Consider the following 87193-nt stretch of genomic DNA (forward strand, 5'->3'; position numbering starts at 1 on the left):
CGGCGTCGGGATCACCGCGGCCTTGCGCCGCAACGGTATCCAGGTGGTTGAGGTCAACCGCACCCGGCCCGCGGAGCGCCGCAAACAAGGCAAGACCGACCGTCTCGACGCCTACCGCGCCGCCCGCTCCGTGATCTCCGGCGAGGCCACCACCCACCCCAAGCGCGACACGATCGAATCTCTGCGCGCTCTGGTGGTGACCCGCCGAAGCGCCAACAAATCCTCCAGGCCTGCTGGCGCCAGATCGGCTCCATCCTGGTCAACGCCAGCCCCCGGCTGCGTGACAAGTACCGTGATCTGGGCCGTGACAAGCTCATCGACCTGCTGGCCGCCACTCGCCCGGACCAGATCAACGACCTGGCCGACGCCACCACCTTGCGAGCCCTGCGCAGCCTGACCCGACGCCACCAGTTCCTGCGCGCCGAACTCGACGACCTCGACGCGCAACTCGACACCCACACCACGGCAAGGAATCCCGGGCTGCGCGCCATCCATGGCATCGGCCCAGCCCTGGCAGCAGTCCTGCTCATCACTGCCGGAGACAACCCCGACCGGCTGCGCAGCCCCGCTTCCTTCGCCGCGCTCTGCGGAACCAGCCCCATCCCCGTCTCATCCGGCAAGACCCAACACCACCGCCTCTCCCGCGGCGGCGATCGGCAAGCCAACTGGGCCCTCCACCAAGCCATCAAGGTCCGCATGAGCCACGACCAACGCACCCGCGACTACCGCGACAAGCACCTCGACGCCGGCTGGACCCTCGCAGCCGTCCACCGCTCCCTCAAACGAGCACTCGCCCGAGAGGTCTACCGCGCCCTGACCGGCCACTGCGAGATCCCGAACTACACCAACCTACGACCCGCCCGCCAAGCCAAGAACATCACCCTCACCAACGCCGCCGAAGCCTGCGGCACCTGGCCCGCACGAATCTCCGAGATCGAACTCGGCAAGAGACGCAGCGACGACCTCGCCCACCGCTACCGAGAATGGCTCACAGCAGCTTGACACCAGATAGGAGCACCAGACCCTGATGGCGCCCAGCGGCAGTTTAGGATCCGAGCTCCGACCGCTGGGCGAGGATCTGCTCGCGCAGAATGTCCCCGTGTCCACAGTGTTGGGCCAGCTCCCGGAGGACGTGGAGGCATACCCAGCCCAGGGGAAGCGGTCCCCGACGATTCCCGAGCAACACCTCATCGAGAGCCAGGGCGTCAACAGCGGCGCGCGAAGCCCGGACGGTCTTGGTGTAGGTCGTCGTCACGGACACGATGGTGTCCTCGGGTGAGAGTGCGAAGGACTCGTCAGGTCCGTCCACGATGCCCAGCTCGGCGCGTGAGCGCCCGGTCACGGCTTCCGAGAACCAGACCTGTTCGACGAAGGTGGCGTGTTTGACCAGGCCCAACAGTGTCGTCTTGGACGGTACGAGGGAACGGCGCGCTTCGGCCTCAGTCAGACCGTTGAGCAACCCCAAGATCATCTCCCGGTGCTGGTCGAGGAACACGGGCAGCTGGTCGGCGACGGGCAGCTGGTAGATCGCCGGATCATCGGGGTCAGTCATGGTACGGATCGTGCCACGACGGGTCGTCAGGCGGCGACGCATTTGCCAACACCGAGTCAGAACGGAACGACCTGGTCGCGGCAAGAGAGGGCGTTGCTCAGGACAGTTGGATGGCCGCTTTCGCTTCGGCCAAGGCGGCTTCCGCGTTGGATGTGTCGACGAGGGTTCGAGGGCCGTCGCGCAGGGCATCCCATTGCACCCAGCCGTCGTCTTGGACCTCTTCCCACGTGGGCACTCTGTGCCCTGGAATGTCGGCGGCCCGGGTCTCGACGCGACGCCGGTGCTCGGCTTCATCGCTCAAGGACGTCTCGAGGACGACGAGTCGCGCACCAGCGCGGGCAGCGGTCTCCTGCCATCCCTGCCGCGCCTCGGGGACCGGGTTCACGGCGTCGACCACCACTGCGTTGCCGACCAGGAGGTTGGAGGCCGCCAGCTCGTGGACGATGAAGTACCCCTCGGGCCCAATGTCGTTGCCGGCGCGCCGCAGGGCGGTCTCGACTGCATCGACGCGCAGGTAGCACGCCCCCGTGGCCCCAGCCAGTCCCTTTGCCACGGTGGTCTTTCCCGTGCCGGGCCTGCCGGCCACCACGCACAGCCACGGACGACTGGGTCGAGGGATGGACACTGCTTCGGGGGAGCTGGTCACGTCACCATCGAACCAGCTGGACAACCCACCTGCGGCACGTGGGTACGTTTGGCTGGCTGTCGGGACGAGCTAACGGTTGGCGTGCAGCATTTTGAGCTGGCCGATTTCGGAGAGGTTCTTGGCCAGTTCGAAGTTCACCCACCCGGCCACACATCCGAGGGGCTGGGGAGTGGGCATGACCCAATCGATTGGCTCGTCGAGGTCGCGCGTGGCGAGGACATCGTCCCACTGGGCCTTCAGCTCCATGATGCGGTGGGTGCTGCCACTGCCGAGGAAGTCAGCCGGGTCGGACATGGGTTCGTTGTTGACCTGGGCCAGGGTGTTGGTCCACCACCACTCGATGTGCCACAGGAGCCAGCCGATGGTCGGTGGGGCCGGGACCGTGTCGTTGTCCTCGTCAATCCAGTCGGCGGTCCATCCGTTGGGCGTCTCGTGCACGGTGACGCTCGAATGGCACGGCTTCCATGCTGCGAGTTCCGGGCTGATCTGCCCGATGATGTACTCGTTGGCGTAGGACCATTCGATGGCCAGTTGGTCGCGCAACGCCGTGCGAGCGTCGGTTCGTGGGCTGGAGTCGGTCACGGTCTCTGCTTTCCGGACGTCAGTGTGGCCTTCGACCGAGGATGTGCTCCCCTTCGCGTGGTGCTGGGCGGGGCGGTCGCCAAAGACAATGTAGCCACTTACAGCGGCAAAGTAGTGCGTTTGCCTGGTCATGTCCCCGATGCCATGTAGGCGGCGAGAATGTAGTTGGGGTGACGGTCGAGGTTGTTGCGAGCGCGGTCGTACCGCATGGTCGTTCGCGGGTCCGCGTGGCGGGCGGCGATCTGCACGTCGCGGAGATCCACGCCGGCGTCGAGCATGGTGGTGACGAAGGTGTGGCGCAGCATGTGAGGGTGCATCCGCGCCGTGGTCACCCCGGCGGTCTTGGCCAGGGCACGCAGGCGCCTGGTCGCGGAGTGGCGATCCATCCGGCTCCCGCGGGAGCAGCGCAGGATCGGCCCGGATGTGCGGCCGTCGACGGCGCGCTCTACGGCTCGTTGGACTGCGGGTGGGAGTGGGGTTTGGACGACCTTGCCGCCCTTGCCCCTGACCTTCAACACCCGGTGGCCGTGTTCCTCGCCGAGGTCCTCGATGTTTGCCCCGCAGGCCTCGAAGATCCTCAGGCCGAGGAGCCCAAGCATGGCGACCAGAGCGAAGTCGTTGACGTTGCCGGAGTTCTTGCCCGCGGTGAGCATGGCCTCGAATTGCAGGTGTGACAGCCCGAGGGTGGGTGACTCGGGTGGCACGTTCGGCCGTCGGACGTGGTCGGCAGGCGAGACGGCCAGGGCGCCGTCGATGACGCAGATGCGGTAGAAGCCGACCACGACCGACAGGCGTCGGGAGATGGTGGAGGGTTTGAAGCCGCGGACTTCCTGCATCCACCGCAGGTAGAGCTCGATGTGTGCGCGCTGCGCCTGGAGGGGGTCCAGGCGGTGCTCGGCGCACCAGCGCAGCCAGATGCGTAGGTCTGACTCTGTGGGGGTCCGGGTGAGGCCCTTGTACCGGGCCAGGTAGGCCGCGACCGCACGCAGCAGCGGGTCTGCCTGCCCGAAGAGCAGAAGGGGTTGTGCCGTGGTCATGTCAGTCAAGGCTGCTGTGGCTATCCATCTTTCCACAATAGCTTTGTTGTAGAACCCTCAAGTTGTACTCTGGTGTTGTGTGGGAACTGGACCTGAGGCTGGTCGACGACTGGTTGGACGGCCTCAGCAGCGAGGACTACGACCAGGTGTTCGCCGCGTTGCGGGTCTTGTCCCGTGAGGGTCCCACCTTGGGCAGACCGTTGGTGGACACCATCAAGGGCAGCAATGTGAAAAGCCTGAAGGAACTGCGGCCCGGCTCCACAGGTCGCAGCGAGATCAGAATGCTGTTCGCGTTCGACCCGAGGTGACGGGCCATCATGCTGGTGGCCGGCGACAAGGCCGGCGACTGGCAACGTTGGTACACCAAGAACATCCCGGTCGCGGAACGTCGTTACCGTGACCACCTCGACCACCTACGAAAGGGACGGCAATGACCACGCTGGACGACCTGGCCGCCCGACGCCCCCCGAACTGGGAGGCGGTCGAGGCGCACGAGAAGCGCTTGCTCGCCGAGGTCCGTGCCTACAAGCTGCGTGAACTTCGCGAGCAGTTCGACATGACCCAGGTGGAGCTCGCCAAGGAGTTGTCGGTCACCCAGAACCGGGTCTCCGCGATCGAGCGGGGCGACATCGACCACACCCAGGTCGACACGCTCCGCCGATACGTGCAGGCCCTCGGCGGCAAGCTCGAAGTTGCGGTCAGCTTCGGTGACGAAAGCTTCAAGATCGCTTGATCCCCGCGGCAAATGCGGACGTCGACGGGAGGGCTTGCCTCGTAGGTTGGGGGCATGACGCGGGTGGTCTTCATGTGTGGTCCGGCGGGCTCGGGCAAGTCGACGGTGGCTCGGGGGCTTGAGGAGGCCGGTTTCGTCCGGTTGTCGTTTGATCAGGAGGCGTGGGCGCGGGGACTGCGTGTGATGCCGCTGTCGACGGTGGACCATGCCGCGATAGACAGGGACCTTCGGCGTCGCCTGGCCGAGCTGCTTGTCGAGGGGCGAGACGTAGTGCTCGACTTCTCGTTCTGGTCACGGCGGATGCGCGACGACTGGCGCGGTGTGGTGGAACCGTTCGGGGTGGTGCCGGAGACGATCTACCTGGCCACGGATCGGCAGACGTGTCTGGATCGGGTCGGTGCTCGGTTCCTTGGGCACGGGGATGACTTCACCCTGAGCCCGGAAACGGCGGCGGCCTACTTCGATGACTTTGAACCACCGACGACTGACGAGGGTCCGTTGCAGGTCATCACGCCGTAGCGGTGAGCCTCGCCCGGGGCTACGCCAGCGCTCGACGTCCAACGTCCGGTTCTCGGCATTATGCAGATGATCGATGTCACGAACCTGTCAGGGAACGTGGTCGGAGAGAACGCGAAGGCCGCGCCCCCCTCGGGGACGCGGCCTTCTGGTTGGTGCTTGTGTGCCTCAGTGCTCCGGGGCGTGCTGGACGGCGACCGGAGCGGGCTGGCCGATCGTCGACAGCATTTCGGTGAACCAGGGCTGGCCGATGTCGAAGGGCTTGCCGCCCTTGATCCGGTCGAAGGCGATGGCGCTCAGCACGTCGCCGTTCTCCTCGTCCTCACCGATCACGCCGGGCTCGCCGCGCAGGGCGCAGTCGACGGCCAGGTCGGTGCACTGGTGGATCAGGTCCAGGTCGGCCTGGTTGGAGGCAGCAGCGCGGGAGTAGTAGCCCGACTTCTGCACCATGACCTTCTCGGCCTTCAGCAGCTTGGCGAACTGGTCGCCGAACCATGCACCGGGGTTGACCTTGTCGAGCTTCACGTGGCCGAAGGGGTCGCGCGGGACCTCCTGGCCCTGCTTCTCCATCTCGGCGATGATCGACTCCAAGCCGGCTCCCTCGGAGAGGAAGATCGTGACATTGCCGACCTCGTCCATCACCTTGGTGAGGCGCTCGGCCTCGGCAGCCAGGTCGATCTCGGCCTCGGGCACGTAGACGGCGTGCACGTCCCAGGCCTCCTTGCTCAGACCGATCTCGGGCACCCAGGTCTCGACCGAGTCGAGCCACTCGCGGTACTTCTGCGCGGTGGCGGCCGTCAGCCAGCCACAGTTGCGGCCCATGACCTCGTGGATGATCAGCATGCGCGAGCCCGAGTTGTGCTCACCGACGATGTTGCGGGCGAAACCGGCGCCCTGCTCGGCGGCGGTCCAGGCACCCAGCGACTGCTTGATCGGGATCACGTCGTTGTCGATGGTCTTGGGCAGGCCCACGACCGTCAGCTCGTACTTGTTCTCGTGCAGGAAGGCGGCCAGGTCGGCGGCCGTGGTGTTGGTGTCGTCACCACCAATGGTGTGCAGCACGTCGACGCCGTCCTCGACGAGACGGTCGGCGGCCACCTTCAGCGGGTTGTCGCCCTCGTCTACGAGACCGCGCTTGACCAGGTCCTTGGCGTTGGTGAGCTTGACGCGGGAGTTGCCGATGGGCGAGCCGCCGAACTGCTCCAGCACCTTGGCGTTCTGGCGAACCTCGGGGGTGACGGTGAAGTAGTCACCCTTCAGCAGACCCTGGTAGCCGTGCTTGTAGGCGATGATCTCGACATCGGGGGCGACCTCGGTGTAGCGCTCGATCAGGCCTGCAACGGCCGTGGACAGGCAGGGCGCGAAGCCGCCAGCGGTGAGCAGGGCAACCTTCTGGACCATGTGGATGGACCCTTTCCTCGAACATGAGTCGGACATCGCCAGCCTATTGGATCGGCTGCCGTCTGGGACGAGCAGGGGCCGGGTGACCCTGCCGAGTGGCAGGCTGCGCGCATGAGTCGACGAGTCGGACGACGAAACCAGCGCGGCATGAGCGTCTCGGTGATGTTCTCGGGAGTGGTGCTGGCACTGCTGATGGTCGCGGGTCTGGTCATCGACGGGGGAGCCCAGGTGAGCGCCCGCCGCACTGCCGAGGCCGTCGCCGCGCAGGCTGCCCGCGCGGGCAGCGACGCCACCGCCGCCGAACGGCTCGTGGGGCGCGATGGCATCGCGGAGGGTTTGGCCGCGGCCCGCGCAGTGGTGGCCGCGCATCCCGAGGTGACCGGCGAGGTGGGCCTCGCGGCGGGGGTGCTCAGCGTCCACACCTCCGCCAGCGTCGACACGACCTTCCTGAGCCTGGTGCGCGTGGACCAACTGCACGCCACCGGGAGCGCCGAAGCGGTCCTGACACCCGCCTGACGAGCACGACCTCATGGTCAGAGGGTGCACCACGGGCGTCTGCGGGGCAGACTGACGGACATGATCCAGTTCCGCGCCAACTTCTTCGCCGAGACCTTGGGGGTGTCCACGTCCGCGACGGTGCTGCTGCCGCAACGCACGTCCGGGCAGATCGGCCTGGCGGGAACCGTCCGCCAGCACACCCCGGTGTTGTACCTGCTGCACGGCTACTCCGACGACGACACGATCTGGCTGCGGCGCACCTCGATCGAGCGATACGCGTCCGACCGTGGGCTGGCAGTCGTGATGCCCAATGCCGGGACGAGCTTCTACTGCAACGAGGTGTACGGACGGCGGTACTGGGACTACGTCTCGCAGGAGCTTCCGGCGCTGGTCGCCGAGCAGTTCACCGTCTCTGACGCGCGCGAGGACACCTTCGTCGCAGGCCTGTCGATGGGCGGTTATGGCGCCTTCAAGCTGGCGCTGCGCCAACCAGATCGGTTCGCCGCCGCGGGTTCGTTGAGCGGCTGCCTGGACATGGCCACCTCACCGCGCAGTCCTCGGCCGGACGAAACCGTCTCCCCGGTCTGGGGCGATCGTCCGATCGCGGGCACGGACGACGACCTGGTGCACCTAGTCGGGCAGGCCGACGTCGCGTCCCTGCCGCGGATGTGGATGACCTGCGGCACCGAGGACCAGTTGGTCGAGCACAACCGCACCTTCGAGGCCGCCGCCCGCAGCGCCGGTGTCGACCTGGTCGCCGACTACCAGCCCGGAACCCACGAGTGGGGTTACTGGGACCGCACGATCCAGCAATTCCTCGACTTCGCGATGGAGGCATGACATGGCCCGCTACTTCGACGTCCACCCCGACAACCCGCAGGCGCGATCGATCACGCAGGTCGCCGACATCGTCCGGGGCGGGGGACTGGTGGCGTACCCGACCGACTCCGGCTTCGCGCTCGGTTGCCGGATGGGCGACAAGGACGCCCTGGAGCGGATCAAGAAGCTGCGCCAACTGGACGACAAGCACCACTTCACGCTGGTGGTCAGCGAGTTCGCGCACCTGGGTGAGTACGTGCAGATGGACAACCGCGTCTTCCGCGCGGTGAAGGCCGCGACGCCTGGCCCATACACCTTCATCCTCCCGGCGACGCGCGAACTGCCCCGCGCGATGCTGCACGCCAAGAAGAAGACCGTTGGCGTGCGCGTCCCCGATCACGTCACCGCGCTCGCACTGCTGTCCGAGCTGGGGACGCCGCTCACCTCGTCCTCGTTGATCCTGCCGGACGCCACCGAGCCGATGACCGACGGCTGGACGATCGCGGACGAGCTCGGGAACCTCGTCGACGCGGTGCTGGATTCCGGAGACGTCGGCGTCGGCCCCACCACCGTCGTCGACCTCAGCGGGGACGAACCAGTGGTTGTCCGGGCCGGCGCGGGAGATCCGTCCCCCTTCGAGTAGGCGGTTCGCACCAAGGGCGCTGTCGGTGAGCGTGGCTAGGGTGGCTGCATGTCCAATCCGCTGCTGACCCCCACTGATGCGCCCTATGGGCTGCCCGACCTGTCCGTGCTCACCACCGCCGACTACCGCGAGGCAATCGAGACGGGGCTGGCGGCACAGGAAGCCGAGGTCGCGGCGATCGCGGCCAACGACGAGGCGCCCACCTTCGAGAACACCGTCGTGGCGCTGGAGAACTCCGGACGGGTGTTGAAGCGCTCGATGCGGATCTTCTTCAACAAGCTCGCCAGCGACTCGGACGAGGAACTGCGCGACCTCGAGTTGGAACTGTCCCCGAAGCTCGCCGCGCACCAGGACGCGATCAGCTTCAACGACGCGCTGTACCAGCGGATCAAGCAGGTGGCCAACGCGGACCTTTCCAGCCTGGACGACGAGTCGCGCTACCTGGTCTCGGAGACGCTGCGCGGCTTCGAGCTGTCCGGCGCAGCGCTGGACGCCGACGCGAAGGCGCGGCTCGGTGAGATCAACCAGGAGCTCTCGGAGCTCTCCAGCCGGTTCGAGAAGAACCTGCTCAACGACACCAACGACCTGGCGGTGCTGTTCGACTCCGCCGAGGAACTCGACGGGCTCACCGAAGGCCTGCTGTCGTCCTGCGCGAGTGCCGCCGCCGACCGCGGCCAGGCGGGCAAGTACCTGGTCGCGCTGCGCAACTTCAGCGTCCACCCCTTCTTGTCACAGCTGACCAACCGGACCTCCCGCCAGCGCATCTATGAGGCGACCGCCATCAAGGGCCGGCGGGACAATGAGTGGGACAACCGTCCACTGGTCAGCCGGATGACCGCGCTGCGCGCCGAACGGGCCGGCCTGATGGGGCACCCCAACCACGTCAGCTTGGCCGTAGCCGACCAGACCGTCGGCGACCCGGCTCGGATCACCGAGGTGGTGTACCCCCTGGCCGCCCCGGCCGTCGCCAACATGTACCGCGAGGCCGAGGCCCTGCAGGCGGTCATCGACGCCCAGTGCGAGCAGTCGGGCACCGAGCGCTTCGAGTTGTCGCCATGGGACTGGGCCTACTACGCCGACCAGTTGCGCGAGCAGCGCTACGCGATCGACACCGCCGCACTGCGGCCCTTCTTCGAGTACGACCGGGTGCTGCGCGACGGCGTCTTCCACGCCGCCACCGAGCTGTACGGCATCACCTTCGAGGAGCGTCCGCGGTGGACCACCTACCACCCCGACGCCCGCATCTTCGAGGTCTTCGACGCCGACGGCCACGCGCTGGGGCTGTTCATCCACGACGTCCACGCCCGTGAGTCCAAGCGGGGCGGTGCGTGGATGAATGCCCTGGTCGAGCAGAACTTCCTCAACGACGAGCGTCCGGTGATCGTCAACAACCTCAATGTCCCCAAGCCCGCCGCCGGGGAGCCCGTCCTGCTCAGCCTGGACGAGGTGACGACGATGTTCCACGAGTTCGGCCATGCCCTGCACGGGCTGTTCTCGCAGGCGACCTATTCGTCCTTCTCGGGTACCTCGGTGCCGCGCGACTTCGTCGAGTTCCCCAGCCAGGTGAACGAGATGTGGATCACCTGGCCCGAGGTGGTGCAGCACTACGCCCGCCACTTCGAGACCGACGAACCGATCGACCAGTCGGTGCTGGACAGCCTTCGTGAATCGGCCCTGTTCAACGAGGGCTTCGCCACCACCGAGTACCTAGGGGCTGCGCTGCTGGACCAGGAATGGCACCGGCTCGCACCGGGCACGGTCATCGCCCCGGATGGCGTCGAGGCCTTCGAAGCCGAGGCGCTGGAGCGGATCGGGCTGGCCAACCCCTATGTCGCGCCGCGCTACCGGACGGCCTACTTCCAGCACACCTTCGGCTCGGGCTATGACGGCAAGTACTACGCCTACATCTGGAGCGAGGTGCTGGACGCGGACACCGTCGAGTGGTTCCGCGACAACGGCGGCCTCACCCGCGCCAACGGGGACCACTTCCGCACCGAGTTGCTCTCACGCGGACGCACCCGCGACCCGCTGGAGAGCTACCGCGCCTTCCGTGGCCGCGACGCCGTCATCGAACCCCTGTTGGCACGCCGCGGCCTGCTCGCGGACTGAGGGCTGCCTTACCTGAGGCCTCCCTCACCGAGGCGACGCGGCTGGGCAACATGACAGACGGACGGGCTGGTGGGGTATTCCACCAGCACGTCCGTCGTTGTCGTCCGCGACCTCGGCAATCAGCAGTGGTAGGTGTCCGAGGGCGCTGGGAAGTGGTGGTAGCCGTCGGGCGGGGTCATGCTGAAGGACTGGGCCAGCGACAGGATCTTGTTGGCGCGGGCCAGTCGGGGCAGGTCGGACCCATTGCGGATCTGGCCGCCCGCATCCCCGAACTCCTTGAGGAAGTCCAGCGCCCACGACATGTCGTTGATGCTGGGGGAGAGAATCTCGTTGACGGTGGCGGTCTGCTCGGGCATCAGGCAGATCTTGCCGGTCATGCCGAACTCGCTGGTGACACCAGCAGCATCTGCCAGCGCCACGCCGGTCGCCCCGACGGCGGGGCCGTCGATCGGGCCGGGCAGCCCGGCGGCCCGCGCGGCGATGGTGAACTGGCTGCGGGTGTAGGCGAGCACCATCGGGTCGTCCGCGAAGCCGGTGTCGCGGCGGTAGTCGCCCAGGCCGAAGGCCAGCCGGAAGGTGTTTCGGCTGGCGGCGATCTGCGTCAGGTGGTTGATGCCGCGGGCGGTCTCCACCAGCGCGACGATCTTCGCGTCGGGCACCAGCTGCGAGGTGCGGATCACGTGCTCCGGCGACTCGACCATCGCGAGGAAGACGCCGTCCAGACCCGGCAGCCCAGCCAGAGCGCGGCAGTCGGACTCCCAGTACTCCGTCCCGAAACCGTTGATCCGCACCCAGGCGTGATGTTCCCCGGTGGACAGGTACTCGACGACGTTTCGGCGGGCCTGTTCCTTGTTGGCGGGGGCGACGGCATCCTCGATGTCCAGTACGACGACATCGGCTTGGCCAACCAGCGCGTAGCGGTCGGTGTGCAGGCCATTGATGAGCAGCCAGCTGCGAGCCAGCTCGGGTCCGACGACGATGTCAGCCATTGGTTTCTCCTCCATGAGAACGGTTCCGGGGGAAGTCTCACAGCTTGTGTTGACATCAAGAAAGTTGGTCCGCTGACTGAGATGTCAGTCGTCGTCAATGTCCTCGCCGGCCAGCGCTCGGGCGGCCAGGGACTCCGACTCGGCAACCTCCCAGACCTCCTTGGCCGCCGTCGCGTTGAGGACGACGATGAACAACCCCAGCACGATGTCCGGCCAACCGGAGTGGGTGAGTGCGGTGATGCCAGCCATCGCGATGATCGCCAGGTTCGCGAAGACGTCGTTGCGGGCGGCGAGGAAGGCCGCCGAGGTCATCGAGCCGCCGTGGTGGCGCCAGCGGGCCAGCAGCCAGGTGCACGCGATGTTGACGATGATCGCGCCGCCGGCGGTGAACGCGAGGCTTTGCACCTCAGGTGGGGTGGGATTGTTGAACTTGGCGATTGCCTGCCACAGCGCCGCGATGGCGGGCATCAAGATGATCAGAGCCATCAGCTTGCCGGCCCGGGCCCGGTTCGCGAGCGACCAGCCCAGAGCCAGCGCGATCAGGGAGTTGACCGCGAAGTCCTCGAAGAAGTCAACCGAGTCGGCGAACAGGCTCACCGAGCCGATGGCCAGAGCCACGGCGCCCTCGACGAAGAAGTAGGCGAGGTTCAACAGCGCGACCAGCACGACCGTGCGGCGCAGCCCCGCGGCGTCCCGGCTGAGATCTTCACCCATGGTTGCGAAGTCTAGGGTTGTTGAATGGTCCAAATCCCCACGCCCCCTGTCGGTGGGCGCCTCAGCATCCGTTACGTCGACCAGGCCGGAGCCCACGACGTCGTGGGCCACCTGATGGGGCTGGACGAGTGCTGCGTGGAGCTGTTGCCTGTGGGCCGGGGGCCGGTCCGGGTGCCGGTCGCATCCGTCCGGGCTGCTCGGGTCGCGCCGCCGCGTGCGGTGCGTCCCACCTCGTCCGTGGACGACATCCAGCGGCTCGCCGCACGGGGCTGGCCCGGTCTGGCCAGTGAGCGCCTCGGCGGCTGGGAGCTGCACTACGGGGACGGCCACAGCTCCCGGGCGAACTCCTGCCTGCCGCTGGGGGACCCGGGGATGGACGTGGGCGACGCGATCGAGGAGGTCGTCGGTCGGTACCGCGAGCGCGGCTTGTCTCCGTCTGTCCAGGTGGCCGCGCGGAGCTTCGACGAGGGCAACGAACCAGGACGGGTGTTGGACGAACGGCTGGCGGGTGCCGGCTGGGCCGTGCGCACGCCGAGTGTCGTGATGGTGCGAGACCTGCGTCGGCCTGCGCTGCCGGAGAGCTCAGACCTGTTCGTGCAGTGGGCCTCGGTTCCGGACGAGGTGTGGTTGGGTTGCGAACCTTCCGAGCACCCTGCCCGGTTGGACGTGCTGACCGCGGCCCCGGCCAGCTACGGCACGGCCGTGGTGGACGGCGAGGCGGTGGGCTGTGTGCGGGCGGTCCGGACGGACGACTGGGTGGGGGTCAGCGGATTGTTCGTGCGCCCGGAGGTGCGCGGAAAAGGGTATGGACGCGCGCTCGCACTCGCCGCGTTACGCGTGGGCGGGGCGGCGAAACCCCTGGACGGGCCCGGGCATGGTGTGCAGACAGGGGAACGCCAAAGTCGTGGGCTCGGGGAACGGGCGAGTGGGGCACCGGCGCGGTTCGCCTACCTCCAGGTGCTTGCGGACAACCGCGGCGCCCGGGGCCTGTACGAGCGCCTTGGGTTCACCGTGCACCACGAGTACCGCTATCGCGTCGCTCCCTGATCCGAGCGCAGCCAGCCGCCACGCTCCAAGTCTCGGCGGCAGGAGCGGTGGTGCTCGAACTCCTCGATGAGCAGCAGTCGCAGTGCGTCCCCGACAGTCGTGGCGGAGGGGTCGGCGGGGAATCCCGGCTCGTCGCTCCACGGGCCGGGGAGCTCGAGGTCGTCGTCCCCGACCTGTTCGAACCACTCGACGAGTTCGTCCGACTGTTCCGCCCGCACGGCGCACAGCTCGGCGAGCGTGGGGGAGGCGGCCGGGTTCAGACCCATGGCGTGCGTCTGCTCCATCCAGTCAGGCGCAAGGCCCAACGGGCTGAAGGGCTGGGGCAGGCCCAGCACCGCGCGACGGAACCACGCGTCGGTCACGAAGACCAGGTGCCTGATCGTCTCGACCGCCGACCACTCACCGCCGACACGGGTGACGCACGCCTCGGGTGGCAGTGCGTCCAACAACTGCTCCGTGGCCACCCAGCGCTCCCGGCAGGCCTCCCAGCCGCGCGCCAGCTCGTGCACTGTCCGTCCGCGCAGCAGCACGCGGTCGGGTTCTCGCCGTTCCAGTTCGGCGCGCAGCAACTCGTCGATGCGGACGCCGTTGATGACCAACCCGTCGATGTCGCCGTCCACCTCGACGTCGTGCAGCATGACGCCCTGGAAGCGGGACCGGCTGAGGTCCACCCCGCGGAACAGCGAACCGGTCAGGTCGCCGTCCGCGAAGCGGGCCCCAGCCAGGTCACCCGAGAACTGCTGTGCTGTCACGGCGCGTGATCACTTGAGGATCTGCGTCTGGAAGGGGTAGCGGTAGTCCTCTCCCCGCAGCGAGCGCAAGGTGGCGCGCAGGTGCGACCAGATCTGCATGACGCTGGTGATGAAGATCAGACCGATGCCGATCGGGAACAGGATGACGGTGAAGATCATGATCCAGCCGATGATCGTGGCGATCGTCAGCCAGATGTTGAAGTTGAAGGCGCCTGCGGCCGCGCGGCGGACGTAGGGGGAGCGGTCGCGCCACAGCATCCACATGATCAGCGGGCCCACGAAGCTCAACCAGCCAGCGCTGATGACCATCGCGATCAGGGTGGAGGCGTGTGCCAGGGCGGCGGCGCTGCGGTCCTCCGGTGGAATGTCGGCCGCACCGGTCGGCCGCCACTGGGGCTGCTGGTTGTACTGGTACGGCTGCTGGTAGTTGCTCATGGGTCCATTGTCCCGCAGCGCGGTGTCGAACCGGAGCGACGGAGGCCGCCGGTTCGACGCCTGGGGCAAACTCGGCGCCGACGACGGTAATGCCCTGACCTAGGCTGGGCGCGTGAGCTTAGCCCTGTTACCCACTCTGGTGCTGCTGCTGGTCATTTCGCTGCCGCTGCTTGTGTGGCTGATCGTGGCGTCCATGCGCGAGTCTCGCTTGCGCGACCGTCCACTCACCGAGGACGAAACCCGCACCCTGCTCGACTGAAGCCTCACAGCTTGGCGCGCAGGCGCTCCAAGGTCGCCTCGTCCAAGCCCAGCCCGTCGCTCAGGTAGCCGTCCAGGTCGCCATAGTCTGCGGTAACGGTCTCCAGCGCGGCGCGTAGGTAGCTGGGGTGGACGAGGTCTGACGGGCGCTTGCGCTCGGCGAGTCTGGTTCCGCCGGTGAGCTGGTTGGCCCGGTAGCGGAAGTCACGCATCGATTCGACGTGCCGGTTGGAGTCGAGGTAGTACTGCCAGATCGTCTGCATCGAGTCGCCGTGCAGGTGCTGCAACAGCACGGCGATCCAGCCGGTGCGATCCTTTCCGTCCGTGCAGTGGAAGATCACGGCCCCCGGTTCGTCGGCGATCAGCCGCATCACCTCGGCGACCTTCTGGCGCTGGCTGGGCAGCCGCACCAGGTTGCGGTAGCGCTGCTGCATCACGGCCATCACGTCCTGCGGGGTCTCCCGCGCAACCGGAAGATTCTCCTCGATGCCGTGGATGTCGACATGGACGCCCACCGCACCCGGCAGGTGTGGGTCAGGGAAGTTCGCGCGCACCTTCGCTGTGCGCAGGTCGATCACCAGACGGACGCCCAGCTGCTGGAGTTCGGCCAGGTCTGCCCGGGTGGCGCCCCACAACATCGCAGATCGGTACACCCCGGTACCCGGCTGGGTCGTCGCGGTGACCGGACGGAGGTTGTAGGTGCCGAAGGGGACGCGGACATGGTTCGTGAACGCTCGCAGCGCCCGCAGGGAGGTGTTCGCCATGGCCGCCACTCTAGGGGCGCGTCCTCGGGGCCGACCCCATCACAGACCGGTGCTGACGCCCGCGGCCAGCCGGGTGAGCTCGTGGCCAATGTTCATGCGGGCACTCGCCTCCCATCGCCGACGTGCGGCCGACGAGGTGAACAGGTGCTCGTGGTCGAGGAAGCGTTCCAGCACCATGGCCCGACCCGTTCGCCAGTCGGCGTTGGTGAAGTGGCCGAACTCCAGCCGGATGTCACGGACGCTGGTCTGGTAGCGGCCCGGCGCCGAGCCGAGGATCGCGAGGTCGGCATCACACACCCGGGCGCCCGACACGTCACCGGCTTGGGGGGAGTGGGTGGACGTCAACCTCACCAGCCGTGCCACCTCCGTCACCTCTTCGTCGTCCAGCAGGCCCGTCAGCTCGCGCTCGGCGAGTTGGGCTGACTGCTCCTCGTCGCTCCCGGCGACGCCATGCCACACCGCGTCGTGGAACCATGCCGCGAGTTCCTCCACCCTCGGCGTATGCGCCGCGGGGGCGAGTTCGTCGAGGTGGGTGACCATCTCGGCCAGGTGCCGGACGTCATGGTAGTGCCGCTGTGGCTCCACGTAGCGAGCCAGGAGATCATCCCCCAAATCGGGAGCCTGGGGCAGCAACCCCTGCCAGCGGTTCACCAGCATCCGGTGTGCGAGGGAACGGCTCGGCACCTTCTGGTCGGGCGCGATCCGCAGTCCGGCGGCGCGGACCCTGGCGACCAGTTGCCGTTCGGGGGTCAGCTGCGCTCCTGCCGCCAGCGCCGCATCCAGGCGCTCTCGGGCGAGGTCGTAGTGGTCATGGTCGAAGGACCGCGGGTTCATGCCGATGCCGGCGGCGAAGTCGTGCAACTCGTCCAAGGAGTGGTCGCTGACGAGGTGACCGTAGACCGTGCCGTGCGCGGGCCAGCGGGGTGCGTCGCAGAGCAGCGCCATCAGAGCAGCCCCGCGAACCAGAGGCCGAGACCGGCGCACGCGCACGCCCACAGCACGCTGACGAATGTGCCAATGATGAATCCCTCGGCGGCACCGGGTGAGGGCGCCTTCAGCTCCGGGTAGCGCGCGAGGCCCTTGAGGGCCAAGCTGATCGCGATCGCCTCCGGGTAGTGGGCCACCAGCCCCGCGTAGATGGCGATGCGTTCCAACCGTCCGATCCAGATGCCGCCACGCAGCTTGCGAGTGGCCCGCTCGACGCTCTTGACGCTGGGCAGGTCGGGGGAGGCCGGGTCCGCAGCGGCCTGGTTCACCTCCCGGGTGGTGGTTCGGTCCACCAGCCGGAAGGTGCCGCGGACGATCGGGCTGCCGCCCAGCACCGCGAACAGCCCCAACAGGGCGATCACGGCGGCGCGGGCAGCGGTCAGTTCCCAGCCGGTCATCGGGCGGCCTGCGCGTGGGTGAGGGCGTCCGCGAGCAGGCGGGTGCTCAGCTCGGCACCGCGTTGCACCTCCAGCCGGTGGGCCAGCCGGACGCGCTGGCTCACCGCGGACGGGCTGATGCCCAGCTCGTCGGCGACCTGTGCCGATGTCATGCCTTGGTCGAGCATGTCGACCACCTCCCATCCCTGCGCGCTGCGCCTGCTCGCGAGCTCGTGCACCAGCCACAACGCGGTTTCTGCCTGTCGGACGGATTCACCGTAACCGGGCCCACTGACAGTTCTGCCGCGCTCGTTCGCTGCGACCAAGGCAATGCCGGAGGCGACCTTGCGCGCGTCCCCGATGGCCGTTCGGGCCGCCAGGTAGGCACCGCCGCGGGCGGCACGCGTGCTGTCGGGGAGCGGAGTCTCGACCTGCCCCAGCCCGATTCCCAGGCGCCAGCCTCCCAGACGCGCCGTCTCGACGACGGCGCGCACGACGGCGCCGGGGTAGCGGGTCAGCGCCTGCACCTCGTCCCCGGCGGTGCGTTCGAAGCGCAGGTCGAGCGCGCGTCCCAGCGCACCGTTCAGGTGCTCGAGGGCCTCGGGCACCCGGTCGTCGTTCGAGCGACTCGCCCGCTGGTCCATCGTCAGAGCGAAGCCCGTGATTGAGTCCTGTGCCTTCATATGGTTCATATTAGGGCAATGCCTTAACTTGCGCCATGATCAGACCGCGCCACATGTTGGGTTGCGTGTGCTAGACACGGGGCATGGCAACCACCGCATTCAAGGGCACCCCCATCGAGACCTCCGGCGATCTCCCCGAGGTCGGCGCCGCCGCTCCGGCCTTCACACTGGTCGGCAAGGACCTGTCCGACGTCACGTCCGACCGGTTCGCCGGCACCCGCGTGGTGCTGAACATCTTCCCGAGCATTGACACCGGCACCTGCGCGATGAGCGTCCGCACCTTCAACGAGCGTGCGGCCGGTCTCGAGAATGCCATCGTCGTGTGCGTCAGCAAGGACCTTCCCTTCGCCCAGGCCCGCTTCTGTGGCGCCGAGGGCATCGAGAACGTCGTCGTCGGCTCCGACTTCCGGGGCACCTTCGGTGATGACTTCGGCGTCATCCAGACCGCTGGTCCGCTGCGGGGCCTGCTGGCGCGCGCCGTCGTCGTCCTCGACGAGCAGGGCAACGTGCTGCACTCGCAGCTCGTCCCCGAGATCTCCACCGAACCCGACTACGACGCCGCGCTCGCCGTCCTGTCCTGAGCCGCTGATCCGGTGCTCCATCGGGGGTGCTGACTAGGCTGTGGGGGACACCACGGCCCTAGGAGCACTCCCGATGGCAGACACCACCCCTCGCGATGAGCACGCGAAGGCCCTCAAGCAGGCCACGTCGATGGCCAAGCAGTTGCGGACGCGCGTGCTGAGCGACCCTGCCAAGTCGGACGAGTTGGTGGACCAGCTGAACGAAGCCACCGCTCTGCGCCTGGTCGCCCACCGATGGGCGGATGCCGTCGCCGAGGCGCAGGAGGCCGTCCAGGCCGCCGACCGACTGGTCGCGAGCCGTGGTCCGGTCGGCCCGTACACCCCGATGGCCGACGCCGCCCGCTACTTCAGCGCGCTGGGTCACGTCGCCCGGCTCCAGACCGGCATGGGCTTCGCGCAGGGCGGAGCACAGACTGCCGAGGTCGCCTACTCCTGGGCCGACCAGCTCACCACGCCGGGGCTGCCCGCCCACCTCGCGCCCCGCGACGCCGTCCTCACCCTGCTCGCCGTGACCTCCGGATTGTTGTTCAGCGGCGACATTGCCGCGGCAAATGCCCACGCAGATGCGGCAGTGGCCCGGGCACGCGAAGCTGGCTTCGGAGATGACCCCCACCTGGTGGCGCTCCTACTGGATGCTCTGTTGGCACAGGCGGACGCACGATGGGCCGCGAACCTGCCCGCCGATGCCGTGGTCGCCAACCGCGAGGCCCTGGAGGTATGGCAGCGCTGGACAGCCGACGACCTCCAGCAGTTGCCCCGGATGACCAGGCCCCACCTTGATCGCGTCGCGACGCCGCTGGTGACGATCCAGCGTGATCTGGCCGGACGACTCGCGGCGCAGGGGGACGTGGAGGGATCGCTGACCCTGCGGGGGCAGATGGCCGACCTGTTGCAAAAGATGGCCGCCCGCCGTTCCGAGCAGGGACGCGTCGATGTCGCGCTGGCTCGTGGGGAGCAGGCCGAGGCGCTGCTGGGTGCTGGACGCGTGCAGGAGGCGCAGGCTGCGGCCGAGGCTGCCCTGGAGGCGCTCCAGAAGCTCTACAAGGTGGAGAAGCCGGTCGGTACGTACCTTCCGGTCCAAGCGCTGGTGGCACCGTCGATCGCGCGCGCGGAACTCGCCGGCGGGCAAGCCGATGCCGCACAGCGGACGATCGACGGTGTGTTCAGCCGGATCGCTGCCCACCGTGCCATCGACGTGCCGGTGGCTTCGCAGGCCCGGGCGCATCTGGTGCGTCACGAGGTTCTTTCGGCTCGTGGTGACCAGGGTGCCGCTGCGGCGCTGGCTGAGTTCGACAGGCTGGCCGCCGAGGTGCGGGCTGCCGGGCCCGCCGACGCTGACGATCGGGCCCTCGTCGATGCCCGCGCCCGTGGCGTGGTGCTGCGCGGGGCGGGTGACCCGCCCTACTGGCACAACCTGTCGGACGAGCGATCGCTGGCGGGCAGCACCCGCAGGGTTGGTCCAGCGGTCGCGGCTCCGGTCGTCGACCAGGTGTCGGACGAGGAACTGATGCGCCGCATCGACGAGCAGCGTGAGGCCGAGGCGCGGGAGCGTGCGGTCGCCGAGCTGCGAGCAGCGGCTGCCCGGTCGGAGCGGGAACGCAAGGAGTCCGAGGAGCGTGCCGCGCGGTTCGCCGAGGTTGAGGCGCGAGAGACTGCCGAGCGGGAGGCCCGTGAAGCCCAGGAAAGGCAAGCCCAGGAAAGGGTGGAGCTGGAGGCCGCCCAGCAGGCAGCGTTGCTCGAGCAGGAGCGTCGTCGGGCCGAGGAGCGGGCCGAGCAGGAGCGTCGTCAGGCCGAGGAACGGGCCGAGCAGGAGCGGCTGGCGCGCGAAACCGCCGAGCGTGTGGAGCAGGAACGAATTGCCGCCGAGCAGGCCGAGGCGGAGCAGGAGCGGCTGGCAGCCGAGCAAGCGGAACGGGCTCGTGTCGAAGCGGAGCGTGTCGAGCAAGACCGTCTGGATGCCGAGCAGGGACGTGTCCAAGCGGAGCGGGCCGAGCAGGAGCGTCGTCAGGCCGAGGAGCGGGCCGAGCAGGAGCGGCTGGCGCGCGAAACCGCCGAGCGTGTGGAGCAGGAACGGATGGCCGCGGAGCACGCCGAGGCGGAGAAGCAGCGTCTGGCTGCCGAACAAGCCGAACAGGCACGTGTGGAAGCGGAACGCGCGGAGCGTGAGCGTCTTGCCCGAGAGGCGGCAGAACTGGCCGAGCGGGAACGGCTCGCTGCGGAAGAGGCTGCCCGCGAAGCCGCAGAAGCGGCGACAGACCCCGTGGACGACCTGCGCATGTCCGCTCGGATGGCTGGCACGAAGGACGCCGGCATCCTTGCCCATGAGCGACTGGCCGAGGCGCTCGAGGCGCGAGCGGAGACGGACCCGTCCGTCCGCGCCGAGGCCGTGCAGGTGCTGGAACGACTGTCGGACCTGCAGGGCTGGTGGGCCGGGCGAGGAACGTCCAAACGCGCCAAGCAGCTCGCCAAGCAGTGGGGTATCTGACCCCCGGGGCCACGCCTTCCAACGCCTTCTAATTCGTCCGGTGCCCCCACGATGGTCTTGCACCGGACGCACCGCACGGGCACGGACCTTCGTCGATCCCTTTCGGCATGCGTCCAAGAACGACTCGGGGATCGTGAGGCGCGCTGACAGCGAAAGCCCTTGCCCTGCCCGCGTCCGGTTGGTGAGGTTGGGTTCACCAGACCGCACCGAAGGGAGCACCCGATGAGCGACCAGACCCCCAATGCCGTTGGACAGCACGAGGGCGTGAACGATTCCGAGCCAACCGCCGAGGAGCAGCAGGTCGTCGTCGTGACCGATACGGAGAACGACGACTACTCCCAGACCTCGACAGCCGACGAGGCCGACCGCGAGAGCTGACTTCAGCCGAGGGTGTCGCGGCCTCGGGTCACGATGAGTGGGTCGGGGTCGTGCACCACCGAGGTGTCCTTGCCCTGGTAGTCGAACTGGTTCAGGAAGTAGCGCATCGCATTGACGCGGGCCCGCTTCTTGTCGTTCGACTTGATTGACACCCAGGGCGCGTAGTCGGTGTCCGTCGCGGCGAACATCGCGTCCTTGGCATCCCCATAGGCCTGCCACCGGTCAAGTGACTCGATGTCCATCGGGGAGAGCTTCCACTGCCGCACCGGATCGATCTGGCGGATGGCGAAGCGCGTCCGTTGCTCCGACTGCGTCACTGAGAACCAGAGCTTGGTCAGGGACATGCCCGCATTCGTGATCATCTTCTCCAGTAACGGCGCCTGGGTCAGGAACTGGTGGTATCCCTCGTCGGAGCAGAAACCCATCACGCGCTCGACCCCGGCTCGGTTGTACCAGGAGCGGTCGAACAGCACCATGTCGCCGGCGGTGGGGAAGTGGCTGATGTAGCGCTGGAAGTACCACTGGCCCTGCTCTGTGGTGGTGGGCTTGTTCAGCGCCACCGTGCGCAGGTGCCGGGGGTTGAGGTGCTCCTCGAAGCGCTTGATGGTGCCGCCCTTGCCTGCTGCGTCGCGTCCCTCGAACAGGATCAGGTGCTTGGCGCCGGTGTCCTGCGTCCAGTACTGGAACTTCAGCAGCTCCACCTGAAGGCGGTACTTCTCCTGCTCGTACTCCTCGCGCCCCATCCGCTCGTCGTAGGGGTAGTCCTCACGCCAGGTCTCCACAGCGCGGCCGCCCGGATCGATCAGGTCGGGGTCGCTGCCCGCGATGTCGGGCAGCACGGAGTAGCCCTCGCCGAGAAGGCGGTCGATGTACTCGCGGAAGTCCAGGTTGTGGTCCAGATGCGGCATGCGACGATCCTATGGACGCTGCACAGGTGGACCCGACGAAAGGGCGGGACGGCACGAACTGTTCGCCTGATGTTTTGATGGAGCGCGGATCAGGCCAGCTGGCTGATGGCGTGGATCAGCAGGCCGGCCAAGGCACCCACGACGGTGCCGTTGATCCGGATGAACTGGAGGTCGCGTCCCACGAACAGCTCGATCCGGTCGGATGCCTCGTCGGCGTCCCAGCGGTCGACTGTCGTCGAGATGACGGACGCGAGCTCGGTGCCGTAGGTCTCGACCAGGAAGCCGACGACGTCCTCGATCCGGTTGTCGACGGTGGCGCGCAGTTCCGCGTCCGTCCGCAGCTGTTCGCTGGCGCGGGCCAACCACTCGTCCGCCCGCAACCACAACGCGGAGTCGGGGGAGTCCATCGCGGCCTCCAGTGATCCCCTGACCGAGTGCCAGACGTTGACGACCGCGGGGGCCACACCGGGGTTCTCCAGTAGCCGCTGCTTCAGGGACTCCGCCTTGGTCATCACCTTGGGATCGTTCTGCAGGTCATCGGACAGCTTCGCAAGGAAATTCGTCAGCGCGATCCGGGCGGGATGCTCAGTCTTCATCCGGACGGCCATCGACCACTCCAGCGCCTGCTGGTAGCCGTAGTCGACCATCTGCTTGTCCAGCCAGCGCGGAGTCCACTGGGGTGCTCGCTCCCCGATGACATCGCGGGCCTTTTCGGGGTTGCGGCGCAACCACTCGTGCAGCTCGCGCGCGAGCATGTCGACCACCGGCTCGTGGGCCTTGTCGCTCACCACGCCCTCGAGCAGCTGGCCGGCCGCGGGGCTGAAGGGCTCGGCCACCAGCCTGGGCACCAAGGTGTCGGTGACCACACCCGCCACGTCGTCGTCCTCGATACGGCCCAGCATCGCCCGTCCACCCCGGACGCCCTGGGCGAGCGCCCGGCGACGGTTGCCACCGTCGGCCAGCCACTCACCGGCGCGCATCGGCAGCTGGGCCTCGCGCACCCGCTCACGGAAGATGTCGGGGGTGAGGAAGTTGTTCGTCACGAAGTCCTGCAGGCTGCGGCCCAGTTCGTCCTTGCGACGTTTGATCAGCGCCGTGTGCGGGACGGGGATGCCCAGTGGGTGCCGGAAGATGGCCGTCACGGCGAACCAGTCCGCGAGCGCACCGACCATCGCCGCCTCGGAACCGGCGTTCACCCAGCCCAGCCAGCCATGGCGTGTGTCACGCAGCGTCAGGATGTAGAGCACGGCGGCGAACACCAGCAGTCCCGTCGCCAGCATCCGCATGCGGCGCAGGTCGGCGGCGCGCTTCTGGTCAGCGGGGGACAGCTGCATCATGCTCACGAGTTCAATTCTCCTGCACCACTCCAAAGGTCTTCCGAGCCCGCGTCCGGGTTCAGTCGCGGACAACCATCGCCAGGCCGCCGAAGGCCGACAGCTCGACGGAGAAACCGCCCAGGTCGTCCACGTTGTCGACCTTCTTGCGGGTCGACAGGTCGAAGGCGCGGCCCGACGGCAGGAACTCCGACTGGATGCGAGCGCTGATCTTCTCGTTGCCGAAGTTCAGCGCGGTGACCTGGATCGAGTCGTTCTCGAGCTGGTTGACCAGCACCAGCAGCGACTTGTGCGCGACCGGTGGAACGTCGAGCAGACGTCCGGTGGCGAGCTTGTTGCGTCGGCGCACCCGCAGGATCTCGGTGAGGCGGTTCGCGAAGGAGTTCTTCTGCTCCAGCTGGGTGGGCAGGTCGCCGTAGAGTGCGCGGGCCTTGGGCATGCCGGCCAGCGACTTCTCCTGGTCAACTGCGGTGCCGAGCATGTCGTAGGCGCCACGCTCGATCCATCGGGTGTCACCGGTGGCGATCAGGCTCTTGACCTGTTCGCGACGCAACGGCAGCGCGCCGACCAGGTCCCAGCCGGACAGGGCGAACACACCGGGCTGCCAGGCGTTGTACATGCACATCAGCAGGTGGGCGTTGGTGATCTTGCGGACGTCCGCGTCGGTGATCTCGTCCAGGTCGGTGATGCCCAGGCTGGCCGCGATGATGGACGCACTGGTGCAGGCAATGCCGTTCTGCGTGAAGACGGCGTTGTAGGGGCCGGCGTTCCCGGTGATCTTCTGGCGCAGGGTTTCGCGGATGTGCTCGGCAAACTTCTCGCCCGTCCACTGCTCACCGCCGAGCTCGTAGATGTCGTCGCGGTGGTTGTTGGCGAAGTGGACGAGTTCGTAGGTGAGCTCGTCGTGGTTCTGCAGCGCGTGCACCAAGGAGGCCTGGTCGATGCCCAGTGCCATCGCCTCACGGATCGTGAGGCGCAAGAACTCCGTGTCACCGGTCGCCATGGCGTACTGGTAGGCGGGACGGGTGATGAAGTCATACGAGAGGTCGGGGCCGGCGGACGAGGTGGCGAGGATGTCCTCCATGCCGAGGTTCATCTCCTGGAAGGTGAACCCGCCCACCTTGCGCACCATCGAGCCGATGATCTGGTTCGACGCCGCCGACAGGGGGTGTGCCTCCGACCAAGCCGGGCCGTTCACCGAGCGCTCCACGCCCAGGAAGCCGTTCGCGTCCAGACGCAGGCCGCCGGTGCCGAGGTCGAGCAGTGAGTGCAGCGCATCACCCATCACCAGCCGCATGCCGGCGAAGGAGGGGTCGATCCAGTTGATGGAGGGCTGGCCGTCCTTGAAGTAGTGCAGGTAGACCCAGCGCTTCGGGTTGCCCGCGTGGTCGATCACCTCGCGGGTGGCCGACCAGTTCGTCTCCTTGACGCCCGGCTCGAAGAAGATGACGCGCTGCATCGCGCCGATGATGTAGCCGGCGTCGGCCAGCGCCTTCTCGGTCTGCGCGTCCAGGTTGACCGCGTCCTTGCCCTCGGGTACCTCCGGCAGCAGGTGCCAGGCCTCCTGGGGGATGTCGACCATGTGGTAGATGCCGGGGTAGTCGCGGTAGTTCAGCTCGGCGAGCCGGAAGTCGGCGCCCTTGCCGGTGTGGGCCGGGATGATGTCGTCGATGACGGTGCCGTGATGCCGGGCGGCCGTCTCGCACATCGTGCGGAACTCCTCCTCAGTGCCGAAGACGGGGTCGATCTGCATCGAGATGCGGTCGAAGTGGCCGTCCACCGAAGGGGTTGAGGTCCAGCCGTCCAGACCGCCGGCGAGCTTCACCGGGCCGGTGTGCACGGCGTCGATCCCGATCTTCTCGAAGGCCTCCCACAACTGCTCGTCGCCCATCTGGCCCAGGAAGGACTTGCCGCGTTCGCCCATGAGCGACAGGGGATAGGCGGTGTACCAGACCGAGGCGCGGTTGACCGCGGCGCGCGGGTCGGGGGAGGCGAAGGAGTTCTGCCACATCTGGTGCTTGCCGGCGAGCTGGCGGGCCAGCGTGGTGGCGTCGTGCAGCATCGACTGCTGCTCCAGCCAGTCGACATAGGCGCGGTTGCGCCCGTCCGGCTCGAAGGGGGGACGAAGACCTTGGCGGGCCTGCTCTCGGCGACGCGCGCGGGGGCGCATCTGCGGCGGTCGGGCAGCGAACCGCGCCTGCTCAAAGCTCAGCTCGGGGAGGAACTCCTCCACCAGGGACTCGTCGGGGGCGGTTTCGGGCGCTGTGCTCGGCTGACCGGTCGTCTTCTGGCCCGGGGTCTTCTGGTTCTGGGTCCTCTGGCTCTGGGAGTTCTGTCCCTGGGTCTTCGGGCCGGGATTCTTCTGGCCGGGGGCCTGCTGCTCGGTGCTCACCCGGAACAGGCTAGTGGGACGGGGTTGCCAGATCGGCGAGTTTCGCGCAGGTGGCCAGGTTGCGACCGGTGCCGGACGATTTCACGCGGGACCACTTCGCCACGAGCGGAGAGTTGGAGAAGCCCTCGGGCGTGTGCAAGTAGATGACGCGTCCATCCACGCGCACCTCGGTTTCGCACTGGACGTCGGCCATCAGCCGCTCCACGGCATTTCGCTCCGCGTCCGGGACCGGGCCGTCATGAAAGAAGACGTGTTCGAGTTTCGGTTCGGCCGGAGTGAAGGGGTTTGCCTCAAGAATCGCGACCAGCTCGTCCACCGACAGCACCACGGTGGGGATCTCGAAGCCAGTAACACTCTCAAGGGTCTCCTGCACCTGGTCACGCACGTGGAGTCGGTTGGCCGGGTCGCTGCCCCCCTCGGCGTCCAGGATGACATTGCCCGACTGGATGTAGGTGCGTACATCGCCGAAGCCGGACGCGGTGAGGGCGGCGCGCACCTCTGCCATCGGCAGCTTGTGCTTGCCCCCGACGTTGATGCCACGCAACAGGACGATCCAACAGGTCATGAGGCCATTGTGGTGGCTGCGGCGACCCAGTCGTCCCGTGGGACGCCGGGCAGTGAGCGGGAGGCAGGTGGTTCCCTGTTCCCCATGGGCAGCGCACGAACCGGGGGAGTAGGACGCGTCCACCCTGCCTGGGCGGTGGCGGTCGTCACCTTGTTCGCGCTGCTGGCCGCCTCGGCCTTCCGTTCGTCCACCGGTGCGCTGCTTCAGCCGCTGGAGACCGACTTCGGCTGGAGCCGGACGGTGACCTCGGGCGCCGCATCGCTGAACCTCGTGATCTATGGACTCTCCGCGCCCTTCGCCGCGGCCGTGATGGAGACCTGGGGTGTCCGACGCACCGTTGTCACCTCCTTGATGGTGGTCGGGGCTGCGAGCGCGGCGAGTTGCTTCATGACCTCGGCCTGGCAGTTGTGGTTGCTCTGGGGGGTTGTGATCGGGCTGGGCAGCGGTTCGATGGCGCTGACCTTCGGCACAATCGTGGCCAACCGATGGTTCTCCGCGCGACGTGACATCGTCGTCGGCTGTTTCTCCGCGGCCAGCGCCGCGGGTCAGATCCTGTTTGTCCCCGCGATCGCCTGGTTGGCGCACACCAGCGGCGGCTGGCGAGCCGCCATGTGGCTGGTGGCCGCGGTCTCGATCGCCTGCGCGCTGAGCGTTCTAGTGTGCTTGCGTGACCGTCCGCGAGACATGGGAGTGCGTCCGTTGGGGATTGCCGACGACGCGCCCCTGGAGGCGATGGAGCTCACGCCCGCGCGCGTCGGGAACCCCTTGGCGCTCGGCCTTGGTGCATTCACCCGCAACCGCCGGTCGGGCACCTTGTGGGCCCTGATGCTGACTTTCGCCGTGTGCGGCTGGACCACCAACGGCATCATCCAGACCCACTTCATCCCCGCGGCGCACGACCACTCGATGCCCGCCACGGTGGCCGCGAACATGATCGGCCTGATCGGCATCTTCGACGTTCTGGGGACGATCCTGGCTGGCTGGCTGACCGACCGCTATGACCCGCGGATTCTCCTGGCTGTCTTCTACACCTTCCGCGGTGTCTCGCTGCTGTTCGTGGACCAGTTGCTCGGCCCCGACATGAACCCGGGGCTGTGGTTCTTCATCATCTTCGTCGGGCTCGACTGGACTGCCACCGTCCCGCCCACCGTTGCGCTGTGCCGGGAGGCCTTCGGGCTTGAGGAGTCCGGCGTCGTCTTCGGCTGGGTCTATGCCGCGCACATGGTCGGAGCTGGTGTCGGAGCCCAAGTCTCCGGCGTGCTGCGCCAGCAGCACGAGGGCTACTTCATCGCCTGGGAACTGTCCGCGGCGCTGTGCTTCTTCGCGGCAGGCATCGCGGCGACGATCCGACGGCACCGAACGGTGGGCCCCGGGACGCTGATCGCCACGCCGATGGTGTGAGGGCGGGGTGTTGCAGATCAGCCCGTGGTGGTGCCTTGGGTAGGCTCCGGGGCATGTCCGACCTCACCGAACCGTGCCCCAACTGCGGACGGTTGATGCGCTGGGAGACCTCCCATGAGCGCTGCGACGGCTGCGGGTACATCCGTCCGTGCTGTGAGGGAGCCCCGTGCCCGATTCCCGGCGAGCGCTGATCGGCACAGTCGCGGTTCGGCCAGTCTCGAACCGGCCCGTCGGGACCGTCACCCGCGGCACCACCAACCCCAACCGGCTGCGGCGCGTCGACCGCTGGCTGGCGGGGCCACAAGCCGGGCGGTTGCGCGGTGGCGCTCCGGTGGTCGTGGACTTGGGCTACGGCGCCTACCCGGTCACCTCCTTGGAGATGCTGCAGCGGTTGCGGCCGGTGAACCCCCAGGTGCGGTTGTTGGGTATCGAGATCGACCCCGAGCGCGTGGCCGCCGCCCAGCACCTGGCCAACGACGACGTCGTCTTCGTCCGGGGTGGTTTCGAGCTGCCCCGGCCCACTGGGTGGGCGGCGCCGAGTGTCGTGCGGGCCTTCAACGTCCTGCGCCAGTACGACGAGGCGGAGGTCCCGGCCGCGTGGGACCTGCTGTGCCGCGGACTGGGCCCGGACGGGCTGCTGGTGGATGGGACCTGCGATGAGGTCGGGAGACGCTGCACCTGGGTGGCGTTGGATCGGAGCGGACCCTTGAGCCTGACCATTTCACTCAAGCTGGACGCCATCGAACGTCCCTCCGATGTCGCCGAGCGGCTGCCCAAGGCGCTGATCCACCACAACGTACCCGGAGAACGCGTCCACGACTGGCTGCAGGCCCTTGACCGGGCGTGGGAGGTGCACGCCCCATTGCGCGTCCATGGGGCGCGGCAGCGCTGGCTGGCCACCGTGAGCACCGTCAAGCAGGAGGGATGGCCGGTGCTCCACGGGCCAACCCGCTGGCGTCTCGGTGAGGTTGGCATCCCGTGGCGCTGCGTCAACGCTGATTGATCGGGCACAATTGTCGACGGCGCGGTTCTCGCGTCATCAACTGAATCTCCTGGAGGTACCCGTGGCCGGTGGTCTCGCCGCCCTGCTCGACGACGTCGCAGCCATCGCGAAGATGGCCAGCGCCGCCAGCACGAAGGCCGTTGGCCTGGTGGTGGACGACACAGCCGTCACGCCCCGCTACGTGGAAGGCCTGCAGCCCGCCCGCGAGCTGCCGATCATCTGGCGCATCGCCAAGGGCTCGATCGTCAACAAGATGATCATCCTGGTCGGCGCGATGGCGCTGAGCCAGTGGGCGGAGTGGCTGCTGGCCCCGATCCTGATGCTCGGTGGCGCCTACCTGTGCTATGAGGGTGTCGAGAAGATCTGGGAGATCATCTCCGGCCACGGGGGCGAGGACGAGAAGCCGGTCCTCGCCGAAGGTGCGGGGGGGAAGGAGGCCGAGGACAAGCTCGTCCGCGGCGCCGTCACCACCGACTTCATCCTCTCGGCCGAGATCATGGTGCTGTCGTTGAAGGAGGTCGCCGAGTCCAGCTTCGTCGACCGTCTGTTCGCCCTGCTGATCGTCGCCTTCGTCATCACCGCGCTCGTCTACGGAGTGGTCGCGCTCATCGTGAAGATGGACGACGCGGGCCTGAAGATGATCGAGTCCGGCAGGTCCGAGAACATGGGACGAATGCTGCTGAACGGCATGCCCAAGGTGATGTCGGTGCTCTCGACCGTCGGCATCGCCGCGATGCTGTGGGTGGGCGGACACATCCTGCTGACCAATGCCGCCGAGCTCGGCTGGCACGCCCCCTATGACCTGGTGCACCACCTCGAGGAGCCGGTGAGCGAGATCGCGACCGTCGGGTCATTCCTGGCCTGGTGCGTGAACACGCTGTGCTCCGCGCTGGTCGGGATCATCGTCGGCGCGATCCTGGTCGCACTGATGCACGTCCTGCCCTTCGGCAAGGGCCATGACGCAAAGACCGCCGCGCACTGACTTTCGGCCCACCAACTCCAGCCGAACACAAGATCAGTCCCCCAAGGGCCAGATCCCTCCTCATCGACGGGGAGTGATCAGCCCTTTGGGGACTGATGTGTCTGTGGGCGTCTGCGCGGCCAGGCGGCTCAGCCCTGCCGGCGGTTGCGCAGCCGCATCAGTTCCTGACGTTCGGACGCCGACAGCGCGTCCACGCCGCCGCCAGCGGAGATCTTGTCGAGCAGCTGGTCCAGCTTCTGCTGGTCGTTGGCCTTCTGCTGGTGGGTCTTGGCCGCCTTCTTCTGCTCGCGGGTCGGCTTGTGGCGCTTGGGTGCGCCCGGGATCCAGGCGAACTCGTGCAGCAGCCCGAGTCGACGGGCGATCACCGCCACCGCAACGAGGCTGAGCAGCATCGAGAACAGCCCCACCCAGTCAGCGCGTCCGATGGGGGAGAGCAGTTGCAGGGCCAGCAGCACTGCGCCCACGACCCAGGCGGGAATGCCGAAGAAGAACGGACGGTTGGGGTACTCGCAGATCCACAGCAGCAGGACGATGAACTGAATCATCCCCAGACCGGCGAGCCAAGTGCCCGAGGAGAAGGCCAGGCCGACGAGTGTCGCGGCAACCGTCATGGCGGCCCAGATACCGAGCAGCAGGTGAGCCATTTTCTTGCGCCCAAGCTGGCTCTCGAGTTCGGTGCCGAAGACCCAGAAGAAGAAGAGGTTCAAGATGGTCCACAAGCCGAGGTAGTTGACCAGCGGCCAGGTGAACGGGCGCCAGACCTCACCCTGTGCGAGGGACCACGGGCTGTAGGCGAGGGAGTCCATGGCGCTGGCATTGCCGCTCGCGCCGGTGAACACCGAGACGAGCATGCTGAGCACGCCCACCGCGATGACGACCATGGTCGTCCCGAATTCGACGTTGCCGACCTTGAACCAGGGGTCGGTTGCTCGTCCGCCCATGCCGTAGAAGCTCATGGGGTCCAGTTTCCCAGAGTGCGCAAGAAGCCTCGGGACCGACGCCGTGTCGCCCGTCCGGGTGGGATCTGATCGCTGAGGGGTGAAGGTGCTTTCCTGTGTCGCGTGGGCCGCCGTAGCCTGCCGGAATGAAGCCCACGCAGATCATCCTCGTCCGCCACGGCCAGTCGCAGGGCAATGTCGCGGCCGAACTGGCCAGCGCGGACCACCTGGAGCGGATTGACGTACCGGCTCGCGACCCTGACATCGAGCTGTCGGAGCTGGGGGAGCGGCAGGCGACGGCGGTGGGGCACTGGCTGTCGGAGCTGGGCGAGGATGAGCGACCGAGCATCGTGTGGACCTCGCCCTATCGACGCGCTCGCCAGACCGGTGAGATCGCGCTTCGGGCAGCATCGTTCGAGCTGGACTTCCGCACGGACGAGCGGCTGCGCGATCGTGACATGGGCATCACGGACATGCTCACGGCCGCGGGTATCGAGGCCAAGTACCCCGAGGAGACCGAGCGCCGCGCCTGGATCGGCAAGTTCTACTACCGGCCGCCGGGCGGGGAGTCATGGGCCGATGTCGCGCAGCGCGTGCGGCAGGTGATGGCCGACATCGCGAACGCCAAGGACGCGGTGGTCCTGGTCACCGCCCACGACGTGGTCAACCTGCTGTTCTGTTACGTGGCGGAGGGCATGGACGAGTCGTCCGTGCTGGACCGCTCCAAGAACAACGGCCTGAAGAACGCCGCCATCTGCCGGCTGCAGGTTGACGACTCATCGCCGACCGGCTGGGTGGTCACCGCCTACAACATCGACGAGCACCTGGTCGACGAGGGCATCACGGTCACCGACCAGCCTGGCGCCTCGGACGAGGTCGGGCCCGACCCGTCGAATGCCGAACCACCCGTCGCCGAGGCCGAGATGCAGGAGGGATCCGAGCGTGGCTGAGGCCCGGGGAGGTACGCCGAAGAATCCGGAGATGGTGACCCCGGAGCTGTTGCGGGGTTGGCCCCTGCCAGTACCGGGCGGCTCCAAGTACGCCCGAGGTCTGGTGCTTGCGATCGGGGGCGCCCGGGCGACGCCGGGCGCGGTGATGCTGGCCGGACGCGCGGCCCTGCGGATGGGCGCTGGGCGGTTGAGCCTCGCCGTTGCCGACTCGGTGTGCGCGCACGTGGCCGTGGCGGTGCCCGAGTGCGGCGCCTATGGGCTGGCGGAAGACTCGGAGGGTTCCATCACCGGACGTCGCGCTGCCGAGGTGCTCTCCAAGGAACTGTCCCGTGCGGACGCGGTGCTGATCGGCCCGGGACTTGATGACCCGACTGGTGCCGCGGCGTTGCTGACGGAGGTGATCCCCGCGCTGCCGAAGAAGACTCCGGTGCTGCTGGACGCTTTCGGCGCGACCGTCCTGCCGGACCTGGATGAGGCTCTGGTCGATGCGCTGCGCGGACGTCTGGTGCTGACCCCCAACTCGGCCGAGATGGGTCACCTGTTGGGCCGTCCCGAGACCAACGAGGACGACACGGAGGTGGCACCGGAGATGGTCGTCGACTGCGCCAAGCGATTCGGTGCGGTCGTGGGGTGTGACGCCTACGTCGCCGAGGGCGGTCGTATGTGGCGTTCAACCACGGGCGATGTGGGGCTCGGGACCTCCGGCAGTGGCGACGTGATGGCCGGCGTTGTGTTGGGCCTGTTGGGCCGAGGTGCGGATCTCGCCCAGGCGGTGGTCTGGGGCAAGTACGTCCATCAGGCAGCTGGCGACGCGCTGGTGGGCGACCACGGACGGATTGGCTTCCTCGCGAGTGAGATCGAAACCCGGTTGCCCCGGGTGCTGCGGACCTTGGGCGGGGACTGAGACGAACCTGCCTCGGAGTGGGTGGTGAAACTGCTGACTACGGCAGTTTCGCCACCCAGTCTGCTGGGGGATTGCGATGAAGGGCCATGTAATGGGTCTTTCGTGCCGGCTCGTGCTTCTCCAAGGCGTAGCGGAGTGCCGTGCGGGGCATCGTCGCCGCGTTCTTGTCCAGGAAGTCGTCCAGCGCAGCGCGATCTCGGAGGCCCACGTCGCGGAGCAGCCATCCGACGGCCTTGTGGATGAGGTCATGCTCGTCGTCCAACAGCCTCGCGGCCACGGCCAGTGGCAGTTCGACGTCCCCGGCGCGGAGCGGTCCGAACATGGAGACCATGGCCAAGCGGCGGCGCCACACAACGGGGGAGTCCAGCAGTGGGTCAAGGATCGCCCACTGCTCGTGAGGCGGGAGCGTCGCGAGCCAAGGCCCGGTGACATGGGGCGCCACGGTGTCGACCAGGTCCCAGTTGTTCAGGCGTTCGGCCTTGTCAAGAGCCAAACCGACGATCTGTCGTCGCGTGCCTGGGGCAGTTGACCGGCGCTTGCAGAGGTCGGACATGAGGACGGCCGCGAGCAGTCGCACCTCATGGACCTCGTGGTCCAGCAATTGCGACATGTCGTCAGGGGTCACGTTGGTCGGTGCTCGCTTGGCGATTTCGCGGACGATTGGAACGCTCGCGCCGACGACCACGTCGCCCTCGGCGTAGCCACCAGGAATCGCTTGGAAGAAGCGAGCCTTCATCAGCGCCTTGCTGGGGTCCCCAGCTGCGATGACGGTGGCAGCAAGGGTGGATGCGGTGTCCATCATCCAGGGCATCGTCCGGTCGCGAGCAGCTTCAACTGCGTGAGCCAAATACGCGTCTGACCTGGTTTGCCCGCTCGGGCGTGAGGCGCCAGCGGGTGTGCACTGACTGCCAACCTTGATCGCGGAGCCATTGCCGGATCGTCTTGTCGCTCACGGCGAGCTCTGCGGCGAGTTCGCGAGGGGTCACGCTGGGTACGAATTGTTCGGCGCTCATGGTGTGCACGTTACCGGCGCGGCACTGGCTGGAAGCGACGACAGGGGGTGGCCCTTCCGAGCAGAATGACATAATGTCGCTTATCGGACAACGGTCCACACGCTAGAGAAGACGCCATCCGAGGGTTTTGGCTGCCTGCTGGTCGAAGGTGACGCTCTCATCGCATCCACTACGTCGTTGTGCGGCGTCGATCATCGCGTCAGCGAAGTCGGCGCCTTGTTCAACCGCCCGGAGCGCCTGCTGCACGAACTCCGGCCGCTCGACCGCTACCTCGTCGTTCGCCACCAATGCGCGGACGGCGCTGACTGCGACCTCCTGGCCCGTCTTGTAGCTGCGCGTGAGTACCCACCAGGTCTCCACCAGGACGATGTGCGTGATGTACGCCGGGTTCTGGGAATCCACGTGCCGCAGAGCCTCAAGGGCTCTGGCGTGCTGGGCATCGTCGTCGTTCACCAGCAGGCGGACGACCACATTCGTGTCCAGGCCGATCACAGCCCCTGGGCTCCCTCGGCGATCGCGCGATCCATTTCTTCCAAGGTGATCACGGGACCGCCGTAGCCGATCGACCCGGCCAAGTCTACGAGTCGAGCGGAATCCCGTAAGGGGCGGATGCGGTAGCTGCCGTCAGTTTCGGCCTCAAATGAGACACGAACTCCTGCCGAGAGACCCAATGCCTCGCGGACCTCCTTGGGCACGGTGATCTGGCCCTTGCTCGTCATCGTCCCGGTGGGCATCTATGTCTCCTTACCGTCGAGTAAGGAGAGTCTACATCGTCGTCAAACGTGCCCGCAAGGGGCGACATCAGGGTTCGAAGACATCCCTGTCCTGCCATGCCATCGTGCCGACAATGAGCAGCAACAAAAGCACCACGATGACGAGTGCAATGGGTCGCGATACGCCCGCCGGGAGGCTCAGCGCGATCATGTAACCAGCCGACCCAGCGGCTACCAGTGCCCAGCCCATGGCGGCCCCATCCGACCCTCCATGCCGCCCTCATCCTGCGGGACGCCGAACCGGACTGGGACTCCCTCATCGTGCTACCTGACTGCCCCCGCTACCGTGAGCTGCTCGCTGAGACGGCACGAAGTGTCCACGCCGTGGGCGTCCACGTGATCCTGCTGTGCCCAGACGGGGCGTGGTTCTCCGAGAGCTGGAGCGGCTAGCACCGGCGCCAGGTCAAAGCCGAACCGACTATGGGGGTGAGCAAGCCAGCCAGAGCCGTCGCCCAACCCGCCGTCATTCCAATAACTTGGTGGGCGCACGGGCCAACAGCCGTTCCTTTCGGGACTCCTCGCCGGCCCTTAGACGGTCACCACGTGGCCGCACAGGTCGACGCCGGTTGCGAGAGGGGCCCACATGCGTCGTTCAGACAGCCCCTCACCCGCATCTGTGAGCAACGAGTTAACTTTTGGCCAGATCAGTAACCCCGGCAGTTCCCGTCAGCAGGCTTCCGCTCGTACGCTTGGGGAGCGAAGACTCGCGTGCCTGTAGCCGACCTACGGCAGAATTCACAGGGGAGGCTGATGTAGATGCGGTCGGCGGTGTATTTGGGTCTACCTTTGCTGGCCCTCCTGGGCGGGTACATTCTGCCACTAAAGTCGCGGTCTTCCGCATGTGGATCGTTCTGCACCTACTCATGGTCGACGCAGAGTTACATCCTGCTTGCGGTCGGCCTTTTCCTCGCATTGGCCCTGACCTTCATGGCAATTCGTGCAAAGCCAAAGAGATAAAACCACGGCAAGGGGAAGAGATGAACACTCGGTCAGCGGCTGCCCTGCTTGGCGCAGCCTCACTCATTGGCGCGCTGGCGACGGGGCCAGCTTCGCCCGCACAGGCAGACCCAGCGACCGAACCGTGGGTTTGCACTCAGTTGAATGACCAAGGCGATCGGGTCTGGGACGACACCTTACCCAGTTTCGAGATGGATTCTGTCGCTCAGCAGTTGAGCGCGCAAGTCGACAAACATCCAGACGAGCTCATGGGCGTCGCCTTCTGTCACGACTACAGCGCTATTGAACTGAGCGTTAAAGATGGTGTGGACCTGAAGCAACTGCCAGACGTCGCCAAGATTTTGTCCGATAATCCCGCCTCCAGAGTGGCAATCCAGACGACTCCGATGTCGGTCGCAGAGCTCAGGGCTCTGCGGGATTCGGTGGTTGAAGCTGACCTCGCGGATGGGACAGCATCCGCAGCATCATACGCAATCGACACACACGACTCGACCGTCGTCGTTAGTAGTCAACGGGGAGCTCAGGACACCAGCCTCAAGAAGCTCAAAGATGTCGGAAAGTCTGGCCGCGTAAAGATCCGCGACGAAAAATCCAAGGGCCACGGGACAAATTCTCGCCTTGACGGTTCGCACGCTTGAGCTCGACCTGCTTCGCATCCTGGGCTTTGAGCACCTTGAGATATCTCTTGCGTCGACGCCAATCCCCCACCAGATGTCGCCCCGAGGAAGGCCAGTTGATCGCTCATGAAAATCCTCCGTACACACCATCGAACGTGGCTCGCTGCGGCTCCGAGCCCAGGACCTCGGTCAGGTGGTCGGCGCAGACCAACCGATCAGGGTCTGCCCCCAAGTATCGGTGAAGAAGCTGATGTCCACGATGCCAACGGCACCTGATTCGGCGCCAATGGAACCATTGGGCACGTCACTGGAAATGGCTTTCCCCTCCCCCAGTGAGATCACGACGTGCCCTGCCCCCGACGAATTGGTCAGCCAGATGATGGCCCCGCGGGGAATGGAGTCCAGATCGGTGGTGGTGTGCAGCAAGCCCTCGCTCTGCAATGAATAGGCAACCGAGCTGGCGGACGGATACCCGGCGTACACCGAACCGTATGACTGGCTGACCAGGGCAAGGCACAGGTCGTGCCATGCGGTGCTGCCCGAGTTCATCTGCTCGGTCATGAAGGCGATGGCCTCGTCACAGGTCACGCCGGTTGGGGACTCCCCCAGCGTGCAGGACGTCGCAGTCGTCGTTGCCTTCTTGGTCGCGGTTGCCGAGGCTGTCAAGGTGGCCTTCGCTGTCGATGTACTCGTCGCCGTGCTCGTTGACGTTGCGCTCGACGTAGTGGCTGCGGTATTCGAAGCGGTGGCCGTCGCGCTGGCGGTGCTGGTCAGTGTCACCGCCTCGGCCGAGCCGTCCGCTGACATCGTGATGGTCGTAACACTGGCCTCAGCGGGAGCGACGCCGCCCGCGAGCGCCAGGGCGGCGACGCCGGTGGCAAGGCTGGATCGGAAGTGTTTGAAGCGTGACATGCGGTCCTTGGGTCGGGCGCCCCCGATGGGCACCACCGACCCGCAAGCTCAGTCGGCGCGACTGTCCACATGGCCTGCGAATACTGTGCCGGGGATGTGGGATCGCAGTGAAGCTGGGTCGCGTTGTGAGATCTTGGGAGGCGCCGCAGCTCCGTTGACGCGGCGTGGCACATGGTCGGTACCGATCAGGGTTGGAAGAATAGATGGGACTGATGAACACGGACGCGAAGCCGGTAATGAGCACCATGTGGGGTGCCGAGAACGACCACGTCTGGTCCGAGCTCGTCGATGTCGTCCGCAGCGATCGGCCTGGCAGCCTGCGCGACCTGCGCACCCTGTGGCACGCGAGCAAGGGACGCGAGGCGATCATCCTGCGCGGTTCGGTGACCCTTGGGGACAAGTACCGCGACCTCGTCTTCGCGGCACTGCTGCGGCTGCGGCGCGAGCCCGCCCAGGTCCTCATCACCGATGCCACCTGGGAGACCGGCAGCCATTCGTTGGAGAGGCGACTGCCCGCTGCCTTGCGCCCGCTGGTTCCCGTCCTGATCAAAAGCTTCATGGGGATGGTTGACTCTCCCCGCGTCCGCTACGCCGTGCTCTCGACCGACGAGGTCGAGATCTTCCCCCGCACCTGGCATGTGTCCCCCGACCGCGTGGTTTTCACGCCCTTCAATCACACGGTCGACGACACCCGACTCGGCGATGTCGGCGTTCTCGATGTGACGGACGGGGGTTACATCTTCTCCGGTGGCGACTCCCTGCGTGAGTACGACCTGCTCGAGGAAGCCCTGACCGGCCTCGAGGTGCCGGTGAGGTTGGCCTCGTGGTGGCAACCATCGACGCCCACGCCGAACATCGAGTCCGGCCGACGGACCCACCAGGAGTTCCAGCAATTGCTGGCCGGCTCGCATGCCGTCGTGATTCCGCTGCAGGTGTCCAACCGCAGTTCGGGCCAGCAGACCTACTTGAACGCGATGCTGCTCGGCAAACCGGTCATCGTCACTGAGGCACCCGGGGTGCACGACTACATCGAGAACGGGGTCACGGGCGTCATCGTCCCGGCGAATGCCCAAGGGCTCCGGTCCGCCATCCAGCACGTGATGGACCCGGCCAATGCAGAGCACTACCGCCAGATGGGGCAGCGGGCTTCGGACGCGGTACGCGAGGCCAACCACGGTCTGACCTATCGCAAGATGCTGCTGCGCGCCGCCGGGATCTCGGACGAGCAGATCGAGGCAGCCGAGAGCCGGGCCCTGTCCACGACCTGACGCGGGCCCAAGCCGGCTTCGGTCACCAGCGGATGTCGCGCAGTGCCTCGATGGGACGCGGTGCATACAGCGCCCCCGCGCCCAGTGCTCCGGCGGCGACCAGCGCGTCCCCGAAGTCAAGGCCGGTGCGCTTCGACAGTTCGGCGACTGAGACCTGGTAGGTACCAAACTCGTCGAGGTCCAGAATCTCCAGCCGGTCCAGTTTTTGCGTCAACAGGAAGGCGCGGGCCTTCAGTTCGTCGTCCTCGACGAAGATGACAACCTTCCAGAACTCCTTCGGCAGCGCCACCTCGCGGTACACCGGGTCATCGTCGGAGAACACCGGACCGCCAAACACGCTGATGCGAAGGTCGTCCACATCGACCTCGTCATAGAGCGCGTCCTCGATCCGTCCCCAGATGCCGCCCTGGGACGACTGGTTGAAGTCGGCGACCTGGGGCGTGATGTTGGTGAAGTAGAAGGAGTCGGAGTTGGCCTGGTGCGCCTCCGCGTCACTCCCCCACGTCAGGTCCGCCCGGCGCGCAACATGGCCTCGATCGATCCGGTTGTCGGAGTACAGCTCGTCCCCGACCTGCATCTGGTGCGGCACCCGTGGGTCCAGCCGGAATTTCATGCTCGACCGGGAGAGCTTCTGCATCCGCTTGCCATCGACATTCCAGGCCACCCAGCGCGCGAGGTGCCGGCTCGCGCTGAGTGCGAGGGAGAAGTGGGTGTAGTCGATGACGGACGATCCGTTGAGCACCACCGCGTCGTCGGCCGCAGCGCCACTCATTGCGGGCAGCGAAACCTGTGTGGACAAGAACTTGGGGTCGAATCCGGTCGCCATGGGGCCAACCTCTCACACGCCGGTGACAAGTTCGTGACCCGTCAGCCGCCACAACGCGCACCACAGCCGCGAACGGTCGTGGAACGGCGCCGTTTTGCTCTCACAGGGCGATTTTGGCGGCGAAGGCCCGATCAGCGCGGCGCGAGCCCGCGACGGACCGCCTTCACGACCTCCTCGTAGCCGAGCAACACCACGCCGGACCCGAACGCGGCCACCCAGCGGATCGCATCCAGCGGCGCGGTCCCGAAGGCCGACTGCAGGAAGGGCAACTCCACGACAGCGACCTGCGCCAGCGTCCCGAAGGCGATCGCCAGCCACAACCTCTTGTTGGTGAACAGGTGGTCGAAGGCGCTGGCCAGGTCGGGGCGGCTGTTGAGCGCGTTGAACAGCGGCACCTCGACGTGGTTGAGGGTGCGCCCCTCCTCAGCATGAGGTCCACCGTCTTTGACGACCAGGACCGCCTCGTCTGTTACGGGGAAACGACCCACGCGCCCGAGTTCGGCGAGATTGCCATCAGTTTGCGGAACCAGGTCTGAGCCGATCAGAGCACGGTGGTCACTCAGCTCGGACGGGTCATCTCCTCCGGGACCACCCACTGGTCGAACTCGTCGGCGGTGAGGAAGCCGAGCTCCAGCGCGGCCTCCTTCAAGGTCGTCCCGTCATGGTTGGCCTTCTTGGCGATGTTTGCGGCCTTGTCGTAACCGATATGGCGATTAAGGGCAGTGACCAGCATCAGGTCGGTCTCCAGGTGCTGCTGGATCACGTCCCGATTCGGTTCGATGCCCACCGCGCAGTGGTCGTTGAAGCTGACGCATGCGTCGCCGATGAGCTGGATCGACTCCAGCACGCACCACGCCATCACCGGCTTGAAGACGTTCAGCTGGAAGTTGCCCTGGCCACCGGCGAAACCCACCGTCGCGTCATTTCCGAAGACCTTGGTGGCGACCATGGTCATCGCCTCGCACTGGGTCGGGTTGACCTTGCCCGGCATGATCGAGCTGCCCGGTTCGTTCTCCGGGATCAACAACTCACCAATCCCCTCGCGCGGCCCGGACGCATACCAGCGCACGTCGTTGGCGATCTTCATCAGCGCCATCGCCAGCGTCCGCAGGCTCGCCGACACCCCCACCAGCGCATCATGGGCGCTCAACGCTGCGAACAGGTTGTCGGCCTGGTGGAAGTCGATACCGGTCTCGGCGGTGATCTTCGCGGCAGCCAGCTCACCGAACTGGGGATGGGCGTTGAGCCCGGTTCCGACGGCGGTGCCGCCGATCGCCAAACCGCGTGCCTGCTCGTCCGCGAAGTGGACGGCGGTCAGTGTGTCGTCCAATTGTGCGACCCATCCTCCGATCACCTGGCCGAGCCGGACCGGCGTCGCGTCCTGCAGGTGGGTTCGCCCCACCATCACGACGTCGTCGTAGCGTGCGGCAAGCTCGGCGAAGGTGTCGCGCAACTTCGTCACGCCGGGGTACAGCGTGGCCTGCAGTTCGCTCACCACGGCGATGTGCATGGCCGTGGGGAAGGTGTCGTTGGACGACTGCCCGCGGTTGACGTGGTCATTGGGGTGGACGGGCGTCTTCGACCCCAACTCTCCCCCCGCCAGTTCGATCGCGCGGTTGCCGATCACCTCGTTGGCGTTCATGTTGGACTGGGTGCCCGACCCGGTCTGGAAGACCACCAGCGGGAACTCCGCGTCCAGGTCACCGCGGACGACCTCGTCCGCTGCCCGGACGATCAGCTCGGCAACCTCGGCCGGCAACTCCCCCAGCTCGGCATTGGCCTGCGCCGCGGACTTCTTCAGCACGCCCAGCGCCCGGATCATGGGCCGTCCCCACACGAAGGTGGGGCGACCGATGTCGAAGTGGTGCAGGCTGCGCTCGGTCTGCGCGCCCCAGTAGTGCTCTGCGGGCACCTCGATGGTGCCCATGCTGTCGCTCTCAGCCCTGCGCTGGGTCATTGCCCCGTCCGCGTTGTTCATCGTGGCTCCTCTCGCCTTCCCTCGACCCTACGTCGGCGCTGGATTGTCCTGAAGTCCCCATCGAGGCGGGCTGGTGGGCAATCGCACCGTGAAGCGGGCACCGCGTCCCGAACCATCACTGTGTGCCTCGATGCTGCCGTTCAGCGACGAGACGATGGCGCGGCTGATGGACAGGCCGACCCCGGTGCCGCCGTCCACCTCGCGGGTGCGGGAGCTGTCGTCACGGTAGAAGCGTTCGAACAGGTGCGGCAGGGCGTCCTCGTGGATGCCGACGCCGGTGTCTGCCACCTCAAGGGCAACTCTGGCTCCCGCGTCCTCGAGCCTGGTCGTGATGTCGACCCGGTCGCCTGCCCTGGAGTGTTGGAGGGCATTGCGCAGGAGGTTGTCCAGCACCTGACCCAGCTGGGCGGGATCTGCATCGACCACCGCGCCGGCATCGCACTGTAGGCGCAGGCCCACGTCCGCGTCCTGGAAGAGGCGCCGGTGCGCCGAGGTGGTGGCGACCACGAACTGGTCCAGCTCGACGGGCTCCAGGTCGGTTGGCAGGCCACCCTCTTCGGCGCGCGACACGCGGAGATGTCGGCAGCAAGAGCCGTCAGCCGCTGGTTCTGCCGCAGCAGCACCTACAAGGTCTCGTCGTTCCAGGCGACGACCCCATCCTGCAATCCCTCGAGGGTCACCTGCACCGCAGCCAGCGGTGTGCGCAGCTCGTGCCCCAGGTCGGTGAGCATCCGACGGCGGGTGTTCTCGGTGGACGCGATCTGGGCAGCCATCTGGTTGAACTCCTCAGCGACCTCGCCCAACTCTGGGTCACCGGCGGCCAGCCGGACGGGTTGGTCGTAGTCCCCGCGGGACACTCGCGCAGCTCCCTCGATCAGGGCATCGAGGCCCCGGGCGAGGTTGCGGTTCACCAGCCACGCCGTCGCGACGGCGACCACCAGCGCCACCCCGAGCCCCACCACCAGGGAGACTGCGCCAGCTGCACGGAAGGCCTGTTCGGCATGGTCCAGCACCGCCGGTTGCCCGTGCCCGGCCTGGTGCATGTGCTGGGTGAAGACTGCCGGGCCCACCACCGTTGCGGTGACGACCGCCGTCAGTCCCATCGCGGCCAGCACCGCCACTTGCGTCCACAGCAGTCGTCGTCCCCAGCCCAGACCGGTCATCGGCCCGGACCCATCCGGTACCCGACCCCGCGCACCGTCTGCACGAAGCGGGACGAGGACGAGTCGTCGCCCAACTTCTTGCGCAGGTTGGCGACGTGCACGTCGACCAGGTGGTCGTCCCCGGCCCAGTCGTAACCCCAGACGTCTTCGAAGAGCCGCTGGCGAGTGAGCACCCGGCCGGGGTGGGAGGAGAGTGCGTCCAGCAGGTCGAACTCCGTGCGGGTCAGGTCGAGCACGACACCGTCCAGTTCCACCTCACGGGCGGCTGGACGCACGATGAGCGCGCCGAAGCGGCGCTCCTGTGTGACGTTGCTCACGCCAAACCGTGGCCGGCGCAACAGCACCTGCACCCGTGCCACCAGCTCTCGCGGGCTGAACGGCTTCGTCATGTAGTCGTCCGCGCCGACCGACAGGCCGACGAGGGTGTCGACCTCGTCCGCGCGGGCGGTGAGCATCAGCACATAGCAGTCGCTCCAGGTCCGCAGTCGGCGGCAGACCTCGATGCCGTCGAGTCCCGGTAGGCCGAGGTCGAGGACGATGACGTCGGGGCGCCAGTCCTCGGCCTGGGCGAGCGCGTCGAGGCCGTCGCCACTGATGCGGGTGACCATGCCGGCGCGCTCCAGGTAGTTGCGCACCGTGCCGGCGAGCACCGGTTCGTCGTCCACCACCAGCACCCGTGCAGCACCCCGTTCAGCCATGCCGTCCAGCCAACCAGATCAGCGCGTGGGGCTGGCGCTTGGCATCATCATGCCGGAGTGGTCCATGCCTGGCATGTTGCCCATGTCGTGGTTCATGCCCGGCATGTTGGAGTGGTCCATGCCCGAGTTGGCGCTCCAGCCGAGCACTGTCGGGTCGAGCATTCCCATGATCATCGCGACGTGCGCGACCACCAGGAAGATCGCGACAAAGGTGACGTGCAAGCGCTTGCGGTCGGCATCCGAGCGGCCCAACAGGCCCGCCTCCACCAGGCTGATGCCGAGCATCGGGAGCGATCCGAGCAGGTAGGCCGACACGGCGATCACGTCAGCAGCCCCTCGCCACTGGCCGTGCACGGTCAGCGGGTAGACCGCATGGATGAGCAGGTTCACGGTGATGAACACCCAGACCGGCCCGGCCAGCAACCCCGCCCAGCGGCTCAGGTTGCCGACCCAACCCGGAGCACCGGGGTTCAGGAGCAGCACCATCTCGCTGATCGCGAGAATCTCGGCAAGCACCACCGGCAGGGCCATGAACAACAGCAGGTTCCAGGGCTGGCGCACCGACAGCAGACCCATGTAGTGGGTCATGGACATTCCGTCCATGGCCGAGCCTCCGGTGGTGAGGTCTCCGGCGACCACCGCGAGGACGAGAGCCAGCAGCGAGCCACCGCCCAGCAGGAAGAGGCCGCCGATGTCGCGGCCACGCGGAGCGGGGGACGGGAACGTGGTGTCAACTGGGGAGGTCATGCCAATGACTCTGGCGGTCGAACTTCCAGCCACGGCCAAGACTTCCTCAAGAACAGATCAAGAAGGAACTGCACGGATCAAGAAGGACCGCACTGATCAAGAACGAACTGCACAGATCAAGAAGGAACTGGCCCGGGCACTGGAACAAAGCGGACGGCCGTGTAGTTCCCCAGAGCAGCGGCCACTTCGGACCGCGCGGACTTCTGGGAGTTAGAGCAATGAAGATCACCGTCATCGGGGCCACCGGCATGGTTGGCCAGCGCCTGGTCGCCGAGGCCGCCTCGCGTGGGCACCAGGTTGTTGCGGTCAGCCGTTCGGGCCAGCAGGTGGAAGGTGCCAGCAGCGCCCTCGGGCTCGACATCAACGACACCGCCGCCCTGGTCGAGGCCATCGACGCCGCCGATGCAGCCGTCATCACGGTCCCCGGCCCCCGCGACGGACGTTCCGACCAGATCATCGCGCCCCACCGTGCCCTGATCGCCAACCCGCCGGCGAAGCGGGTGCTGGTCGTGGGCGGCGCCGGCTCCCTGTTCGCGTCCGAGGGCGTCCGACTCAAGGACAGCCCCGACTTCCCCGCCGACTACCTCCCCGAGGCGGCCGCCTTCACCACCGTCCTCCAGGACTACGAGGCCAGCGAGGGCATCGACTGGACCATGATCTCCCCCGCCCCCGTGTTGACTCCCGGTGAGCGCACCGGCAGCTATGTCGAGGGCACCGACTCACCGGTCGGGGATTCGGTCAGCGCCGAGGACCTGTCGGTCGCGATCGTCGACGAGCTGGAGCGCGGCAACCACCGCAACCAGCGATTCACCGTCGCGAACTGAAGCAGATGTCTGGCCGGAGGCACCCTCGGCACGATGGGGGCGCGAAATCCCGGCCTGGTGAATCTCAGCGGTCGGCCCGGGGCACCCAGCGTGCCTCGGGCACGCCCGTGTAGACCTGGCGTGGCCGCTGGATCCGCTGGGCGGAGTCGTCGCGGACTTCCTTCCAGTGGGCGATCCACCCGGGCGTGCGTCCGATCGCGAACATCACCGTGAACATGTTCAGCGGAATCCCCAAGGCGCGCAGGATGATGCCTGAGTAGAAGTCGACGTTCGGGTAGAGCTTGCGCTCGACGAAGTAGTCGTCCGCCAGCGCGGCCTGCTCCAGTTCCATCGCCAGCGGCAGCGTCGGGTCGTTGACCTGCATCGACTCCAGCAGCTCATCCGCGGCATTCTTCAGCAGCCTCGCGCGCGGGTCGAAGTTGCGGTAGACGCGGTGCCCGAAGCCCATCAGCTTCACGCCCGATTTCTTGTCCTTGACCTGGGCGAGCATGTGCTGGGCGCTGGTGCCGTCGCGGCGCATCCGCTCCAGCATCTGCACCACCTCGACGTTGGCGCCGCCGTGCAAGGGACCCCACAGAGCCGAGACGCCCGCCGAGGCCGCGGCGTACATGTTGGCCTGGCCGGAGGCGACCATCCGCACGGTCGAGGTGGAGCAGTTCTGCTCGTGGTCGGCGTGCAGGACGAAGAACAGGTTCAACGCCCTGGCCGCCTCCGGGGAGGGGTCGTGGTCGTCATAGGGCACCGAGAACATCATGTGCAGCAGGTTGCGGACGTAGTCCAGGTCTGGTCGCGGATAGATCAGCGGCTCCCCGATGGACGACTTGTAGGAGGCGGCGGCGATGGTCCGCACCCGGCTCATCAGGCGCGTGGCGGCGAGCTGGAAGCTCTCCTCGTCGGTCACCCGCGGACGATAGTGGGTGCTCATCGCGTTGATCATGCTCGACATGATCGCCATCGGGTGCCCGTTTGCCGGGAAGGCGTCGAAGTGCTTGTTCATGTCGTGGTGCAAGGCGGCGTGGTGGGTGAACAGCTCCGAGAAGCGGGTCCGCTCCTCCTCGTCCGGCAGCTGCCCGTAGATCAGCAGCCAGGCGGTCTCGATGAAGGAGATCTTGTTCTTCGCCAACTCCTCGATCGGGATACCGCGGTAGCGCAGGAGACCTTGCTCACCGTCGATGTAGGTGATGGACGAGCGGCAGGACGCGGTGTTGGCGAAGCTCGTGTCGAGGGTGGTCAGCCCAGTTTGGGCACGGAGCTGGGAGATGTCGAGGTGTCGTTCGCCGGTGGTGGAGACGACAACGGGGAGCTCGTGCTCCACCCCGTCGATCACCAGCTTTGCGGTGGCCGGCTCGGCCTGGTCGGTGGTGGCCTGTCTCGTGGTCACGTCGTCCCCCTCCGGGATGTTGGGCGGGGTCGAACCCCGTCCGCAGTCTAGGAAGCGCCCCCGTGACAGGGTCTTCGTCCCACCCACCGGCCCCATTTCCGGGCTGGATGTGACGAATCCCACAATCACTTGTGCCGAGAGTGACTTGTGCCGAGAGTCCTTCGCCACGCAGGAGAGCCTGGTGCGGACCCCAGGGCTGACCTCACCAGCTGACCTGACCGTGTGACACCGCGCCGGCTGGGATCGTCCTGGCGTCAGTCAGTGAACCAGCCGTCGCCATAAGCCTGGCGCAGCATCTCCGCGACGCCTGGCACCGGACGCAGCTGGCGGTACTTGGCCAGCGCGCGGCGCAGGTAGGTCGCTACGCTGGCGTCGCTGGCCGGTGGCTCCAGCATCCGTCCGACCGCCTTGCGCGGCACCCCGGCGTGCAGCAGCTGCAACACCTGAACCTCGCGGGGCGACAGGTGCGGGACGAGCGTCGGGTCTTCAACCAGGGCGTGGGCTACTTCACTGCCCACGACCTCCCCTCCGGCCGCGACAGCTTCGACAGCGGCCACCAACTCATCGACCGGGTCGGACTTCAGCACCAGCCCCCGAGCCCCGGCTGCCATGGCACGACGGACCGGCACAGGTCGGGACTCGGCCGTGTAGAGCAGGCTCGGAATCTTTCGTAGTGCGAGTTCAGCAACCACACCTGGGCCGTCCAAGCGGTCCCCGAGAAGCAGGTCGACGATGGCGACGTCAACCGCCACACCATCCATCGCGGCCATGAAGTCCTTCGACGTCGTCCCATGCAGGACGGTGCCGACGCGGCCGCCCGACATGAACGACAAACCCTCGAGCGCGGTGTGGACGATGGGGTGGTCGTCCAGCAGCGCCACGCGGATCATGACCGCGACCCCAACCGAGCAAGATCCCCGTCAGCCTGCACTCGGAGTCCCTTGTCATGCCAGCTGTCCACCTGTTCTGGGGACGCTGCGACGACGACGGCCTGCACCGAACCGCTGGCCGGGTCATGGCTGATCGTCACCTCCTGCCCCGAGCTCGGGGGCGATCCGAGGGCGGAGACGAGGTCGGCAGCGCTCGCGCTGGACGCAGCGTCAAGCTGTTCCGGGAGCGCCAGCCGCAAGCACCAGCCATCCGCCCTCGCCGACCCCGCGATCGCGCAGAGCGTTGCGGCCGATGGTCCGAAGCGCATCTCGTCTCGCAGCGTTGCGGCCAGCGACCCCGCCTGCGCCCGGGTCTCGGGAGCGGCGGGGTCAACCCGTCCCGCAGCGACGTCGTGGAGCAACGCAAGGCTGGGCGCCAGTGAGTGCTGGGACCACCATGCGCGGATGCCGGCTCGGGAGGCCGCCAGGCCTTCGGCCCGAACCGCCTGCCGTTGCTGGTCTTCGCGCCGGGCCCGTTGCTGGGTGAGCACATGGGCGACCGCCAGGGCTGCGAATCCGCATACCGCGATGTTCAACACGGCAACCACGGCGCCCACCATGGGGCCGGTGGTGCTTGCCGTGCCGAATCTGGCGACCATCGAAATGGGGACGACCAACACCATCAGCACCGCGACGGCGAAGCCGCGGCGCAGCGACGAGGTGAGCAGCACGACCTGGACCATCGCCGCCAGGCCGCCGGACATCCACAGCAGATAGCCGTCGACCGACGTGGTGGGGACGATGCAGAGGTTGACCCCCCACGCCACGAGCGCGATGGCCACCAGGGCCAGGTGCTGGGCGGTGGTGGGACGGCGCGCGGCACGCCTGGCCAGCAGCAGCGCCAGGACGATCGCCGCGACCGTGATGACGAGGCCCAGCATCGGTGCCGTCGTCTGTTCGGCCATCAGCGCGGCCGTGATGAGGGTAGCCACCAGTCCGGGTACGGCGCTCAACACGAGCTGGGACCGTTCCCGAGGTGGCACACCGATGGCTGACGGGCGGTTCCACTGGGGTTTGGCGGGCCATTCCAGCAGCACCTCAGTGCCGTTGCCCGGTGCGGTGATGACGCGGGCACTGCCTCCCAGCTCGGTCAACCTTTGTCGCACGGAATGGCGCAGCCCGAGGCCGGAGGTCGGGGCCGCCGGGTCGAAACCATGGCCGTCGTCCCGCACGCGGACGCGGTGCCGCCCGTCGGGGGTGTTGCGCAGTTCGACCCAACAATGTCTGGCTTCCGAATGGCGCTGCGCGTTGGCCACCAACTCCCGCACGGCCGCCGTCACCTCGTCGGCGACGATCCCCGGCATGCCGCGGCAGTCTCCGACGACCTGCACGGGGACGGGCCCCGACGGCAGCGCGGAGAGCCGGGACGCCAGGCTGTCGACGACCGGGGCGGGCCGGCGGTGGTTCACGGCAGCCAGTTCCGTGGCCGCCAGCGTCCTCAGGTACGACACCGCGACTCCGCCGCAGGACATCGCGGACAGCGCCTGCAGGACATGGTCGTGCACCAGCCTCGCTGCCTCGTGCGAGGCCGTCGACTCGGCCTCGGCAGCCTCCCGGCGCAGCTGGGTCGCGCGGAGCTGCCTGACGGCAAGATCCTGCTTACGGGCCAGTGACCGTAGCGCGTCCACGAAGAGCGCGAGGGTCACCACGGGGTGGATCACGAACAGCCACTGGAGCAGCGCCAGCCGCCACGGGCGCCCCAGTTCGGCCACCGACCAGGCCTCCAGGAGGCCGACCGTAGCCATGATGAGGGCGAGCGAGATCCAACGCCGCGGGAACTGCGGCACGGCCAGGGACATGATGACCATGGGGGTGGCCCAGGTGCCGGGCGACCAGTCGAACTGACCGAGCGGCGTGCCGCCGAGCCGGACGGACCCGGCAGCCAGCAGCAGTGCGCTCACAACGATGGAAACCGGCTGGTGACGGCGCAGCATCAGGCTGAGGCTGGAGGCCTGTGCTGCCATCACCAGAAAAGCCCCGGAGCGGCCCCCGATCTCGGGCCGGGTCAACAACGGGACGAGGCTCCCGGACGAGCCGATCATCACCACGACGGCGAGCGCCGCCATGGCACCGATCCCCCGCTCCGTCGCGGATTCACTGACCAGGTGGGACCCACTCTGGCCGGGACCGTTATCGGCGCGGACCGGCACGTTCATGGGCACGCGATCACCCTAGGGACAAAACACCGCCGCCACGCGATGGTCCAGCGGACTGGCCATGCCTGGCAGCGGTGACTTGGTGTCTGTGAGGTCAGCGGGTGCTGGTCGGCGATGCCGAGGACGCGGTGTCGGCGTTGAAGCCGGTGGTGACGCGCCACACGCGGGGGGTGGTCGAGGAGACCTTCGTCGCGTAGGTTCCCGTGGAACTGGCAGTCAGCGTCTTGGCGGTCACCCAGACGCCGCTGGAGTTGCGGTACTGGACGTTCAACGGAGCGCTCGGCCACCCCACGTACTTGGCGACCATGCGGGAGACAGAAAAGCGCATCGCCTGGCCCTTGAATGACACGTAGTTGCCGTTCTTGCTGGTGGACAGGCCCACCTTCGAGGCGCGACGGATGTACAGCGTCCCCTTGGTGGTGTCGCGGGCCTGAACGTCCTCGCCCCTGGCGTCCGTTCCGAAGATGTCGCTCGGACCAAAGGTGTACGCGCCGAAGGCGTCGCCAAGGGAAGGGCAGAACTCGAACTCGGTGCTGATCCTCCCGTCGTTGGTGAGGTAACCCATCAGGGTGCTGCCCTTCGTGACATCAGCGTCGACGAAGTCAAGGCTGTATCCGGAAGTGGTCGAGACCCGTGCCAGTACGGGGAAGTAGGCGCAGGAGGCGGAACTCACCTTCTGGGCCGGGAGGTTCCATCTGGTGAGGTTGAGTCGTGCGTCGTCGGCGTGGGCCGGTGACGAGGGAAGGCCGGTCGCAGCAACGGCGACGACCGCGATGGAGGCCGCAAGGCGACGGACGGTGTTCATGGGTACTCCTTTGCACCAGCTGTGAGATCTGGACCAATGGAACACCCACCGACTGCCCCGGGCCGGGGTGAGCCGAACCCGCACAGCAATACCTCAGCCAGGCGAGTACATCGCGATCGCCGCCTGGCACCTGCTGCAGGCCGGGGACCTGCGAGAGCGTTGCCTGGGCTACCCGGCTCACGACATCCGGCTCAAGGGCTCCCCCACGTAGTCCCGCAGGTGCTGGCCGGTCAGCGTCGACGCGCTCTCGACCAGGTCGGCGGGCGTTCCCTCGTAGACCACCCGTCCGCCCTCGTGGCCCGCCCCGGGACCCATGTCGATGATCCAGTCGGCATGCGCCATGACGGCCTGGTGGTGCTCGATCACCAGCACCGACTTCCCGGCATCCACGAGCCGGTCGAGCATCCCCAACAGGTTCTCCACGTCGGCCAGGTGGAGGCCCGTGGTTGGCTCGTCCAGCACGATCACCTGTTCCTTGCCACCCATCTCGGCCGCCAGCTTCAACCGCTGTCGCTCACCACCCGACAAGGTGTTCAACGGTTGGCCCAGCGTCAGGTAGCCCAGACCCACGTCCACCATGCGCGCCAGCACCGTCTTGGCGGCGGGGACCTTCGCGTCACCAGCGGAGAAGAAGTCCAGCGCCTCGGTCGCCGGGAGCGCCAGCACCTCGGCAATGTTGAGCCCGCCCAGCGTGTACTGCAGCACCTCGGAGTTGAAACGCTTGCCCTCGCAGTCCTCGCAGACGGTGGTGACCCCCTGCATGAAACCCATCTCGGTGTAGATCGTCCCGGCGCCATTGCAGGTCGGGCAGGCGCCCTCGGAGTTGGCGCTGAACAGGGCTGGTTTCACGCCATTGGCCTTCGCGAAGGCCTTGCGGATCGGCTCCAGGACGCCCGTCCACGTCGCCGGGTTTGACCGGCGCGACCCGGTGATCGCGCCTTGGTCAATCAGCGCAACGCCATCGCGCTTGGCCAGCGACCCGGCCACCAGCGAACTCTTGCCCGACCCGGCGACGCCGGTGAGCACCACCAGCACCCCCAGCGGGATGTCCACGTCGACGTCCTGCAGGTTGTTCATCGATGCCCCGCGCACCTCGATCGCGCCACTGGGCGTGCGCACGGACGACTTCACCTGCGCAAGGTCGTCCAGGTGGCGCCCGGTCAGCGTGCCGGACTTCCGCAGGGCGGCCAGCGTCCCCTCGAAACAGACCTGACCACCGTGGGTGCCCGCGCCCGGACCGAGGTCGACCACGTGGTCGGCGATCACGATCATCTCGGGCTTGTGCTCGACCACAAGCACCGTGTTGCCCTTGTCGCGCAGTTGGACGAGCAGTTCGTTCATCCGGGCGATGTCGTGCGGATGGAGGCCGATGGACGGCTCGTCGAAGACATAGGTGACGTCGGTGAGCGCGGAGCCGAGGTGGCGGATCATCTTCGTCCGCTGCGCCTCGCCGCCGGACAGGGTGCTGGCCGGGCGGTCCAGCGAGAGGTAGCCCAGCCCGATCGAGCAGAAGGAGTCGAGGAGGTCCTGCAGGCCCTTCAGCAGGGTCGCGGCGGACGGTTCGTCGATGCCGCGCACCCATGCGGCGAGGTCGGAGATCTGCATCCGGCAGGCGTCCGCGATGGAGACCCCGTCGATCGTGGAGGCCCGGGCACCCTGGGAGAGGCGGGTGCCCTCGCACTCGGGGCAGGTCTGGAAGACGATCGCGCGCTGCACGAAGGCGCGGACGTGGGGTTGCAGCGCGTCCACCTCCTTGCTGAGCATCGACTTGTTGATCTTGGGGATGAGGCCCTCGAAGGTGACGTTGATGCCGTCCACCTTGATGCGGGTGCCCTCCCTGTGGAGCAGGTCGTCCAGCTCACGCTTGGTGAAGTCCTTGATGGGCTTGTCGGGGTCGAAGAAGCCCGAGCCCTTGTAGATGCGGCCGTACCAGCCGTCCATCGAGTAGCCGGGGATCTTCAACGCACCCTGCGCGAGGCTCAGTTCGGCGTCGTAGAGCTCGTCGAGGTCGAAGTCGCTGACCCGACCCATGCCCTCACAACGCGGGCACATGCCGCCTGTGACGGTGAACTTCTTCACCTCCTTGACCTGGCGTCCGCCCTTCTCGACCGTGATGGCACCACCCCCGCTGACCGAGGGGACGTTGAAGGAGTAGGCCTTCGGGCCACCGATGTGCGGCATCGCAAGCCGGCTGAACAGGATGCGCAGCATCGCGTTCGCATCCGTGGCGGTGCCGACCGTGGAGCGCGGGTTGGAACCCATCCGTTCCTGGTCGACGGTGATCACTGTGGTCAGGCCCTCGAGGTGGTCGACCTCGGGACGCGAGGTCGTGTCCATGAAGCCCTGGATGAAGGCCGGGTAGGTCTCGTTGATCATCCGCTGGCTCTCGGCGGCGATCGTCTCGAACACCAGCGAGCTCTTGCCCGACCCGGACACACCCGTGAAGACCGTCAGACGACGCTTTGGGATCTCCAGCGAGACGTCCTTGAGGTTGTTCTCGCGAGCGCCCTGGACGCGGATCAGGTCATGTCGGTCGGCGGGGTGCTGCCCAGTGCTGGGGCGCTGCTCGGTCATGGAGAGGATTCTTCCCTACCCCACTGACAGTTTTGGCTCCAGCACTGTCGACTCCCGTGGAAGGTGGATCAGCAGGAGGGGTGCTGCTCCCGCGCCACCACCTCGAAGCTGGCCGCCAGCAGGTCCTGCGTCCGAGAGCTGTGGCCCACCAGCAGCTCGAAGGCGCCCGCCTCGACGACGCGGCGCTCATGCCGGTCGACGATCGTGCACGCGCTCACCGGGAGGTCGATCTGCAACAGCCGCGACTCCCCCGCCTCGAGGTCGACCTGCTGGAAGTGCTTGAGTTCCCGGTCGGCCCAGGTGACGGAGGTGACGACATCGCGGACGTAGACCTGCACGGTCTCTCGTCCCGGCCGGCTGCCGGTGTTGCGGACGACGACCGTGGCATGCAACATCTCCTCCTCGGTGACCTCCGGGTTGGTGACCAGCAGGTCGGAGTACTCGAACCGCGTGTAGCCCAGGCCTTGGCCGAAGCCGTAGAGCGGGTCGAAGGTGAGGTCGGCGTAGCCCTGGCCGTGCACCCCGCGGACCTGGTTGTAGAACAGCGGCTGCTGCCCGACGTGGCGCGGGATCGAGATCGGCAGGCGCCCCGAGGGCTCGATCGCCCCGGTCAACAGTTCGGCGAAGGCCAGGCCACCGCGCATGCCCGGGTTGAAGGCCCACACCAGCGCAGCGGCATTGCGCGCCGACTCGGGCAGGACGAGCGGCTTGCCGGAGACCACGACCACCACCATCGGCGTGCCGGTCGCGGCGACCGCGTCCAGCAACGCCACCTGTCCGCCCATCAGCTCCAGCGTCGCGGTGGAGCGTCCCTCCCCGGTCAGGGCGATGTTGTCGCCGACGACGACCACGGCGACGTCCGCTGCCCGGGCGGCCTCGACTGCGCGGTCGAACTCGGCCTGGTCGATCGGCTCGGGCTGGAACTCCGGGTAGAAGGGCTGCCCGTCCGGCAACACGCCCATCTGCTCGCTCTGGCCGATCCCAACGCCGCGGACGTGGGTCAGCTTCCAGCCCTGCGGTGCGACCTGCTGCAGGCCGGTCCAGATGGTCTCGGTCAGCTCGCGCGGCAGGTAGTCGGCCATCCACTCCACCTGCCCGGACCCACCGGCCCAGTCGCCGAGCTGGTTCTGCACGTCGTCCGCATTCGGGCCGACCACCGCGACCTTCAGCGACGACGAACGATCCAGTGGCAACAGCGCATCCTCGTTGCGGAGCAGGACGAGCGAGCGGCGCGCCTGCTCCAGGGCCAGCTCGCGGTGCTCGGCGGTGCCGATGACGGCCTGCTGGCGTTCGGAGTCGGCGTGGCGCGGGTTCTCGAACAGTCCGAGGGCGAACTTCAGCGCGAGGATGCGGCGTACTTGGTCGTCCACCTGCGCCTCGGTCACCAAGCCCTTGGCGACGGCATCCTGCGCGCCCTCGAAGAAGGTGGGGGTGGTCATCACGAAGTCGTTGCCGCAGGTGATGGCGATGGCGGCTGCCTCGGTGATGTCGGCGGCGACCTTCTGGTCGGTGACCAGCGACCCTACATTGTTCCAGTCGGTGACCAGCGTGCCGGTGAAGCCCCACTCGCCGCGCAGCACGTCGGAGAGCACCCATTCGTTGGCGGTGATCGGGATGCCGTCGATGGACTCGTAGCCGAGCATGAAGGAACGGCAGCCAGCCCGGGCCACTCGCTCGAAGGGCGGCAGGAACCAGCTGCGCAGCTTGCGGCGGCTGATGTCGGCCTCGGACGCGTCGCGTCCGCCGATCGTCTCGGAGTAGCCGGCGAAGTGCTTCGCGCAGGCCAGGATCGCAGTCGGGTCGTCCAGGCCGGACCCCTGGTAGCCCTCGACCATCGCGACGCCCAGCTCGCCGAGCAGGTGCGGGTCCTCGCCGAAGGTCTCGTCCACGCGTCCCCAGCGCAGGTCACGGCCGATGCACAGCACCGGAGAGAAGGTCCAGTGGATGCCCGTCGGTGCCACCTCGACGGCGGTCATCCGCGCGCCGGCACGCACCAGGTCGGGGTTCCAGGTGCAGGCCATGCCCAGCTGCGAGGGCAGGATTGTCGCTCCCGGCCAGAAGGAGTGGCCGTGGATGCAGTCGTCGGCGACCACCAGCGGGATCCGCAGGCGGGTCTGCTGGACGAGGTCATGGGCAACGGCCAAACGCTCCGGCGGCGTGTGCAGGATGGAACCGGCATGACGATTGAGGACGATGTCCTCCAGATCTTCCTGGGCATTGAGCTGCAGCATCTGCCCGACCTTCTCGAGCAGGGTCATTCGGCCCAACAGGTCTTCGACGCGCTCGGCGATCGACAGGGACGGGTCAAGGTAGGGCTGCGCTGCACTCATGCGCCTGATCCTGCCACGGCGAAGGCTGCGTCGTGTTGCTGGGGACGCGTTGCTCGGCTGGCCGGAGGCACCCGTCGACCAGCTCGGTGATTGTGGTCGCTTGAAACATGAAGGCCCTTGGCTAACTTTTAGTAGATGAAGCCAAGGGCCTTGAATACGCATCCAGTTCCGCGGCGCGGCTCCCACAAGCTAGCAGCGAGGTGGCAACGGACCCCCTTGCAGGGTGTACTGGCAGGGAACCCCTGACGAGAGGCACAAGGATGAGACGGGTCCTGGTGACCGGCGCGACCGAGGGAATCGGGCGCGCCACCGCCGAGCAACTCCTCGCGGCCGGCCACTGCGTGGTGCTGCACGCCCGCAACCGCGAACGTCTGGAGACGGTACGCCCGCTGCTCGAGGCCGGGGCCAAGAAGGTGCTCGGCGACCTGGGAAACCTCGACGAACTCCGCGGAATGGCCGACCGGGTCAACGAGATGGGGCCGCTGGACGCTGTCGTCCACAATGCCGGGACGATGGACGACCACCTGGTGCTCCCGGTCAACGTGGTGGCGCCCTATGTGCTCACCGCCCTGATCGCGCGTCCGTCCCGGATCGTCTACGTCAGCAGCAGCATGCACCGCGGTGGCGACCCTGACCTGACCGGCATCGACTGGAGCGGCCGGACCATCACCCGCAGCTACTCCGACTCGCAGCTCTACGTCACCACCTTGATGGAGGCCATCGCGCGCCTGTGGCCGGCGGTGCGGGCCCACGCCGTCGACCCCGGCTGGGTGCCGACCCGGATGGGTGGTCCTTCCGCTCCTGATGACCTCGGGCTGGCGCACCAGACCCAGGCATGGTTGGCGACCAGCGAGGAACCGGACGTGTGTTGCAGCGGTGGCTACTGGTTCCACCATGGCCGGGAGAAGCCGCATCCGGCCGCGCTGGACTACGAGTTCCAGCAGGAGCTGCTGGAGTCCCTCGCTCGATACACGAAGGTGCGGATCGCCTGACCTCAGCTCGCGGCGATACCAACCGCTCAGCTCGCGGCGATACCGCCGACGGTCAGCACGACCAGCAGTGGCCAACCCAGCGCGGTGACCAGCGCCCAGATGCCGCGGGTGTCCCCCGCCTTCTGGGCAATCCAACCCAGCACGCCAGCTGCAATCTCGGCGAGAAGGCCAAGCCCAACCCCGGCGAAACCGGCCCACATCCACCCCTTCGCGGCGTCAGCGGACCCGTCGGTGGGCAACTTGTCCATCGTCGGGATCGGCCCCGGCAGCCGGACCAGCAGCGCCTGCCCGTGGGTGAAGCAGACGATCCCCACCACGGCCAGCACCACGCCGGCCACGGCCAGTGCCAGACCCCGAGCGCCGGCCGGGATGCGGACGAGGTCATCCTCGGCCTGGGTTCCAGCGTGGATGTCGTCGGTGGACGTGCTTCCGATGGATGTGCTTCCAGTGGATGTGCTGCCAGTGGACGTGCTGCCCGGGGCGTCGGTTCTGCTCACCGCGGCAGTCTAGTCGCGAGGGACCGCTCGGCCATCGCCGTGTCGCGGGCGAACAGGTCCTGCATCCACTGACGCTGCTCGTCATCCTCGAATTGGATCTGGCCCAACTCCTGCGTGGCCTCGTCGATCACCGTCCGGAGCCCCTCGGCCGAGAGGAGTCCCAGCTCCAAAGCCTTGGCCGCCGCCCCCACATAGGTGTCGTGGAACCAGATCCTCTTGGCAGCCCACTCGGCCCGCTTGTCATCAGTGGTGTCCACGACGTCGTGGATGAAGACGCCCCGCACCACGTCCCCGAAGCGCTCCAAGATGCGCTCGCCCACCTTCACGTCCCCCTGCCCGGAGTCGCCCATGAAGATCATGTGGTGCTCGGGGAAGAGCTCGACGTAGTGCTCGATGTTGGCCACCTTCTTTCCGGCCATCGCGTCCAGGCTGCGCAACGAGAAAAGACTTCCCGACAGCATCGTGAGGTCGGCGACCCCGGCCTTGTTCAGCGACTCGCGCGAGTGGTGGGCGATCAGCCCGAAGACGTCGCCGGGACGGGCGGTCACGAAGGTGATGTCGCCCATCGAGATGGGCTGGTCGTCTGGTTCGAGGTCCAGTGCCTCCTGGAAGGCGAGCGCGCCCGGGTAGACGATGCCCTTCGGGTAGCGCTTGTCGTGCAGCTTGCAGAAGACGGTGTCGTCGATGTCGCTCAGCACCTTGGCCTCGGTGCGCGGCACCGACGCGGCCTGCTCGGCGATGTGGTCGAGGATGCGCTGGCGGACGTCCTTGTCGTCGATCGCGATGTAGACCAGCCCCTCGAGGTCGTGCTGGTCCTTGCGCAGGCTCACGATGTTCTTGAACTTCGTCAGCTCGGAGCCCTGTAGGTGGCAGATGATGTCGGCGATCCGGTGCTCGTCCTCAATACCGGTGCGCCCGCTCTGCAGCGCCCGGACGATGGCCGCCAGCGCATGCAGATCGAGCTCGGGACGTCGACGCTCCAGCACCTGCACCAAACGGGCGTGGTTGTCGGGCCCGAAGAGGCGGTTGTCCATCGAGTCCATCAGGCGCTCGGCTGTCTCGTCGTCCAGCAGCTCGTTCAGCTCCGCCCCGGGCATCGCCTCGATGACGGCGAGCACCTCGTGCTCCTGGTCGGCGTTGGTGTGGCCGTCCAGCAGTGCCTGGACCAGCGAATTGGTGGTGGTCATGGTCGTCCTTCCGGAATGCAGACGTCGAGGGCCTGGTGGCGCAACCTGAAGGTCGCGCGCGTGATGGGTCCGTGGACGTCGCCGTCCAGTTGCAGCAACAGGGGCTCAACGGTTTCGACCTCCACCGTGCGGGCCTGGCGGCGCGACACCAAGCGACGTGGTGCGTCGAGCCTCGGGATGACTGCCCGCGCGACCCCGAACCATTGCCAGGGCCTGGTCACATGGCAGATCAGGACGTCCAACAGGTCGTCATCGATGACGGCGCCGGGGAACACCTGCACCCCGCCGGGGATGCGCGGGGTGTTGCCGACCAGCACGCTCCACACCAGCAGGCTCTGCAGGCCAGTCGCGTCCATGCCGACCCGCATCGGCAACGCCGGACGGACGGCGTGCCGCAGCCCCGACTCGAAGTAGGCCAGCCAACCCGCGCGACGCTTCAGGCCGCCGCGAGTGCCGTCGACGGTTTCCGCGTCGCGCCCGACGCCCGCCAGCACCAGGAAGGCGTGGTGTTCTCGGCCGGCGGGTCCGTCGAAGCTGGCGAGGCCGAGGTCGACGCGGGCCTGCCGGGTGCCCATGGCGACGTCGCAGCAGGCGGTCAGGTTCCGGGGACGCAGCCCGATGTTGCGGGCGAAGATGTTCGCGGTGCCGGTGGGCATGATGCCGATCGCGACCCCGCTACCAGCCAGTTCCTTGGCGACCGCGCGGACGGTCCCGTCACCACCGGCCACCACCAGGCGGTCGGCGCCAGCGGCCAGGGCGACGCGCGCCTGGCCGGGCCCCGGGTCGTCCCGGTTGGTCTCATGGACGGTCAGCGATGCTCCGACAGAATCGCAGCGGGCTCGCACCAGCTCGGCCACCAGCCCAGCCCGGTTGCCGATCGGGTTCAGCACCAGGTGCACCGAGGCTGGCGTTGGCCCCTCCTGCGGCTGGGCGGCCAGCGGCAACTTGGGGGCGCTGAACTGGTCCGCACGGAAGTGGGCAGCCTGGACGTGGCGCATAGGGGTGCGACTATGGCTGGTCAGCGAGCGCAGCCAGCGCGTCCGCGACCGGCTGGTCGGCCGGCAACCAGTCCAGCTCGGGAAGGGCCGCCAGCGAGCACCAGACGATCTGGTCGTGCGACTCCCCCGGTGCCGGTTCACCCTCGACGAGCTCGCAGAACCACACGCGCAGGTTCATCGCCGGACCGATCGGCCAGTGGCCCGAGAGCGACTCCAGTTCGGCGTCCACGCCCACCTCGACGCCCAGTTCCTCCCGGATCTCACGCACCAGCGCTGCCTCGGGCTGCTCCCCCGCCTCGACCTTCCCGCCAGGGAACTCGTACTTGCCAGCCAACTCAGCCGGACGGCTGCGGCGCGCGGCCAGCACCAGCCCGTCGCGGACGATGATCGCCCCGACCACCAGCCGTGGGTGCTCGCCATCGTGGATCTCGCTCATGCAAGCTCTTTCGCGGCGCGGGCGGCAGCCTTGGCGGCCTTCTTGGTCTCCCGCACGCGCAGCAGGCTCTCGGGGCCGTCGATGTCGGCGACGGAACGGTACTGGTCGTCGGCGTAGTCTCCGGCAGCCGCCTGCCAGCCCTGCAGCGGCAGCTTGCGGCGCTTGCCGAGCACTGCCAGGAAGATCCTGGCCTTCTGGTCGCCGAAGCCCGGCAAGGCCTTCAGCCGCCGCAGCACCGTTGCCCCGTCCCCATCCCGCCACAGGTGAGACGCACTGCCGTCGTACTCGTCGACCAGCACGGAGCACAGCTGGTGCACCCGCGCGCCCATCGATCCGGGAAAACGGTGCACGGCCGGGCGCTGCGCGCACAGCGCCACGAAGTCCTCCTCGGGCATCGCGGCGATGGCGGCGACGTCGAAGCGTCCACCCATCCGTTCGGCGATTACGGCGGGGCCGGCGAAAGCCTTCTCCATCGGGATCTGCTGGTCCAGGCACATGCCCACGAGCAGCGCATTGTCGTCGTCTGCCAGCAGGTCGTCCGCGGCCTCGTCACCGGTCAGCCAGAACATCGGGTCTCCTCACTCGAACAGCACGTACTCTGGCACCGGCCGCAGCCCCAGTACCTCTGCCGCGGTCATCACGCGTCCACCGGTCGCCGCGTCTTCCTCGTAGAAGAGCTTGAAACCGGGGTGGACGAACTCCGGCATGGTCGCGACCACACGCTCCCATGTTGCCGTCTTCGCACTTGGCGATCCGATGCCATCCACCGACTTCACCATCACGACGCCCTTGTGGGCGCTCAGCTGTTGTTCGTTGCGCACGACACCAGGGTTGAGCTGGTGATAGACCATCACCTTCTCGGGCAGGTGGTGGCTCGCGACGATGCCGGCCAGGTACTTCGCCGATGCGTTCAACTCCTTGCCCGACGTGTGCCCGAAGACCTTGCCCGGGGTCTGCCCCGCCGAGACAGCCCACTCCGGGTCCAGCGCGACGCCGACGTCCGGCTGGGCCAGCCAGCCCTGGTAGGCCTTGAGTTCGTCGACGAAATCGGCCCGACCGGGCTGGATGTTCAACAGCAGCAGGGCCTTGCGTTTGCGCGCGACGGCGAGCCACTCCTCGATCACCGAATCGTCGACGCGGGTGCGGTACATCCCGTCGCGGCCGGGGGACGAGTGGACGGTGGTCGCGATCAGCTCCATCACGGGCAGCACCTCGCGTCCCTTCGCGTAGGGCTTGGCGCGCTGCTCCATCTCGACCACGCGCTCATCCAGGTCGCCGATTCCGAGTCGCCCCTGACCGGGGGCGTCCGGGGCACCGGAATAGCCGAACAAGCGGTGGGCCGGGAAGATCGTCCGACCACCGCGGGGCAGCTCAAGCGCAGGCTGCGCGGACGGCGTGGCCGACGCAGTGGGCGTGGGTGCAGTCTGGTCAGTAGTGCTCGTGGGTGCGGTCTGGTCGGCGGTGGACGTGGAGCATCCGGCCGCCAGCACGACCAGCAAAGTGGCTAGGGCTCGGCGCACAGCGATCAACGCCACCAGGTGTCATGGATCGTGACGGGCGTGGCGCGCTTGTGGCGCGTTCGCAGGTACTTCTGCTCCAGCTTCTCGGCCACCTCGTCGGGGATCTGCTCGCCCTGCAGGTAGGCGTCGATCTGGTCGTAGGTGATGCCCAGCTCGTCCTCGTCGGTGCGCAGCGGCTTGCCATCCAACAGGTCGGCGGTGGGCACCTTGGCCCACAACTGCTCGGGCGCCCCGAGGTGCTGCAGAAGCTGGCGGTTCTGGCCCTTGTCGAGGCCGAAGAGCGGCAGGATGTCCGCTCCCCCGTCGCCGAATTTGGTGAAGAAGCCGGTCACGGACTCGGCGCCGTGGTCGGTGCCGATCACCAGCATGTTCTTCTCGCCGGCGATGGCGTACTGGGCAACCATGCGCATCCGGGCCTTGACGTTGCCCTTGTTGAAATCGCTGATCTGCATGCCCATCGCCTCCTCGAAGGCGTTCTCCATGCCGTCGGTGGCGGGCTTGATGTTCAGCGTGACCTCGGTGGAGGCATCCACCCAGCGCATCGCCGCTGCTGCATCCGCCTCGTCGGCCTGCACACCGTGCGGCAGCCGGACGGCGACGAAGTCGGCTTCGACGCCATCGGCCCTCAAGCGGTCAACAGCCATCTGGGCCAGCCGGCCGGCCAGGGTCGAGTCGATCCCCCCGCTGATCCCCAGCACGAAGCCCGTTGTGTGGGTGGCCTTGAGGTACTCGCACAAGAAGGCGACCCGCCGCTCAACTTCCACGGCAGGGTCGATCGCGGGCTTGACGCCCATCTCGTCGATGATGGTCTTCTGCAGGTCGCGCATGGCACAAATCTAGGGCCGCGCCGGCATCCGTCCAACCGGACGGACGCCAACGCGGCCCCTGAGTTCTGGAGGGTCAGCTGAGTTCTGGCGGGTCAGCTTGTGATCAGAAGTTGATCATGTGGCCGACAATGCCCTCGGCGGCCTCCTTCAGCGCCTCCGACAGGGTCGGGTGCGCGTGCACGGTACGGCCGATCTCGTCGGCGCGCAGATCGTACTGCTGGGCGAGCACCAGCTCGGGCAGCAGTTCGGTCACGTCGGGGCCGATCATGTGGGCACCGAGGATCTCGTTGGTGTTCTTGTCGGCGATGATCTTCACGAAGCCGACGCCCTCACCCAGCCCCCAGGCCTTGCCGTTGGCGGCGAAGGGGAACTTCGCCGCCTTGGTCTCGAAGCCCTTGGCCTGCGCCTGCTCCTCGGTGTAGCCCATGGAGCCGATCTGCGGCTGGCAGTAGGTGGCGCGCGGGATGAAGTCGTAGTTCACCGGGAAGGTCTCCGCTCCCGCGATGGTCTCCGCGGCGACGACGCCCTGGGCCTCGGCGACGTGGGCCAGCATCATCTTGCCGGTGCAATCGCCGATGGCGAAGATGCCCTCGACATTGGTTCGCAGGTAGTCGTCCACCGCGATGGCGCCGCGGTCGGTCAGCTGCACGCCGGTCTTCTCGAGCCCGAAGCCCTCGGTGCGGGGCGCGAAGCCCATCGCCTGCATGAACTTGTCGGCTTCGAGCACCTGCTCGTCGCCACCCTTGGCCGGCGCCACGGTGACGCGAACGCCCTGGCCGTGGTCTTCCACGGTCTTCACCGCGGTGCTCGGCATCAGCTTGATGCCCAGCTTCTTGTACTGCTTGGTCAGCTCGGCGGAGATCTCGGGATCCTCGGCGGGCACGACGCGGTCCAGGTACTCGACGATCGTGACGTCGACGCCGTAGCTGTTGAGGACATAGGCAAACTCCGTGCCGATGGCCCCCGAGCCGCCGATGATGATCGACTTCGGAAGCTGGTCGGCGAGGATCTGCTCCTTGTAGGTCACGACATTCTGGCTGACCTGGGTGCCCGGCAGCAGCTTGGTGGTCGCACCTGCGGCGATGATGCAGGCGTCGAAGGTGAGCTCCTCGGTGGAGCCGTCTTCCTTGGCGACGCTGATCGCCTTCGGGCCAGTGAAGGTGCCCCAGCCGGAGAACTCGGTGACCTTGTTCTTCTTCATCAGGAAGTGGATGCCCTTGACCATCCGGTCGCTGACCGCACGGGAACGGGTGAAGGCCTTGCCGTAGTCGGCGGTCACCTCACCGGACAGGCCGAAGGTACCGGCCTCCTTGGTGACGAGATGGACGATCTCGGCGTTGCGCAGGAGCGACTTGGTGGGGATGCAGCCGATGTTCAGGCAGACACCGCCCCAGTACTCCTTCTCGATGATGGCGACCTTCTTGCCCAGCTGGGCGGCGCGAATGGCGGCGACGTAGCCACCGGGGCCAGCGCCAAGGACAACGACGTCGAAATGAGAGCTCATGAGTTGCACTCTATTCCACGCCGGGAGGCGCTTCGCGATGTCATTCGTTGACCAGTACGGGCACTCCGACGCTGGCCGAGACGACCTTGGACGCGATGCCGGCGGGGGCCCTGATCTCGAACTCCTCCGAGGGGTGCGGGTCGACGCTCGCCCCGGGGGCGGCCGAGGCCTCCTCGTGCGTGTGCGCGCCATCGAGGTGGTGGGTGAAGCGGGAGGTGCCCAGCAGCCTGCCCGAGGCGTCATGGAAGCCGGCCACCACCTGCAGCTCCAACAGCTCCGAGACGTCGGAGGTGACGCGGAGCGTGCCGCTGACCGTCGAGCCGTCAAGCGTCAAATCGCTGAGGGTGAAGCGGTCATCGAAGGGCCCGGCGACCTGCACGACCCGTCCGGCAGCAGGGCTCGCGGTGGCCATCGAGGCAAGCGTCGGGTCACCACTCGCAGGCGTCAGCGAGGGAAAGCTGGTCATGGCGGCGGACGAGGGGTCGGGCGCGGTGACCTCCTCGCTGGAACAGGCGCCCAGAGCCAGGCTGGCGAGGGCGGCGGTCAGGACGGTACGGCGGGTAGGACGCGGCATGTCTTCCTCTGCTGCTGTTCGGGGCGGATGCGTTGGGGTCGGATGCGTTGGTGTCGACCCCGTTGGTGTCGACCCCATTGGGGGGGTGAATGCAGTGGGAGTGCACACGTGGGGCTGGACGGTTCCCGTCCAGCCCCACGTGCTGGTGCCCCCTGGTCGAGATGGGGTTCTTGAGGGTACTGCTGGCGTCAGGCGACGACGCCGAGAGCCTGGCCGACGATGTCGAACAAGTCGGTGTTCTCGATGGAGCCTGCGACCTTGTAGGAGGACGGGCCGTAGCCGTAGACCGGCACGTCGGCACCGGTGTGGTTGCCCGACAGGTAGCTCAGCCACAGGCTGGCTTCCTTGGTGCCGTCCTCGACGCCAGCGGGGTCGTCGACGGTGCGGAAGGTTGCGGGGCCGAAGTTGGCCGTGTCAGCCGAGCCGGAGCCGTTGATGATGCCGGACGAGCGCTTTGGGTCCAGGGCGCCAGACTTGGCCCGCGAGGGGGTCGAGTTGTTGGCGGTGTTCCCCGAGTCGACATTCGCTGGCGGGGTCACGGCCTCGGCGTTGGTGTAGGTGCCCTTCTCGATGATGTTGAAGCCCGCGCACTCGTGGTCGGCGGTGACGATGACCAGGGTGTGCTTGTCCTTCTTCGCGTAGTCGAGGGCGACGCGGACGGCCTCGTCGAAGGCCTTGGTCTCCTCCAAAGTCTGCGCGGCGTCGTTGGCGTGCGAGCGCTTGTCGATCAGGGCGCCCTCGACCTGCAGGTAGAAGCCCTTCTTGCCCTTGTTCGTGTCGAGCAGCTCGATCGACTTGCGGGTCATTTCGGCCAGGTTCGGCTCCTTCGCCTCGGCACTGGCCGGGTTCAGGCGCTTGCTGCGCTCGATGGTCAGGTTGCCCTTGTTGTACAGGGCGAAGACCTTGTTGCCCTTCTTGGACGCCTTGAGGCGGTTCAGGTCCTGCTCGGTCGCGACGCGCTGGGCGGCGGGCGAGCCGAGGACGGTGTAGCCCTGTGCCTTCAGCGACTGCTCGTCGGTGGCGTCGAAGCGGCTCAGGCCACCGCCCATGATGACGTCGGCCACGCCATTGCGGGCGATCTGGTCGGCGACGGGGGTGACGCGGACGTCGGAGGTGGGAAGCTCGGTGCCACCGGTGACCGTCGGGTACTGGCAGGCGGCGGCGGAGTAGTTCGGGCCCTGGCATCCGCGCAGGAGCACATGGCTCATCTGCCCGGCAGGGGTGGCGTCGGTGATCTCGGCGGTGGAGACATTGCCGGTGCGGTAGCCGGCCTTCTTGGCGAGCTCCATGACCGTGGGCTTGACGTTGCCCTTTGCGTCGACGCCAAGCGCGGCGTTGTAGGTCTTGACGCCGGAGGCCCACGCGGTGGCCGCGGACGCGGAGTCGGTGACGTAGTTGGGGACGAAGTCCGACTCGCCCGGCTGACCGGAGTTCGCCTCGACCGAGTAGGTGCGATTCTGGCCGACATTGGGCAGCGTCTCCATGACGAGCTTGCCGTCGGCGCCGTAGTAGCGCTCGCGGGCAGCGCTGACGTGGGTGCGGCCCATGCCGTCGCCGAGCAGGTAGATGACGTTGTGGATCTCGTTGCTGCGCGAGCGGTTGGCCTCTGCGGCCCCCGCCCCGGCGCCGGCGACGAGCGACAGCGACGCTGCGGCGATCGCTGCAACCTTGAGGGTCTTGCCCATCTCTGGTTCCTTTCGAAGGGGTGGCCCGATAGTGGGTACCAGGCTTGGACGACGCTAGGGGCGGACGTGGGCAGAGACGCGTCGTCCGGGTGACGAGGGGGTAAACCTGCCGTGACCGTAACCTCTGGACTGTCGTTCCAGTCGCATTCTGTGGGGCTGTTGAACGAACAACACGTCACCGGGTGGATGGATTATCTCAAACGTGAGTTACTCTGGTCGGCATGACCGAGACCACTCCTGCCTCCATCGGCCGGCTGATTCGCGATGCCCGCAAGCAGCGCGGGCTCACCCAGCACCAGCTCGCAGACGTCCTGAACACCTCGCAGAGTGCAGTGCACCGCATCGAGGCCGGGAACCAGAACCTGAGCCTGGAGATGATCAACCGCATCGCCGAGGCCCTCGAGTCCCCGCTGATCGCACCCGCCGACAACCGCACCACGAACCTGCGCATCGAGGGTGGCCGCAAGCTGTCCGGGTCGATCGAGGTGCGTTCGTCCAAGAACGCCGCCGTCGCGCTGCTGTGCGCCTCCCTCATCAACAAGGGCCGCACCACTCTTCGTGGCATCGCGCGCATCGAGGAGGTCAACCGCATCGTCGAGGTGCTCACCTCCGTGGGTGTCGAGGCCGCCTGGAATGCTGACAAGACCACGCTGACCCTCCACCGGCCCGCCGAGCTCCAGCTGGGCGAGATGAACCTGGACGCGGCCCGCCGTACCCGCTCGGTCATCATGTTCCTGGGCCCGTTGCTGCACCAGTACGACAGCTTCCAGCTCCCCTACGCCGGCGGCTGCAACCTTGGCGCGCGCACCATCGAACCGCACCTGCAGGTGCTGCGTCCCTTCGGCCTCGACGTCGAGGCGACCGAGGGCTTCTACCAGGCCACCGTCGAGGTCTCCCGCGTCAACGAGGTGCGCCGCATCACCTTGACCGAGCGTGGCGACACCGTCACCGAGAATGCGCTGCTGGCCGCCGCGCAGACCCCGGGAACCACGATCCTGCGCAATGCCTCGCCCAACTACATGGTTCAGGACCTGTGCGTCTTCCTGCAGATGCTCGGCGTCACGATCGACGGCATCGGTTCGACCACCTTGACGATCACCGGCAATGCCGACATCGACAAGGACGTGGAGTATGACATCTCCGAGGACCCCATTGAGGCGATGAGCCTGTTGACCGCAGCGATCGTGACCGGCTCGGAGATGACGGTCACTCGGTGCCCCTACGAGTTCCTGGAGATCGAACTCGCGATCCTGGAGGAGATGGGGCTGAAGTACTCGCTCTCGGACGAGTATGTCTCCCGCAATGGCTTCACCCGTCTGGTGGACATCACCGTCCACCCTTCGCAGCTGCACGCCTCGGCGGACAAGATCCACCCGCTGCCATTCCCGGGCCTGAACATCGACAACCTGCCCTTCTTCGCGGTCATCGCGGCCGTCGCCGACGGCCAGACGCTGATCCACGACTGGGTCTACGAGAACCGCGCGATCCACCTGCTGGAGCTCAACAAGCTCGGCGGCAATGTGCAGCTGCTCGACCCGCACCGTCTGATCGTGAACGGCCCGACCCGCTGGCGCGGGCGCGACCTGGTCTGCCCGCCGGCGCTGCGCCCGGCCGTCTGCCTGCTGCTCGCGGCCCTCGCAGGCCGCGGCGATACGATCCTGCGCGATGTCTACGTCATCAACCGTGGCTACGAAGACCTGCCGGCCCGCCTGAACAAGTTGGGCGCCAACATCGAGGTCTTCCACGAGTGAGCTGAACCGATCGGGCCCACAGGTCCGGTGCACACCGCATCGAACGGCGCATCCCCGAATGGGGGTGCGCCGTTCGGTCGTTTCGGGTTGGCGGTGAGGGTGTTCAGCAACCGAAGGGGAAGCGCGCCACCAGGTGGGTGTTGCCCTGCTCGTACCAGACCAGGTCGAGCTGTGCGACGCGGTAACTGGCAGGGAGCACGTCCCCCAGCCCCTCGGCGACGGACGCGACGTCGACCCCGGGTGCCAGCGCCTCCAGCGTCACGTGCGGTGAGACGCCGAACTGGCCGCGGTAGGGCACCACTTCGGGGAAGGTGCGCTGGGCTGCTCTCGTCAGCGCCTCGAACCGGGCGCGGGGCCATGCCGGGGTGTGGATCGTCCCGTTCTCGAAGAGCTCGACCTGTTCGCAGCGCGCCTCGAAAGGGGCACAGCTGGCGGCGAGGTTCGCGACCGACGCGAGATCCGGAACCTCGTCGAAGGGCCCCAGGACCGTGACATGGGCGTGGACGAAGTCTGGTCCGCGCCCCAGCAAGGAGGGGTCGTGGCGCAGGTACCCCGCGCGAACATGCTCGTCCAGCGGACGCACCGGCACCTGGAGCACCGCGTGCCCTGGCCAACGCTCGTCCTCAGCCATGACAGCCTCAGGCCAGTCGGGATGCCTGGAAGCGGTGCGGCGGGTTCACGAAGCTGTCCTGTGCCGCGACCAGGGCCAGCTCGGAGCGTCCCAGCTCGTGCGTGGCCCGCAGTAGGGAGTAGACGATCGAACCGGTTGCTGACAACGCGTCCGGGACGGAGCCAGTGGTCAGAAGGTGGGCCAGGAAGGTCGCCGTGGTGACATCACCGGAGCCGGTGAAGGCCTGCTCGATCAGCGGCGTCTCGACCTGCCAGGCGCCCTGCTCACCCACGGCCACCATCCGCATCACGTCCGTGTTCTGGCCGGCGTCGGTGACAGAGGTCACCAGCACCGTCCGCGGACCGCGGCTACGCAGTTCCTGCGCGGCCTCGACAGCCGCAGTGACTCCGTTGATCGTCCGTCCCGTGAGGAACTCCAGCTCGAACAGGTTGGGGGTCATCACGTCGGCGGCCGGCACGACCCGGTCGCGCATGAACTCCGGAATCCCGGGACGGCAGTAGAAGCCACGGCCGACGTCGCCCATCACCGGGTCGCAGCAGTAGAGGGCCCGCGGGTTGCGTTGCTTGACCAGCGCGGCGGCCTCGAGAACGACGGCGCCGATCTCCTCACCACCCTGGTAACCCGACAGCAGCGCGTCCACCTGGCTGAGCTGGCCCCGCTCGTCGATCCCGTGGACGACGTCACGAACGTCCCGTGCCTCGATCAGCGGACCACGCCAGGAGCCGTAGCCGGTGTGGTTGGAGAAATTGACTGTGAGCACGGGCCAGGTCTCCACGCCCATCCGCTGCAGCGGGAAGACGGCCGCGGAGTTGCCGGCATGGCCGTAGGCGACGTGGGACTGGATGGACAAGATCGTGGTCACCCGCTCCATTCTGCTCCCTTGGGGATGCGACGCTCTCATCGCGTCCAGCTCCTGCACGGCGTGAGGGCCGCGTGCGCCTGAACTGCTGATCATTCCGGTGTTCTGTCATCCTTGGTCCCATGGCCGAACTGCTGGACGACGAGCGGGAACCGGGCCACGTGCTGCGTAGTGCGGGCGATGGCGACCGGTGGGCCTGGCGCGCCAGGATCCGAGCCAATTCCGTCGCCCTGTTCTGGTATCGGATCGTGGTGGGCGTCGTCGGCCTCGTGCTGATGGTCGCCGCCGCGCTGACGGGCTGGCTGCCCGGCCCGGGCGGCATCCCGCTGTTCCTGATGGGGCTTGCGGTGTGGGCCTCGGAGTTCGAGTGGGCGCATCGGCTGCTCAGCGTCTTCGGCCGCTGGTTCGAGCGTTTCAAGGCCATGTCCCCCCGCAACAAGCGCATCTTCACCGTTGCGACCATCATCTGCATCCTCATCACCTGGTACCTGGCCGCCTGGTACGCGGGCGTGCCGACCTGGCTGCCGGACGTGGTGGAGAACTGGCTGAAGACCCTGCCGGGTCTGGACTGACTCATCGGCGCCAGGATTCGGTTGGCGTCCTACGCTGGCGTCGTGATCGCCCGTGACTTCCCCTACTTCGACCAGCCCTTCATTCCACTTGCCCACCGTGGCGGCTCCCTGCTGGGCGGCAACCTTGGCCGCGAGAACACCCTGCACGCCTTCGCCAATGCGGTGTCCCTGGGCTACCGCTACCTGGAGACAGACGTGCACGCGACCGCCGACGGCCATCTGGTCGCCTTCCACGATGACGTTCTGGACCGGGTGACCGACGCCACGGGGGCGATTCGGGAGCTCCCGCTGGCGGGCGTCCGGGAGGCCAGGATCGCTGGCATCGACCAGGTGCCCACACTGGACGAGGTGTTCGAGCACTTCCCGGAGCAGCGGATCAACATCGACATCAAGGCCCCCGGAGCGATCGAGCCGCTGGTGGCCGCCATCGACGCGCACCGCGCGCACGACCGGGTGTGCGTCGGTTCCTTCACCCCGAGCAGCCTCGAGCGCTTCCGGCGCTTGAGCGGGGGCCAGGTGCCGACATCCGTCGGGCCGCGCGGGATCGCCTGGACCGGCTTGGTCCCGATGCTCCCCCGTCTGCTCGCGTCACCCGGTGTCGCCTTCCAGATGCCAGTGGACCACGTCGTCGGAGGTCGTCGGGTGCGGTTGCTGACCCCCTGGCTGCTGGACTCGGCGCACCGGCGCGGGAAGGTCGTCCATGTCTGGACGATCAATGACAGTGAGCAGATGCACCAGCTGATCGACCTCGGCGTGGATGGGCTGGTCACCGATGCGATCGATGTTCTCAAAGGGGTCCTGCTGGAGCGTGGCCTGTGGCATGGTGGGGAACAAACCAACTGACCAGCTCGTTGAACCACGTGAACCCCGCCGAACCCGACGACCACACGCAGCAGGAGGAACGATGGCAGACCGCGCACTGCGAGGCATGGGCCTCGGCGCCAAGAGCTTCGAGGACGAGGAAGGCATCGAGTTCGCCGCCCGTCAGAACATCGGCTTCGACTGTGATGCCGGACACCATTTCGACATGGTCTTCGCGGAGGAGGCCGAGCTCCCCGCTGAGTGGGAGTGCCCACGCTGTGGACGTGTTGGACGACGCACCGACGGCACCAAGCCGGAGGAGAAGTACGTCAAGCCCGTCCGCACCCACTGGGACATGCTCCGCGAACGCCGCTCGCTGGACGAGCTCGAGGAACTCTTCGAGGAGCGCCTCGAACTGCTCCGCGGCAGCAACTGAGTCGCCCCGGCACCTGGGCAGAGCAAACGGCCCGCCATCTCTGGCGGGCCGTTTCATGTACCCCGAGCTTGAACCCGAGAACGCTCGCGGGCCTGTCGAGGGGTCCTTCCGGCCAGCCGCGCCCTACCCCCGGGCGATCTGCTGCGCAGAACCTGCCTCGGGGTTGCGGTGCTCGCTCGTCTCGGTCTCGACGATGTCGGTCGGTACCGTCATGTCCGGGCGGGTGCGGGCGCGCGCCAGGTCGATGTTCACACCGGCCTTCTGCACCTGCTTGGCGGCGAAGAAGCCAATGATCGAGCGCGCGAGCGGACGGGTGAACGGCAGCAGGAACACGAAGCCGATGACGTCGGTGAAGAAGCCGGGCAGCATCAGCAACAAGCCACCCACCAGCACCAGGGCGGCATCGGTGAGTTCCCGGGCGGGCATCCGCCCGGTGGTCAGCGAGTCGCGCAGTGCCTGCCAGGCCCTCGAGCCCTCCTTGCGCATCAGCCACGCGCCGATGATGGCCTCGGCCACCAGAATCAGCAGCGTCGGGAAGGCGCCGATCGCATGCCCCACCTTGATCAGCAGCAGCACCTCGATGATGGGAACGCCCACGAACATGCCCGCGAGCACAGGCAGGGCCCACTGGTTGCGGCGGGTGACGGGACGAGCAGCGCTGGTCGGCATGCGATCAATTCTACCCGGGCACCAAGATGGGTCCTGGTTCCCGTAACCCTCTCCCGCGGACTGGGTGGACTTTCTGCCGACTACAGCAGTTTCGCCACCCACTCCGGACTCATGGGCGCCCGGACTGGGCAAACCAGCGCGCAGCTACGAGAGAAAGTAGGCCCAGTTCGCGACGGGACCAGTTGCCGGGGTCGTCGTCCGGACGTCCCCGGTGCACGTTCGTTGGTGTTTGCAAGTGGGTGCCTGCACCGGATTCACACATCACAGCCCTCAGCCGACGACCCCGGCAATGGCTCCCGCGGATCCCTGGCGTGGCGGCGGATGCGTCCCAGCACCAGAGCGACCAGCACGCCCACCCCGGACACCAGGGCGGCCGCTCCCTCGACCCACGGACCCACCCGTGGGCCGGGGGTGGCACCCGTCCGCAACGGGACCCTGAAGGTCTGTGCGGCCGAGGTCGCCTCGTCCGTTCGTCCGGTGACCGAACCGTCCGCGTGCACCAGACCGGACAGCGAGGAGGTGGTCGAGACCACGATCTCGCGTCCAGACTCGATCGCCCGGGCGCGGGTGATCGCGAATTGTTGCCAGGGCTGGCCGGTGCCGGTGTAGGTGGCGTTGTTCGACTGCACGACGACCAGTTGGGCATCCGTCATCGCCTCCCGGACCGTGCGGTCCCAGGCGAGTTCGAAGCAGATGATGTCGCCGAGGCGGATGGTGCGTCCGTCGCCCAGGGTGGCGTCGATGACGCCGGGGCGGGTGCCGGGCACCGACTGCGCCCCGACCTGTTCCAGGATCGGCAGTACCGGCAACAACTGGTCGCGCAGCGGGACCCACTCGCCGAAGGGCACCAGGTTGCGCTTGTCGTAACGGGCGCTGATGCGTCCGTCGGTGCCCCACCACAGACCGGAGGTCTGCCGCTCCCCCTCCCCGGGGCCGCGCATGACGGCGCCGACGAAGATCGGCAGGCCGGTGGTGCGGCTGGCCTGCATGATCAGGTTCGCCGTCTGGGCATCGTGGGTGGGGTCGATGTCGGTGGAGTTCTCCGGCCACAGGACGAAATCGGGCATCGGGTCCAGGCCGGCACGCGCCCGGGCCATCAGCTCGACGGTCTCGCTGACGTGGTTGTCGGTGACCGAGCGGGCATAGCCCATCGCCTCCGAACCCGCGGTGCCGGTGACATCGCCCTGCACCATGCCGACGTCCACGCTCTCGCCCGTGCTGGGCAGCTCGACCGGACGGGCGATGGTCGCCGCGACGATGCCCACCACCGCGGATGTGGCCAGTAACACGGCGGGGAGCTGTGGACGCGCGGGACGCGAAGGGGACGGCAGTAGCGCACCGATCGCGACGCCGATCAGGGCGACCAGGAACGACAGCCCGCCGACTCCGATCCAGGGCAGGGATCCGGCGAGTGGCGATTCGACCATCGGGTAGGCCAGCCGCAGCCAGCCGAAACCACCGAAGGGAACACGGGAGGCGCCGTACTCCGCGAGCGACCAGAGCCCGGGCACCAGCAGCAGCCACCACGGTGAGCGTTCGGGACGGGTCAACAGCGCGGCACCCCAGCCGAACATCCCCTGCCACAGCGCCATGAAGGCGACGAGGATGACGGCGATCCAGGCACCCAGCACGTCCACCCAGGAGATGGCGACCCAGCCGAGGCCGAGGCCGAAGATCCAGCCCAGACCGAAGCCCTGGCCGGGGCTGCGTCCCCTCAGGAGCCAGGTGAGCGCGGCGATCGCGAGCGGCGCCAATGGCCACCAGCCGATGGGTTGGAAGGAGGCTCCCAGCAGTGCCCCGGACGCGAGCGCACCCAGCGCGCGCAGGGTGCCGCTGGACGACAAGCGGTTCACTCGGTCGGCAGGGTCGGCCGGTTCTGGAAGTGCGTGGTGAGCACGACCTGGGTCACCGTCACGACATTGGCGTGGTTGCGGATGCGGGTGAGCAGCATGTCGAGCTCGCGGGTGTCGGAGACGTGCACCTTGACCAGATAGGAGGCATCGCCGGCCACCGAGTAGCAGGAGACGATCTCGGGCATCGCGTCGATGTGCTCGGGGACGGCCTCGTCGGCGGCTGGGTCGAGCGGGCGGAGCTGGATGAAGGCGGTCAGCGTGCGGCCAAGCGCATTGGGGTCGATCACGGCCTGGTAACCGGCGATGATCCCCCGCTGCTCGAGGCGTCGCACGCGCTGCTGGGCTGCCGAGGTGGACAGACCCGTCTCGCGTCCGATGTCTGTGTAGGACATCCGTCCGTCCAGCGCGAGCAGCGCGAGAATCTGGTGATCTGTGCCTTCCATGACGCCAATCGTGACACTATTTGCGGGTGAATGGCGATCAGCTCATGATTCTTGACACAGCATCCATGTATTTCCGTTCTTTCTACGGTTTGCCCTCGTCGATGACCTCGCCGGACGGACGTCCGGTGAATGCGGTGCGTGGCTTGCTGGACTCGATCGCCCGTCTGGTCGAGCAGTACCAGCCCAATCAGTTGGCCTGCGCCTGGGACAACGACTGGCGTCCGGCCTGGCGGGTGGAGCTGGTGCCCACCTACAAGACCCACCGCGTCGCCGATGGTGGTGCCGGTGACGATCAGGCCGCGCAGCTGGGAGTCGTGGGCGCCGGTGCGCTGGCCGCGACCGGTGGACTGGCCGAGGAGTCCCCCGAGGGGCTGGCGCCGCAGGTGCTGATCATCCGTGAGGTGCTGACGGCGGTGGGCATTCCCATCGTTGGTGTGGACGGCTACGAGGCGGACGACGTGATCGGATCCCTCGCAAGCCAGTCGCAGGTGCCGGCGCTGGCGGTGACTGGTGACCGGGACCTCTTCCAGCTCGCTGACGGGAACACGCGCGTCATCTACATCGGCAAGGGCGTCGCGAAGCACGACCTGGTGGACGACGAGTGGGTCTTCTCCAAGTACGGGGTGCATGCCGCGCAGTACGTCGACTTCGCAGTGCTCCGCGGCGACCCCTCCGACGGGCTGCCGGGTGTGAAGGGCATCGGCGACAAGTCCGCGGCGCAGTTGGTCGCCCGCTTTGGGGACCTCGAGGGCATGCTGGCCGCGGCCGGTGATCCGGACTCGGGCATGTCGCCGGGGCTGGCCAGCAAGCTCGGTGCCGCGATCGACTACCTGGGCCCCGCCCGGGAGGTCGTGGCAGTCGTCCGGGACCTGCCCGTTGGCGGGCTGGACCTGCGCGTGGGCAGCGATCGGGTCGACGTCGACGCCTGTGCACGCTTGGCCGAGCAGCACGGTCTGGGCAGCTCGATGGAACGGATCCTGGCTGCCCTGGCCAAGGTCAGCTGACACCCATTAGCCCAGCCACCAATTCCCACCAGGGTCCCCGAAGCCTGTCGACGGCTGCCCGCCCAGTTCCACGGGTCCCCGAGGCTGTCCAGGCTCGGGGAAGGGGTCAGCGGGTCAGGACGTAGAGCCCCGCCCCGGCCAGCAGGTTGGACGCATACGAGCCCGCCCGGGAGCGCCGTCCGTGCTCGTCGAGCGCGATCTTCTGCTGGACCATGAAGCCCTCCTGCGCGAAGAAGTCCTCGAGGTCGACCAGCGTCGCGTGGTGCAGGTTGGGCGTGTCGTACCAGGTGAACGGCAGGTCGCGGGAGCGGGGCATGTGACCACTGAGCAGCCGCAGCCGGTGCCGCCACAGCCCGAAGTTCGGCATCGAGACGATCAGCCGCGGCGCGATCCGGGCCATCTCGGCCAGCAGGTGCTGCGGCTGCCGGACGGTCTGCAACGTCCGGCTGAGGACGACGACGTCATAGGAGGCGTCGGCGAACTCGTCCAGCTGGGTGTCGAGATCCAGTTCCACCAGCGGGACGCCGCGACCGATGGCGCCGAGCACCAGATCGGGGTCGCGCTCGACGCCGGTCCCCCGGCAGTCGCGGGTGCGCATCAACGCGTCCAGCAGGGTTCCGTCGCCACAGCCCAGGTCCAGCACCCGGGAGCCGGTGGGGACGAGGTTGGCGACGATTTCGAGGTCGGGGCGCAACCCCCAGTGCGTGCTCATCGGGCCCTCCAGCCGGAGTGGGCGTGGGGGTGGGTGGCCGACTCGCATTCGAGGAAGGCGCGGACGGTGTCGTGATAGACGGGCACGTCGAGCAGGAAGGAGTCGTGGCCCCACGGGGAGCGGATGTCGCGGAAGGTGACCGGCAGGCCGCCATGTTCGAGTTCGCGGACGATGCGCCGGGAGTGCTCGGTGGAGAAGCGCCAGTCGGAGTCGAAGCTGACCACCAGATAGTTGACGGGGTGGGCGGCGACGACGTCCAGCGCGTGCGGGTCGGCGAAGGGGTCGAAGTAGTCCATGACGCGGGTCAGGTACAGGTAGCTCAGCGCGTCGAACCGCGACAGGAATGCCTCGCCCTGGTGGTCGAGGTAGCTCTCGACGGCGAAGTCGACGCCGAAGCCGTGCTCGGCGCCCTCGATCTGGGCGCGGCGCCCGAACTTCTCGTCGAAGCCCTCCTGGGAGGTGTAGGTGATGTGCGCCATCATCCGGGCGATCGACAACCCGACGTCCGGGTTGTGGCCACGGGTGGCGAACTGGCCACCGTCGAAGTGCTCGTCGCGCATGATCGCCTGGCGTGCAACGGCCGAGAAGGCGATGTTCTGCGCGGTGAGGCGGCTGGACGAGGCAATGACGACCGCATTGCACAGCTCGTCTGGGTGGCGCAGCGACCATTCGAGCGCCTGCATGCCCCCCATTGACCCACCGACCACCGCGTGCCAGCGGTTCACGCCCAGATGGGCGCCCAGCGCCCGGTGCACCTCGACGAAGTCGCCGATCGCGAGCAGCGGGAAGTCGAGCCCCCATGGCTGCCCCGTGGCGGGGTTGGTGGATGAGGGTCCGGTCGTCCCCTGGCAGCCGCCCAACAGGTTGGAGCAGACGACGAACCACTTGTCGGTGTCGATCGGCTTGCCCGGCCCGATGATGGTGTCCCACCAGCCGGGGTGCTTGTCACCGGGGTGCCAGCCGGCAGCGTGGGCATCGCCGGTGAGGGCGTGGCAGATGTAGATGCCGTTGTCCCCGCCCTCATTCAGCCTCCCGTAGGTCTCGTAGGCGACGACCACCTCGCCCAGCTCGTCGCCGCTGGCCAGCACGAGGGGGTGCTGGGCGTCGAACAGCTGGACGGTCTGGGTTTCCACCTCGCCGAGTTCGTGCGTGTCCGCAGCGGTCACTCGGCCAACCCGTCCAGGGCCTGGGTGAGGTCGGCGAGGATGTCGTCGACGTCCTCGATGCCGACCGCGAGCCGGACCATCTCGGCGGGGACGCCAGCTGCCTCCAGCTCGTCGGGCGTGAGCTGGGAGTGCGTGGTGGTGGCGTTGTGGATCACCAGCGACTTCGCGTCGCCGATGTTGGCGAGGTGGCTGAACAGCTGCAGCGAGTCGACGAACCTCGCCCCCGCCTCGCGTCCGGCCGTGAGCCCGAAGGAGACGATGCCGCCGTAGCCCTTGCCGGTCATCACCTTGTCGGCGGTGGCCTTGTGCGGGGAGTCGTCCAGACCCGGGTAGTTGACCCAGGCGACCTGCGGGTGGTCGGCGAGGAAGCGCGCGACGGCCAGCGCGTTGGCGCTGTGGCGCTCCATCCGCAGGTGCAGGGTCTCCATGCCCTGGCAGAAGAGCCAGGAGTGCAGCGGAGCCAAGGTGGCGCCGGTGTTGCGCAGCAGCACGGTGCGGGCGCGGATGATGTAGGCGGCCGGTCCGGCGGCCTCGGTCCAGACGACCTCGTGGTAGGCGTGGTCGGGGCTGGTGATGCTCGGGAAGCGATCGGCGTTCGCGGTCCAGTCGAACTTTCCGGAGTCGACGATCACGCCGCCGATGGCCGTCCCGTGCCCGCCGAGGTACTTGGTGGCGGAGTGGACGACGACGTCCGCGCCGTGCTCGAAGGGGCGGCACAGGTAGGGCGTCGGAACCGTGTTGTCGATGATCAGGGGCACGCCGATCGCGTGCGCCGCCTCGCTCCACGCGTCCAGGTCGACGACCTGCAGCGAGGGGTTGCCCATCGATTCACCAAAGACCAAACGGGTCTTGTCGTCAGCCACCTCGGCGATCTGCTCCGGGTGGGCCGGGTCGACGAAGCGCGCCTCGATGCCGAACTGGGGCAGGGTGTGCGCGAACAGGGCGAAGGTGCCGCCGTAGAGGGTGGACATGGCGACGATGTTGTCGCCGGCGTTGACCAGGTTCAGCACCGCGTAGGTGATGGCAGCGGCACCCGATGCGGTGGCCAGGGCACCGACGCCACCCTCGAGCGCGTTGACACGGTCCTCGAAGACCGTGGTGGTGGGGTTCATGATGCGCCCGTAGATGTTGCCCGGCTGGGCGAGCGAGAAGAGCGCGGCGGCGTGCTCGGTGTCGTCGAAGGTGAATGCGGCGGTCTGGTAGATCGGCACCGCGCGGGACTTCGTGGTCGGGTCCGGCACCTCCTGCCCGGCATGGACGGCCAGGGTGGCGGGGCTGGCGGACGCCAGGAAGGCGGCCTTGTCGATGGACACGGTGCTCCGATCGTTCGGGTTTGGTTACAGGCTAGGGGCAGCGCGCAAGGCGGACTGGTGCTCTCTCGGGCGCTGGACAGGCTTCGGAGCGCGGGGCTCGACGCTAGGGTTCCGTCAACAGTTCGTGCCCATCGACGGGAGAAGTCGATCGTGAACCCGACCGCCCAGGATGATGCGCCGCGCACCTCGACCGGACGCATCGACGGACGCAGCGCGCGCAAGGTGGAGACCCGGCGCCGCATCATGGCCGCCGCCAGCGATCTGTTCGCCGAGCAGGGCTTCGCGGGGACGTCGATGGACGAGATCGCCGAGGCTGCTGGCGTCAGCAAGGGGACGATCTTCTACAACTACAAGAACAAGGCTGACCTCTTCGAGAAGCTGGTGGAGAGCTCGGCCGCCGCCATCCGGGCCGACCTGTACGCCGCGCGGGAGGGCCAGCGAGGTTGGGTGGCGTTGACCGACGCGATGTGGCGGATTCTCTGTACCGCGGACGAGCAGCCCGCTCCGGCGCAGATCGTGATGACCGAGTTGTTCCGCACCAACCGTCCGTGGGCGAGCAGCCTGCCCCGGACCAGGGAACAGATCGTCCAGCCGCTGGTGGAGATTATTTCGGAGCTGGCCGAAGACCGCAGGAGCCGTGGGTTGACCCCGGCGATCCTGCCCGAGCACCTGCCCAATGTGGCGATGTCGGTGATCGGCGCCCTGGTGGTCGCCACCTTGGACCGGCGTGCCTTCATGCCCGAGCGTCCGCTCGAAGAGGTGCATCGCGGTCTGATGCTCGCGATCTCCGGGCTCCAGTAGTTCAGGCCTGGTCGTCCTTGATCGCTGGGTCCGGAATGACCTGCGCGTAGCGGGCCCGCAGCGCGTCCCAGTCGAGGTCGAGGGAGTCGTCGCCGACGCAGCGCTCGACCTGCTCCCCCGCGGCCTGCAACGCGAGGACGGTGAGGCAGACGTGCCATCCGGCGGCGGTGTCGATCGCCGACTCGGGACGGGCGAGTTGGTGCACCAGGTTGACCTGCGTCCCCTCGCCGGAGGGGGCCAGCTGCCAGCCCACGACGTCGCCGCCCCAGTGGTGCTCCAGGTACCAGGGCTCGCGAGCCTCGACAACCGTTGCGTCCACTGGCGGGGCGGCGGGGTGCTCGAGGCTGGTGGCGGTGCCCTCGGCGACCAGCGGACGGTCGGGGATGATCGGCGACCACTTCGCCAGGGCGTTGGGGTCGGTGAGCGCGGTCCACACCTGCTGCTGCGACATCGGCAACACGGTGGTGAGGGTCAGCACCTCCTCGCGGCGGCGGGCCGGGGTCAGGGGTCCGGCGAGGGCGGTGGTCAAGGCGGTGCTGTCGCTCATGGTCCGAAAGCTACACGAGCGGGCGGCGTGCAAGCTCAGCCTGCAGCGCGAAGCTGACCAGCCAGTGGGTGCTCATGAAGTCTCCGTGGCTGATCTGTTCGCTGGCCCAGACCTGTTGCTGGTCGGCGCTGGCCAGTGCGCGGGCTGCCCTGTCGTTGTCCAGTGCCGGGGCCAGCTGGCGCAACACGGCGGCGCGGTGCAGGGCCAGACCGTAGAGGTGGACGAGTTTCCCGTCGGTGGCGTCCAACACCTCGGGGACCGCCAGTAGCTCGTCCGATCCCCCAGCGAGGCCGGGCAGGAAGCTGGTCAGCCAGCTCGTGAACTCATCGGTCGGAAGAACGCGCTGCATCAAACACGCCTCGGCCAGTGCCGGTGAGCAGAAGTCGTTTCCGCCCGGCTCGTACCGCGACGGGTAGTCGATGTCGGCCTGGTACCAGCGGCGGGCGTGCGTCTCGATGGCGCGGGCGACGTCGTCGCGTTCAAGACTCCGGGCAGCGTCCAGGCAGAGCGCGATGCCGAAGGCGGTGTTGTCGTGCTGGCCATTTCGCACCGGACGGGTGAGGCGGGGCATCCAAGTGGGCAGCATGTCGAAGACCACGTCACTGACTTGGGCCGATGTCTCCGACCAGGCTGCGGCGCGGGGATGCGCCGACTCCGTGGCTGCGGCGGTGAGCAGGCAGGCCCAGCCCCAGCCGTAGGGACGCTCGAAGCCCGGGTGCGCGCGCAGGTAGTCGGCCTCGACCCGGCAGTTCTCGCGCGTGAGGCGTTCATCGAGGACGCGCACCAGATCATCCCGGGTGCTCGGCTCGATCGCGTCCGGGGCGGTGGTGAGCAGGGTCACCGCGGACCACTGCATGTGCACCGAGGAGTGCCAGTCGAGGCAGCCGTGGAAGGCGGGGTGCAGGGTCCAAGGGGTGACGTCGCAGTCGTCCGGGCCGCCGGACATGTGCGACGACACCCACGGGAACCGCGTCCCCAGACCCTGGAGGATCGTGTTCGCCCAGCCCTGTGCCTCGTCCTCGATCATTGCTCCCCTTCGACTGTTCCCACCGTAGTCGTGAGGCACTACGGTCATGCCATGCCACGGCTGCGACGCACCAACCCCCGGATGCCCGGCCACTCCCGACTGCGGCGTGGCAAGGGCTTCAGCTACCACGACGCCGACGGTGCGGCGTTGTCGCCGGACGAACTGGAGCGCGTGAAGGCGTTGGTGATCCCGCCAGCCTGGACGGACGTGTGGATCTGCCCCTTCGCCAACGGCCACCTGCAGGCGGTCGGCACCGACGATGCCGGCCGGCGGCAGTACCTCTACCACCCCCAGTGGCGGGCCCGTCGCGACCAGTCGAAGTTCACAAGGGTCGCCGAGGCGGCCACCATGCTCCCGTCCGCGCGCCGACAGGTCAGCACCGACCTCGATCTGTCCGCGATGCCGCTGGAACGCGCCGCCGCCACTGCCGTCCGGCTCCTCGACGTCGGCTACTTCCGGATCGGCAACGACGCCTACACCGATGCGCACGGCTCCTTCGGATTGACCACGCTGGAACGCCAGCACGTCCGTCGTCGCCAGGACTCGCTGGTGTTCGCCTTCGTGGGCAAGTCCGGCGTCAGCCACTCGATCGAGGTGGACGACCCGCAGGCGCTCGCAGCGCTGGAGGTGATGCGACGACGCACGGACGACTCCGCGCGATTGTTGGCCTGGAAGGGGCCGTCGGGCTGGACTCCCCTGTCGTCCGCGGACGTGAACACCTACCTCTCGGGGTTGTTCGGCGGCACCGTGACCGCGAAGGACTTCCGCACCTGGCATGCCACGGTGATCGCCGCCGAGGTGCTGGCGTCCACCGACGAGCCGGGCGCCAGCCAGGCCTCCCGGGCCCGGGCCATTCGTCAGGCGACGCGCGAGGTCGCGGCCTACCTGGGCAACACCCCGACGGTGGCCCGCAACAGCTACATCGACCCACGCGTCATCGACGCCTACGAGAACGGACGGACGATCGGCGACGCGGCGACCAAGAAGTATCGCACCGCCGCGGCGCGCCAGAAGGGACTGGAGGCCGCCGTCCTGGAGCTGCTGGGCCAGGGATAGGTTCGAGCCATGAGACTTGCCGCCGCCGTTGCTGCCGAATCCACCGACCTCGTGGGCCTGGGACGAGCACCGCGGGTTGCCCTGCTGGACGTCGAGGACGGTGTGGTCACCGGCCAGGAGGTCGTCGAAACGCAGTGGGACGTCCTGCACGGGGACCATGGGCATGCCCACGGCCACGAGCACGCCGCTTCCGAGCATGGGCACCACAACCACCCGGGCGAGGGCGCGCACCACGCCCGAATCGTCACCTTCCTGCGGGACAACAAGGTCGAGGCCGTGATGGCCGCCCACGCCGGCCCGCCGATGGTCAACACGCTGTCGAAGATGGGGCTGCCCTTCCTCACCGGTCAGGGTGACGCGGCGCAGTTGGCGGCCGAGGCAGCTCGGATCGTCTCCGAGGGCTGATCCTCCGCACGACGGGCCTGACAACGCTTCCCACCCCTGCGGGGATGGGGCGCGATGGTCCCGGCTCATAGGGTCACTCGGAGCTGATCGTGTGGTCAGCACTCCCTGACCCCAGGAGATGCCCGTGACCCAGCAGGACGCAGCACCCACGCTGAAGCGGTCGGTGACGACCAATGCACTGTTCTTCTTCATCCTCGGTGACGTGCTCGGGGCTGGCGTCTACGTCCTGGCCGGACACGTTGCCGGAATCGTTGGTGGGGCGGTGTGGGTGCCGCTCGTGGTCGCCCTGTTGCTGGCGCTGTTGACGGCCGGCTCCTATGCCGAGCTCGCGACCAAGTATCCGCTGGCCGGGGGTTCCGCCCACTACGCCACCAAGGCCTTCGGACCCTTCATCGGCTTCCTGGTGGGATTCTGCATGCTCGCGTCCGGGATCGTGTCGGTCGGCGCTCTGTCGCTTGGCTTCGCCGGTGACTACCTGTCGTCCTTCGTGACCTTGCCGACCGCTGGCGTGGTGCTGGTCTTCCTTGCTCTGCTGGCCGCGCTGAATGCGCGCGGTATCGGTGAATCGATGGGCGTGAACCGCATCGCGACGCTGATCGAAGTTGGCGGGCTGGTGCTGGTCATCGTCCTGGGCTTCCTGGTGATCGCACGGGGCGGCGCGCAGGTCGACTTCTCCCGCCTCACCCAGCTGGGGACGTCCGAACACGGGCCGCTGTCCGCGGTGCTCGCCGGAACGGTCCTGGCTTTCTACTCCTATGTGGGCTTCGAGACGAGCGTGAACCTCGCCGAGGAGACCAAGGACCCAAGCCGGTCCTACCCGCGCGCCCTGTTCGGAGCGTTGCTGGTGGCGGGCGTCGTCTACGCCCTGATCGGCGTCGTCGCGTCCGTCGCGATCCCGACCGACGTGCTCTCAGGCTCCAGCGCTCCCCTGCTGCGCATCGTCGAGGCCGCGCACGTCGTCCCGTCCGTGTTGTTCAGCGCGATCGCCCTGGTCGCGGTCGCGAATGGTGCGCTGCTGACCGGCATCATGTCGTCCCGGCTGGCCTACGGCATGGCCCGCGACGGGCTGCTGCCCGGGGTCCTGACGCGTCTGCTGCCCACCCGACGGACCCCGTGGGTGGCCATCGTCGTGACCACCACGTTGTCGCTGCTGCTTGCGCTCACGGGGACGATCGAGGTGCTGGCCAGCACCATGGTGCTGCTGCTCCTGGTGGTCTTCTTCGCCGTGAACCTGGCGGTTCTCGCGCTGCGCCGCGACCATGTCGCCCACGAACACTTCCGCGTGCCCTCCGTGCTGCCGATCGGTGGGCTGCTGTCCTGCCTGCTGCTGGTGACGCAGGTCGAGCGCGGTGTGTGGACCTATGGCATCCCCCTGCTGGCGGTGGCCGGCGTGCTGGCGTGGTTCGCCTCCCGCAATCATGGCAACCGCCCAGAGAATCGCTGACAACGCGCACTGGGTGGCGCAACTGCCGTAGTCGGCAGGAAGTCCACCCAGTCGGAGGGGTCAGCGGGCGACGGTCTGCGCGACCCACAGGAACAGCGGTGCAAGCACCAGCGCCGGCAGCAGGTCGGCGACCCGGACTTCCTTGAGGCCCATCAGCCGGATGCCCAGGCCCATCAGGATGATGCCGCCTGCGACGGAGATCGTGTCGACCGCGCCGTTGGGGAGTACGGGCCCGAGCGCGAAACCCGCGAGCGTCAACAATCCCTGGTAGACGAACACCGACGCTGCCGACAGCAGCACCCCGGCACCGAACGCGGACGCGAAGGCCATCGCCGCGAAACCGTCCAGGACGGCCTTGACGTAGAGCTGTTGGGCGCCCAGGCCCAGTCCGTCCGAGAAGGATCCGAGGATGCTCAACGGTCCCACGCAGAACAGCAACGTTGCCGTGACGAAGCCCTCGGCGAAGCGGTGCTCCCCACCCCGTCCGAACGTGCGCTTGGCCCAGACGCCGAGGGCGTCGATGCGGCTCTCGAGGTGCAGGGCCGACCCGAGGATTGCGCCGAACAGCAGCCCGAGCAGGACGATGATCGAGGCGGCGCCGAAGGGTGCGAGCGAGGTGTAGGAGGTCTTGCTCAGCGGAGCCAGCGACAGCGCGCCAATGACGATGGTGAACAGGCCGAGCACGTCCGTGATGGTCGAGCGGGTGCGCTCCGGGAGCCGATCACCCACCAGCAGCCCGAGTGCTCCGCCGAGGAGAACCGTGACGACGTTAACGAGCGTCCCGCTGCCGATGAACACGGCCACGAGTCTCGCACGACACAGATGGCTGGACGCCCGAGTGCCGATGGGCGGTCAGTGAGCGTGCCCTCGACTCGGACTGTCCGATTCGCGGGAGTTCCCGCCCCGACGGGCGACAAAGCCACATATTCCGCTTCTGTGAGAGCCCACCCTCAGGGCGCCGGTGCGCTTGATGAAGGCGCGCATGTGTCTCACGACAACCGATGGAGCACCGCCAACTATTGACCCAGCGCCAGTGGGGCACTTGACTGCAAGGAACAATTCGCCACACGAACGAAGTCGCCATGTCAAATATCCCCGAGGTCGTCGATCCGCGATCGGTGGGCGTCTCCCCCGATCAACTGGAGGTTGTCGACCGGCTGGTGGAGGAGCAGATTGCGTCCAACGCCTACCAGGGAATCGTCGTGCTGATAGCTCGGCACGGAAAGCCGTGTTACTTCAAGGCGTTCGGCAAGGCGGACGAACACCAGGCGATGAAGACGGATGCGATCTTCCGTCTTGCGTCGATGTCGAAGGTGCTGACCGCGGTTTGCGTGCTGCAGCTTTGGGAACAGGGTCGGTTGAGCCTCGCTGACCCCATTTCGAACTACCTGCCGGAGTTCGCCAACCCCCAGGTGGCGGTGTGCCACCCCGATGGCACTCATGCGCTGCGTCCCGCCACCCGAGAGATCACCGCCCACGATCTGCTGAGTATGACAGCCGGCATGACAAACACTTGGTGGGCCGATGCCTACCCGCTTCCCGCCTACCAGGTCGTTCCGTACCTGTATGCGAAAGCCGGGGTACGTGACGATATGAACGCCCCCAACATGACGCTCGCCGAAAACATTGCCTGCTTGGCCACGATGCCGCTCATCGCTGACCCCGGAACCATGTTCGACTACTCGAACAGCAGCGTCGACACGCTGTGCCGACTGGTCGAGGTCATCTCGGGGCAGGACTTCGACAGTTTCCAGCGCGAGCACATTCTGACCCCCCTGAGCATGGACGAGACTTGGTTCTTCATCCCCGATCACCAGCGGAGCCGCCTGGCGGAGGTGTACTGGCCGGGCCGAGACGAGGCTCACACCCATAACGGGCTACTCGTAGTTGAGCGTGGTGGGTCGTTGATGCAAGGGCTCGTGGCCTTGCGCTGGGATGGGTGTTGCGAAGCATCCTCCCGGACAAGGACCACGAGCTGTGACCGAGCCTACGTGCTTGCTGCGTGACGCTGCGAGCGTGATCTTCAACCTGCCCGACTACCACGTGATCGACGCGGTTGACTTGCCCTCGGGCGGTCGACGCGTGATCGTGCAGGCCGACATGGTTGCCGATGGCTGCCCTGACTGCGGGGTGGTGTCGGCCCGGGTCCATGCCTGGTGTCGGCAACGCGTGAAGGACATCCCGCACGGTGGCGGCATCGAGCTCATCGTCGTGAAGCCGCGGCTGGTGTGTGCGGAAGAGGCGTGCTCGCGGCGGACGTTCACCCAAGCCACAGCAGAGTTGCCGGTGCGGGCTCGGTGCACGAGTCGGCTACGGCGGGGCCTGTTGGAGGCCGTGATCGATCACGGCCGGCCCGTCGCCGCTGTGGCCGCCAGCTTCGGGGTCGCCTGGTGGACTGCCCAGAAGACCGTGAACATGGCGATCGACACGCTGCCCGACATCGACGCGCTGCATGTCACCCAGCTCGGGTCGATGAGCACCGCTACCGAAGAGTGCGCTGGTACCGGAATGTCGACACCGGCGGCTGGACGCGGGTCGAGCCGTGGATGACCACGATCGTGAACAGCCGCAGCGGGCAGGTCCTCGGCATCGTCGACGGCCGCGACAGCACAGCGGTCGAGGTCTGGCTGTCAGGTCGTAGCCAGGCGTGGCGGGACCGGATCAGTGTGGTGGCGATCGACCCCTCGGCAGCGTTCCGCAAGGCGATCGTCGGCTGCCTCCCGAACGCGAAGATCGCGGTCGACCCGTTCCACCTGGTCCAACTCGGCAACCTCTGCCTGACCCGTGTCCGGCAACGCCTCGCCCACGAGGTGCACCAACGCAGGGGCCGGAAGGTCGACCCGGCCTGGGCACACCGGATGCTGCTGCTACGCGGCTACAACACCTTGTCGGCGCGTGGTCGTGACCGACTCGAAGTCGTGCTCGCCGCCGATGACCCGACCGGTGAACTGGGCGCCGCCTGGGGCGTCAAGGAAGCCCTCCGCCTGATCCTGGCCTGCCCCACCATCGAGGCCGCCCGTGCCGCGAAGGCCCGCTTCGACGCCTGGGTGGCGATCGCCGCCACCGACGAGACCGACCGGTTCGCCGCGACCATCACCGCCTGGTGGCCTGCCATCGCAGGTGACCATCGCCACTGGCGTCACGAACGCGCGCACCGAGGCCGCGAACACTGCCATCAAGCACATCAAGCGGACCGGGCGCGGCTACCGCAACAGTGATCACTACCAAACCCGTATCCTGCTCCGCAGCGCCCACCGGGCGCGGCAACACCGCTTGACCAGCCAAGGCACCACGGCCAAGTGCGAATAGCCCCATAACGTGCCAGTCGGGCCGGTATCGCTGGGCCCCGAGGGCGCCCACAGCCCGCATCACACCTACTTCAGCGGTGCAGCCGGGCTGCACGGCACCACAGCCGACTACTTCCGCTTCGCGCAGATGCTGCTCAACAAGGGCGAATTGGACGGAACCCGCATCCTCAGCCGCGCGTCCGTGGAGCTCATGACCAGCAACCAGATCGGTGACCTCACGAACTGGCAGCTGACACAGAACAAGTGGGGATACATGCTCGACATCCAAGAGGGTGTCAACGCTCCTGTTGGATCCCTCCACTATCTCGGTGGGCCAGGCGCCTACAGCTGGCAGGGATACTTCAGCACGAAATTCGTGAACAACCCTCAGCGAGACACCGTTATCCTCACCATGACCACCCCAGCTGCGGACGGCGCCCTCCCCCACAACCTGCGCATCATCACCGCTGCAAATGCAGCGGTCATCGACTAACCCAGTTCGCTCGGTCGATGGCCGGCTGCGCTATGATTGTCAGCTGATGGTCATGTGGCTACCCACCTCTCGCACAGTCGAATTCATCTCATAGGAGAAAAGCACATGAAGCACGTGACACTGCCAGGCGGGGACGTGGTTGCTTCAATGGGTCAAGGCACCTGGAAGATGGGCGAACGTGCCGAGCGCCGATCCGATGAGATCGCCGCGCTACGCGCCGGCGTCGAACTGGGCATGACACTCATCGATACCGCGGAAATGTATGGCGATGGTGCGTCGGAATCGCTGATATGCGAGGCGCTGGGTAGCGTTCGCGACCAGTTGTTCCTGGTCAGCAAGGCATATCCGCAGAACGCATCGCGCTCCCGCCTTCCCGGTGCGTGCGAGGCGAGCCTGAAGCGCCTCGGCACCGATCGGATCGACCTCTACCTCCTCCACTGGCGGGGATCGGTGCCGCTCACTGAAACAGTGGAGGCTTTGGAGGAGCTCAAATCGGCAGGAAAGATTCGGCACTGGGGTGTCAGCAATTTCGATACCGATGATATGGACGAGCTTGTCGCTGCCGGCGGTGTTGGCTGCGTAACCGACCAGATTCTATACAATCTGGTCCGTCGGGGCCCGGAATTGGACCTTCTGCCGTGGCTCACCGAGCATAAAGTACCGGTCATGGCGTATAGCCCGGTCGAGCAGGGACGACTTTCCACGCACCCCGGTCTCGAAACAATTGCAGCCGAGGTTGGTGCAACCCCCGTGCAGGTCGCACTTTCGTGGACATTGCGGCGCGATGGCCTCGTCGCTATTCCCAAGGCGAGTTCAGTCGCACATGTGCGGGAAAACCGTGAGGCCGCCGATATCGTTCTTTCTGACGCTCACCTTGCGACACTCGACGCGGCATTTCCCAGGCCAAGCAACCGTCGGCCACTTGAAATGCTGTAGCGTCCGAAGGCAATATTCTCGCTCACAAATTCCTCTCGGTCGCCACGAATGACCGTCTGACCGTTCTTACCGACCATCTGGCATATCCGAGCTGGCAGGGCACCCAGTGCCTGGATGATCTGGATCGAAGCTCGGGTGGCCTGGCTGTCATTCCTACACTGCGCCGCCCGGGGTACTGAACTGCCATCCCAGCGTGCGCCGCTGGCAGGGATTGAACCAGCCACCAGCGCACCAAGCGTCCGATGCTTCAAGCGTCTCGAACGGGACTTGGGCTGCTCTCCGAATTCTTGCTCTGGAGGCAGTGGTTGCCGCGGTTTTCTTCAGAGGCAATATCTGGATTCTTAAAAGGACCGAGAAGAATGATGAAGTTCGAGTCGCTGCTTTGGTGGCTCTTCACAATCGAGGGTGTAGTTGGGGTCTGAACCCGCCGGCCTCGAGCAGGGATCTGGCGAT

96 protein-coding genes are annotated in these 87193 nt (G+C 67.4%); 39 read left to right on the top strand and 57 right to left on the bottom strand.

Annotated features, from left to right (window positions below):
- Positions 1-22: 22 nt before the first annotated feature.
- Together ABD089_RS13900 and ABD089_RS11680 are read left to right on the top strand one after the other, a co-directional pair.
- Positions 23-397, top strand: a complete 375-nt coding sequence (locus ABD089_RS13900; RefSeq protein WP_486336250.1) for a hypothetical protein — start codon at positions 23-25, stop codon at positions 395-397.
- Positions 376-1002 carry a transposase gene (locus ABD089_RS11680; protein ID WP_343886593.1) on the top strand — a complete coding sequence of 209 codons (627 nt, stop codon included), beginning with the start codon at positions 376-378 and terminating at the stop codon, positions 1000-1002. The genes ABD089_RS13900 and ABD089_RS11680 overlap by 22 nt, the downstream gene beginning before the upstream one ends.
- Positions 1003-1045: 43 nt before the next feature.
- On the opposite strand, the gene ABD089_RS11685 is transcribed toward ABD089_RS11680, so the two are convergent.
- The 4 genes from ABD089_RS11685 to ABD089_RS11700 form a co-directional block, all read right to left on the bottom strand.
- Positions 1046-1552: a DinB family protein gene (locus ABD089_RS11685; RefSeq protein ID WP_343886594.1), complete on the bottom strand. Its 507-nt coding sequence runs from the start codon at positions 1550-1552 to the stop codon at positions 1046-1048.
- 97 nt (positions 1553-1649) lie between these two features.
- Positions 1650-2198, bottom strand: coding sequence for a P-loop nucleotide/nucleoside kinase family protein (locus ABD089_RS11690; RefSeq protein WP_343886595.1), 549 nt, complete (start codon positions 2196-2198; stop codon positions 1650-1652).
- 69 nt (positions 2199-2267) lie between these two features.
- On the bottom strand, positions 2268-2780 hold the full coding sequence (locus ABD089_RS11695; RefSeq protein ID WP_343886597.1) for a DinB family protein: 513 nt from the start codon (positions 2778-2780) through the stop codon (positions 2268-2270).
- A gap of 128 nt (positions 2781-2908) precedes the next feature.
- Positions 2909-3817: a tyrosine-type recombinase/integrase gene (locus ABD089_RS11700; protein ID WP_343886598.1), complete on the bottom strand. Its 909-nt coding sequence runs from the start codon at positions 3815-3817 to the stop codon at positions 2909-2911.
- 77 nt (positions 3818-3894) lie between these two features.
- On the opposite strand from ABD089_RS11700, the gene ABD089_RS11705 reads away from it, so the two are divergent.
- The 3 genes from ABD089_RS11705 (at position 3895) to ABD089_RS11715 (ending at position 5069) form a co-directional block, all read left to right on the top strand.
- Positions 3895-4125, top strand: coding sequence for a type II toxin-antitoxin system RelE/ParE family toxin (locus ABD089_RS11705; RefSeq protein ID WP_343886599.1), 231 nt, complete (start codon positions 3895-3897; stop codon positions 4123-4125).
- Positions 4126-4247: 122 nt separating this feature from the next.
- On the top strand, positions 4248-4550 hold the full coding sequence (locus ABD089_RS11710) for a helix-turn-helix domain-containing protein (RefSeq protein ID WP_343886601.1): 303 nt from the start codon (positions 4248-4250) through the stop codon (positions 4548-4550).
- A 54-nt stretch (positions 4551-4604) separates the two neighbouring features.
- Complete coding sequence (locus ABD089_RS11715; RefSeq protein WP_343886602.1) at positions 4605-5069, top strand: P-loop nucleotide/nucleoside kinase family protein; 465 nt, start codon at positions 4605-4607, stop codon at positions 5067-5069.
- A 165-nt stretch (positions 5070-5234) separates the two neighbouring features.
- On the opposite strand, the gene ABD089_RS11720 is transcribed toward ABD089_RS11715, so the two are convergent.
- On the bottom strand, positions 5235-6467 hold the full coding sequence (locus tag ABD089_RS11720) for a pyrophosphate--fructose-6-phosphate 1-phosphotransferase (protein WP_343886603.1): 1233 nt from the start codon (positions 6465-6467) through the stop codon (positions 5235-5237).
- Between the two features lie 111 nt (positions 6468-6578).
- Here ABD089_RS11720 and ABD089_RS11725 point away from each other — a divergent pair, with 111 nt between their 5' ends.
- From ABD089_RS11725 to ABD089_RS11740, 4 genes are read left to right on the top strand one after another with little or no spacing between them, the layout of a single operon-like run.
- On the top strand, positions 6579-6983 hold the full coding sequence (locus ABD089_RS11725; protein ID WP_343886604.1) for a pilus assembly protein TadG-related protein: 405 nt from the start codon (positions 6579-6581) through the stop codon (positions 6981-6983).
- A gap of 60 nt (positions 6984-7043) precedes the next feature.
- Positions 7044-7805, top strand: a complete 762-nt coding sequence (locus ABD089_RS11730; RefSeq protein ID WP_343886605.1) for an alpha/beta hydrolase — start codon at positions 7044-7046, stop codon at positions 7803-7805.
- Between the two features lies 1 nt (position 7806).
- Entirely contained in the window at positions 7807-8427 is a 621-nt protein-coding gene (locus ABD089_RS11735) for an L-threonylcarbamoyladenylate synthase (RefSeq protein WP_343886607.1), read from the top strand.
- A gap of 48 nt (positions 8428-8475) precedes the next feature.
- A complete protein-coding gene (locus tag ABD089_RS11740) occupies positions 8476-10536 on the top strand; it encodes a M3 family metallopeptidase (protein ID WP_343886608.1) in 2061 nt (686 codons plus the stop codon).
- Between the two features lie 119 nt (positions 10537-10655).
- On the opposite strand, the gene ABD089_RS11745 is transcribed toward ABD089_RS11740, so the two are convergent.
- Positions 10656-11525, bottom strand: a complete 870-nt coding sequence (locus ABD089_RS11745; RefSeq protein ID WP_343886609.1) for an HpcH/HpaI aldolase/citrate lyase family protein — start codon at positions 11523-11525, stop codon at positions 10656-10658.
- A gap of 84 nt (positions 11526-11609) precedes the next feature.
- On the bottom strand, positions 11610-12239 hold the full coding sequence (locus ABD089_RS11750) for a cation efflux transmembrane domain-containing protein (protein WP_343886611.1): 630 nt from the start codon (positions 12237-12239) through the stop codon (positions 11610-11612).
- A 24-nt stretch (positions 12240-12263) separates the two neighbouring features.
- Here ABD089_RS11750 and ABD089_RS11755 point away from each other — a divergent pair, with 24 nt between their 5' ends.
- Complete coding sequence (locus ABD089_RS11755) at positions 12264-13286, top strand: GNAT family N-acetyltransferase (protein WP_343886612.1); 1023 nt, start codon at positions 12264-12266, stop codon at positions 13284-13286.
- Here the strand turns inward: ABD089_RS11755 and ABD089_RS11760 are convergent.
- Both ABD089_RS11760 and ABD089_RS11765 read right to left on the bottom strand, forming a co-directional pair.
- Complete coding sequence (locus ABD089_RS11760; RefSeq protein WP_343886613.1) at positions 13268-14038, bottom strand: DinB family protein; 771 nt, start codon at positions 14036-14038, stop codon at positions 13268-13270. The two genes, ABD089_RS11755 and ABD089_RS11760, sit on opposite strands and share 19 nt — an antisense overlap.
- 9 nt (positions 14039-14047) lie before the next feature.
- A complete protein-coding gene (locus ABD089_RS11765) occupies positions 14048-14473 on the bottom strand; it encodes a DUF4870 domain-containing protein (RefSeq protein WP_343886614.1) in 426 nt (141 codons plus the stop codon).
- Positions 14474-14585: 112 nt separating this feature from the next.
- Between ABD089_RS11765 and ABD089_RS11770 the strand changes: the two genes are divergently transcribed.
- Positions 14586-14732, top strand: a complete 147-nt coding sequence (locus ABD089_RS11770; protein WP_343886616.1) for a hypothetical protein — start codon at positions 14586-14588, stop codon at positions 14730-14732.
- A 4-nt stretch (positions 14733-14736) separates the two neighbouring features.
- On the opposite strand, the gene ABD089_RS11775 is transcribed toward ABD089_RS11770, so the two are convergent.
- The 4 genes from ABD089_RS11775 to ABD089_RS11790 are packed head-to-tail and all read right to left on the bottom strand — an operon-like array spanning position 14737 to position 17542.
- Entirely contained in the window at positions 14737-15495 is a 759-nt protein-coding gene (locus tag ABD089_RS11775; protein WP_343886617.1) for a tyrosine-protein phosphatase, read from the bottom strand.
- Positions 15496-15534: 39 nt separating this feature from the next.
- The gene (locus ABD089_RS11780) at positions 15535-16440 is read right to left on the bottom strand and encodes a DUF4031 domain-containing protein (protein WP_343886618.1); all 906 of its coding nucleotides are present in this window, start codon (positions 16438-16440) and stop codon (positions 15535-15537) included.
- A complete protein-coding gene (locus tag ABD089_RS11785) occupies positions 16440-16880 on the bottom strand; it encodes a hypothetical protein (protein ID WP_343886619.1) in 441 nt (146 codons plus the stop codon). The genes ABD089_RS11780 and ABD089_RS11785 overlap by 1 nt, the downstream gene beginning before the upstream one ends.
- Positions 16877-17542 carry a hypothetical protein gene (locus tag ABD089_RS11790; protein WP_343886620.1) on the bottom strand — a complete coding sequence of 222 codons (666 nt, stop codon included), beginning with the start codon at positions 17540-17542 and terminating at the stop codon, positions 16877-16879. The genes ABD089_RS11785 and ABD089_RS11790 overlap by 4 nt, the downstream gene beginning before the upstream one ends.
- An 83-nt stretch (positions 17543-17625) precedes the next feature.
- On the opposite strand from ABD089_RS11790, the gene tpx reads away from it, so the two are divergent.
- The 3 genes from tpx to ABD089_RS11805 all read left to right on the top strand — a co-directional run bounded on the left by tpx (position 17626) and on the right by ABD089_RS11805 (position 20986).
- Positions 17626-18123, top strand: a complete 498-nt coding sequence (gene tpx, locus ABD089_RS11795; protein WP_343886621.1) for a thiol peroxidase — start codon at positions 17626-17628, stop codon at positions 18121-18123.
- A 73-nt stretch (positions 18124-18196) separates the two neighbouring features.
- The gene (locus tag ABD089_RS11800; RefSeq protein ID WP_343886622.1) at positions 18197-20608 is read left to right on the top strand and encodes a coiled-coil domain-containing protein; all 2412 of its coding nucleotides are present in this window, start codon (positions 18197-18199) and stop codon (positions 20606-20608) included.
- Positions 20609-20830: 222 nt separating this feature from the next.
- A complete protein-coding gene (locus ABD089_RS11805) occupies positions 20831-20986 on the top strand; it encodes a hypothetical protein (RefSeq protein ID WP_343886623.1) in 156 nt (51 codons plus the stop codon).
- A 2-nt stretch (positions 20987-20988) separates the two neighbouring features.
- On the opposite strand, the gene ppk2 is transcribed toward ABD089_RS11805, so the two are convergent.
- The 4 genes from ppk2 to ABD089_RS11825 form a co-directional block, all read right to left on the bottom strand.
- Positions 20989-21894, bottom strand: a complete 906-nt coding sequence (gene ppk2 / locus ABD089_RS11810; protein ID WP_343886624.1) for a polyphosphate kinase 2 — start codon at positions 21892-21894, stop codon at positions 20989-20991.
- An 89-nt stretch (positions 21895-21983) separates the two neighbouring features.
- Positions 21984-23231 (bottom strand): DUF445 domain-containing protein, encoded by a 1248-nt coding sequence (locus ABD089_RS11815; RefSeq protein WP_343886691.1) that lies wholly within the window; start codon positions 23229-23231, stop codon positions 21984-21986.
- Positions 23232-23289: 58 nt separating this feature from the next.
- A complete protein-coding gene (gene treS, locus ABD089_RS11820; protein ID WP_343886625.1) occupies positions 23290-25620 on the bottom strand; it encodes a maltose alpha-D-glucosyltransferase in 2331 nt (776 codons plus the stop codon).
- Between the two features lie 10 nt (positions 25621-25630).
- Positions 25631-26185 carry a DUF1697 domain-containing protein gene (locus ABD089_RS11825; protein ID WP_343886626.1) on the bottom strand — a complete coding sequence of 185 codons (555 nt, stop codon included), beginning with the start codon at positions 26183-26185 and terminating at the stop codon, positions 25631-25633.
- Positions 26186-26269: 84 nt separating this feature from the next.
- Here ABD089_RS11825 and ABD089_RS11830 point away from each other — a divergent pair, with 84 nt between their 5' ends.
- From ABD089_RS11830 to ABD089_RS11840, 3 genes are all read left to right on the top strand, one after another.
- Positions 26270-27586, top strand: coding sequence for an MFS transporter (locus ABD089_RS11830; protein ID WP_343886627.1), 1317 nt, complete (start codon positions 26270-26272; stop codon positions 27584-27586).
- A gap of 166 nt (positions 27587-27752) precedes the next feature.
- The gene (locus ABD089_RS11835) at positions 27753-28589 is read left to right on the top strand and encodes a class I SAM-dependent methyltransferase (protein WP_343886628.1); all 837 of its coding nucleotides are present in this window, start codon (positions 27753-27755) and stop codon (positions 28587-28589) included.
- 61 nt (positions 28590-28650) lie between these two features.
- A complete protein-coding gene (locus tag ABD089_RS11840) occupies positions 28651-29571 on the top strand; it encodes a DUF808 domain-containing protein (protein ID WP_343886630.1) in 921 nt (306 codons plus the stop codon).
- Positions 29572-29699: 128 nt separating this feature from the next.
- Here ABD089_RS11840 and ABD089_RS11845 read toward each other — a convergent pair whose 3' ends face one another.
- Entirely contained in the window at positions 29700-30527 is an 828-nt protein-coding gene (locus ABD089_RS11845; RefSeq protein ID WP_343886631.1) for a rhomboid family intramembrane serine protease, read from the bottom strand.
- A gap of 128 nt (positions 30528-30655) precedes the next feature.
- On the opposite strand from ABD089_RS11845, the gene ABD089_RS11850 reads away from it, so the two are divergent.
- Together ABD089_RS11850 and ABD089_RS11855 are read left to right on the top strand one after the other, a co-directional pair.
- Positions 30656-31459 carry a histidine phosphatase family protein gene (locus ABD089_RS11850; protein ID WP_343886632.1) on the top strand — a complete coding sequence of 268 codons (804 nt, stop codon included), beginning with the start codon at positions 30656-30658 and terminating at the stop codon, positions 31457-31459.
- 31 nt (positions 31460-31490) lie between these two features.
- Positions 31491-32363: an NAD(P)H-hydrate dehydratase gene (locus ABD089_RS11855; protein ID WP_343886633.1), complete on the top strand. Its 873-nt coding sequence runs from the start codon at positions 31491-31493 to the stop codon at positions 32361-32363.
- Positions 32364-32400: 37 nt separating this feature from the next.
- Here ABD089_RS11855 and ABD089_RS11860 read toward each other — a convergent pair whose 3' ends face one another.
- The 4 genes from ABD089_RS11860 to ABD089_RS11875 all read right to left on the bottom strand — a co-directional run bounded on the left by ABD089_RS11860 (position 32401) and on the right by ABD089_RS11875 (position 34300).
- Complete coding sequence (locus ABD089_RS11860; RefSeq protein WP_343886634.1) at positions 32401-33165, bottom strand: DNA alkylation repair protein; 765 nt, start codon at positions 33163-33165, stop codon at positions 32401-32403.
- Positions 33166-33478: 313 nt separating this feature from the next.
- Complete coding sequence (locus tag ABD089_RS11865; RefSeq protein WP_343886635.1) at positions 33479-33868, bottom strand: type II toxin-antitoxin system VapC family toxin; 390 nt, start codon at positions 33866-33868, stop codon at positions 33479-33481.
- The gene (locus ABD089_RS11870; RefSeq protein WP_343886636.1) at positions 33865-34110 is read right to left on the bottom strand and encodes an AbrB/MazE/SpoVT family DNA-binding domain-containing protein; all 246 of its coding nucleotides are present in this window, start codon (positions 34108-34110) and stop codon (positions 33865-33867) included. The genes ABD089_RS11865 and ABD089_RS11870 overlap by 4 nt, the downstream gene beginning before the upstream one ends.
- Before the next feature lie 67 nt (positions 34111-34177).
- Positions 34178-34300, bottom strand: a complete 123-nt coding sequence (locus tag ABD089_RS11875; protein ID WP_343886638.1) for a hypothetical protein — start codon at positions 34298-34300, stop codon at positions 34178-34180.
- Positions 34301-35126: 826 nt separating this feature from the next.
- Here ABD089_RS11875 and ABD089_RS11880 point away from each other — a divergent pair.
- Positions 35127-35744: a hypothetical protein gene (locus ABD089_RS11880; RefSeq protein WP_343886640.1), complete on the top strand. Its 618-nt coding sequence runs from the start codon at positions 35127-35129 to the stop codon at positions 35742-35744.
- Positions 35745-35912: 168 nt separating this feature from the next.
- Here the strand turns inward: ABD089_RS11880 and ABD089_RS11885 are convergent, their stop codons facing one another.
- Positions 35913-36635 carry a hypothetical protein gene (locus ABD089_RS11885; RefSeq protein ID WP_343886641.1) on the bottom strand — a complete coding sequence of 241 codons (723 nt, stop codon included), beginning with the start codon at positions 36633-36635 and terminating at the stop codon, positions 35913-35915.
- Between the two features lie 203 nt (positions 36636-36838).
- Between ABD089_RS11885 and ABD089_RS11890 the strand changes: the two genes are divergently transcribed.
- The gene (locus tag ABD089_RS11890) at positions 36839-37903 is read left to right on the top strand and encodes a glycosyltransferase (RefSeq protein ID WP_343886642.1); all 1065 of its coding nucleotides are present in this window, start codon (positions 36839-36841) and stop codon (positions 37901-37903) included.
- A 22-nt stretch (positions 37904-37925) separates the two neighbouring features.
- Here the strand turns inward: ABD089_RS11890 and ABD089_RS11895 are convergent, their stop codons facing one another.
- Entirely contained in the window at positions 37926-38729 is an 804-nt protein-coding gene (locus tag ABD089_RS11895) for a DNA/RNA non-specific endonuclease (protein WP_343886643.1), read from the bottom strand.
- Between the two features lie 131 nt (positions 38730-38860).
- Complete coding sequence (locus ABD089_RS11900; RefSeq protein ID WP_386769067.1) at positions 38861-39124, bottom strand: cation transporting ATPase C-terminal domain-containing protein; 264 nt, start codon at positions 39122-39124, stop codon at positions 38861-38863.
- 33 nt (positions 39125-39157) lie between these two features.
- On the opposite strand from ABD089_RS11900, the gene ABD089_RS13860 reads away from it, so the two are divergent.
- Positions 39158-39265 carry a hypothetical protein gene (locus tag ABD089_RS13860; RefSeq protein ID WP_386769066.1) on the top strand — a complete coding sequence of 36 codons (108 nt, stop codon included), beginning with the start codon at positions 39158-39160 and terminating at the stop codon, positions 39263-39265.
- 23 nt (positions 39266-39288) lie between these two features.
- Here the strand turns inward: ABD089_RS13860 and fumC are convergent, their stop codons facing one another.
- From fumC to ABD089_RS11925, 5 genes are read right to left on the bottom strand one after another with little or no spacing between them, the layout of a single operon-like run.
- On the bottom strand, positions 39289-40686 hold the full coding sequence (gene fumC, locus ABD089_RS11905) for a class II fumarate hydratase (RefSeq protein WP_343886692.1): 1398 nt from the start codon (positions 40684-40686) through the stop codon (positions 39289-39291).
- Positions 40687-40734: 48 nt separating this feature from the next.
- Entirely contained in the window at positions 40735-41277 is a 543-nt protein-coding gene (locus ABD089_RS11910) for a sensor histidine kinase (protein WP_343886645.1), read from the bottom strand.
- 53 nt (positions 41278-41330) lie between these two features.
- Positions 41331-41870, bottom strand: coding sequence for a HAMP domain-containing protein (locus tag ABD089_RS11915; RefSeq protein ID WP_343886646.1), 540 nt, complete (start codon positions 41868-41870; stop codon positions 41331-41333).
- Complete coding sequence (locus tag ABD089_RS11920) at positions 41867-42568, bottom strand: response regulator transcription factor (protein WP_343886647.1); 702 nt, start codon at positions 42566-42568, stop codon at positions 41867-41869. The genes ABD089_RS11915 and ABD089_RS11920 overlap by 4 nt, the downstream gene beginning before the upstream one ends.
- Positions 42569-42586: 18 nt before the next feature.
- Positions 42587-43315: a DUF6803 family protein gene (locus ABD089_RS11925; protein ID WP_343886648.1), complete on the bottom strand. Its 729-nt coding sequence runs from the start codon at positions 43313-43315 to the stop codon at positions 42587-42589.
- Positions 43316-43533: 218 nt separating this feature from the next.
- Here ABD089_RS11925 and ABD089_RS11930 point away from each other — a divergent pair, with 218 nt between their 5' ends.
- On the top strand, positions 43534-44139 hold the full coding sequence (locus ABD089_RS11930) for an NAD(P)-dependent oxidoreductase (RefSeq protein ID WP_343886649.1): 606 nt from the start codon (positions 43534-43536) through the stop codon (positions 44137-44139).
- Positions 44140-44203: 64 nt separating this feature from the next.
- Here ABD089_RS11930 and ABD089_RS11935 read toward each other — a convergent pair whose 3' ends face one another.
- From ABD089_RS11935 to ABD089_RS11960, 6 genes are all read right to left on the bottom strand, one after another.
- On the bottom strand, positions 44204-45520 hold the full coding sequence (locus tag ABD089_RS11935) for a citrate synthase (protein WP_343886650.1): 1317 nt from the start codon (positions 45518-45520) through the stop codon (positions 44204-44206).
- Positions 45521-45774: 254 nt separating this feature from the next.
- A complete protein-coding gene (locus ABD089_RS11940) occupies positions 45775-46410 on the bottom strand; it encodes a response regulator (RefSeq protein WP_343886651.1) in 636 nt (211 codons plus the stop codon).
- Positions 46407-48605, bottom strand: coding sequence for a sensor histidine kinase (locus ABD089_RS11945; protein ID WP_343886693.1), 2199 nt, complete (start codon positions 48603-48605; stop codon positions 46407-46409). Before ABD089_RS11945 ends, ABD089_RS11940 begins: the two co-directional genes overlap by 4 nt.
- Positions 48606-48699: 94 nt before the next feature.
- On the bottom strand, positions 48700-49410 hold the full coding sequence (locus tag ABD089_RS11950) for a hypothetical protein (RefSeq protein WP_343886652.1): 711 nt from the start codon (positions 49408-49410) through the stop codon (positions 48700-48702).
- A gap of 177 nt (positions 49411-49587) precedes the next feature.
- Positions 49588-51984: an ATP-binding cassette domain-containing protein gene (locus ABD089_RS11955; RefSeq protein ID WP_343886653.1), complete on the bottom strand. Its 2397-nt coding sequence runs from the start codon at positions 51982-51984 to the stop codon at positions 49588-49590.
- 68 nt (positions 51985-52052) lie between these two features.
- Complete coding sequence (locus ABD089_RS11960) at positions 52053-54314, bottom strand: glycoside hydrolase family 3 N-terminal domain-containing protein (RefSeq protein WP_343886654.1); 2262 nt, start codon at positions 54312-54314, stop codon at positions 52053-52055.
- Positions 54315-54574: 260 nt separating this feature from the next.
- Between ABD089_RS11960 and ABD089_RS11965 the strand changes: the two genes are divergently transcribed.
- On the top strand, positions 54575-55306 hold the full coding sequence (locus ABD089_RS11965) for an SDR family NAD(P)-dependent oxidoreductase (RefSeq protein ID WP_343886655.1): 732 nt from the start codon (positions 54575-54577) through the stop codon (positions 55304-55306).
- 26 nt (positions 55307-55332) lie between these two features.
- On the opposite strand, the gene ABD089_RS11970 is transcribed toward ABD089_RS11965, so the two are convergent.
- The 10 genes from ABD089_RS11970 to ABD089_RS12015 all read right to left on the bottom strand — a co-directional run bounded on the left by ABD089_RS11970 (position 55333) and on the right by ABD089_RS12015 (position 64534).
- Positions 55333-55803 (bottom strand): hypothetical protein, encoded by a 471-nt coding sequence (locus tag ABD089_RS11970; RefSeq protein ID WP_343886656.1) that lies wholly within the window; start codon positions 55801-55803, stop codon positions 55333-55335.
- Positions 55800-56990 carry a phosphatase domain-containing protein gene (locus ABD089_RS11975; RefSeq protein WP_343886657.1) on the bottom strand — a complete coding sequence of 397 codons (1191 nt, stop codon included), beginning with the start codon at positions 56988-56990 and terminating at the stop codon, positions 55800-55802. Before ABD089_RS11975 ends, ABD089_RS11970 begins: the two co-directional genes overlap by 4 nt.
- Positions 56987-57988 (bottom strand): diacylglycerol/lipid kinase family protein, encoded by a 1002-nt coding sequence (locus ABD089_RS11980; protein WP_343886658.1) that lies wholly within the window; start codon positions 57986-57988, stop codon positions 56987-56989. The genes ABD089_RS11975 and ABD089_RS11980 overlap by 4 nt, the downstream gene beginning before the upstream one ends.
- Before the next feature lie 10 nt (positions 57989-57998).
- A complete protein-coding gene (locus tag ABD089_RS11985; RefSeq protein ID WP_343886660.1) occupies positions 57999-58424 on the bottom strand; it encodes a (deoxy)nucleoside triphosphate pyrophosphohydrolase in 426 nt (141 codons plus the stop codon).
- Positions 58421-58993, bottom strand: a complete 573-nt coding sequence (locus ABD089_RS11990; protein ID WP_343886661.1) for an HhH-GPD-type base excision DNA repair protein — start codon at positions 58991-58993, stop codon at positions 58421-58423. The genes ABD089_RS11985 and ABD089_RS11990 overlap by 4 nt, the downstream gene beginning before the upstream one ends.
- A gap of 9 nt (positions 58994-59002) precedes the next feature.
- On the bottom strand, positions 59003-59959 hold the full coding sequence (locus ABD089_RS11995) for a hypothetical protein (RefSeq protein ID WP_343886662.1): 957 nt from the start codon (positions 59957-59959) through the stop codon (positions 59003-59005).
- Positions 59950-60771, bottom strand: coding sequence for an ammonia-dependent NAD(+) synthetase (gene nadE / locus ABD089_RS12000; protein WP_343886663.1), 822 nt, complete (start codon positions 60769-60771; stop codon positions 59950-59952). The genes ABD089_RS11995 and nadE overlap by 10 nt, the downstream gene beginning before the upstream one ends.
- Before the next feature lie 103 nt (positions 60772-60874).
- The gene (gene lpdA, locus ABD089_RS12005) at positions 60875-62275 is read right to left on the bottom strand and encodes a dihydrolipoyl dehydrogenase (protein ID WP_343886664.1); all 1401 of its coding nucleotides are present in this window, start codon (positions 62273-62275) and stop codon (positions 60875-60877) included.
- Between the two features lie 40 nt (positions 62276-62315).
- Positions 62316-62849 (bottom strand): hypothetical protein, encoded by a 534-nt coding sequence (locus tag ABD089_RS12010; RefSeq protein ID WP_343886665.1) that lies wholly within the window; start codon positions 62847-62849, stop codon positions 62316-62318.
- 188 nt (positions 62850-63037) lie between these two features.
- Positions 63038-64534 carry an alkaline phosphatase gene (locus ABD089_RS12015; protein WP_343886666.1) on the bottom strand — a complete coding sequence of 499 codons (1497 nt, stop codon included), beginning with the start codon at positions 64532-64534 and terminating at the stop codon, positions 63038-63040.
- A gap of 221 nt (positions 64535-64755) precedes the next feature.
- On the opposite strand from ABD089_RS12015, the gene ABD089_RS12020 reads away from it, so the two are divergent.
- Positions 64756-66285: a helix-turn-helix domain-containing protein gene (locus ABD089_RS12020; RefSeq protein ID WP_343886667.1), complete on the top strand. Its 1530-nt coding sequence runs from the start codon at positions 64756-64758 to the stop codon at positions 66283-66285.
- A 103-nt stretch (positions 66286-66388) separates the two neighbouring features.
- On the opposite strand, the gene ABD089_RS12025 is transcribed toward ABD089_RS12020, so the two are convergent.
- Together ABD089_RS12025 and pdxY are read right to left on the bottom strand one after the other, a co-directional pair.
- The gene (locus ABD089_RS12025; protein WP_343886668.1) at positions 66389-66916 is read right to left on the bottom strand and encodes a 2'-5' RNA ligase family protein; all 528 of its coding nucleotides are present in this window, start codon (positions 66914-66916) and stop codon (positions 66389-66391) included.
- Between the two features lie 7 nt (positions 66917-66923).
- Entirely contained in the window at positions 66924-67778 is an 855-nt protein-coding gene (pdxY, locus tag ABD089_RS12030) for a pyridoxal kinase PdxY (RefSeq protein WP_343886669.1), read from the bottom strand.
- Positions 67779-67897: 119 nt separating this feature from the next.
- Between pdxY and ABD089_RS12035 the strand changes: the two genes are divergently transcribed.
- The 3 genes from ABD089_RS12035 to ABD089_RS12045 all read left to right on the top strand — a co-directional run bounded on the left by ABD089_RS12035 (position 67898) and on the right by ABD089_RS12045 (position 69584).
- Positions 67898-68347, top strand: coding sequence for a PGPGW domain-containing protein (locus ABD089_RS12035; RefSeq protein WP_343886671.1), 450 nt, complete (start codon positions 67898-67900; stop codon positions 68345-68347).
- A 42-nt stretch (positions 68348-68389) separates the two neighbouring features.
- Positions 68390-69190, top strand: a complete 801-nt coding sequence (locus ABD089_RS12040; protein WP_343886672.1) for a glycerophosphodiester phosphodiesterase family protein — start codon at positions 68390-68392, stop codon at positions 69188-69190.
- A gap of 61 nt (positions 69191-69251) precedes the next feature.
- Complete coding sequence (locus tag ABD089_RS12045; RefSeq protein WP_343886674.1) at positions 69252-69584, top strand: RNA polymerase-binding protein RbpA; 333 nt, start codon at positions 69252-69254, stop codon at positions 69582-69584.
- A 123-nt stretch (positions 69585-69707) separates the two neighbouring features.
- Here ABD089_RS12045 and ABD089_RS12050 read toward each other — a convergent pair whose 3' ends face one another.
- The 3 genes from ABD089_RS12050 to ABD089_RS12060 form a co-directional block, all read right to left on the bottom strand.
- Entirely contained in the window at positions 69708-70253 is a 546-nt protein-coding gene (locus ABD089_RS12050; protein ID WP_343886675.1) for an FxsA family protein, read from the bottom strand.
- Between the two features lie 254 nt (positions 70254-70507).
- Entirely contained in the window at positions 70508-72106 is a 1599-nt protein-coding gene (lnt, locus tag ABD089_RS12055; RefSeq protein WP_343886676.1) for an apolipoprotein N-acyltransferase, read from the bottom strand.
- Positions 72103-72549, bottom strand: coding sequence for an Lrp/AsnC family transcriptional regulator (locus ABD089_RS12060; protein WP_343886677.1), 447 nt, complete (start codon positions 72547-72549; stop codon positions 72103-72105). Before ABD089_RS12060 ends, lnt begins: the two co-directional genes overlap by 4 nt.
- Before the next feature lie 44 nt (positions 72550-72593).
- Between ABD089_RS12060 and ABD089_RS12065 the strand changes: the two genes are divergently transcribed.
- Complete coding sequence (locus tag ABD089_RS12065; protein ID WP_343886678.1) at positions 72594-73553, top strand: 5'-3' exonuclease; 960 nt, start codon at positions 72594-72596, stop codon at positions 73551-73553.
- Between the two features lie 106 nt (positions 73554-73659).
- Here the strand turns inward: ABD089_RS12065 and metW are convergent, their stop codons facing one another.
- The 3 genes from metW to ABD089_RS12080 are packed head-to-tail and all read right to left on the bottom strand — an operon-like array spanning position 73660 to position 76744.
- Positions 73660-74265: a methionine biosynthesis protein MetW gene (gene metW / locus ABD089_RS12070; RefSeq protein WP_343886679.1), complete on the bottom strand. Its 606-nt coding sequence runs from the start codon at positions 74263-74265 to the stop codon at positions 73660-73662.
- Positions 74262-75431: a homoserine O-acetyltransferase MetX gene (metX, locus tag ABD089_RS12075; protein ID WP_386769064.1), complete on the bottom strand. Its 1170-nt coding sequence runs from the start codon at positions 75429-75431 to the stop codon at positions 74262-74264. The genes metW and metX overlap by 4 nt, the downstream gene beginning before the upstream one ends.
- Positions 75428-76744 (bottom strand): O-acetylhomoserine aminocarboxypropyltransferase/cysteine synthase family protein, encoded by a 1317-nt coding sequence (locus ABD089_RS12080; RefSeq protein ID WP_343886680.1) that lies wholly within the window; start codon positions 76742-76744, stop codon positions 75428-75430. The genes metX and ABD089_RS12080 overlap by 4 nt, the downstream gene beginning before the upstream one ends.
- A 150-nt stretch (positions 76745-76894) precedes the next feature.
- Between ABD089_RS12080 and ABD089_RS12085 the strand changes: the two genes are divergently transcribed.
- Entirely contained in the window at positions 76895-77545 is a 651-nt protein-coding gene (locus tag ABD089_RS12085) for a TetR/AcrR family transcriptional regulator (RefSeq protein ID WP_343886681.1), read from the top strand.
- Position 77546: 1 nt separating this feature from the next.
- Here ABD089_RS12085 and ABD089_RS12090 read toward each other — a convergent pair whose 3' ends face one another.
- Both ABD089_RS12090 and ABD089_RS12095 read right to left on the bottom strand, forming a co-directional pair.
- Positions 77547-78092 carry an SRPBCC domain-containing protein gene (locus tag ABD089_RS12090; protein ID WP_343886682.1) on the bottom strand — a complete coding sequence of 182 codons (546 nt, stop codon included), beginning with the start codon at positions 78090-78092 and terminating at the stop codon, positions 77547-77549.
- A 10-nt stretch (positions 78093-78102) separates the two neighbouring features.
- Positions 78103-79119, bottom strand: a complete 1017-nt coding sequence (locus tag ABD089_RS12095) for a DUF2891 family protein (RefSeq protein WP_343886683.1) — start codon at positions 79117-79119, stop codon at positions 78103-78105.
- Positions 79120-79170: 51 nt separating this feature from the next.
- Between ABD089_RS12095 and ABD089_RS12100 the strand changes: the two genes are divergently transcribed.
- The 3 genes from ABD089_RS12100 to ABD089_RS12110 all read left to right on the top strand — a co-directional run bounded on the left by ABD089_RS12100 (position 79171) and on the right by ABD089_RS12110 (position 82024).
- A complete protein-coding gene (locus tag ABD089_RS12100) occupies positions 79171-80175 on the top strand; it encodes a DNA topoisomerase IB (RefSeq protein WP_343886684.1) in 1005 nt (334 codons plus the stop codon).
- Positions 80176-80184: 9 nt separating this feature from the next.
- The gene (locus ABD089_RS12105; protein ID WP_343886685.1) at positions 80185-80580 is read left to right on the top strand and encodes a NifB/NifX family molybdenum-iron cluster-binding protein; all 396 of its coding nucleotides are present in this window, start codon (positions 80185-80187) and stop codon (positions 80578-80580) included.
- Positions 80581-80704: 124 nt separating this feature from the next.
- Entirely contained in the window at positions 80705-82024 is a 1320-nt protein-coding gene (locus tag ABD089_RS12110; protein WP_343886686.1) for an APC family permease, read from the top strand.
- A gap of 60 nt (positions 82025-82084) precedes the next feature.
- Here ABD089_RS12110 and ABD089_RS12115 read toward each other — a convergent pair whose 3' ends face one another.
- Complete coding sequence (locus ABD089_RS12115) at positions 82085-82822, bottom strand: DUF554 domain-containing protein (RefSeq protein WP_343886687.1); 738 nt, start codon at positions 82820-82822, stop codon at positions 82085-82087.
- Between the two features lie 284 nt (positions 82823-83106).
- On the opposite strand from ABD089_RS12115, the gene ABD089_RS12120 reads away from it, so the two are divergent.
- The 6 genes from ABD089_RS12120 to ABD089_RS12135 all read left to right on the top strand — a co-directional run bounded on the left by ABD089_RS12120 (position 83107) and on the right by ABD089_RS12135 (position 86740).
- On the top strand, positions 83107-84030 hold the full coding sequence (locus tag ABD089_RS12120) for a serine hydrolase domain-containing protein (protein ID WP_343886688.1): 924 nt from the start codon (positions 83107-83109) through the stop codon (positions 84028-84030).
- A gap of 10 nt (positions 84031-84040) precedes the next feature.
- Complete coding sequence (locus ABD089_RS13865; protein WP_425560037.1) at positions 84041-84574, top strand: transposase family protein; 534 nt, start codon at positions 84041-84043, stop codon at positions 84572-84574.
- On the top strand, positions 84571-85242 hold the full coding sequence (locus ABD089_RS13870) for a transposase (protein ID WP_425560038.1): 672 nt from the start codon (positions 84571-84573) through the stop codon (positions 85240-85242). The genes ABD089_RS13865 and ABD089_RS13870 overlap by 4 nt, the downstream gene beginning before the upstream one ends.
- Positions 85199-85333, top strand: coding sequence for a hypothetical protein (locus tag ABD089_RS13875; protein ID WP_425560039.1), 135 nt, complete (start codon positions 85199-85201; stop codon positions 85331-85333). Before ABD089_RS13870 ends, ABD089_RS13875 begins: the two co-directional genes overlap by 44 nt.
- A gap of 9 nt (positions 85334-85342) precedes the next feature.
- Positions 85343-85804, top strand: coding sequence for a serine hydrolase (locus ABD089_RS12130; RefSeq protein WP_343886689.1), 462 nt, complete (start codon positions 85343-85345; stop codon positions 85802-85804).
- 105 nt (positions 85805-85909) lie between these two features.
- Positions 85910-86740 (top strand): aldo/keto reductase, encoded by an 831-nt coding sequence (locus ABD089_RS12135; RefSeq protein ID WP_343886690.1) that lies wholly within the window; start codon positions 85910-85912, stop codon positions 86738-86740.
- Positions 86741-87193: the final 453 nt, after the last annotated feature.

This window comes from Luteococcus sanguinis (assembly GCF_039527675.1).
GTDB lineage: Bacteria > Actinomycetota > Actinomycetes > Propionibacteriales > Propionibacteriaceae > Luteococcus > Luteococcus sanguinis.

Bases quoted from the DNA above. Each gene is read 5' to 3' on its own strand.
- ABD089_RS11710 (WP_343886601.1), top strand. From the start codon at position 4,248: ATGACCACGCTGGACGACCTGGCCGCCCGACGCCCCCCGAACTGGGAG.
- lpdA (WP_343886664.1), bottom strand. From the start codon at position 62,275: ATGAGCTCTCATTTCGACGTCGTTGTCCTTGGCGCTGGCCCCGGTGGC.
- ABD089_RS12060 (WP_343886677.1), bottom strand. From the start codon at position 72,549: ATGGAAGGCACAGATCACCAGATTCTCGCGCTGCTCGCGCTGGACGGA.
- ABD089_RS13870 (WP_425560038.1), top strand. From the start codon at position 84,571: ATGACCACGATCGTGAACAGCCGCAGCGGGCAGGTCCTCGGCATCGTC.
- ABD089_RS11700 (WP_343886598.1), bottom strand. From the start codon at position 3,817: ATGACCACGGCACAACCCCTTCTGCTCTTCGGGCAGGCAGACCCGCTG.
- ABD089_RS11745 (WP_343886609.1), bottom strand. From the start codon at position 11,525: ATGGCTGACATCGTCGTCGGACCCGAGCTGGCTCGCAGCTGGCTGCTC.
- ABD089_RS11925 (WP_343886648.1), bottom strand. From the start codon at position 43,315: ATGACCTCCCCAGTTGACACCACGTTCCCGTCCCCCGCTCCGCGTGGC.
- ABD089_RS11855 (WP_343886633.1), top strand. From the start codon at position 31,491: ATGGTGACCCCGGAGCTGTTGCGGGGTTGGCCCCTGCCAGTACCGGGC.
- ABD089_RS12020 (WP_343886667.1), top strand. From the start codon at position 64,756: ATGACCGAGACCACTCCTGCCTCCATCGGCCGGCTGATTCGCGATGCC.
- ABD089_RS11965 (WP_343886655.1), top strand. From the start codon at position 54,575: ATGAGACGGGTCCTGGTGACCGGCGCGACCGAGGGAATCGGGCGCGCC.
- ABD089_RS11800 (WP_343886622.1), top strand. From the start codon at position 18,197: ATGGCAGACACCACCCCTCGCGATGAGCACGCGAAGGCCCTCAAGCAG.
- ABD089_RS11720 (WP_343886603.1), bottom strand. From the start codon at position 6,467: ATGGTCCAGAAGGTTGCCCTGCTCACCGCTGGCGGCTTCGCGCCCTGC.
- ABD089_RS11880 (WP_343886640.1), top strand. From the start codon at position 35,127: ATGAACACTCGGTCAGCGGCTGCCCTGCTTGGCGCAGCCTCACTCATT.
- ABD089_RS11850 (WP_343886632.1), top strand. From the start codon at position 30,656: ATGAAGCCCACGCAGATCATCCTCGTCCGCCACGGCCAGTCGCAGGGC.
- ABD089_RS11775 (WP_343886617.1), bottom strand. From the start codon at position 15,495: ATGGCGAACACCTCCCTGCGGGCGCTGCGAGCGTTCACGAACCATGTC.
- ABD089_RS11975 (WP_343886657.1), bottom strand. From the start codon at position 56,990: ATGACCACCACCAATTCGCTGGTCCAGGCACTGCTGGACGGCCACACC.
- ABD089_RS11940 (WP_343886651.1), bottom strand. From the start codon at position 46,410: ATGATCCGCGTGGCGCTGCTGGACGACCACCCCATCGTCCACACCGCG.
- ABD089_RS11740 (WP_343886608.1), top strand. From the start codon at position 8,476: ATGTCCAATCCGCTGCTGACCCCCACTGATGCGCCCTATGGGCTGCCC.
- ABD089_RS11870 (WP_343886636.1), bottom strand. From the start codon at position 34,110: ATGCCCACCGGGACGATGACGAGCAAGGGCCAGATCACCGTGCCCAAG.
- ABD089_RS11815 (WP_343886691.1), bottom strand. From the start codon at position 23,231: ATGATGCAGCTGTCCCCCGCTGACCAGAAGCGCGCCGCCGACCTGCGC.
- ABD089_RS11730 (WP_343886605.1), top strand. From the start codon at position 7,044: ATGATCCAGTTCCGCGCCAACTTCTTCGCCGAGACCTTGGGGGTGTCC.
- nadE (WP_343886663.1), bottom strand. From the start codon at position 60,771: ATGCGCGACCTGCAGAAGACCATCATCGACGAGATGGGCGTCAAGCCC.
- ABD089_RS11845 (WP_343886631.1), bottom strand. From the start codon at position 30,527: ATGAGCTTCTACGGCATGGGCGGACGAGCAACCGACCCCTGGTTCAAG.
- ABD089_RS11980 (WP_343886658.1), bottom strand. From the start codon at position 57,988: ATGCGCCACGTCCAGGCTGCCCACTTCCGTGCGGACCAGTTCAGCGCC.
- tpx (WP_343886621.1), top strand. From the start codon at position 17,626: ATGGCAACCACCGCATTCAAGGGCACCCCCATCGAGACCTCCGGCGAT.
- ABD089_RS11950 (WP_343886652.1), bottom strand. From the start codon at position 49,410: ATGAACACCGTCCGTCGCCTTGCGGCCTCCATCGCGGTCGTCGCCGTT.
- ABD089_RS11780 (WP_343886618.1), bottom strand. From the start codon at position 16,440: ATGGCGCTGCTCTGCGACGCACCCCGCTGGCCCGCGCACGGCACGGTC.
- ppk2 (WP_343886624.1), bottom strand. From the start codon at position 21,894: ATGCCGCATCTGGACCACAACCTGGACTTCCGCGAGTACATCGACCGC.
- ABD089_RS11860 (WP_343886634.1), bottom strand. From the start codon at position 33,165: ATGATGGACACCGCATCCACCCTTGCTGCCACCGTCATCGCAGCTGGG.
- ABD089_RS11685 (WP_343886594.1), bottom strand. From the start codon at position 1,552: ATGACTGACCCCGATGATCCGGCGATCTACCAGCTGCCCGTCGCCGAC.
- ABD089_RS11890 (WP_343886642.1), top strand. From the start codon at position 36,839: ATGGGACTGATGAACACGGACGCGAAGCCGGTAATGAGCACCATGTGG.
- fumC (WP_343886692.1), bottom strand. From the start codon at position 40,686: ATGACCCAGCGCAGGGCTGAGAGCGACAGCATGGGCACCATCGAGGTG.
- ABD089_RS11955 (WP_343886653.1), bottom strand. From the start codon at position 51,984: ATGACCGAGCAGCGCCCCAGCACTGGGCAGCACCCCGCCGACCGACAT.
- ABD089_RS12095 (WP_343886683.1), bottom strand. From the start codon at position 79,119: ATGATCGAGGACGAGGCACAGGGCTGGGCGAACACGATCCTCCAGGGT.
- ABD089_RS11735 (WP_343886607.1), top strand. From the start codon at position 7,807: ATGGCCCGCTACTTCGACGTCCACCCCGACAACCCGCAGGCGCGATCG.
- ABD089_RS11785 (WP_343886619.1), bottom strand. From the start codon at position 16,880: ATGACCGGCTGGGAACTGACCGCTGCCCGCGCCGCCGTGATCGCCCTG.
- ABD089_RS11755 (WP_343886612.1), top strand. From the start codon at position 12,264: ATGGTCCAAATCCCCACGCCCCCTGTCGGTGGGCGCCTCAGCATCCGT.
- ABD089_RS11920 (WP_343886647.1), bottom strand. From the start codon at position 42,568: ATGGCTGAACGGGGTGCTGCACGGGTGCTGGTGGTGGACGACGAACCG.
- ABD089_RS12090 (WP_343886682.1), bottom strand. From the start codon at position 78,092: ATGAGCGACAGCACCGCCTTGACCACCGCCCTCGCCGGACCCCTGACC.
- ABD089_RS11765 (WP_343886614.1), bottom strand. From the start codon at position 14,473: ATGAGCAACTACCAGCAGCCGTACCAGTACAACCAGCAGCCCCAGTGG.
- ABD089_RS12065 (WP_343886678.1), top strand. From the start codon at position 72,594: ATGATTCTTGACACAGCATCCATGTATTTCCGTTCTTTCTACGGTTTG.
- ABD089_RS12135 (WP_343886690.1), top strand. From the start codon at position 85,910: ATGAAGCACGTGACACTGCCAGGCGGGGACGTGGTTGCTTCAATGGGT.
- ABD089_RS11875 (WP_343886638.1), bottom strand. From the start codon at position 34,300: ATGATCGCGCTGAGCCTCCCGGCGGGCGTATCGCGACCCATTGCACTC.
- ABD089_RS11805 (WP_343886623.1), top strand. From the start codon at position 20,831: ATGAGCGACCAGACCCCCAATGCCGTTGGACAGCACGAGGGCGTGAAC.
- ABD089_RS11750 (WP_343886611.1), bottom strand. From the start codon at position 12,239: ATGGGTGAAGATCTCAGCCGGGACGCCGCGGGGCTGCGCCGCACGGTC.
- ABD089_RS11990 (WP_343886661.1), bottom strand. From the start codon at position 58,993: ATGTTCTGGCTGACCGGTGACGAGGCCGCGGACGACCTGCTGGCAGAC.
- ABD089_RS12025 (WP_343886668.1), bottom strand. From the start codon at position 66,916: ATGGCTGAGGACGAGCGTTGGCCAGGGCACGCGGTGCTCCAGGTGCCG.
- ABD089_RS11895 (WP_343886643.1), bottom strand. From the start codon at position 38,729: ATGGCGACCGGATTCGACCCCAAGTTCTTGTCCACACAGGTTTCGCTG.
- ABD089_RS11725 (WP_343886604.1), top strand. From the start codon at position 6,579: ATGAGTCGACGAGTCGGACGACGAAACCAGCGCGGCATGAGCGTCTCG.
- ABD089_RS11915 (WP_343886646.1), bottom strand. From the start codon at position 41,870: ATGACCGGTCTGGGCTGGGGACGACGACTGCTGTGGACGCAAGTGGCG.
- ABD089_RS12015 (WP_343886666.1), bottom strand. From the start codon at position 64,534: ATGGGCAAGACCCTCAAGGTTGCAGCGATCGCCGCAGCGTCGCTGTCG.
- ABD089_RS11790 (WP_343886620.1), bottom strand. From the start codon at position 17,542: ATGAAGGCACAGGACTCAATCACGGGCTTCGCTCTGACGATGGACCAG.
- ABD089_RS11985 (WP_343886660.1), bottom strand. From the start codon at position 58,424: ATGAGCGAGATCCACGATGGCGAGCACCCACGGCTGGTGGTCGGGGCG.
- ABD089_RS12045 (WP_343886674.1), top strand. From the start codon at position 69,252: ATGGCAGACCGCGCACTGCGAGGCATGGGCCTCGGCGCCAAGAGCTTC.
- ABD089_RS11885 (WP_343886641.1), bottom strand. From the start codon at position 36,635: ATGTCACGCTTCAAACACTTCCGATCCAGCCTTGCCACCGGCGTCGCC.
- ABD089_RS13860 (WP_386769066.1), top strand. From the start codon at position 39,158: ATGAGGTCCACCGTCTTTGACGACCAGGACCGCCTCGTCTGTTACGGG.
- ABD089_RS11830 (WP_343886627.1), top strand. From the start codon at position 26,270: ATGGGCAGCGCACGAACCGGGGGAGTAGGACGCGTCCACCCTGCCTGG.
- ABD089_RS11945 (WP_343886693.1), bottom strand. From the start codon at position 48,605: ATGAACGTGCCGGTCCGCGCCGATAACGGTCCCGGCCAGAGTGGGTCC.
- ABD089_RS12050 (WP_343886675.1), bottom strand. From the start codon at position 70,253: ATGCCGACCAGCGCTGCTCGTCCCGTCACCCGCCGCAACCAGTGGGCC.
- ABD089_RS11960 (WP_343886654.1), bottom strand. From the start codon at position 54,314: ATGAGTGCAGCGCAGCCCTACCTTGACCCGTCCCTGTCGATCGCCGAG.
- ABD089_RS11825 (WP_343886626.1), bottom strand. From the start codon at position 26,185: ATGACCTGTTGGATCGTCCTGTTGCGTGGCATCAACGTCGGGGGCAAG.
- ABD089_RS11715 (WP_343886602.1), top strand. From the start codon at position 4,605: ATGACGCGGGTGGTCTTCATGTGTGGTCCGGCGGGCTCGGGCAAGTCG.
- ABD089_RS12105 (WP_343886685.1), top strand. From the start codon at position 80,185: ATGAGACTTGCCGCCGCCGTTGCTGCCGAATCCACCGACCTCGTGGGC.
- ABD089_RS12100 (WP_343886684.1), top strand. From the start codon at position 79,171: ATGCCACGGCTGCGACGCACCAACCCCCGGATGCCCGGCCACTCCCGA.
- ABD089_RS12010 (WP_343886665.1), bottom strand. From the start codon at position 62,849: ATGCCGCGTCCTACCCGCCGTACCGTCCTGACCGCCGCCCTCGCCAGC.
- metW (WP_343886679.1), bottom strand. From the start codon at position 74,265: ATGAGCACGCACTGGGGGTTGCGCCCCGACCTCGAAATCGTCGCCAAC.
- ABD089_RS12035 (WP_343886671.1), top strand. From the start codon at position 67,898: ATGGCCGAACTGCTGGACGACGAGCGGGAACCGGGCCACGTGCTGCGT.
- ABD089_RS11930 (WP_343886649.1), top strand. From the start codon at position 43,534: ATGAAGATCACCGTCATCGGGGCCACCGGCATGGTTGGCCAGCGCCTG.
- ABD089_RS12120 (WP_343886688.1), top strand. From the start codon at position 83,107: ATGTCAAATATCCCCGAGGTCGTCGATCCGCGATCGGTGGGCGTCTCC.